General features: G+C 44.7%; 94 protein-coding genes, 3 pseudogenes and 1 riboswitch (1 of these 98 running past the window's edge). Of the genes and pseudogenes, 23 read left to right on the top strand and 74 right to left on the bottom strand.

All coding sequences use genetic code 11. The annotated features are described in order from the left end of the window. From AC3WTF_RS12575 to AC3WTF_RS12550, 6 genes are all read right to left on the bottom strand, one after another. Window positions 1–166, bottom strand: partial view of an SDR family NAD(P)-dependent oxidoreductase gene (locus tag AC3WTF_RS12575; RefSeq protein ID WP_047935678.1) — the 5' portion only. The gene continues 6839 nt to the left of window position 1, outside the view; 166 of the gene's 7005 nt are visible here — the first part of the coding sequence; it begins with the start codon at window positions 164–166; its stop codon lies beyond the left edge, outside the window. Beyond that, window positions 159–8867, bottom strand: coding sequence for a type I polyketide synthase (locus tag AC3WTF_RS12570; protein WP_492314267.1), 8709 nt, complete (start codon window positions 8865–8867; stop codon window positions 159–161). The genes AC3WTF_RS12575 and AC3WTF_RS12570 overlap by 8 nt, the downstream gene beginning before the upstream one ends. Window positions 8868–8914: 47 nt before the next feature. Then, window positions 8915–13687: a type I polyketide synthase gene (locus AC3WTF_RS12565; protein ID WP_047935675.1), complete on the bottom strand. Its 4773-nt coding sequence runs from the start codon at window positions 13685–13687 to the stop codon at window positions 8915–8917. Beyond that, window positions 13687–25944, bottom strand: a complete 12258-nt coding sequence (locus tag AC3WTF_RS12560; protein WP_492314266.1) for an SDR family NAD(P)-dependent oxidoreductase — start codon at window positions 25942–25944, stop codon at window positions 13687–13689. Before AC3WTF_RS12560 ends, AC3WTF_RS12565 begins: the two co-directional genes overlap by 1 nt. 21 nt (window positions 25945–25965) lie before the next feature. Next, window positions 25966–28272, bottom strand: a complete 2307-nt coding sequence (gene fabD, locus AC3WTF_RS12555) for an ACP S-malonyltransferase (RefSeq protein WP_020955761.1) — start codon at window positions 28270–28272, stop codon at window positions 25966–25968. Between the two features lie 456 nt (window positions 28273–28728). Next, complete coding sequence (locus AC3WTF_RS12550) at window positions 28729–29367, bottom strand: YkyA family protein (RefSeq protein WP_032865273.1); 639 nt, start codon at window positions 29365–29367, stop codon at window positions 28729–28731. 244 nt (window positions 29368–29611) lie between these two features. Here AC3WTF_RS12550 and AC3WTF_RS12545 point away from each other — a divergent pair, with 244 nt between their 5' ends. Beyond that, on the top strand, window positions 29612–29791 hold the full coding sequence (locus AC3WTF_RS12545) for a YjcZ family sporulation protein (RefSeq protein ID WP_007409651.1): 180 nt from the start codon (window positions 29612–29614) through the stop codon (window positions 29789–29791). 112 nt (window positions 29792–29903) lie between these two features. Then, entirely contained in the window at window positions 29904–30458 is a 555-nt protein-coding gene (gene def, locus AC3WTF_RS12540) for a peptide deformylase (protein ID WP_020955759.1), read from the top strand. Window positions 30459–30492: 34 nt separating this feature from the next. Here the strand turns inward: def and AC3WTF_RS12535 are convergent, their stop codons facing one another. After that, window positions 30493–31266 (bottom strand): Cof-type HAD-IIB family hydrolase, encoded by a 774-nt coding sequence (locus AC3WTF_RS12535; RefSeq protein ID WP_020955758.1) that lies wholly within the window; start codon window positions 31264–31266, stop codon window positions 30493–30495. Window positions 31267–31620: 354 nt separating this feature from the next. On the opposite strand from AC3WTF_RS12535, the gene AC3WTF_RS12530 reads away from it, so the two are divergent. Together AC3WTF_RS12530 and rnjA are read left to right on the top strand one after the other, a co-directional pair. Continuing rightward, a complete protein-coding gene (locus AC3WTF_RS12530; RefSeq protein ID WP_003154548.1) occupies window positions 31621–31830 on the top strand; it encodes a DNA-dependent RNA polymerase subunit epsilon in 210 nt (69 codons plus the stop codon). 5 nt (window positions 31831–31835) lie between these two features. Beyond that, window positions 31836–33503 carry a ribonuclease J1 gene (rnjA, locus tag AC3WTF_RS12525; RefSeq protein ID WP_003154550.1) on the top strand — a complete coding sequence of 556 codons (1668 nt, stop codon included), beginning with the start codon at window positions 31836–31838 and terminating at the stop codon, window positions 33501–33503. A 32-nt stretch (window positions 33504–33535) separates the two neighbouring features. On the opposite strand, the gene ade is transcribed toward rnjA, so the two are convergent. From ade to abhA, 5 genes are all read right to left on the bottom strand, one after another. Beyond that, window positions 33536–35269: an adenine deaminase gene (gene ade, locus AC3WTF_RS12520; RefSeq protein WP_007409648.1), complete on the bottom strand. Its 1734-nt coding sequence runs from the start codon at window positions 35267–35269 to the stop codon at window positions 33536–33538. Between the two features lie 148 nt (window positions 35270–35417). After that, the gene (gene ktrC, locus AC3WTF_RS12515) at window positions 35418–36083 is read right to left on the bottom strand and encodes a Ktr system potassium transporter KtrC (RefSeq protein WP_003154554.1); all 666 of its coding nucleotides are present in this window, start codon (window positions 36081–36083) and stop codon (window positions 35418–35420) included. 40 nt (window positions 36084–36123) lie between these two features. After that, window positions 36124–36951: a gamma-glutamylcyclotransferase family protein gene (locus AC3WTF_RS12510; RefSeq protein ID WP_015239773.1), complete on the bottom strand. Its 828-nt coding sequence runs from the start codon at window positions 36949–36951 to the stop codon at window positions 36124–36126. Between the two features lies 1 nt (window position 36952). Next, entirely contained in the window at window positions 36953–38257 is a 1305-nt protein-coding gene (locus tag AC3WTF_RS12505; RefSeq protein WP_007409646.1) for an ATP-binding protein, read from the bottom strand. A 172-nt stretch (window positions 38258–38429) separates the two neighbouring features. Continuing rightward, the gene (gene abhA / locus AC3WTF_RS12500; RefSeq protein WP_003154557.1) at window positions 38430–38714 is read right to left on the bottom strand and encodes a transcriptional regulator AbhA; all 285 of its coding nucleotides are present in this window, start codon (window positions 38712–38714) and stop codon (window positions 38430–38432) included. Between the two features lie 270 nt (window positions 38715–38984). Between abhA and mreBH the strand changes: the two genes are divergently transcribed. The 3 genes from mreBH (at window position 38985) to AC3WTF_RS12485 (ending at window position 41531) form a co-directional block, all read left to right on the top strand. Then, window positions 38985–39992 carry a cell shape-determining protein MreBH gene (gene mreBH / locus AC3WTF_RS12495; protein WP_003154558.1) on the top strand — a complete coding sequence of 336 codons (1008 nt, stop codon included), beginning with the start codon at window positions 38985–38987 and terminating at the stop codon, window positions 39990–39992. A 71-nt stretch (window positions 39993–40063) separates the two neighbouring features. Continuing rightward, window positions 40064–40198, top strand: coding sequence for a protein YkpC (locus AC3WTF_RS12490; protein ID WP_003154559.1), 135 nt, complete (start codon window positions 40064–40066; stop codon window positions 40196–40198). A 100-nt stretch (window positions 40199–40298) separates the two neighbouring features. Next, window positions 40299–41531, top strand: coding sequence for an aminopeptidase (locus AC3WTF_RS12485; protein ID WP_007409644.1), 1233 nt, complete (start codon window positions 40299–40301; stop codon window positions 41529–41531). Between the two features lie 31 nt (window positions 41532–41562). Here the strand turns inward: AC3WTF_RS12485 and AC3WTF_RS12480 are convergent, their stop codons facing one another. After that, window positions 41563–42471, bottom strand: a complete 909-nt coding sequence (locus AC3WTF_RS12480; RefSeq protein WP_032868158.1) for a ketopantoate reductase family protein — start codon at window positions 42469–42471, stop codon at window positions 41563–41565. Window positions 42472–42583: 112 nt separating this feature from the next. Beyond that, the gene (locus AC3WTF_RS12475) at window positions 42584–44203 is read right to left on the bottom strand and encodes an ABC-F family ATP-binding cassette domain-containing protein (protein WP_007409642.1); all 1620 of its coding nucleotides are present in this window, start codon (window positions 44201–44203) and stop codon (window positions 42584–42586) included. Window positions 44204–44362: 159 nt separating this feature from the next. Here AC3WTF_RS12475 and AC3WTF_RS12470 point away from each other — a divergent pair, with 159 nt between their 5' ends. After that, window positions 44363–44632 carry a hypothetical protein gene (locus AC3WTF_RS12470; protein WP_015239771.1) on the top strand — a complete coding sequence of 90 codons (270 nt, stop codon included), beginning with the start codon at window positions 44363–44365 and terminating at the stop codon, window positions 44630–44632. A 37-nt stretch (window positions 44633–44669) separates the two neighbouring features. Here the strand turns inward: AC3WTF_RS12470 and sipT are convergent, their stop codons facing one another. From sipT to AC3WTF_RS12400, 14 genes are all read right to left on the bottom strand, one after another. After that, entirely contained in the window at window positions 44670–45251 is a 582-nt protein-coding gene (gene sipT / locus AC3WTF_RS12465) for a signal peptidase I sipT (RefSeq protein WP_003154568.1), read from the bottom strand. Between the two features lie 130 nt (window positions 45252–45381). Further along, entirely contained in the window at window positions 45382–47286 is a 1905-nt protein-coding gene (locus tag AC3WTF_RS12460) for a PTS fructose transporter subunit IIABC (protein WP_007409640.1), read from the bottom strand. 14 nt (window positions 47287–47300) lie between these two features. Continuing rightward, window positions 47301–48212 carry a 1-phosphofructokinase gene (pfkB, locus tag AC3WTF_RS12455; protein WP_003154572.1) on the bottom strand — a complete coding sequence of 304 codons (912 nt, stop codon included), beginning with the start codon at window positions 48210–48212 and terminating at the stop codon, window positions 47301–47303. Then, window positions 48209–48964, bottom strand: a complete 756-nt coding sequence (locus AC3WTF_RS12450; RefSeq protein ID WP_007409639.1) for a DeoR/GlpR family DNA-binding transcription regulator — start codon at window positions 48962–48964, stop codon at window positions 48209–48211. The genes pfkB and AC3WTF_RS12450 overlap by 4 nt, the downstream gene beginning before the upstream one ends. A gap of 282 nt (window positions 48965–49246) precedes the next feature. Continuing rightward, a complete protein-coding gene (locus tag AC3WTF_RS12445) occupies window positions 49247–50440 on the bottom strand; it encodes an ABC transporter permease (RefSeq protein WP_007409638.1) in 1194 nt (397 codons plus the stop codon). Further along, window positions 50437–51129 carry an ABC transporter ATP-binding protein gene (locus AC3WTF_RS12440; RefSeq protein ID WP_007409637.1) on the bottom strand — a complete coding sequence of 231 codons (693 nt, stop codon included), beginning with the start codon at window positions 51127–51129 and terminating at the stop codon, window positions 50437–50439. Before AC3WTF_RS12440 ends, AC3WTF_RS12445 begins: the two co-directional genes overlap by 4 nt. Then, window positions 51130–52266, bottom strand: a complete 1137-nt coding sequence (locus AC3WTF_RS12435) for an efflux RND transporter periplasmic adaptor subunit (RefSeq protein ID WP_007409636.1) — start codon at window positions 52264–52266, stop codon at window positions 51130–51132. Window position 52267: 1 nt separating this feature from the next. Further along, the gene (gene yknW / locus AC3WTF_RS12430) at window positions 52268–52966 is read right to left on the bottom strand and encodes a YknW family membrane protein (RefSeq protein WP_047935670.1); all 699 of its coding nucleotides are present in this window, start codon (window positions 52964–52966) and stop codon (window positions 52268–52270) included. A gap of 323 nt (window positions 52967–53289) precedes the next feature. Beyond that, complete coding sequence (moaD, locus tag AC3WTF_RS12425; RefSeq protein WP_007409633.1) at window positions 53290–53523, bottom strand: molybdopterin converting factor subunit 1; 234 nt, start codon at window positions 53521–53523, stop codon at window positions 53290–53292. Beyond that, a complete protein-coding gene (locus AC3WTF_RS12420; protein WP_007409632.1) occupies window positions 53520–53990 on the bottom strand; it encodes a molybdenum cofactor biosynthesis protein MoaE in 471 nt (156 codons plus the stop codon). The genes moaD and AC3WTF_RS12420 overlap by 4 nt, the downstream gene beginning before the upstream one ends. After that, window positions 53991–54512 (bottom strand): molybdopterin-guanine dinucleotide biosynthesis protein B, encoded by a 522-nt coding sequence (mobB, locus tag AC3WTF_RS12415; protein ID WP_007409631.1) that lies wholly within the window; start codon window positions 54510–54512, stop codon window positions 53991–53993. Continuing rightward, window positions 54473–55765, bottom strand: coding sequence for a molybdopterin molybdotransferase MoeA (locus AC3WTF_RS12410; RefSeq protein ID WP_007409630.1), 1293 nt, complete (start codon window positions 55763–55765; stop codon window positions 54473–54475). Before AC3WTF_RS12410 ends, mobB begins: the two co-directional genes overlap by 40 nt. Window positions 55766–55782: 17 nt before the next feature. Beyond that, window positions 55783–56802 (bottom strand): molybdopterin-synthase adenylyltransferase MoeB, encoded by a 1020-nt coding sequence (locus AC3WTF_RS12405; protein WP_007409629.1) that lies wholly within the window; start codon window positions 56800–56802, stop codon window positions 55783–55785. 51 nt (window positions 56803–56853) lie between these two features. Then, window positions 56854–57456, bottom strand: a complete 603-nt coding sequence (locus AC3WTF_RS12400) for a molybdenum cofactor guanylyltransferase (RefSeq protein ID WP_042635153.1) — start codon at window positions 57454–57456, stop codon at window positions 56854–56856. 145 nt (window positions 57457–57601) lie between these two features. On the opposite strand from AC3WTF_RS12400, the gene AC3WTF_RS12395 reads away from it, so the two are divergent. Continuing rightward, window positions 57602–58594: a sporulation protein gene (locus AC3WTF_RS12395; RefSeq protein ID WP_492314265.1), complete on the top strand. Its 993-nt coding sequence runs from the start codon at window positions 57602–57604 to the stop codon at window positions 58592–58594. Window positions 58595–58614: 20 nt separating this feature from the next. Here AC3WTF_RS12395 and rok read toward each other — a convergent pair whose 3' ends face one another. Beyond that, on the bottom strand, window positions 58615–59211 hold the full coding sequence (gene rok / locus AC3WTF_RS12390; RefSeq protein WP_003154591.1) for a transcriptional regulator Rok: 597 nt from the start codon (window positions 59209–59211) through the stop codon (window positions 58615–58617). 452 nt (window positions 59212–59663) lie between these two features. Further along, window positions 59664–60122, bottom strand: coding sequence for a TlpA disulfide reductase family protein (locus AC3WTF_RS12385; protein WP_007409626.1), 459 nt, complete (start codon window positions 60120–60122; stop codon window positions 59664–59666). 287 nt (window positions 60123–60409) lie between these two features. Between AC3WTF_RS12385 and AC3WTF_RS12380 the strand changes: the two genes are divergently transcribed. Continuing rightward, entirely contained in the window at window positions 60410–61216 is an 807-nt protein-coding gene (locus AC3WTF_RS12380; protein ID WP_326245498.1) for a mechanosensitive ion channel family protein, read from the top strand. Window positions 61217–61249: 33 nt separating this feature from the next. Here the strand turns inward: AC3WTF_RS12380 and AC3WTF_RS12375 are convergent, their stop codons facing one another. From AC3WTF_RS12375 to fadH, 14 genes are all read right to left on the bottom strand, one after another. Continuing rightward, window positions 61250–61495, bottom strand: a complete 246-nt coding sequence (locus AC3WTF_RS12375) for a YkuS family protein (RefSeq protein WP_003154596.1) — start codon at window positions 61493–61495, stop codon at window positions 61250–61252. Between the two features lie 60 nt (window positions 61496–61555). Next, entirely contained in the window at window positions 61556–62680 is a 1125-nt protein-coding gene (locus tag AC3WTF_RS12370) for an N-acetyldiaminopimelate deacetylase (RefSeq protein WP_007409624.1), read from the bottom strand. A gap of 70 nt (window positions 62681–62750) precedes the next feature. Continuing rightward, the gene (dapD, locus tag AC3WTF_RS12365; protein ID WP_007409623.1) at window positions 62751–63461 is read right to left on the bottom strand and encodes a 2,3,4,5-tetrahydropyridine-2,6-dicarboxylate N-acetyltransferase; all 711 of its coding nucleotides are present in this window, start codon (window positions 63459–63461) and stop codon (window positions 62751–62753) included. An 81-nt stretch (window positions 63462–63542) separates the two neighbouring features. Beyond that, window positions 63543–63998: a flavodoxin gene (locus AC3WTF_RS12360; protein WP_007409622.1), complete on the bottom strand. Its 456-nt coding sequence runs from the start codon at window positions 63996–63998 to the stop codon at window positions 63543–63545. Between the two features lie 26 nt (window positions 63999–64024). Further along, the gene (locus AC3WTF_RS12355) at window positions 64025–64918 is read right to left on the bottom strand and encodes a WD40/YVTN/BNR-like repeat-containing protein (protein WP_020955746.1); all 894 of its coding nucleotides are present in this window, start codon (window positions 64916–64918) and stop codon (window positions 64025–64027) included. Further along, window positions 64908–65381, bottom strand: coding sequence for a flavodoxin (locus AC3WTF_RS12350; RefSeq protein WP_020955745.1), 474 nt, complete (start codon window positions 65379–65381; stop codon window positions 64908–64910). Before AC3WTF_RS12350 ends, AC3WTF_RS12355 begins: the two co-directional genes overlap by 11 nt. A gap of 112 nt (window positions 65382–65493) precedes the next feature. Then, window positions 65494–66375 (bottom strand): transcriptional regulator CcpC, encoded by an 882-nt coding sequence (gene ccpC / locus AC3WTF_RS12345; protein WP_007409619.1) that lies wholly within the window; start codon window positions 66373–66375, stop codon window positions 65494–65496. A gap of 139 nt (window positions 66376–66514) precedes the next feature. Then, window positions 66515–66958: a cyclic-di-AMP-binding protein CbpB gene (gene cbpB / locus AC3WTF_RS12340; RefSeq protein WP_003154608.1), complete on the bottom strand. Its 444-nt coding sequence runs from the start codon at window positions 66956–66958 to the stop codon at window positions 66515–66517. A 143-nt stretch (window positions 66959–67101) separates the two neighbouring features. After that, window positions 67102–67293 (bottom strand): antirepressor AbbA, encoded by a 192-nt coding sequence (gene abbA / locus AC3WTF_RS12335; protein ID WP_007409618.1) that lies wholly within the window; start codon window positions 67291–67293, stop codon window positions 67102–67104. 140 nt (window positions 67294–67433) lie between these two features. After that, window positions 67434–67952: a ribonuclease H-like YkuK family protein gene (locus AC3WTF_RS12330; RefSeq protein ID WP_032868140.1), complete on the bottom strand. Its 519-nt coding sequence runs from the start codon at window positions 67950–67952 to the stop codon at window positions 67434–67436. A 127-nt stretch (window positions 67953–68079) separates the two neighbouring features. Continuing rightward, complete coding sequence (locus AC3WTF_RS12325) at window positions 68080–68319, bottom strand: YkuJ family protein (RefSeq protein ID WP_003154613.1); 240 nt, start codon at window positions 68317–68319, stop codon at window positions 68080–68082. Window positions 68320–68762: 443 nt separating this feature from the next. After that, window positions 68763–69983, bottom strand: a complete 1221-nt coding sequence (locus AC3WTF_RS12320; protein WP_007409615.1) for an EAL domain-containing protein — start codon at window positions 69981–69983, stop codon at window positions 68763–68765. A 141-nt stretch (window positions 69984–70124) separates the two neighbouring features. Beyond that, complete coding sequence (locus AC3WTF_RS12315) at window positions 70125–70673, bottom strand: hypothetical protein (protein ID WP_007409614.1); 549 nt, start codon at window positions 70671–70673, stop codon at window positions 70125–70127. 113 nt (window positions 70674–70786) lie between these two features. Continuing rightward, window positions 70787–71551, bottom strand: a complete 765-nt coding sequence (gene fadH / locus AC3WTF_RS12310; protein WP_003154618.1) for a 2,4-dienoyl-CoA reductase — start codon at window positions 71549–71551, stop codon at window positions 70787–70789. Window positions 71552–71695: 144 nt separating this feature from the next. Between fadH and AC3WTF_RS12305 the strand changes: the two genes are divergently transcribed. The 4 genes from AC3WTF_RS12305 to AC3WTF_RS12290 all read left to right on the top strand — a co-directional run bounded on the left by AC3WTF_RS12305 (window position 71696) and on the right by AC3WTF_RS12290 (window position 75083). Then, window positions 71696–72559 carry a metallophosphoesterase gene (locus AC3WTF_RS12305; protein ID WP_047935668.1) on the top strand — a complete coding sequence of 288 codons (864 nt, stop codon included), beginning with the start codon at window positions 71696–71698 and terminating at the stop codon, window positions 72557–72559. 74 nt (window positions 72560–72633) lie between these two features. Then, on the top strand, window positions 72634–73128 hold the full coding sequence (locus AC3WTF_RS12300) for a L,D-transpeptidase family protein (protein ID WP_088462390.1): 495 nt from the start codon (window positions 72634–72636) through the stop codon (window positions 73126–73128). Window positions 73129–73203: 75 nt separating this feature from the next. Continuing rightward, window positions 73204–74496 carry an MFS transporter gene (locus AC3WTF_RS12295; RefSeq protein WP_047935667.1) on the top strand — a complete coding sequence of 431 codons (1293 nt, stop codon included), beginning with the start codon at window positions 73204–73206 and terminating at the stop codon, window positions 74494–74496. 122 nt (window positions 74497–74618) lie between these two features. Continuing rightward, window positions 74619–75083, top strand: a complete 465-nt coding sequence (locus AC3WTF_RS12290) for a YkyB family protein (RefSeq protein ID WP_003154622.1) — start codon at window positions 74619–74621, stop codon at window positions 75081–75083. A gap of 42 nt (window positions 75084–75125) precedes the next feature. On the opposite strand, the gene cheV is transcribed toward AC3WTF_RS12290, so the two are convergent. Continuing rightward, entirely contained in the window at window positions 75126–76037 is a 912-nt protein-coding gene (cheV, locus tag AC3WTF_RS12285; protein ID WP_007409609.1) for a chemotaxis protein CheV, read from the bottom strand. Between the two features lie 188 nt (window positions 76038–76225). Between cheV and AC3WTF_RS12280 the strand changes: the two genes are divergently transcribed. Beyond that, on the top strand, window positions 76226–76387 hold the full coding sequence (locus tag AC3WTF_RS12280; RefSeq protein WP_007409608.1) for a hypothetical protein: 162 nt from the start codon (window positions 76226–76228) through the stop codon (window positions 76385–76387). Window positions 76388–76587: 200 nt separating this feature from the next. After that, window positions 76588–77801: pseudogene (locus AC3WTF_RS12275) on the top strand (aminotransferase A). On the opposite strand, the gene AC3WTF_RS12270 reads toward AC3WTF_RS12275, so the two are convergent. Both AC3WTF_RS12270 and AC3WTF_RS12265 read right to left on the bottom strand, forming a co-directional pair. Continuing rightward, on the bottom strand, window positions 77782–79602 hold the full coding sequence (locus AC3WTF_RS12270) for a PAS domain-containing protein (protein ID WP_003154628.1): 1821 nt from the start codon (window positions 79600–79602) through the stop codon (window positions 77782–77784). The pseudogene AC3WTF_RS12275 and the gene AC3WTF_RS12270 sit on opposite strands and share 20 nt — an antisense overlap. Before the next feature lie 177 nt (window positions 79603–79779). Next, window positions 79780–81912: a peptidoglycan D,D-transpeptidase FtsI family protein gene (locus AC3WTF_RS12265; protein ID WP_047935665.1), complete on the bottom strand. Its 2133-nt coding sequence runs from the start codon at window positions 81910–81912 to the stop codon at window positions 79780–79782. Window positions 81913–82252: 340 nt separating this feature from the next. On the opposite strand from AC3WTF_RS12265, the gene AC3WTF_RS12260 reads away from it, so the two are divergent. From AC3WTF_RS12260 to AC3WTF_RS12250, 3 genes and pseudogenes are all read left to right on the top strand, one after another. Beyond that, the gene (locus AC3WTF_RS12260; RefSeq protein ID WP_047935664.1) at window positions 82253–83038 is read left to right on the top strand and encodes a CAP domain-containing protein; all 786 of its coding nucleotides are present in this window, start codon (window positions 82253–82255) and stop codon (window positions 83036–83038) included. 39 nt (window positions 83039–83077) lie between these two features. Next, window positions 83078–83209, top strand: a pseudogene (locus AC3WTF_RS12255) (P-II family nitrogen regulator); the annotation flags it as partial. Between the two features lie 216 nt (window positions 83210–83425). Beyond that, the gene (locus AC3WTF_RS12250; protein ID WP_079978555.1) at window positions 83426–83815 is read left to right on the top strand and encodes an ACT domain-containing protein; all 390 of its coding nucleotides are present in this window, start codon (window positions 83426–83428) and stop codon (window positions 83813–83815) included. 553 nt (window positions 83816–84368) lie between these two features. Here the strand turns inward: AC3WTF_RS12250 and AC3WTF_RS12245 are convergent. The 9 genes from AC3WTF_RS12245 to AC3WTF_RS12205 all read right to left on the bottom strand — a co-directional run bounded on the left by AC3WTF_RS12245 (window position 84369) and on the right by AC3WTF_RS12205 (window position 95138). Beyond that, window positions 84369–85235 (bottom strand): NAD(P)-dependent oxidoreductase, encoded by an 867-nt coding sequence (locus AC3WTF_RS12245; RefSeq protein WP_003154640.1) that lies wholly within the window; start codon window positions 85233–85235, stop codon window positions 84369–84371. Window positions 85236–85316: 81 nt separating this feature from the next. Then, window positions 85317–87284 carry a methyl-accepting chemotaxis protein gene (locus tag AC3WTF_RS12240; protein ID WP_039062992.1) on the bottom strand — a complete coding sequence of 656 codons (1968 nt, stop codon included), beginning with the start codon at window positions 87282–87284 and terminating at the stop codon, window positions 85317–85319. A gap of 126 nt (window positions 87285–87410) precedes the next feature. Further along, the gene (gene splB, locus AC3WTF_RS12235; protein WP_020955737.1) at window positions 87411–88439 is read right to left on the bottom strand and encodes a spore photoproduct lyase; all 1029 of its coding nucleotides are present in this window, start codon (window positions 88437–88439) and stop codon (window positions 87411–87413) included. An 84-nt stretch (window positions 88440–88523) separates the two neighbouring features. Then, window positions 88524–88763, bottom strand: a complete 240-nt coding sequence (gene splA, locus AC3WTF_RS12230) for a splAB operon transcriptional regulator SplA (RefSeq protein ID WP_003154646.1) — start codon at window positions 88761–88763, stop codon at window positions 88524–88526. 87 nt (window positions 88764–88850) lie between these two features. Then, window positions 88851–90566, bottom strand: a complete 1716-nt coding sequence (ptsP, locus tag AC3WTF_RS12225; protein WP_015417356.1) for a phosphoenolpyruvate--protein phosphotransferase — start codon at window positions 90564–90566, stop codon at window positions 88851–88853. Then, window positions 90566–90832 carry a phosphocarrier protein HPr gene (locus AC3WTF_RS12220; protein ID WP_003154654.1) on the bottom strand — a complete coding sequence of 89 codons (267 nt, stop codon included), beginning with the start codon at window positions 90830–90832 and terminating at the stop codon, window positions 90566–90568. The genes ptsP and AC3WTF_RS12220 overlap by 1 nt, the downstream gene beginning before the upstream one ends. A gap of 96 nt (window positions 90833–90928) precedes the next feature. Next, complete coding sequence (gene ptsG, locus AC3WTF_RS12215) at window positions 90929–93025, bottom strand: glucose-specific PTS transporter subunit IIBC (RefSeq protein WP_007409599.1); 2097 nt, start codon at window positions 93023–93025, stop codon at window positions 90929–90931. A gap of 230 nt (window positions 93026–93255) precedes the next feature. Beyond that, window positions 93256–94101 carry a glucose PTS transporter transcription antiterminator GlcT gene (glcT, locus tag AC3WTF_RS12210; RefSeq protein WP_007409598.1) on the bottom strand — a complete coding sequence of 282 codons (846 nt, stop codon included), beginning with the start codon at window positions 94099–94101 and terminating at the stop codon, window positions 93256–93258. Between the two features lie 71 nt (window positions 94102–94172). Further along, window positions 94173–95138, bottom strand: a complete 966-nt coding sequence (locus tag AC3WTF_RS12205) for a LacI family DNA-binding transcriptional regulator (RefSeq protein ID WP_007409597.1) — start codon at window positions 95136–95138, stop codon at window positions 94173–94175. A gap of 97 nt (window positions 95139–95235) precedes the next feature. On the opposite strand from AC3WTF_RS12205, the gene AC3WTF_RS12200 reads away from it, so the two are divergent. Then, window positions 95236–95361, top strand: coding sequence for a hypothetical protein (locus AC3WTF_RS12200; RefSeq protein WP_014721086.1), 126 nt, complete (start codon window positions 95236–95238; stop codon window positions 95359–95361). A gap of 57 nt (window positions 95362–95418) precedes the next feature. Here the strand turns inward: AC3WTF_RS12200 and AC3WTF_RS12195 are convergent, their stop codons facing one another. The 6 genes from AC3WTF_RS12195 to ykzS form a co-directional block, all read right to left on the bottom strand. Beyond that, window positions 95419–96513: a M24 family metallopeptidase gene (locus AC3WTF_RS12195; RefSeq protein ID WP_032871336.1), complete on the bottom strand. Its 1095-nt coding sequence runs from the start codon at window positions 96511–96513 to the stop codon at window positions 95419–95421. 112 nt (window positions 96514–96625) lie between these two features. Next, entirely contained in the window at window positions 96626–98539 is a 1914-nt protein-coding gene (locus AC3WTF_RS12190) for a heavy metal translocating P-type ATPase (protein ID WP_032871334.1), read from the bottom strand. Window positions 98540–98781: 242 nt separating this feature from the next. Beyond that, on the bottom strand, window positions 98782–99276 hold the full coding sequence (gene stoA / locus AC3WTF_RS12185; RefSeq protein ID WP_007409594.1) for an endospore biogenesis thiol-disulfide oxidoreductase StoA: 495 nt from the start codon (window positions 99274–99276) through the stop codon (window positions 98782–98784). A 62-nt stretch (window positions 99277–99338) separates the two neighbouring features. Beyond that, window positions 99339–100679 carry a polysaccharide biosynthesis protein gene (locus AC3WTF_RS12180; protein WP_007409593.1) on the bottom strand — a complete coding sequence of 447 codons (1341 nt, stop codon included), beginning with the start codon at window positions 100677–100679 and terminating at the stop codon, window positions 99339–99341. Between the two features lie 115 nt (window positions 100680–100794). Next, window positions 100795–101418, bottom strand: a complete 624-nt coding sequence (locus AC3WTF_RS12175) for a cell wall hydrolase (RefSeq protein ID WP_007409592.1) — start codon at window positions 101416–101418, stop codon at window positions 100795–100797. Between the two features lie 275 nt (window positions 101419–101693). Continuing rightward, a complete protein-coding gene (ykzS, locus tag AC3WTF_RS12170; RefSeq protein WP_007409591.1) occupies window positions 101694–101888 on the bottom strand; it encodes a protein YkzS in 195 nt (64 codons plus the stop codon). A 163-nt stretch (window positions 101889–102051) separates the two neighbouring features. Here ykzS and AC3WTF_RS12165 point away from each other — a divergent pair, with 163 nt between their 5' ends. Beyond that, on the top strand, window positions 102052–102237 hold the full coding sequence (locus AC3WTF_RS12165) for a YkvS family protein (protein ID WP_003154669.1): 186 nt from the start codon (window positions 102052–102054) through the stop codon (window positions 102235–102237). 72 nt (window positions 102238–102309) lie between these two features. Here the strand turns inward: AC3WTF_RS12165 and AC3WTF_RS12160 are convergent, their stop codons facing one another. The 6 genes and pseudogenes from AC3WTF_RS12160 to AC3WTF_RS12135 form a co-directional block, all read right to left on the bottom strand. After that, a complete protein-coding gene (locus AC3WTF_RS12160) occupies window positions 102310–102585 on the bottom strand; it encodes a DUF3219 family protein (RefSeq protein ID WP_007409590.1) in 276 nt (91 codons plus the stop codon). A 414-nt stretch (window positions 102586–102999) separates the two neighbouring features. Beyond that, the gene (locus AC3WTF_RS12155; RefSeq protein WP_032871331.1) at window positions 103000–103935 is read right to left on the bottom strand and encodes a glycosyl hydrolase family 18 protein; all 936 of its coding nucleotides are present in this window, start codon (window positions 103933–103935) and stop codon (window positions 103000–103002) included. A 96-nt stretch (window positions 103936–104031) separates the two neighbouring features. Then, entirely contained in the window at window positions 104032–104259 is a 228-nt protein-coding gene (locus AC3WTF_RS12150; RefSeq protein WP_007409588.1) for a LysM peptidoglycan-binding domain-containing protein, read from the bottom strand. A gap of 15 nt (window positions 104260–104274) precedes the next feature. Then, window positions 104275–105474 carry a spore protein YkvP gene (ykvP, locus tag AC3WTF_RS12145; RefSeq protein WP_007409587.1) on the bottom strand — a complete coding sequence of 400 codons (1200 nt, stop codon included), beginning with the start codon at window positions 105472–105474 and terminating at the stop codon, window positions 104275–104277. A 315-nt stretch (window positions 105475–105789) separates the two neighbouring features. Beyond that, a pseudogene (locus AC3WTF_RS12140) lies at window positions 105790–106002 on the bottom strand (7-cyano-7-deazaguanine reductase); the annotation flags it as partial. A 114-nt stretch (window positions 106003–106116) separates the two neighbouring features. Then, entirely contained in the window at window positions 106117–106863 is a 747-nt protein-coding gene (locus tag AC3WTF_RS12135) for an SDR family NAD(P)-dependent oxidoreductase (protein ID WP_020955730.1), read from the bottom strand. Window positions 106864–107031: 168 nt separating this feature from the next. On the opposite strand from AC3WTF_RS12135, the gene AC3WTF_RS12130 reads away from it, so the two are divergent. Then, on the top strand, window positions 107032–107400 hold the full coding sequence (locus tag AC3WTF_RS12130; RefSeq protein WP_032871326.1) for a winged helix-turn-helix transcriptional regulator: 369 nt from the start codon (window positions 107032–107034) through the stop codon (window positions 107398–107400). A 496-nt stretch (window positions 107401–107896) separates the two neighbouring features. Here AC3WTF_RS12130 and queF read toward each other — a convergent pair whose 3' ends face one another. From queF to AC3WTF_RS12100, 6 genes are all read right to left on the bottom strand, one after another. Further along, window positions 107897–108391, bottom strand: a complete 495-nt coding sequence (gene queF, locus AC3WTF_RS12125; RefSeq protein ID WP_003154673.1) for a preQ(1) synthase — start codon at window positions 108389–108391, stop codon at window positions 107897–107899. Between the two features lie 17 nt (window positions 108392–108408). Beyond that, window positions 108409–109140 carry a 7-carboxy-7-deazaguanine synthase QueE gene (gene queE / locus AC3WTF_RS12120; RefSeq protein ID WP_003154676.1) on the bottom strand — a complete coding sequence of 244 codons (732 nt, stop codon included), beginning with the start codon at window positions 109138–109140 and terminating at the stop codon, window positions 108409–108411. Then, window positions 109133–109576 carry a 6-carboxytetrahydropterin synthase QueD gene (gene queD, locus AC3WTF_RS12115; RefSeq protein WP_047935660.1) on the bottom strand — a complete coding sequence of 148 codons (444 nt, stop codon included), beginning with the start codon at window positions 109574–109576 and terminating at the stop codon, window positions 109133–109135. The genes queE and queD overlap by 8 nt, the downstream gene beginning before the upstream one ends. Further along, on the bottom strand, window positions 109577–110236 hold the full coding sequence (gene queC, locus AC3WTF_RS12110) for a 7-cyano-7-deazaguanine synthase QueC (protein ID WP_047935659.1): 660 nt from the start codon (window positions 110234–110236) through the stop codon (window positions 109577–109579). 97 nt (window positions 110237–110333) lie between these two features. Further along, window positions 110334–110378: riboswitch (PreQ1 riboswitch) on the bottom strand. A gap of 108 nt (window positions 110379–110486) precedes the next feature. Further along, on the bottom strand, window positions 110487–111608 hold the full coding sequence (locus AC3WTF_RS12105; RefSeq protein WP_047935657.1) for a hypothetical protein: 1122 nt from the start codon (window positions 111606–111608) through the stop codon (window positions 110487–110489). A 97-nt stretch (window positions 111609–111705) separates the two neighbouring features. Beyond that, complete coding sequence (locus AC3WTF_RS12100) at window positions 111706–112743, bottom strand: YkvI family membrane protein (protein ID WP_047935656.1); 1038 nt, start codon at window positions 112741–112743, stop codon at window positions 111706–111708. 401 nt (window positions 112744–113144) lie between these two features. Between AC3WTF_RS12100 and clpE the strand changes: the two genes are divergently transcribed. Then, the gene (gene clpE, locus AC3WTF_RS12095) at window positions 113145–115241 is read left to right on the top strand and encodes an ATP-dependent protease ATP-binding subunit ClpE (RefSeq protein ID WP_015417343.1); all 2097 of its coding nucleotides are present in this window, start codon (window positions 113145–113147) and stop codon (window positions 115239–115241) included. Window positions 115242–115343: the final 102 nt, after the last annotated feature.

Raw genomic sequence — 115343 nt, 5'->3', positions numbered from 1 at the left:
TATGCGGGAATTTTTTACTGCCTTTAAATTCATATCTATCCCATACCATTTCATATAGATGGGTTTTCCCCAAGCTCTTAATTAATTCCAGCCCTTCTTCAGGCGTCAGGTTGCATTCTTTCACCTTTTTCACGATTTGCTCAATTTGCATCGTTTTTTCATTCATGGAAAAGCAACTCCTCTATCAGCTCTGACGTCTCTTTCGTATTCATCTCACCTGTTTGTGCTTTTTCAAGAAGCGACATGATTTCTCCATCTGCTGTATCTTTATTTGAGTTGTGAAGCTCAGTGTTCGATAAAGCCTCAGCCTTCTGCGCTTCATCTTTATTTAAATGAATCCAATGTCTGTTCTTGCTGAAAGGATAAAGAGGAAGAGACAGTTTAACCGGTTTGAGTACCTCCTCATACAAGTCTTCCCAGCTGATTTCACAACCGATCGTCCACAACTGAGCCAGTTTGGCCGGCTTGTTTTGCTGAATCAGTGATTGAACATATGCATGACCTTCGGGGCCGCCGAATAAAGGAGCGTACAGACTATCAAAATCCGTTACATTTCCTTCATAAACACCTTGCAGCCTGCTCCCCTGGATGTAACCGTTTAATTTTTCAAGAAGATCTCCGATATTCGAGCAAGTGATCGCAAGGCGGCATTCAAATGGTTCCCTTCCGGTTTGCAGCGTATATGCTATTTCTTCAAGACCGATTCCGGACTTTTCTCTAAAATTGCCGTTATGCGGTTTATCAGCTGATCGATTCCGGATGCTGCTGATATAGCGGCACAGCTCGCTCAGTGTCTTTAATTCCTGAAATATGTCAAGTGATATTTCTGTGCCGTACATTTGGTTTATAAAAGAGATTAATTCGGAATAAGCCAACGGATCAAATCCGAATTCCGAAAGAGGTGTCTTTGCATCTATATCTGCGGTATCTAAACGCAGGATACCCGCTGCCGCTTCCCGAACCGCCTCTTGCAAATCACGTTCCTGCACCTCTTGCTGACTGAATTGAACTGATAGTTCTTCATGTAAAAACGTTGTTAACTCTTTGGCTTTAACCATCAGTCTTTCCTTTGTTTTGGCCGATAGAACAATGATTTGTTCCCGCTCGCCAGTTACTGCTTTATCTTGTCCGTATTCGAATTCTTCCACGATGACATGAGCATTTGCCCCGCCGAATCCAAAGGAACTGACTCCGGCGCGGCGCGGAATTTCATTTCCTTTTCGATCTTTTAATCTGGCCCACTTCATAGTTTTATTGACAATATGAAACGGTGTTCCGCTTAATTGAATGTAAGGGTTCAGTTCATTGACATGTAGTGTGGCAGGCAATGTTTTATACTTCATGGATAGTAATACTTTAATCAGCCCCGGCATTCCAGAGGCGGGCTCTAAATGACCGATATTCGTTTTTACTGAACCGATGCCGCAATATTGATCATGATTCTTTCCTGGATGCGGCTCAAAAGATCCAAACGCTTTTTTCAAGCCTTCAATCTCAATCGGATCTCCCAGTTCTGTCCCGGTTCCGTGTGCTTCAATGTAAGATATCGTATCAACAGGAATATCGGCATTTTTGTAAACAGACGTTAACAGTTCTGCCTGAGCTTCCGGGTTCGGAGCGGTCAATGAAGCAGATCTTCCTCCGTGATTTGCTCCGGTTCCTCTCAGAACTCCGTAAATATTGTCTCTGTCATTCATTGCCGCTTGCAATGGTTTCAATAACAGAACAGCTGCACCTTCACCGCGGACATAACCGTCGGCAAGTTTATCAAATGTCTTACACCGGCCGTCCCTAGACAAAATACCGAGTTTATCAGTATACATATGCGTGACTGGATCTAAGAGCAGCGAAACCCCGCCTGCTACCGCCAGCTCACTTTCACCATTTTGAATCGAGCGCACAGCTCTGTGGATTGCTACAAGACTGCTTGAGCAGGCTGTATCAATGGACTCACTCGGACCTCTGAAATTAAAATAATGGGATACACGATTGCTGATGAGCGCCTGGCTGTTTCCGGTTCCCGCAAACGCATGCGCCCCGTCCGAATGCCTCATCAGCAGCTGGCGGTAATCATTAAATTGAATGCCCGTAAACACCCCGATATTTTTGCCAGACAGCTTTGAAGCTTTGTAACCCGCATCTTCTATCGCTTTCCAGGTCTCCTGCAAATAAATTCTGTGCTGAGGATCCATGAGTTCTGCTTCCCGCGGATTAATATTGAAAAACGCCTCATCGAATTTATCGGCATCTGTGATAAAGCCGCCCCATTTCGAATGTACTTCGCTGCTTCCTTTGCCTTCGGCGTATTTTTTCCAATCCCAGCGATCCGGGGGAATTTCCTGAATCAAATCTTTTTCATTGATTAAATTGATCCAAAACTCATCTGCATTTTTTGCTCCCGGAAAAACACAACTCATCCCGATAATGGCAACTGGCTGCTTCTCTGGATGATGGTCAGCCTGTCTTGTTGTCTTTTTTTCAAACGGAAAACTTCGCGGCGGCTTCACGGTTTTCCCGGTGGTTTTCCCAGCGTGCACTACTTTCCTTTTTTCAGAAATGTTTTTTTCTGCATCTGTATTCCCTTTTGCAACAGTACGCAGTTCACTGTTTAGAAATTCTGAAAGAGACTTAATATGGCTGTAAGTAAAGAAAACGGCAGGTGTCAGCTTAAGTTTGTATTTTTTATTCAGTCGGACAGCTAATGTTTTCAAACTGATAGAATCAAAGCCGAGATTGCCGAAATTCTCTGCCGTATCCAGCTGTTCAATGTTAATTTTCAATAATTCCGACACCATTTGCTTCAGTTCTTCCAGGACATTGTCTGTATAAGCCGGTGCTGTATAAGAAATTTCCTCTTGACGAACCGGAAGCGTATTTACTTTTTGATGCGGCAGATCTTTTCTTCCTGGTGTCGTTTCGGCATCCCCGGTAACAACCGAAATTTGCGGACAGTCACTTGCCAAAATCGTCTCAAAAGCCGCTATCCCTTCTTCCGTTTCCAAATAATCAAACCCGGATGCGGAAAGATATGCTTCTTCAGCTTCTTTGTTTAAATGCATTCCGCCTTTACGCCACAACGGCCAGTTAATCGAAATGCTCTTGCCTTGTCTCTCTTGCCGGCGGCTCTGTTCGGATCTCCAATTTATATATTGATCTTGAAAATAATTGCCCAACGCATAGTTAACCTGTCCAAAATCTCCGAAGACCGAAGAAATAGAAGAAAATACGATAAAGAAATCAAGCGGCTCATCTTTCGTTAATTCATCTAAATATACCGTGCCTTCAATTTTAGCAGTCATGCCATCTGAAAAATCAGCCAGATTCATCTCTGTAAATAACCGATCATCGGCATGACCAGCTGAATGGATAACGCCTTGAATAGAGCCCCAAGTCCGTTTCGTTTCTTCTATGACCCGTCCCATCGTCTTTTGATCTGCGGCATCAGCTTGATAATATACCGCATCTCCTCCAAGCGCCTGCAGCCGGTCAATGTTATGGCGTTTATCAGCTGTTAACGGTGACCTTCCCGTCAATACTAATTTTGCTTGATATTGAGAGGCTAAATATTTTGCGAAAATCAGGCCCAGACCGCCCAAACCGCCCGTTATGAGGTAAATCCCTTCCTGTTTCAGCTGATGAGAGTGCTCTGTATGATTGAATACATAGTCCTTTAATGTCTTAACATACCTCTTGTCATTAATATATTTAACTTCTTCAGCCTGCCGTTCCACGCCTGAAACCATTTCGTTAAGACAAAATTCAGCCATTTTTTCAATTGATATACGTTCTGAAAAACCGATTGACTTCACATTCTCTGCGGATGGCACCAACATATTTGCCGTTTTTAAACAGCCTGCAAGAGCGCCCGTATACGGATCATTCACGCCTTCTTTAAAAGAGTGAACAAGAAGCAGAGAATGAAGATAAAGAGAGGCGTCACTGCGGGCGCTCAGGGCTTTTAATAAATAAAAAATTGATTCCAGGCCGCTGAGAAGGTGGTCACCCGCGTAAAATGTTTCTCCCGTGTGCAAGATGACATCAGGAGAAAACCCCTTTTTCTCTAATTCTTCGAATAAACGAATGTAATCTGACGTCACTTCCGGGTTTACATAGAATGTCAGCAGATTTTGATCGGTCTGCCGCTGATCCGGCGTGACGAGAATGACACGGCTGTCTGATTGATTTTTCAGAGCTCCAGCCAGTGCTTCATCTTTTGCAAAGACCAGAATTGTTTTTGGCTCCCTATCTTTGATCTCAATCAGAGGGTTTTTTTGATCCCACTTATGCTCATAAAAACGTACATTCTGATAAGGCTTTTCGCCAAAAACCAGCCCGCTCAATTCCATCAAAATCCCGCCGGCATTGTCTAATACATACACATCATAAGCCGAATCGCTTTCTCCAGTTTGTTCTGCATATACATAAACGGGTTCAGTCTCATGATCAAAAATCGTACATTCTTTAATGTTTTCCGGGAGCTCTCCGGCATTTTCCCCCGTAAGGTATATGACGGCTTGATATACGCTCTCAATAACTTCCGGTTTGATTATGCACCCTTTCGGCCCGGCCTTTGCTTTTATCTTTAAAAGCACCTGTCCGTTCCTGCTGACGCAGTACTCTGCCGCTTTCAGACTGTCACTGCAGCTGTATCCGAATTCGGCAAGCCGCTGATAAAACGCTTCGTACGGTATGCGGTCTGCGCGCTGAGACAGAAACGGCTCAAGATGAATATTTCCGTTCTCGTACGCCCCGCCTTCTAATTCGAGCCGCCCTGAGGAATAAATGGATGAGTCGCTCTGTTTTTCTATAGAATACGATGCACCCTGATTATCCGGGGTTAATACAATCCGGATCTGCTCATTGCTTCCGCTTTGTAACATCGGTTCTCTAAAGGAGAGCTCTGTTAATTTAATAATCGGATTCCCTGAAGCCATCGCTCCGGCAGCTCTCGCCATTTCAATCTGGCTGAGAAACGGAAACATTTCCTTGTCTTGATACTTTGTTTTTATATACAAACCGGTATCGCTTACATTGATAAGAAACTTCTGTGCTTTAAAATCAGATATATTGCATGAAATGTAAGGATGCAGATCGTTATTAACGTTCATCCGGCGGCTTCCCATATTTTGCGCATCTATTCTGCATAGCTCTTTGGCAAATGGATATCCGGGTGCTGATACCCGTCTCAGAGTGGCATCTTTATAAAGTGACGGCCAATCTACCCCGTTACCGCCAACCCAGTATTCAGCAATCTTCAAAAGATCTCTGTTTGCGGCTGCTTCTTCAATTTCAGCTTTATTCATCCTTTGAGCTTCTGTTGTGTCTTTGCCGCTTGTAAAAATATGATCCGTCGCGTTTCCGAGAATATAGTCTGTCAGTCTTTTAAGCAATTCATCTCTTGTGGAGGCGATAACAGCCAATCTGTGCGGCATTTCTTCTCTGCCGGTTTGTAAAGTAAATGCTGTATTTCTAAGTGTTTCTAATGGATAATCTCTGGCTGCTATATGTTCTTTTGCGCGTTTTGCATATTCTGCCAGCCTGTCGGCATTTTTTGCAGAAAAAACAAATAAAAGCTGTTCAGGTTCTTCAGCCGCGAGAGGAGAGATAGCTTCATCCGCAAATTCTTCTAAAATAACATGGGCATTAGCTCCTCCTGCCCCGAAAGAACTGATTCCGGCACGCCTGGGAACGGATGACTCCCATTTTTCGGCACTGTCCGGTACATAAAAAGGTGTTTTTTGAAACGGTATATTTTCATTCAATTCAGCAGAATGAGTCAGTGACGGAACAATCGTTTTATGTTTCATTTGAAGAATAACTTTCGTAATGCCCGCTATGCCTGCAGCAGCCTCAAGATGTCCGATATTTGATTTAATCGACCCGATCGCGCATGTTTTCTTATCGCGTTCGGCACCTGAAAATGCTCTGGTCAGACCGGTGATTTCAATCGGATCTCCTAAGGCGGTGCCTGTTCCGTGAGCTTCTATATAGCTGATGCTTTTTGGATCAATAAATCCTTTTTTTAAGGCTCTCGTAATGACCTCACTTTGAGCTTTGGGATTCGGCACGGTATATCCATTCGTCTTAGCACCGTGGTTGATGGCTGTTGCCTTAATAACTGAATAAATCTGATCACCGTCCGCAATAGCCTTTTTTACAGGTTTCAGCAGCACGGCACCTGTCCCTTCTCCCGGCACATAGCCGTCTCCTCCTGAACCGAAGCTTCTGCACCGGCCATCACTGGATAAAAATCCGCCTTGAGTCAGGAGTTCATATTTATGAGGATGAATGGATAAATTGACGCCTCCTGCAATTGCAATTTCACATTCATTCCTGATTAAACTTTCACAGGCAAAATGAACAGCCGTTAATGATGAGGAACACATCGTGTCCAAAGCAATACTTGGCCCGCTGAAATTAAAGAAGTAGGATACCCGGTTGGCGATTGATGCATATGAGGAGGAAACGGCCGCTTCGTGACCAACGCTGTACAGCTGATATTGGCCGTACATAACCCCTGCAAAAACACCGACGTTTTTTCGTTCAAGCGTTTTCTTTGCGTACCCGGCATCTTCTATGGTGTGCCAAACCGTCTCTAAAAACAGTCTCTCCTGCGGATCAATTAATTCAGCTTCGGCAGGAGAAATATTAAAGAACAACGGATCAAAATGATACACATCGTCAATAAATCCCCCCCATTTGCTTTGGTTTTTTACTTCGTCGCCCGCCGCAGGCTGATAGTGCAGCCCCGAATCCCACCGATCCTCAGGTATCTCAGTTATACAGTCTTTACCGTTCAATAAGTTTTCCCACAGAGTATCAAGATCATTTGCCATCGGGTAACGTCCGCTGATACCGATAATCGCGATATCATTGTCATGATACTTCTCCTGCTGCACCTGATTTTTCATCTGGATTTTCTGTTTCCCGTTAACTTCGGCTGTCTGTTCATGATCTTTTTTCTTCTGTGATGGGGTGCTGCTCCTGTTTTCTCCTAACCGGAGTTTATGAAGAAGAGTATCCCTGTGCTCCTCAACGAAATACTGTGACAATTCTGCCGCAGTCTGATATTCGAATAACAGCGTTTTTGAGAGCGCGCCGAAATGTTTTTCAAGCTCATTCGTCATATTGATAATCATAACGGAATCAAGTCCGTATTTTTCCAATGCCTCTTCTGCATCTATTTTGTCCGCAGGCATCCTGAATTCTGCAGCAATCACTTTTATGATGAAATCAGATGTTTCAGCTTTCAGTTTCTCTGAATCAAATGATTCGATATTTCTCCCTGTTCCTTCATCTGCCTGAATATTGTCTTTTCGTTCATATAATTGCTGAACATGATTGTCAATTTGCTCATCTCCGTAAAATACAGTAAATTGCGAAAAACCGGAGGACAATGCGACTGCAAACGCTTCTTTACCTTCCTCTTTTTCTAAAGGATAAAAACCCGCCTTTTTCATTGTCTCTACCGTGCGCTCATCCACTTGCATGCCGACTTCTTTCCACAGCGGCCAGTTCAGAGAGAGAGAAATCGTATCAGAATCCTGGGCAGAACGCTTATTCATGAAATGATCCATATAACTGTTTCCGAACGCGTAATCAGATTGCCCGACATTTCCCAACACTGCGGAAGTAGAGGAGAAGCAAATGAAAAAGTCAGGATTTTCTTTCTCAACAGCATCATTCAGCCACATCGTACCCAATACTTTCGGTCTGATTACCTGATCGAATTCCTCTCGTGACTTGTTAAGAAGGAAAGAGTCACGAATGATTCCCGCGCCCTGAATGATCCCGTTTACTTTTCCATAAGAAGTTTTGGCTTTTTTGACTACATATTCGGCTTCTTCCTTATTGGTAATATCAGCCTGAACATAAACAGCTGAAGAACCGGCATCCTCCAATCGCCTCAGCTGTTTTCTTATATGATCTGAAAGCGGAGATCTACCTGTTAAAACAAGGCAGCATTTTGTTTGAAAAGCCAAATATTCTGCAAAGGTAAATCCTAATCCGCCCGCGCCTCCCGCGATAATATATACTCCATTTTCTCTCAGCGGCACAGCTCCGCTTCCGGAATTTTTTTCGGGTTCATACATTTTGAGCTGTTTGACATAACGCTGCATGTCTTTATAACGGACCTCTACATCTGAAGGCTGGAAATCACTCAGCTCATTGCGTATGATATCAGCTGCGTGAACGGCTGCGATTGACTGCTCCATTTCAATGCTTTTTGCTGAGATTAACGGATTTTCCAGCTGCAATGTTCGCAAAAATCCGCTTGCCGCCGCGTAAAGAGGCTGTTCTCCAGAAAGATGCGAAAAATATCCATATAACAGCTTGATCGGTTTGCGGCAGTTATTTTTGAAGAGCGCCTGTTGTAATAAAAACAAAGAATAGACTCCGCTGTCGCATTGTTCACGAATCGCTCTCTCTGTTTTTTCAAACGGCATGTCTGACCATAAATGCACCGCTTCCCGTATATCTGACTTCTCTTCTTCTATAAGCCATCCTAACAGGTTTATGTAATCTCTTTCAGAGCGGGGGTCGATTTCAAATACACCGTCCCCGGTTTTTCGAAACTCTTTCCCCGGCTTAACCAAGATAACCCTTGTATCATGCAATGCAGCAAGTTCTTTACTCACATCTTCATTTTTATCAAATAATAAAAGGCTGCCCTCACGTCGGCCGCCTTTTACATGAATGCTGAGATCTGTCCGCTGCCAGACCGTCTGATAATATATCGCCTGTCCGTTACCCCCTGCGGAATGAGAACCAAGCTGCTGTATCCGCTTTACTCCTTCTTCCAAAGAAATGATGCCGCTTTCTATGTCAGAAAGTACTTTTTTTCTAATATGACGGGCTTCTTTCATAAAAATCTTCATCCCCTTTACAAATGGCACTGCCGCAAAATGATAAACTAATCCTGCATACGCTCCAGCGCATAATCTGCTTCCTCCGCAGTCAGTTCGCCCGCTTTTAATTGTCTGAGGAGCTCTTTTACTCTCTCGTTCTTTCCATTGGAATCCGCTGTTGCACGAGTCTGTGCCTCCGCGGAAAACGTTTCTTTTTTACGAATGGTTACATCCTTCAAACCTGCAAGTCTTTCTCCTTGTTCATTAAGCAGCTGAATATCGTAAATAAGCTCGTATTGACCTTTTTGGCCTGTTTTACGCGCATAAGCCCAGCATTCTGCTGAAACCTTTTTCCGAACCGTAATCTCTCCTATTGAAAAAGGAACATAAACAGATGCCTCTTCTCTTCCGTCCGTAATTCCGAACAAAGATTGCAGAGCCCCATCAATTAAAGACGGATGCAATGTATAATTTTCAAGAGCATATGCGGCTTCTTTTGGCAGCAATAACTGTGCAACCGCTTCCGTTTTTCCGCCCCATAAACGTTGAATCGGCTGAAAAGCGCGCCCATACAGGAACCCGTTTTCCCGAAAATACTCGTAACATTCATCTTGTTCACGGACAAAAGCACTTCTGTTTATCATCTCTTGTCTGTCGATGTTCTCTATATCATCATCACTGTAATGATGATCATAATCTAATTCCCCCGTCACAAATCCAGTCCTTACAGCAGCATCCTCGTCAGGTGACATGTTAAATAATATGCTGCCGTCTTTTACGGAAATGTGAGTGTAAATGGTCAGGCTCTCTTTCAAAAGCATGGCCGGTCTGGCAAATATCACGTTTTTTAAACGAGTGACCTTTTTCTTTCGATATGACCGCGTTCCCGCTGCGCATGCCATTTCAAGAAAAGCAGCTGCCGGGAGAATGCTCTTGTTTTTTACGATGTGGTCTTTTAACCAAATCTCTTTTTCTCTTAATGTCGTTTTAAAAAACTGCTGTTCCAGAGTAGATTCATTCGAATCCAGAAGCGGGTGCAGTGAAGACTGCCGCGGCAATATTTCCGGAAATACTGCACTTTGGTTTCGAGGCACCCAGTAAGACTCCTCAGCAAATGGATATAAAGGAAGCTTGACCTTTTGCGGGGTATATTCTTCATATAACTCTCTCCATTGAATATCAGCCCCGAAAGACCATAATTTTGCAAGAAGATTCAAGTCCTTTGTCTCCATCATCACCTCGAGGAATTTATCTTTCCTCTTTTGATCATGAAAGATAAAGACTTTATCAAAATCTTTCGTAACATTCCCTTTGTATACGCCCTCCCCAATTGTTCCTTCAGTACAGAAAGTTCTCAGTTTCTCCTTTAGTTCCGGCAAATCGGAAGCTACAACAGCAAGTCTGTCTTCCATCGGTTCCCTGCATGTCTGCAATGTAAAAGCGATATCAGCTGCCGAGACCTTTGTCTCCCGCTCTGTGAATTGCAGAAGGCGCCGGGCGTATTCTTTCAGCCTGTCTTCATTTTTGGCAGAGAGAACTGCGGCAAACGGACCGCTTATTGTTTGTGTGTCCGCATGGTTTTGATATTCTTCCACAATGACATGGGCATTTGCTCCGCCCGCTCCGAACGAACTGATTGCTGCTCTCCTGTTGGAGGCGCCTGATTCTTTCCGCCACTCTTCTTCTTTCTGCTGAACGTAAAAAGGCGTCTTTTCAAATCGGATATTTTGGTTCAGCTGTTCCGAGTGAATGGATGGCGCCAATTTCTGATGCTTAAATTGTAAAAGAACTTTTGTAAGGGCTGCTATACCTGCGGCAGACTCCAGATGTCCGATATTAGACTTCACTGAACCTATGGCACAAAATTGTTTATCGTCCGTAAATTTCTCAAACGCTTTTGTCAATCCTGCGATCTCAATCGGATCTCCGAGCGAGGTACCCGTTCCGTGTGCTTCCAAGTAGCTGACGGAACGCGGACTGATGCCCGATTTCTTGAAATTTTCAGCAATCAGCTCAGCTTGTGCATTCGGATTCGGAACCGTAAATCCATTGGTTTTTCCGCCATGATTTACAGATGTTCCTTTAATTACTCCGTATATATGATCCTGATCAGCAATTGCTTTTTCCAAAGGTTTCAAAAGGACGGCGCCCGAACCTTCTCCCGGGACATAGCCGTCTCCGCCCTCTCCGAAACTTCTGCACAATCCTTCGGTGGAAACAAAATTACCTTGACTCAGCCAAAGGTATTTGCTGGGGTGTATGGACACATTAACGCCGCCCGCAAGCGCAATTTCACTTTCCCCTCTTTTAATGCTCTCACATGCCAAGTGAATGGCCGTCAGCGATGATGAACACATCGTATCCAGTGCAATGCTCGGGCCGGAGAGATTAAAAAAGTATGAAATCCTGTTCGCAATAGATGAAAAGAAGGAACTGAGCGCAATCGGATTGCCCCGCGCAGTTTCTTCTGCGCCGAATAATTGATATTGTCCGTACATGGCTCCGACAAACACACCGGCTTTCATACCGTCAAGCTTCTCTTTTGTATATCCTGAATCTTCAAACGTATGCCAGGAGGTTTCGAGAAAAATTCGCTCCTGAGGGTCCATCAGCTCAGCTTCTTTATGAGAAATGTGGAAAAACAGCGGATCGAATTGATCAACACCGCTGATAAAACCTCCCCACTTACTGTTGATTTTTCCCTTCTCCATTCTGTCAGGACTGTAATTCGATCTGAAATCCCAACGTTCCTCGGGGATTTCAATAATACAGTTTTTCCCTCCGGCAATGTTTTCCCAGAACTCCTCAAGAGTATCGGAATTCGGATATCTTCCGCTCACACCGATAATGGCAATATCCTCACCCGGCGGAACCATGCTCGGTGCAGATGCAACCCTCTGCTGCCGGTGCTGTTTTTTACTCAGATTTTCTCTTTTCTTCGGCACTCTTGTTACCGGAGCTGCCCCTGCGGCCTTAAGCACTTTTTCTTTAAAAGATGTTAGGAAGAAGTTTGAAAGCTCTTCAATGTTCTGATATTCAAAAAAGATTGTTTTTGGAAGATCCCCGAAAGCATCTTCAAGCTTTGAAATAAGTGACATGATCATAAGTGAATTGATTCCGAATTTCTCAAAAGAGTCCTTCGCATTTATTTTATGAGCTTGGATTTTCAAGACACCGCTGATGATCTTGATTAAATAGTCATTGACTTTTTCTTTCGCAGCATATTCCTCTTCTTCATCGTGTTCCGCCGTGAGTGTATCTTGATCTGCTGCAGCTGTATTTCTTTGAATCGAAAGCGCTTTTATCATTTTATCCCGCTTTCCTTCTGCAGGCATTAAGCTGGTAAATGAAGACCGCAGCATTTTCAGAAACGCTTCCAAAACAGAGGAAGTTCGCATCGGAGTCATTCCGTATTTTTCTTTTATTTGGTTGATTCCACTGCTGTCGAGACTCATCCCGCCATCTTTCAATAACGGCCAATTGATTGAAAGGGTTTTTCCGTTTCGGGAGAGCTGAGATCGAAGCACTGCAAAACTGTCCATAAAATGATTTGCGTACGCATAGTCACTTTGGCCGGCATTTCCGTAAGCGGAAAAAGAAGAAAAGAGAACAAAAAAATCAAGATCTTCGTCTTTTGTCAGCTCATCCAGCCAGATTGTCCCGTAAACTTTCGGTTTCAGTACGTCCGTAAAATCACTGAGACTTTTGTTTACAAGAAATGAGTCACGAAGGATGCCGGCAGCATGAATGATCCCGTTTATGCTGCCGTACCGCTGTTTAACGCCGAAAATGAATCGCTCTGCCTCTGTTCGATCTGTTATGTCCGTCCGCTGATATTCAACAATAGAGCCGCTCTCATTAAGCTTACTGATCCGTTCTTTTTGATCAGCGGTTAAAAAAGAACGGCCTGTAAGTATAATCACGGCTTGGTTTTCTTTAGCGATGTGTTCCGCAAACAGCAGCCCGAGTTTTCCCGCTCCTCCGGTAATGATATATATGCCGCCTTTTTGATACGTTACAGATCCGTTGGCGTGTTCCGGAATATCAATATGCTGCAGCCCTTTCACATAACGGGTATATGAGTCTATTAAAATCTCACATTCATCCGTTTGAAAGCGCTGTATTTCACTGATTGCAGCATCCCACATCTCGGAAACCGGAGGATTTTTGTCAGAATCCTCATGGCGTATCTGTATGCTTTTCGCTTTAAGCTTAGAGCTTTCCATGTTTACCGTTTTCATGAACCCTCCGACAGCTTCATGAAACGGCTGATTCAGACCGCTTGTCCAATAAATATGCAATAACGTAACAGGTTCGTTTCTCCGCATTAAAGCTTTTGATAATAAAAAGAGCGAGTTGATCCCTCTGCGAAGAGTTTCATTAACGGATTTTTCAGTGAATTCTCTGATTTCTCCGTTCCATAAATAAAGCACGACATCAGGTGTAAATCCGTTTTCAGCCAAATCAGACAGCAGCATTTCGACATGATTTTCATCAGAAGGATTGATTGTGCATCTATTCCGTTCAATTCTATAATCAGAATCGGGCGTTACGAGAATGACACGGTTATGATCTCCATTCATCATCTCGGCATGCTGAAAAAGACGGTTATCCTGATCAAAAATCAGCATATTCCCCGGTGCCTGCTGATTCGGCATATCAATGTGATTTGTTCTTACCCAATCGTTCTTAAAAAAAATGGTTGGGGACGGAGCTTGTGATTCCGGCTCCGCCTTTTTTTCCATTTGTTCTTTTCTGTAAGTGCGAATTAGCTCCAGTCCTGCATCAGGAGACATTTGCTGTTCTTCAATTAAGGAAAGTATTTGTTTGATCTGCACTATTTTCCCTCCAGCAGCTGATAAACTTGGTCAGCAGAAAGTTCACCGTTTTTCAATTGTTCCAATAAGAAGAGAATTTCCTGATCTTCATTTTTATGACCTGCGGTTAATTCTCCCCCGGTCACTTTTCTGACAGTAAAGTCTTTCATGCTCACGGCTATTTCGCCGCTCTCGTTAATAAAATCAATGTTATACGTATAAAAACCGGTTTCTTTCACCGAAACATGGCATCGGGCAGTAAGCGCCCTCTTAATGTGAAGCTCTCTAAGTGAATAAGGAACAAATAAGCCGTCTTTCTCATTATCTCTTAACAAAAATGCCGCCGCTTGAAAACCGCCGTCAATTAATGAAGGATGAAGTGTAAAATGTGAAAACCCGTTCGCTAAATGATCCGGAAGCTCCAATTCTGCCATTAACTCCATATCACCGCGATATACGGCTTTCAACGTTTGAAAACCGCTATGATATGTCAGGCCCATACGACTGAAGCGGTGATAACACTCTTCCCGGTTTATGACCGCCTTACTGCTGCGTTTGAACTTATCAATATCGACATACTCAGCATTGCTGTTTATGTCTCCGAATACTGTTTCACTTTGTGTGCAGATTTGCTGCACGCCATCCGGCCCCTCTTTACATATCGTTACGTTCAACTTATCTTGTTTCATTTCCAAGTCGGTATAAATGTGCAGCGTTTTTCCTTTATATAATATAGGTCTGTTCCACATCACGTCTTTTATTTTAGATACTTTACTTTCTCCGCTTATTTCCGCACAAACAAGAGCCATTTCAAGCGAAGCGGCTCCTGGCAGCACATAGTCTCCTGAAACAAGATGATCAGTGACGAAAAATTCAGTTCCGGAAATAACAGTTTTAAATGCTTGTTTCTTTAATGTTGAGACATTCTCGCTGATTAATGGGTGAAGACTTTTGCTATTAACCTCGCTTTTGTTCTTTTTCGGGGTGAACCAATAACTCTCTTTTGCAAACGGATAAGTTGGCAGCGGCACTCTATTCAATTTCTTATTGCCGATTGTCTTCCATTCAAACTCGGCTCCATTGGCCCACCATTGTGCGAGCAGCTCCTCTTTTCCGCTTTGAAGAGCCTCCTCAATCATATATTCAGAAACAGCTGTGGGCTCTTCAGTGTTTTCGCTTATAAATACGCCTTTTTGCACCTTGCTGTCATCAAGAAAGCTGACGTATTTATCTCTCAGCTCAGTCAGACTCGCTGCACATACGGCAATTCTTTCGTTCATTGCTTCCCGGCCGTTTTGCAATGTAAATTCCATGTCACTGGCATTAACGGTCATGTCACCGGCAATCACGCGATCCAAGTACTGAAGCATAAGCCGGATATACTCAAGTAATTGATCTTTGGTTTTCGCAGATAAAACAAAAATATGTGTGTTACCGTTGTTTTCCGGCACTTCTTTTTGAGGTTCCCTATATTCCTCTAAAACAATATGCGCGTTCACACCGCCGAATCCGAATGAGCTGACACCCGCTCTCCTCGGCAGATCGTTGTTCTCTTTATCTTTTATCGGATTCCACTTTTGAGCGGTTTCTGTGATATAAAATGGCGTATTTTCCAGTTTGATGTATGGATTGAGTTCTGAAAAATGGGCGAGTCCCGGAAGTTTGCGATATTTAAAAGCCAGTAACACTTTCAGCACTCCGGCTATTCCGGCAGCGGTTTCGAGATGGCCGATGTTTGTTTTCACAGACCCGATTCCGCAGCATTTCTGTTTCGCAAAAGGAATGTCCCATTCTTGATATAACGTTTTAAATGCCTTTATGATGCTGTTCACTTCAATCGGATCGCCAAGACTTGTCCCTGTGCCATGCGCTTCTATATATCCCGCAGTGGCAGGGCTGACCCCCGCCTTCCGCCAAGCTTCGGTTAATAAGTCCGCCTGAGCGTTCGGATTCGGAGCTGTCAAAGAATTGGCGCGGCCGCCGTGATTTACAGCTGACCCTTTAATCAAACCATATATATGATCACCGTCTGCCTGTGCTTTGCTGAGCGGCTTAAGCAATACTGCAGCCGCCCCTTCACTCCTTACATAGCCGTCAGCGCTTTTATCGAACGTTTTGCACTTTCCGTCTTTGGAAAGCATACCTGCTTTATCAAAAGCTATAAACAGAGTAGGGCTTGTCATAATATGCACTCCGCCTGCAATCGCCATTTCAAAATCGCCTCTTTGAATCCCCTCAGCCGCACGATGGAGTGCAACTAACGAACTTGAACAGGCAGTGTCAATCGGTTCGCTCGGACCCGTCAGGTTCAGCTGGTAAGAAATACGATTTGCCAATATACAATGATTTAAACCGGTTGCGGTCTGCGCCTGAACAGAGACACCATTTTCATTCAGACGTTCAGCATAATCCGTTGTGGCGACCCCTGCAAACACCGCGGTTTTCGTCCCTGCCAAATCAGACGGCTTATATCCCGCATCTTCTATTGTTTTCCATACAGTCTCCATAAAAATTCTTTGCTGGGGATCCATTAATTCTGCTTCGGCGGGAGAAATCCCGAAAAACAACGGATCAAAACTGTCCGCGCCTTTGATAAATCCGCCTTTTTTTATTTTTGTTCTATTGACGTCCCTGATCGGATCGCCGTCAAACTCTTTCCAGTTCCAACGGTCTTCAGGAATGTCTGTAATCATATCCCGCCCTTTTTCAATTCCTTCCCAAAAGTCTTCCAGCGTATCTGTTTGGGGGAAACGGCCGCTTATTCCCACTATTGCAACCGGCTCATTCATATGTCTTTCCTCTTGCCTGGTTTTGTTTTCAGGCTCAGGGGAATGTTCATAAGATTCCGGCGGAGGCGTGCTGTACAATGTTTTTTCGTCAGCTGCAGAAAAAGATTCTGTCTCAGCAAAAAGGATTTCTCCGTATTGCTCGATTACATAATCAGTCAATTCATCCAGTGAATTGCATTCAAAGAAAATGGACGGCAATAATTCCGTACCATATTGTTGATTGATTTCATTTCCGAGTCTGGTAAACGTAATAGAATCAAATCCGTACTCGCCGAATGAAGTCTCTTCTTCTATTTCCTTTCTGTCAATCTTCAAAATACTTGACATCATCTTTGCGATGCCCTCAATCAGATTTTCTCTCCGGTCTTTCGCCGCAGATTCATCTGAAGAAAAAGAACCGCAGAGATGAAGCTCCTCGGAATACTCACTCTTTAAAAACTCAAGAAGTTCATTAAAATCAGTAAGACCGAAAAAATCTGACGGCATCATTGATATTCCTAATGTTTCGTTTAATTCGTTGCCCAGCATTGTAAACATAATTGAATCAAATCCGTATTCACTTATCGGCAGTTCAAAATCAAATTCCCGTTCTTCAATTTTTAATACGCCGGTGATGATGCGCGTCAAAGTGCTTTTTAAAGATTCAGTTATTGACAGCTCTTTCGGTTCGTAATTTTCGTCGGCGATTGCCGGGTCACTTTTGCCGCTGTCAATCGTTATCATTCGTTCCAGCTTTAATTCATTACCGCTAAATACCATTATTTGATGTTCACACCCTGTCATTGCTTGATCAAATGCTGCAAGGCCTTCCCGTTTTCCCAGAGGCAGCATTCCGAAACGGTCATAAAGGAACTTCTCTGAATGAATATCAATTTGCATACCGCCTTCTTTCCATAAAGGCCAATTAATCGAGACTGTTTTTCCAGGTTTATTTTCCGCCGCTCTCATTTCCGCAAAATAATCCATAAACCGGTTTGCATAAGCATAATCAGTTTGTCCGGCATTCCCGATTATTGCGCTGATAGATGAAAACATAACAAAAAAGTCCAGAGGTTCTCTGTCTGTATACCGGTCAAGCCATATCGTTCCGTAAACCTTGCTGGCCAAGACTGAATCGAGATCCTCTTCACGCTTATTGATGAGTAATGAATCTTTTATCACACCGGCGCTGTGAATAATTCCTTTAACAGGACCTAATTTGTTTTTGACGAGTTTTATCAGGTTATTGACATTTTCCTTATCAGAAATATCGGTTCTTACATAAAAAACCTCTGATCCGTTTTTTTCGAGCTCTTTTACATTGCTTACGGCTTCCTCAGAAAGCTCTGACCTGCCGATAAGGACAAGTTTTATTCTCCCTTTTCGCACAAGATGTCTGGCGAAAATCAGTCCCAGACCGCCTGTTCCTCCTGTAATGAGGTAAACTCCCCCTTCTTTTACTTCCATCTTTTCGGGGGGCTCGGCACTTTCAATTTCTGCAGAGTGTTTCACCTGCCTGATTCCATCTCTGTATCTGATTTCTGAAGTATCATCGCTGATGATTGTTTCTTTCACAAGGTTTTTTAATTCAGGCAGACCGGTGTTCAGCTGTAACTGAATTTCGTCGCTGTGTATTTCAATATTTTTACCGGACAACATAGGATGTTCTAAATGAAGCGACCTAAAAAAGCCGCTGATTGCCATTTGATAAGGTAAGATTTGATTTTCCCTTGTGAAAAATACATGTGATATCAGGATTTTATGTCTTGGGATTGTTGCTAACAGAGCTTTCGTTACATTGAAAACCGGCAAAACAGCCTCTTCCAGCTTTTCACGAATGTTCTGCTCAATTCCCGTTTCAGGGCTCATCCCGATTAAAATGACGCGGTCAATTGTCACTTGTCTTTCTTTAAGAATCGCCAGCAATTTCTTATAGCCGTCAAGTTTGACGCTGTTCAATTCAAAGGAATCAGCTTCTTTTTCTTGAAAACTGCCGCCATGGCGGACAAAGATCATGTTCAGGCCGATATCTTTATATGCCTGGCGGATCAGCGGTTCTGATATATCCCGACGGAGTGAAATCACAAGGCAGCTGTTTAAACCGCTGGCTTCAGGCTGATGAAGCAGAGGGGCCCGCTTCCACATATCAGTGTAATACTTAACTGAATGCCGCTCATCCTGAGTCTGCGGTGCAGCCCTTAATGCCTTCAACGCTAAGTTTTTTATTTTAAGACTTACAGATCCGTTTTCATCCATAAATAGTATATGAAACCTTTTGACATCATCATGTTGTCTTTCATCGGCAGCTGTAATGTAAGCATAGCCGTTTGCCGAAGGTGCGTGAAGAATCTCCAGCTCACCTAATTCAAAAGGCAAATATGCGGTGTGATCGTCTTCCTGACCGGACGTAAACCCTGTTGTGGATTGAAAAATGCCATCCAATAAACACGGTTCCAGCAGCGTGCCGGATTTTTTATGAATGCTCTCAGGAAGTGATATTCGTGCAAGAACAGCATTTTCATGGATAAACAGCTGTTTTATTACCTGAAAACTGGTTCCATAGTCCAAACCGCTCTGCCGGAAATCCCTGTAACACTCAGCGCCGCTGATTAATCTTTTCTGTCCGGTTAACCAGCTGTCCAATTGAAAATGCTCTGTATGAGAGGCATCTTGATCTCCGCATGTGATAATGTTTCCTTGGCAGTGAACTGCCGCTTCAGGTTGCATATCGGTTTTCACCACAAATCTGCCGTCTTTTTGATTCGGCAGCAGATCTATCATTATCGTCTTTTCTTTTTCAACGGTTATCGGAACCGCCCATACAACCTGACTCAGTTTTATGACTGATTTTCCGTACAGCCTCTCTCCCGCTTCTCTGGCCGCTTCGATGATTGCCGCTCCGGGCAGAACCGTTTTCCCATGCACAACATGGTCTTTTACATAATATTCAGAATCAGAAAGCGTTTTATAAAATCGGCACTCACCTGCTGAAAAATCAAATAAAGGAGCTGTACCGGCTGCTGATGTTGTTTGCGCCTTATTTGACACCCACAGTCTGTTTTTTAAGAAAGGGTAAGTCGGCAGGGCAATTTTTCTCGGTTTTCTGCCGGTGCGGAAATCTTCCCAGCTTAAATTGCCTCCTGATACCCAAAATTCAGCCATTTCGGTTAATGTGGTGCCGCCGGATTTGAGCGGAAGATCCGATTGCTGCTGTCTGCGTTTATGATTCGGTTTTTTCCCTCTAAATATTTCGTGATCGTCAATTCCATTATAAAAGTGATTTAATTTCAACATCAGATCATCGATATTATTTGAAATGACAGCAAGCCTTTCCGGCATGGCTTCACGCCCTTCAAGAAGGGTATACGCAATATCAGAAAGGTGAACCGGCTTGTTTGTTCCCGCTTGCTGTAAAAACTCGCCCTGCTTATGACGGGCCTTTTGAAGATATTCCTCCAGCTGTTTTGCTGATTCCCGTAAACTCAGTGAATGCTTGGCTGAGAGTACGATAAGTTCCTCACTTTCCTCACGCCTCGTATGACAGTCAGCAGCAGACTCATACTCTTCCACAAGGATATGAGCATTTGCCCCGCCCGCTCCGAAAGAACTTAATCCCGCACGCCGCGGATATTTGCTGTCAGAATGTTTTTCATTCGCGGGTTTTATCCAGTCGGCGGTTTCCTGCTGGAGGCAAAAAGGTGTCTCTTCCAGATAAAGATCCGGATGCACCCGTTCAGCATGCAGTGTTGCGGCTATTTTTTTATACTTCATTTGTAAGATAATCTTTGTCAGGCCGGCAATACCCGCGGCCGCTTCCAGGTGGCCGATGTTAGATTTAATCGATCCGAGAGAGCAATATGAAACATCTTCGGTATAAGCTCTAAACGCCTTGGTCAGGCCTCGGACTTCAATCGGGTCACCCAGCGGCGTTCCCGTGCCGTGGGCTTCAATAAAGCTGACACTTCTGGCGCTCCAACCGGCCGCTTTAAGAGCTCCTTGAATTAAATCCGCCTGTGCGGCAGGATTAGGCACCGTATAGCCATTTGTCTTTCCGCCATGATTAATTGCCGTTCCTTTAATGACGGCGTACACAGTATCATTATCACGTATGGCATCTTTAAGCGGTTTAAGAATAACGGCCCCTACACCTTCCCCGGGCACGAAACCGTCGCCGCCTTCTCCAAAACTTCTGCATTTTCCCGATTTTGAAAGCATCCCCATCTGACACCTGTATAAATAGTCAGAAGGATGAAGATACAAATTTACTCCTCCCGCAACCGCAACCGAGCACTCACCCTTTGTTAAACTTTGGCAAGCCATGTGAATTGCCGTTAAGGATGAAGAACAAGCCGTATCTACAGGGACACTGGGACCTGTAAAGTCAAATGTGTAAGACACTCTGTTCGCGAGAGACCATGGGAACGAATTTGGAAGTACATCGTTTTTGTCCGTCGGTATTCTTTCGCCGAGCAGCTTGTAAGAATTGGTCGTCACTCCCGCAAATACACCGACATGTTTTTCGGTCTGCTTTCTCAACCCTTCAATGGTATATCCCGAATCTTCAAATGCTTTCCACACGGTTTCGAGAAATATTCGTTCCTGAGGATCCATCGCTTCTGCTTCTCTCGGCGATATTTGGAAAAACAAAGAATCAAATGATTCAGCATTCTTTAAAAATCCGCCCCATTTGCAATAAATTTTCCCCTCATGCGCTTTAGCGGGGTCTGGATCATAGTAGGTCTCATAATTCCATCGTTCTTTCGGAATTTCTGTGATTGCGGTTCTCTCTTTTGATAGAAGCTCCCACAATTCTTCGATATTTTCAGCCCCGGGATAACGGCCGCTGATACCGATTACCGCTATCCCGTCAAGATGTTCTTTTTCCTCCGCCGCAGGTGCAGTGATGTTTTGTTCCGGCCTGGCGGGGGTAATGCTCTGAATCTGTTTTCCTTTTTCCTCCCGTGAAAATAAACGCCCCAGCCGATCCGGATATTCCTTTACAAGATGATCTGCTAAATCTCTGATTGTATGAAATTCAAATAAAAGCGTTTTCGAAATTGCTCCCAGTGACTGCTCCAGCTTTGTGTTGCATTGATGAATCATAACCGAATCCATTCCATATTCAGCCAGATGCACATCTTGATCGATCTCTTCCCGTTCTGCACCGATCTCAGAGGAGATGATATTGGTTAAAAACAAAACTGTCTGATCCAAAATATCGCCTTGAGCCAAAGGAATGGCACTGACTGTCTCTGTTTCGTCCGTCAAAAATCTCTGCCGCATAAATTGTTCAAAGCGCTCATGATCACCGCAGACTGCAATATTATGCAGCTGACACGAAGTTACAATCCGCGAAAACCATTGCGTTCCGTCTTCAGCAGGAAGTTCTTCGAGCCCGGAACCATGAAAAAGAGACGTCCGCCCTTGACCTGACAGGTTCGCCCCCATTCCGATGTCTTGCCATAAAGGCCAATTGATTGTCAGCGTGCGGCCGCTGCGCAGAGAATTTTGCCGTTTCTGTTCCCGATATTCGGCAAAATGATCTAAAAAGCCGTTTGCATATGCATAATCACATTGGCCTTCGTTCCCTGCAATAGAGACGACTGAAGAAAAAACGGCGAAAAAATCCAATTCGAGCGACTTCGTTGCATGATCAAGATTCAATGCACCATGAACTTTCGGAGCAATCACCTCTGAAAGTTCCTGCTTTGTTTTTCGAAAAAGCAGCGAGTCTCTGATAACTCCTGCACAATGAATGACGCCATGAAGACCTGCATGCTGATCGGTAATACCGTCAATCATTTTTTTTACCGCTTCTTTATCGGATATATTCGCCTGTATATAATAAACCTTGGCTTTAAAGCTGTTCAGGTATTCTAAATGTTTCTGCTTATCTCCGTTTAAAACAGATCGCCCCGATAGGATAATGGTGGATCTTTCAGTTTTCGCGCAATATTCAGCGACTTTACTGCCAATCCCCCCAAATCCCCCTGTAATTAAATACACTTTATCTTTTTCAGGGTATTGAACGGTCTTTCTGTTTGTTTCTCTCTGCTTCTCTAACATCCGTGCATATCTTACGCAGCCTCTGTAAGTGATATGAATATGCCGATCAGGCGCTGTGTTTATTTCTTTATAAAGAATGTCAGCCCTTTCTGAAAATGAAACGGATGCAGAATCATGTTCAAAGCAAACCGTCTTACAATGAAGCTGCGGGTATTCTTGTTTTACCGATTTTAAAAAACCGTTCACACCTTCAAAATACGGCAATTTTTCTTTTTGATTCGCGCTGAATGTATAAATGAACGTTACTTTATTTATAAGGTTCTCGCTGATTAAAGCCTTAGTCAGATAAAACACGGAATAAATTCCTGATTCGAGTGTTTCTTCCAGTTCAGGCTGTTTTTCAGACCACGTATGCAAAATTGCATCGGGCGCTGCGCCTTTTTCCTTTAACAGACGAATGACACCTTGATAATCTTCGGGACGCTGCCTGTTGATCGTGAAAACACTGTCGCTTATCTGCTCTAAACGCTCACCGGGCATAATAAGATATGCGGACGTATTCTCTCTTTTTTTCAGCTCTTCAAAATAGTCTTTATTCCCGGAGAACAACAAAATAGTACAGACTTGTCGGCTGCCCGCTTCATTCTCAAGTGCGGTTTCTTTCCATACCGGCGTATAAAGTGCCTGATTCTTCTTTTCTGAAAAAGCCGCGTCTGATTTTACCGGCTGAGGGTTTAAAGAAAATTGAGAGCGCTCAAACGGATAAGGCGGAAGCGGGGCTTTTCTTTTATGATAATCACCTAGTTTCGCCCATTCAATCTCTTCTCCTGAAAGCCACATTTGCATAAATGAATGATATAGAGCCTCATCGGCTGGTTTGTCCGCTTCAAAAGCAGCCGCTTTGTTTAGTTTTGCTGATGGAGGGAGCGATCCGAATTGAAAAACTGAAAAATCAGAAATATTCACATCCGGCTCCGTTCCCTTTTCTTCCGTGTGAAGCGGCATATGGTCAGCTATCTCCTGAGACACGGCATCCATTTGATTGTATTCTGTCATCAACGGAAAACGAGTTTTATCATAAAAACCTGCCGGCTGCTCATTAATACAAGCAACAGCCTGTTTAATTCCGTCTTGCTTTTTCAATAACATGCTCAGAAAAAGTTCTTTAGACAAGATTCCTTCATCCAGTAAATTTAATATTTCCAGAACATAATCATTATTAAAGAATCCATCATAATCTGTTAAATCCCATCTCTTATACAGTCTTCTCATAGAGGCAAGGATAGCCATGATCGCCGCTTCCTCATCAGCCGGCAATGCGTTTCTTTTATCCGCCGTGCGATTCACAATATAAGATAAAATCTCGATTTCCTGAGTCTTTCCCGCTTTATCCCACTCTTCTAAAAACCCTTTAAACGTATATTGGTGCTCAAGAAGCAGCCGTGTTTTCCCGTACAGGCGGTCTGCAAAATCAGCCTGGAAGCTCAGACCGTTCAGCAGCATCCTTACATATTCTTCATTTAATCGAACCGGCGGGTACGTTTTTGAAGTGTACGGATTGACAAATGGAATGGACGGCGGCTCACAGGATATGTGCGAAGGTTTTTCAGCGCCTGTGATGACAGAAATGGCCTTTTCAATTTTGATGATATCCGCTGCTGCAAGAGCGACGTAATATCCGTCTCCGGCGCCTGTAATGAGGCTTGGCTTAAAACCGGATGCCAGGATACTTTTTATGATTTCCGTATTGATAACTAAAGAATACAAGCGGATTTTCTCAGGTGTCCATTTTCTTTTAAATGAACTGTGCAATGTTGGTATACCCTTCAGCACCGGCCTTACGTTCTTTTCTAAATCAGGGAACACCCGTTTCAAAACGGCAAATTGTTTATAACTTTCCCATTTGAAGTCACCGATGGCAAGCGCCCATTCAGAATCTTGTTTCCTCCGAAAACTCAATCCCTCTTTAAGCTGATTTTTAAATTCCTCCTTGCTGCCTGCCAATAAACCAGCCCTGTAATCAAACGATGTCCTCCCCGTTAAAAGGGTGCTGCTGATCACTTCATTTGATATTTTGCAAAATTCCTCTGAATCGTCAGCAAAGGTTCTCCAATGATGTATCATTTGTTTCATGCTTTCTTCACTTTTAGCGGAAAAAAGGAAGGGTACCCTTCCTTTTCTATCAGATTCGTCTTTTGTATGTATAAATTCTTCGATGATGACGTGAGAGTTAACACCCCCAAAACCGAAGGAGCTGATTCCCGCCCTGAGCGGAGCCCCGTCTGCCGCCTTCCAATCACTTGAATCAAGCGCCGGCCTAAACGGTGTTTTTTCAAACTGTATAATTGGATTTACCGTATGTACATTCAGGCTTTTCGGCACCCTCCGGTGTTTCATCATCATTAGAACTTTTATCAATCCGGCCATTCCCGCTGCTGCTTCTGTATGACCGATATTTGTTTTCACACTTCCGATCCTGCAATATTGAGTATCCTCAGTATATTGCCGATACGCTTTTGTCAATGCTTCTATTTCTATCGGATCGCCCAGAGATGTACCTGTGCCATGTGCTTCTACATAAGAAACCGTCGCAGCATCGACAGCAGCGTTGTGTAAAGCTTCTGAGATGACCCGGCACTGCGCTTCTGCTCTGGGAGCGGTTATGGAACGGGTTTTACCGCCATGATTAACAGCTGTCCCTTTTATGATCCCGTATATATGGTGACCGGCTTTTACTGCATCACCAAGGCGCTGCAGCAATACAACGCCTGCCCCTTCTCCGGGAACGTACCCGTTCGCTGCTGCGTCAAAGGTTTTACATTTGCCGTCAGGACTCAGCATTCTGGCTTTAGAAAAAGAAATATATTTTCCGGGTTGGAAATTCAAGTTTACTCCCGATGCGATTGCATAATCGCTTTCTTTTGTCCGCAATGACTTAACCGCTTCATGTAAAGCAACAAGCGACGATGCACAAGCGGCATTTACAGACATGCTTTTTCCGGTCAAACCGAATGTGTATGAAAGCCGGTTGGAAAGCATAGCTTCGAAACTTCCTAAACAGGCATAACTGTCGATTTCCGATTCAGCATGACCTGTCTGCCGGTAGTCAGAATTCATAATACCCGCAAAAACAGAAGTGGTTTTACGCTGGAGATCCTGCAAAGAAACCCCGGAATCTTCGATGCACCGCCAAGTTTCTTCTAAAAGGATTCTTTGCTCAGGATCCATGTTTTTCGCTTCCCGGGGTGAGATATTAAAAAACTTATGGTCGAAATGGTCAGCTTTATGAATAAAACCTCCCCACTTGCTGATTGTTTTGTTCGGTATACTGATATCAGCTGAATAATAAAGATCGGGATCCCACCGTTCAATCGGCACTTCCCGGATGGAATCTTTGCCGCTATTTATGTTTTCCCAGAATTCATGATAATGATCTGCATCGGGGAATCTGCAAGCAACCCCGATTATCGCGATATCCGCATTCTGTTTATTCAAATGAACCATTGGCCTCCACCCGCTCCTTCTTTAGTGTAGAAATAACGTATCCAATCTGCGCCTTAGCAGACTTTCGGTCTCATTCATCAATTTTTCACCAATGTCATCGACATGTCTGTTTCTCCATGATTCCAAATCCGTGCCCTTTACCCAATGATTAAAAGCGCCTAAAGACGGGCCGCAATGAACTTGGAAATTCACCTTTTGTTCTTCCTGCCCTTCCAAAGCAAGCAGACATCCTCTCTGCAAATACCACTTAAATAGTAACAGCATCTTATATTTTTGATTGCGCTCAGCTTTTTGGGCCAGGTTCGGCTGTTTTTCTATTAAGCTTTCGTAGATTTCATCAACAGTCTTGTTAAAATAATCATTTTCGAGCTGAATTTTTGTCTTTTCATCTATCTCACTCAAAGACTCATATTGTTGGTAGATTTGAAATAATTTATTTGCCCTGACCGGAAACAGCGTGCCCTTTTTCAGCACCTGCACCTTTGTTCCGAACTCAAACAGAGTCTCCGAAGGCGCATAAGCAGTATCGCATATTCCTGTCTCACTCAGCATTTCTTTAACAAAACCGCTTGTTTCGGCTTCAACTGTACATTGATTAATGGATCCCGTCATAATAAAATCAGCGCCCATTAAAAAAGCAGACGCGGCAGACTCGGGAGTCCCGATTCCTCCCGCAGCCCCGATTCTTATCTTCCTTGCGTATTTGTGTGTTTCCATCATTTCATCCCGCAGCTTAACAAAAAACGGCAGCATCGCTGTCAATGAGCCCTGTTCGGTATTACTTCCGCAATCTGCTTCAATAATGATATCGTCTGCTGCCGGAATACGGCTGAGCCATTCCGCCTGCTCTTCCGTCAGCATACCATGCTGACACATCCTCTTTACGATACTTTGAGGAGGCGGACTCAGAAATGCGGCCGCAACTTCCGGCCGTGAAACTTTGGCAATGATCCGATTATGAGGTATGACCCTGCCGCTTTTGTCTATCTTCAACTGATGCGCTTTGTAATAAATTAATGGTGCGCTGACGGAAAAATACGAAGACGCTTCTATTACTCGTACGTCATGCTTGATATATAAATCTATCAATCCCTTTTCTCTATCTTGATGATCCGGCTCAAATCGCAGATTCATTCCGTAGGGCTGGCCATTTTTGAGTGTCTTCTTAATAGAAATAAGGGCCTGTTCAATTTCCCTTATAGGTAAACCCGCTGTGCCAAAGAACCCCAGCATTCCTTTCTTCCCGAGGCGGATCAGCATTTCAGCGGAAGAGATCCCTCTATGCATCGCACCTGCCAAATACGCGTATGTCAAACCGTAATCTTCTTTGAAAGATTGATCACCCAATCGGGACACCGGTGAAACTGCACCGCTCTCTATATTTTCAGCCAAGAGGCTATGCTCTTTCCCGCTTTCCGAATTGTCCTTGTTCCCTTCAGAAAAAAAGAGACTGTCTTCCGGCGCGCTGATAGTAAGCGGTTCCTCATCTCTTTGTATGGTTTGAATTAATTTAGTCAGAATGTTTCCAGGACCGATCTCTTCAAACAGAGTGACGCCTTGTCCCATTAGATACCTGATGCTTTCAGTCCATTTTACCGAGTTTGTTATTTGTTCAATTAAATTCCGTTTGATATCTTCTTGTTTATAAGGTCTTGCCGTATAGTTGGAAATGACCGGGAAATTCAATTCAGAAAAATGAAACTCCTCGATAAATTCCGCAAATTCACGCTGTGCACTTTCCATGAAACGAGAATGAAAAGCTCCGCCGACTTGCAATACGATATAAGCTTTCGCCCCTTCTTTTTCAAAAAAAGAGGCTGCCCGCTTTATCTCTTCTGCAGCCCCTGCTATCACAATTTGTGAAGATGTATTGTAATTGGCGATATCTATTTGGCCGAGTTCATACTTTTGAAGTATTTTTTTTATGTGATGCTCATCCAGTCCGATCACGGCAGCCATTCCGCCCTCGGAAGCCTCACTCATTAACTCGCCTCTTTTAGCAACCAGCCGGAGACCTGTTTCAAAATTAAAAACGCCGGCCGCAAAAAGCGCAGTATATTCACCCAGACTATGTCCTGCAACAGCATCAGGGCGTGTATGACCTTCTTTTAAACCCTTTAAATATTGCAGTGCGCTCACTGTATAAATTGCAGGTTGTGTATACTTCGTATCAGTCAGCCTCTCTTTTTCATCTGAAAGGCATAAATCCTTTATGGAGTATCCTAAAATATGATCTGCCTTTTTAATGAGCTCACTGAATTCATCGAATAAGTCTCTGCCCATTCCTTTAAACTGCGCTCCCTGTCCGGGAAAGACGTAAGCAAGCATTTGTTTTCCTCCTGTTCCGTATTTCTGCCGTTTCTTTTCGTTCCGATTTTGATTAACGTTTTTCACTTCAATTTTAAAATTGTCGTTTACTCTCAGCACCCTTACTTAATAAGCATTACTAAGCAAAATAAAAAAACCTTTATGCCGGATAAAGGTTTAAAAGCAAAAAGCATGTACAAATATCATATTGCCGCAAATATAAATAGATAGAATTTTCTGATAATTAAAACCACATTTTCATTCTGTTTTCTATATATCAATATAATAAAAACATTCCAACGTGCCGAAACAACGATTGGTTTTATGTGAATATTTCCCTAAATAAATACTATACCATGATTTACTTGTTGTCAATGGGAAACACACGTATATACCAATTCTTCAGCCGCCTTTTTACAGGCGGCTGAACTCGGTTGTTATCAGTTCATCAGCCCATGCCGATATGCCTTCACTATACTATTTGCGGAATAATAGTTCTTTCTCTTTGTTGTAGTCTTTAGTAAATTGATTGAACTCATCTGCTTGTTTATGCACCTTTTCGTAAACTGAGTTTACTTTGCTGATTTGCTCTTCCAGCTGCGCTAATGTGAGCTTTTTATCTTTAATCAGTTTATAAAGGTCCTTATCAAGTGAAATGGCTTTTTCGTACTTTTTGTACAAAAGATCATAAGATGCATACCTTTTCTCCATTAAAGCGACAGCATGCCCGGCTTTTTCTTTTACTTTCTTATCCTTTATTTCTTGAGAAGTTTTTTTTGCGGATTCAAACGCTTTTTTTGAATCATCAATACTGTCTTTTTCTGCTTTCAGATGTTTTTTTCGCTGATTTGCATTGCTCAGAGCCTGATCAGACAGTGTAACAATTTTCTGGTAATCATCCATATTCAGTTTAACCGCGCTGTCGTATAGCTTATGCTCTTTTTTCTCCAATTTTTCTAATGTTTTCTGCTCTTTTTGAAACGGTTTTTCCGCTTGAACGGCTTTTTCCATCGAGTCATGAAGCGATTCAACCGGATCTTTTCCCCCGCAGCCGGCAAGAAGCATACTTGCGGCGCCGAGCGCTCCGATTCCTGCTAATACCTTTTTTTGAATCATATTCACTTAAAATCCCCCAATCTTGACAATTTCCACTATAGAAGCCCGAACGCTTTTTGACAATAGCTGAGCTGTAATTGGCATGACCGTGTAAAGACGCTTACGGTGCTTTCAAAGAATACTTGCGTAAAAAATTGAGAAAACAGGGCGGATGACCATACATCTTTTTGGCTTTTACATAGTTTATAGTAGACGCCGGCCCTGCTGACAGAGGGTCAGCGTAATTAAAAGAGGAGGTTTTTTTATGTACGGATATGGATTTGGCGGCGGATTTGGCGGCGGTTGTTGCGGCGGCGGATATGGTTATGGCGGCGGTTACGGTTACGGCTGCGGCGGCGGATACGGCCGCACATTCGCATTAATCGTCGTATTGTTTATCTTATTAATCATCGTCGGTGCCGCTTATTTAGGCTGCGGCTGCTGACCTTATACACCATGAAAATCGGCCGGCCTGCTATGGCCGGCCAATTGTTTCGTTGCGCCGCGATAAAGAAATTCGCTATAATTTACATATTAAGCTTTAGGAGTGAAGTTTCTTGATTACTATGGAAAATATTGTACGAGACGGACATCCCGCGCTCAGAGAGATCGCTGAAGAGGTTCAGCTTCCCGCTTCTGACGAAGAAAAACAGCATCTTGCTGATATGATTGAGTTTGTGAAAAACAGCCAAGATCCTGAATTAGCCGAGAAATACAAGCTTCGTCCGGGCGTCGGTCTTGCCGCTCCCCAAACAGACGTAAAAAAACGGATGATCGCCGTCCATGCAGAAGATGCGAAAGGCACTTTATACAGCTATGCTCTTTTTAACCCTAAGATCGTCAGCCACTCAGTGGAAAAAAGCTACTTGACGAGCGGAGAAGGCTGCCTGTCGGTAGACGAACCCATTCCCGGCTATGTGCCGCGCTACGCCCGCATCCGCGTAAAGGCGGTGACGCTTGAAGGAGAACAGATTGACATCCGCCTCAAAGGTTTTCCGGCCATCGTGTTTCAGCACGAAATCGATCATCTGAACGGCGTGATGTTTTACGACCATATCGATAAAGAAAATCCGTTCAAAGAACCTGAAAACGCCATTGCCATTGACCGTTAAAAATAACCGACACTTCCCAAAGTGCCGGTTTTCTTTATTTCAAAAGGCCCAGTTCTTTGACGGCCCAGCTGATTCCTTCCTCATCCACCGGCTTTGTGACGAAATCAGCGGCAGCTTTTAATTCCGGAACCGCATTTCCCATCGCCACCCCGGTGCCGACAAAACGGATCATCTCAAGATCATTTAGTCCGTCGCCGAATGCATAAGTGTCACTTACGCCGTACGGAAGCCGCTCAAGCACTCTTTTAATGCCTTCCGCTTTTGAACCGCCTTTCGGAAGCACATCCGTTGACAATTCATGCCAGCGGACGTAATCAAACTCCGGAAAAGCGGCATATGCTTTTTCTTCATGTCCGCGGCAGAATAAAAGCAGCTGATAAATTTCTTTTCCTTTATAAAATGTTTCATCAACTTCGGGATAAGGCGCTTTCAGACTGCCGATTCCTTCCGAGACGTGCGGATGTCCGGGGACGGTCGTTTTCATCGTGTCTTCCGCCATAAATACGACGGGGTGCTCCCCTTCTGCCGCCTGCTTTAATAAACGCGCAACCGCATCTTCAGGAAGCGGATTTTTATAAATGACCTCACCTTCAAATACGACATACTGGCCGTTGTATGAAATAAATGATTCAATCTCAAGCTCTTCCAGAATCGGTTTTACCATAAACGGGGACCTTCCGCTGGCGATAAAAACGTGATGGCCAGCCTCTTTAAGCGCCGTCACGGCGTTTCTTGCGCTATCGGGAATATGTTTATCATGGTCATAGATCGTGCCGTCAATATCAAAAAAGATCAGTTTTGGATTCATGTCAATTTCTCCTTTTTCCCGTTTATCAGTCGTGTCTTTTTCAATATCATCATACAGAAAGTTTTTCTTCCGGAAAACCGCCTTGATGAAATTCCAGTTTTACCCACGAAAACAAATTCATTTTTTCCGCATACTACTGCTATAAAGGGCTTTAAAGGAGGTATACGATGCTGCGCCGATTACGGAAGAAACTCAGAAGACAGTGGGGCGGAATGCTCCGGAAAAAAGTCATCGCGTAGAAGGGATCTTTCGGTTTTTGAAAGTCCCTTTTTTGCTCGAGACTTTCCTTATAATCCGTTTTCGAATATAATAGAATAAGCGAGTCTAACATACGGCATTTAAGGAGAGATTTGGATGATTTATAAGGTATTTTATCAAGAGAAGGCTGACGAAGTACCTGTTCGGGAAAAAACAGATTCACTTTACATTGAGGGCGTTTCAGAACGGGACGTCAGAACGAAACTGAAAGATCAGAAATACAACATTGAATTTGTTCAGCCTGTGGACGGTGCTTTTTTAGAATATGAGAAGCAGAGCGAAAATTTTAAAGTATTGGAGTTATGAGCGGAATGAAATTTGTAAAAAATGACCAGACTGCCGTTTTCGCCCTCGGCGGATTGGGCGAGATCGGGAAAAATACGTACGGGGTGCAGTTTCAGGATGAAATTGTACTGATTGATGCGGGAATCAAGTTCCCGGAAGATGAACTTCTCGGCATCGATTACGTGATCCCCGATTACACGTATTTAGTAAAAAATGAAGATAAAATTAAAGGTCTGTTTATCACCCACGGTCACGAAGACCATATCGGCGGTATTCCGTACCTGCTCAGACAAGTAAATATTCCCGTTTACGGCGGTAAACTCGCGATCGGCTTACTTCGGAATAAACTTGAAGAGCACGGGCTGTTAAGACAGACCAAATTAAACATCATCGGTGAAGACGACATCGTGAAGTTCCGCAAGACGTCTGTATCCTTCTTCAGAACGACACACAGCATTCCGGATTCATACGGAATCGTCGTCAAAACACCGCCGGGCAATATCGTACATACCGGGGACTTTAAGTTCGATTTCACACCGGTAGGCGAACCGGCAAACTTGACAAAGATGGCTGAAATCGGGAAAGAAGGCGTTTTGTGCCTGCTTTCTGACAGTACAAACAGTGAGGTTCCTGATTTCACCATGTCAGAACGCCGCGTAGGCGAAAGCATTCACGATATTTTCCGGAAAGTGGACGGCAGAATTATATTTGCGACATTCGCTTCGAATATACACCGTCTTCAGCAGGTGATTGAAGCAGCCGTTTTAAACGGCAGAAAAGTTGCCGTATTCGGACGCAGTATGGAATCGGCTATTGAAATCGGACAAAATCTCGGTTACATTACCTGTCCTAAAAATACGTTTATTGAGCATAACGAAATCAATCGTATGCCTGCCAATAAGGTAACGATTTTATGTACGGGAAGCCAAGGTGAACCGATGGCGGCGTTATCACGCATCGCTAACGGGACGCACCGGCAGATTTCCATTAATCCCGGAGATACGGTCGTCTTTTCTTCCTCTCCGATTCCCGGAAACACAATCAGCGTAAGCCGCACCATCAACCAGCTGTACCGTGCGGGCGCAGAAGTCATTCACGGTTCATTGAATGACATTCATACATCCGGACACGGCGGACAGGAAGAGCAGAAATTAATGCTCCGCCTGATCAAACCGAAGTTCTTTATGCCGATTCACGGTGAGTACAGAATGCAGAAAATGCACGTCAAACTCGCGACTGATTGCGGCATACCTGAAGAAAACTGCTTTATCATGGATAATGGCGAAGTGCTGGCCCTCAAAGGCGAAGAAGCCGCTGTGGCAGGCAAAATTCCGTCCGGCTCCGTTTACATTGACGGAAGCGGAATCGGTGATATCGGCAATATCGTGCTCCGCGACCGCCGCATTCTTTCAGAAGAAGGCCTTGTTATCGTTGTTGTCAGCATCAATATGGATGACTTTAAGGTTTCGGCGGGGCCTGATTTAATCTCAAGAGGTTTTGTATACATGAGAGAATCCGGTGATTTGATCAATGACGCGCAGCAGCTGATTTCGAACCATTTGGAGAAAGTTATGGATCGGAAAACAACGCAGTGGTCCGAAATTAAAAACGAAATTACCGATACACTTGCTCCGTTCCTATACGAAAAAACAAAACGCCGCCCGATGATCCTTCCGATCATTATGGAGGTCTAAAAAAAACTGCACTCGTAATGAGTGCAGTTTTTTTATTGCAGCGGAATATGCTGAAAGGCTTTGACATCAAACAGACCGGCTGCTGTCATTTTAATATCCGGAATCACCGGAAGCGCTAAAAACGATAATGTGAGAAACGGATTGAAATCACCGGTGAATCCGAGCAGAGGAAGCTTTTCATGAAGCACGCCCAAGCTGTCATTGACCCATTCCGCCGACTTATCAGACAAAAGCCCGGCGATCGGAAGCGGAACGGAGTGAAGCAATTCTCCGTTTTTCACGGCTGTTAATCCTCCTCCGGTGTCACGGAGCCTGTTGATTGCTTTTGCCAAATCGGCATCGTTTGTACCGACGGCGATGATATTATGGGAATCGTGAGAAATGGTTGTGGCGATGGCGCCTTCTTTTAACCCGAACCCTTGTACAATCCCGAGTCCTATCATTTTTTCGCCGCTGTGCCGCTCTGTGACGGCGATTTTTAATAAATCATTTTCTGTATCAGGACAAAACGCGTCAGCAGACGGTGCAGGCACTTCTTTTTTTCTCGTCTCCAAATGATTCGGTATCATTTCGATTACATTCATTTTCTTGCCCTCTTGAATCGGTATATGAAAATCAGATTCAGTCAGCGGCGATCTCAGCCGCACTGTATCCAACAGCGCCTGGTCCGGCGAATAGGAACCGGCAGACTGTTCATAAACCGTTCGTCCGTTCTCGGCAACGGTCCGGCCGGCGACCATGGTCTTCGTGACGGCAGCCTCCCGTACATCTGAAATGAACAGCAGATCTGCGTCAAAACCCGGCGCTACCGCCCCTTTTGTTTCAAGGCCGTAGCACTCAGCCGCATTTAAGCTGGCGAGCTGATACGCAAGGAATGGATCAAGTCCCGCCTTTATCGCCATTTTGACTTGGTGGTTCACACTTCCTTCTGAAAGCAGATCATCTACATGCTTATCATCCGTACAAAAGAAAAAGCGGCGCGCGTTTTTTTCATTCACCGCCGGCAGCACATTGAGCGTATTTTTTGCCACCGATCCTTCGCGCAGCATGACATACATTCCCCGTCTGATTCTGTCCAGCGCTTCTTCTTTTGTCGTCACTTCATGATCATTTGACACCATTGCGGTTCTGTATATATTGATGATATCTGAAGACAGTCCGGCTAAATGCCCGTCGATCCGTTTTCCGTGACGCTTGGCATCAAGCAGTTTCTGAAGCATATCCTCTTCACCTTCCGCAACAGACACATAATCCATTACTTCCGCAAGTCCGAGCACCTCTTTCTCCTGATAAAAAGGCTTTAAATCCTCGGCTTTTAATACGGCTCCTGAGCGTTCAAAGCTAGCGGCGGGAACACAGGAAGGAAGCATGAAACGGATGTTCAGCGGCGCCTTTTTCGCCTGCTCTATCATAAAAGAAATGCCTTTTGCTCCGGAAACGTTCGCAATTTCGTGAGGATCAGTAATGACAGTAGTCACTCCGTGTGGGAGGACGGCTTTAGCAAATTCAATCGGAGTAACCATAGAGGACTCGATATGAACATGTCCGTCAATAAAGCCCGGAACGATCATTTGACCTTCTGCATCAATGACTTCTTCCCCTTCATATTCGCCCAACCCGACGATCACTCCGCCCGTAATGGCGATATCTGCAGAAATCCATTCCTGGTTAAATACATCCATGATTTTTCCGTTTTTAATGACGGTATCGGCTTTTTGTCTGCCGGCTGATGCATTCAGCCGTTCAGCCAGTGTTTCTTTGTTCAAAATGAGGCCTCCTCTTTTTCTGTATATGGTACAATATGCTATCGGATCGCCTGATCATAGTCAATAAAAATTGCAGAATATACCGCTTACATGATAAATGTCTTTCTATTCTGACATAATAAAAGACCGTCCTTTTACGGACGGCTTTTCACTTTGTATGAAGCACTCTTTTTTCAAATCGGGAAATGTCCGTAAGAGAGCCGATAACGATGAGAATATCTTCTTTTTGGATCATTTCAGTCGCCAGCGGAGATACGATCACTTCTTTTTCTCTCTTGATGGCCACGATATTAATGCCGTACTTCGCCCGGATGTCCAGATCAAGCAGTGTGTTGCCCGCAAGCCTGCTGTTGGCCACGATCTCCACAATGCTGTGTTCGTCGGACAGCTCCAAATAATCAAGCACATTATTTGATACGATGTTGTGGGCGATGCGTTTTGCCATGTCACGTTCAGGGTGGACGATGTGATCGGCCCCGATTTTCGCAAGCACTTTCTCATGATAATCGTTCTGCGCTTTAACAGTGATCGTGTTCACGCCGAGTTCCTTTAAGATCAGCGTCGTTAAAATGCTCGCCTGTATATTTTCGCCGATTGCCACAATGACGTGATCAAAGTTGCGCAGCCCTAAGTTTTTCAGCACCGATTCATCGGTTGAATCGCCGATGACCGCGTGTGATGCGATTTTGGCGTATTCATTTACTTTATCTTCATCAATATCCATCGCCATGACCTCAAGGCCTTCTTCACTTAATGCTTTGCAAATACTTCCGCCGAAGCGTCCGAGACCGATAACGGCAAACTCTTTTCTCATAACAGTACTCCTTTAAACAATATCTCTAATAGGAATAGTATCACATTTTCGGCAACGAGTTCATATAGCGTTTAAGCTTTTCTGAAAAGGCGGGTGATAAATACAGGTCCGCTCCGCGTTCGATTTCTTCCTGATAGTGACCCGGAGGCGCAATTTCCTCAGCTTTATCAAGAACGAGAAACGTCAGGACGCCTCTGTATACACGGCCGCCGGCACACACTTCTATGAACGCGGGACGGTATGTGTGGTTATCAACACCTTCTCTTTTGTACAGATAGGTTGCCGCTTCAAACGGGAGCTTGTACAGCACGCCTTCAGTTCGTCCCCCGTCTTCAACAAGATCGGCTCTGGAACCGTCAGGACGCCTTAACGTGAATCTCGTCGAATACCCTTCAACAACCGCCCCTCCGACCGGCTCGGCAAAAAAGTGGTCGACCCCCGCCTGTTTAAACCGGGCATTGTCCATACAGGAGCCGTATGCGAAATAATAAACCGGACTGTCATCCTCCCGTTTCATAAAACGGTATTCTTTCCAGTCTCCGCTTTTGATACGGCTGAATGAGGCACACTGGTCGGGCTTTACGACATATGCGAAGGCGGTTTTATTCCCGGCATCCGTCGTCACGGCAACCTCTTTTCGATCAAAATCAGCATAATACGCATCCAGCTTACGGATCATCTGATGATCTGTTTCATACAATTCCCCGTACACAAAAGCTGTTTCTGCTAAAGACGCCGCAGGCTGACCTTTATCCGTTTCGTACAGCACGCCGTTTATCGCAGCCTGCTCGCACACACACGGAGCGCCTTTCAGCAGTTCATGGTTTTCTTCACGCTTCCGTAACAAACCGTATACAAAAAGAAGCAAGTTATTTTTCCTCCTTTTGGACAGCAGCCGCTTCTAACGGCAGAATCACCTGAAACGTACTGCCTTCTCCATTTTTGCTCTTAATGTTAAGTTTACCATTATGCTCCTTCAGAATTCGTAAACAAATCGGAAGCCCGAGACCCGTTCCCTGATCTTTTGTTGAGAAAAACGGTTTCCCGATGTTTTCAAGCTTTTCTTTCGACATGCCGTTTCCTTCATCCTGTATGCTGATCACCGCGTATTCTTCATCCCGTTTTGTATAAATATGAATATTCCCGCCGTCAGGCATCGCTTCAATCGCATTTTTAATAATATTGATAAATACCTGTTTCAGCTGGTTTTCGTCACCGTTGACCATACAGGACTCAGTCTGCCTGAAATCCTTCTCAATCACAGTGTTCGACAGCACCGCGTTCGTGTCAAGAAGCGTCGCCACCTGCCGTAAAATATGGTTGAGATGATGAGCGGTAAACGTCACGGTCTGCGGCTTGGCGAGCAGAAGCAGCTCCCCCAGCACGAGATCAATCCTTTTAATCTCCGAAAAAATAATATCAAAATAATCCGTTCTTTCCGGATACTGGGCTTTCATCAGCTGGAGAAAGCCGCTGACTGACGTTAAAGGATTCCTTACTTCATGGGCGATTCCTGCCGCAAGCTCCCCGGCAATGGCCAGCTTTTGAGATTGCATGGCGAGGCGTTCGTTCGTTTCCAGAAGCTCATCGACAGCTTTTTTCCGTTCACTGATATCAGACATCGTCCCCAGGCTTCCGACAAATTTCTGTCTGCGGTCATAATACAGCTTATAATGGACTTCTCCCCAAAAGATCGAGCCGTCTCTTTTAATATATTTGGCCGTAAACATTCCTGACGGGGACTGCTGCTTAATTTGGGAGATAATATAATCAATGATATGTTTTTCTTTTATAAAATAATCATTATACATCGTGCCCATACATTCGCTGATGGAGTGGCCCGTAATCGCCGTCCAGGCCTGATTCAAATATGTAATATTCCCTTGAGCATCCGTCTGAAAAACGATTTCCTGCAGATTGTCCATGATCCGGTTTTTCTCATCTGAAAGCGCCTTTGCTTTCTGCTCGCTGTCCTTCAGCTCCGCCAGCAGCTGCTTTTTATTATCCACATAATAAGCCAGCAGCCAGACGCTGATTAATGTGACGGCGGTAAAGGTGATGTCAACGGGCCAGTTAATCGGATTCCGTTCAATCATATAAAATAAATAATCCCAAAACATAATAAAAATCATTGCCAAGATTAAGGAAATGATACGCGCTTGATATTTTCCCATAGTCCCACCTGCCGCTAGCATTTCTACATATATTGTAACATTGTTGACTGCATTATTGACTAAAAAATGATAACTATTCCCAATTAATTGAGCAGGTTCGCTTACTTTTCCCGTGAGTTTTTGCACAAGTTCATAATAAAAGGACGGAATGATGCTCCGCCCTTTTTGCTGATTATGATCTATCTTTTAACGCTTCCTCGATTTCCTCAAGCAGCATTTTCGCTCCTTCAGGACTTAAAATAATTTTGCCGTTGCCGTACTCCTGATTTTCGGGAGTAATTTCCCCCGTCATTAAGCAAATGCCGTGCGGCTTGTATTTTTTCAAGACAATTTTGTCTCCGTCAACGAAAAATTCAATACTATCTTTAATAGCGATATCCAATGCTCTTCTCAATTCAATCGGCATGACAATACGCCCGAGTTCGTCTACTTTTCTTACTACACCAATTGATTTCATAGAAATCCCCTACTTCCTTTAATGTCTCTTCTTTATGTCCAAGGAAAATCCTTCATAAACGTAGACGAAAGGAACGGAGCAAAAGTTTCTCAGCATCCGGAACTGAATGTTTTTTTACAGAAGAAAATCCTTTTGAAATATGGGATACAGACTTTCCCTCCTTTTTTACAAAAACATTTCATTCCCGGCGGAAACCCCCAAAAATCGTGGTTTTTCTCAGAAACTTTAAATGTAGAATCAATTAAATCAGGATAGGGATTGGGTGAAAACATGTTTCAATCAACTGAGATCGGAATCGACTTAGGAACCGCTAATATACTTGTTTACAGTAAAAATAAAGGAATTATTTTAAACGAGCCTTCCGTTGTCGCTGTAGATACAACAACGAAAGCGGTGCTTGCCATCGGAACGGATGCCAAAAGCATGATCGGAAAGACGCCGGGGAAAATCGTCGCCGTTCGGCCGATGAAAGACGGTGTCATTGCTGATTATGATATGACAACTGACTTATTAAAACACATTATGAAAAAAGCCGGAAAAAAAATCGGCATGACTTTCCGCAAACCGAATGTCGTCGTCTGCACGCCTTCAGGCTCAACAGCCGTTGAACGACGCGCCATCAGTGACGCTGTCAAAAACTGCGGAGCGAAAAACGTTCACTTGATTGAAGAACCCGTAGCCGCTGCAATCGGGGCCGACCTCCCTGTTGACGAGCCGGTCGCAAACGTCGTCGTAGATATCGGCGGCGGTACGACTGAAGTCGCCATCATCTCATTCGGGGGCGTCGTATCCTGCCATTCGATCAGAATCGGCGGCGACCAGCTTGATGAAGATATCGCCTCGTTCGTCAGAAAAAAATACAACCTGCTGATCGGGGAACGTACGGCAGAACAAGTGAAAATGGAAATCGGATTTGCATTGATCGAACATGTGCCGGAAACGATGGAAATCCGCGGGCGTGACCTTGTAACCGGTCTGCCGAAGACAATCAGACTGCAATCTAATGAAATTCAGCACGCGATGCGTGAGTCGCTCCTGCATATTCTTGAAGCGATCAGAGCGACACTTGAAGATTGTCCGCCGGAGCTCAGCGGTGATATCGTTGACCGCGGCGTCGTGTTAACCGGCGGAGGCTCCCTTTTAAACGGGATGAAAGAATGGCTGACAGATGAAATCGTCGTTCCCGTTCATTTGGCGGCAAATCCGCTTGAATCAGTGGCTATCGGCACGGGGCGTTCATTAGACGTCATCGACAAACTGCAAAAAGCGATTAAATAATAAGATTGTGCTTCTTTTTTCTCCGGCCGGCTCATATTGTGAGAACTGGAGAAACATTAAGGAGGAAGCATATGCTTAGAGATGTGGGAAGACGCGTAGCAGTAGCCGTCATTTTAAGCGGAATTATTTTGGGGGGTATGAGCATATCACTGGCCAATATGCCCCATTCTCCGGCCGGCGGCGCCGTAAAACTGAATCACCCGTAAAGACGCAGCAAAAGCTGTGTCTTTTTCGTTTGTGCTCCTTTCTTTCCTTTATGAGGCGATATTTGATATGATGAGAAAAACCGATGAGGAGGAATGAATGATGAGTTCGTTTACTGAAAAGTTACATACATATGCTCAGCTGGCGGTAGAAGTCGGCGTCAATGTCCAAAAAGGACAGCATGTCGTAATCAATGCCTCAACTGATGTCCGGGAACTTGTCAGACTGCTTGCCAAACATTCTTATGAAAAAGGCGCTAAAAACGTCACCGTAAATTGGCAGGACGATGAACTGTCCAGATTAAAATACGAGATGGCACCTTTTGAAGCGTTTGAAGAGTATCCTGAATGGGAAGCAAAAGGAAAAGAAGAGCTCGCGAAAAAAGGGGCTGCGTTTATTTCTGTCGTCTCATCCGACCCCGACCTGTTAAAAGGCACTGACGGCAAACGGATTGCAGCGTTCCAAAAAGCCGCCGGAAAAGCATTGCATACATACAGACAATATATTCAATCAGATAAGGTCAGCTGGACGGTGATCGGAGCGGCTTCAACAGGCTGGGCGAAAAAAGTGTTCCCGGATCAGCCGGAAGAAACAGCCGTTCAGCTTTTATGGGAAGAAATTTTCAAAACGACCCGCGTAAATGAAGAAAACCCTGTGGAAGCATGGAAAAAACATGATCAAAACCTTCATGAAAAAGTGGAACACTTAAACAAAAAACATTACAGCGCCCTGCATTATCAGGCTGAAGGAACAGACTTAACCATTGAACTGCCGAAAAAACATGTATGGGCAGGCGCGGGAAGCGTGAATGAAAGCGGGCACGAATTCATGGCCAACATGCCGACAGAAGAGGTTTTTACCCTTCCGCAGCGTGACGGGGTGAACGGCACGGTTTCCAGCACGAAACCGCTGAGCTACGGCGGCAACATTATTGATAACTTCACTCTTACCTTTGAAAACGGCCGCATCGTTGATGTGAAAGCTGAAAAAGGCGAGGAGATTTTAAAAGGCATCGTCGAAACCGATGAAGGCTCACACTATCTCGGAGAAGTGGCCTTAGTGCCGTACGATTCACCGATTTCACAATCAAATATTTTATTTTACAACACACTGTACGATGAAAACGCCTCTAACCACTTGGCGATCGGCAGTGCGTATGCCTTTAATATTGAGGGCGGCAAACAAATGACACGGGAAGAGCTTGTCAAAGAGGGCTTAAATGAAAGCATTACACACGTAGATTTTATGGTCGGTTCCAAAGATATGAATATCGACGGCATTACGGCGGACGGCAAAAGAGAACCGATCTTCAGAAACGGAAACTGGGCATTTTAATAAAAAAAGGAGGCGATCAGGCCTCCTTTTTTTATTTCGCTTCATACATTTGCAAGTTGGCGCAGACGGTTTCCAAAACAGGTGTATCAACTGACAAGCCTTTCGCTTTCTCAAGCAAAAATCCGTGTAAATGATCACCTTCCGTCACCCTGCCCTTTTCCATATCTCTCAGCATCGACGATTTCATATGGTAAGACATGCTTGTCAATGTGCGATAACTCTCCTCTTCCAGACCAGGATCTTTCGGGATGCCGGCAACCTTGAAAATGGCACCGATTTCAGCAAAGAGGCGCTTTGCCGTGTTGCGGCCGCCTTCTGTTTCTAAAATCGGTCCGACCGGCTGTTGAAACAGAGTGGTCACTCCCGCCTGCGCGGCAATAAACATATATTTTTTCCAAATGTCCTTTTCAATATCCCGGCTGATGATGACATCCGCTTTCACATCTGCAAATGCGTTTTCCAGCTCATTCATACGTTCCGTGCGTTCCCCGCTCCATTCACCGAAAACAAAGCGATGGGCAGCGCTCGTATGAAGAATTTCCCCTTTGTCGTTAAGGGCGCTCTCAATAAAGCAGAGGCCGCCCAGCACCTGCCGTTTTGAAAAAGCTTCAAACAGCTGGTGATAGTGCCTGTATCCGTTTAAAAAAGGAATAATGACCGACGAAGGTTTGACAAACGGTTTGACATCCCGAATGACGTCCTGCAAAGAATACGCTTTTGAAGCGATGATAACCGCGTCAAATGCTCCTTCTTCGCCCGCCATGATTAATTTCGGCTTGATTGAAACATCACCTTTTTCACTTTTGACGGTCAATCCCGTCTCTTGTAATTGTTCCGCCCGTTTCTTGCGGACGAGAAACGTCACGTCATTTCCCTTTTCTGCAAGACGCGCGCCGATATATCCGCCCACTCCCCCAGCTCCGACAACTAAAAACTTCATGATGCATTCCTCCGTCTCTTTTCAAGTTATGTATTCATTTATTGTAACGGGAAGTCAGAAGATTGAAAACTTTTTTCATAAATAAAAAAGCAGAGTCTCCCCTGCTTCTTTATTACGCGTATAGCTCTTCAAGCTTTTTCTGTACATCCGCGTTTTCAAGAAATTCGTCATAAGACATTTGTTTGTCAACAATGCCTTTAGGCGTTAATTCAATGATGCGGTTGGCAATTGTCTGTACAAACTGATGGTCATGAGATGAAAACAGCATAGCGCCTTTAAAGCTGATTAAGCCGTTGTTAAGCGCCGTAATGGATTCCAAATCTAAGTGGTTTGTCGGTTCATCCAGAATTAAAATGTTCGCGCCGGAAAGCATCGCTTTTGAAAGCATGCAGCGCACTTTTTCTCCTCCGGAAAGGACGTTTGATTTTTTGTTGACTTCTTCTCCTGAGAACAGCATGCGTCCTAAGAAGCCGCGCAGAAAGCTTTCGCTTTGGTCATGCGGCGAGTATTGGCGGAGCCAGTCAACAAGGTTCGCATCGCTGCCGTCAAAATACTCGCTGTTGTCTTTAGGGAAGTACGCCTGAGAAGTGGTCACGCCCCATTTAAATGTGCCGCTGTCAGCTTCCATTTCCCCGGAAATGATTTTAAACAATGTCGTAACGGCAAGTTCGTTGCGTCCCGTAAAAGCGATTTTATCTTCTCTGTTCATAATAAAGCTGACGTTATCAAGCACCTTAACCCCGTCAATCGTTTTTGTTAAGCCTTCAACCCGCAGCACGTCATTTCCGATCTCACGTTCCGGCGTGAAATTGACATAAGGATAACGGCGTGATGACGGTTTGATATCATCAAGCGTGATTTTATCAAGGAGTTTCTTTCTTGATGTCGCCTGCTTTGATTTAGAGGCGTTGGCGCTGAATCTGGCCACGAACTCCTGAAGCTGTTTAATCTGCTCTTCTTTTTTCTTGTTGGCTTCCTGAGAAAGCTTTAAAGCAAGCTGGCTGGATTCATACCAGAAATCATAGTTGCCGACGTACACTTGAATTTTATTAAAATCAAGATCGGCGATGTGCGTGCACACTTTATTTAAAAAGTGACGGTCATGGGATACGACGATGACTGTGTTCTCAAAGTTGATTAAAAACTCTTCCAGCCACTGAATCGCTTTCAGATCCAAGTGGTTGGTCGGTTCATCAAGCAGCAGAACGTCCGGCTTGCCGAACAGCGCCTGTGCCAAAAGCACTTTCACCTTTTCTGAACCGCCTAAGTCAGCCATTTTCTTCGTATGCAGGTCTTCAGAGATGCCCAGGCCCTTTAACAAAATAGCGGCTTCACTTTCAGCTTCCCATCCGTTTAATTCCGCAAACTCTCCTTCAAGCTCAGCGGCGCGGATGCCGTCTTCATCTGAAAAATCAGGCTTCATATAAATCGCGTCTTTTTCCTGCATGACTTCGTATAAACGTTTATGTCCCATAATGACGACTTTCAGCACTTCGAAGTCTTCATATTCAAAGTGGTTCTGCTTCAGAATGGCAAGACGTTCGCCCGGGCTCATATGGACATCGCCGGTCTGCGGCTCCAGCTCACCGGATAAAATTTTCAAAAATGTTGATTTTCCGGCACCGTTTGCGCCTATTAATCCGTAGCAGTTGCCCGGCGTAAATTTAATATTGACATCTTCAAATAACTTGCGATCCGCAAAACGCAAGCTCACATTATTTACAGCAATCATTTAGAATCCTCCATCGTGTCTATCATCATTAAAAGTATACCATGAATAAAGGGGAAGAGAAATGTTTCCCTGCGAATATACGGGTTTGAAAAGATGCAGGCAAACCCGGAGCCCTGTGATACAATAGATATATATACATATTCATCACGGAGGAACAAGTTGAAGCTTTTAACACTCACAGAATATTGTCTTATGATTTTCTTTACCGGGGTTTTTCTGGCCGTCACAGGCTTTACCGCACGTGACATCGGCTTGTACGTCGGAATCGCCCTCATTTATACGTTTTCGCATCTCTTTTCAAAACGGATGCTTGAAAAACGCGGCAAAGAGAAGCAGCAGGTGAATCTTTTTTTCAGCGTTCTGGCCATTGTCGGATCAGTGCTGGCCACGGTAATGTTCATCGCCATCGCCGCCTCGTTTGCCAAATAAAAAACGCCTGCTGTCCAAATCGGGCAGCGCGGCGTTTTTATTTTGTCTGACGCATATCATGAAACGGGAAGAACACAAACTTCGAGGTGCCGACGATCCGGTTTTCGGCAATTAAACCGAGTCCGTTCCGGCTGTCCATTGAGTTCAGCCGATTGTCGCCCATGACGAAGTATTTGCCTTTCGGAACCTTTACGGGGCCGAAATCTCCCGTCAGGTTGACTCCCAGTTTTTTCGCTTCTTTTTTATTGCTCGCGAGGTACGGTTCTGCAATTTTTTTGCCGTTTATATAAAGCGTGTCATTTTTCATTTCCACCGTTTCTCCAGGTTTTCCGATGAGCCGCTTTACATAATGGACTTTCGATGTATCGCCGTTAATAATGACGATGTCCCCCCGCTCGATTTCTCCGATATAATTGACGCTTTTGTTGACAAACAGCCTTTCACCGTCATGTAATGTCGGGTACATTGATGATCCTTCCACTAAGTACGGTTCAAACAGGAAATGGCGGATTAACAGCGCAAGTGCAACCGCTATAATGATGGCCTTTCCCCATTCCCAATATGTGTTGGATTTTCTTTTTACCGATTTTTCAGAAGTAGGTTTTTGTTCTTCAGTCAACGTGGTTCCTCCTAGACGATCACTGTTTCAGTTCATGTACCATCTTTACTTTATCATAACTCATCACAAAATACATAACGCTTCTATGCGTACATGATTGAAAAAAGCGCCCGTAAAGGACGCTTTTTGCTTATTTCTCTGCAACCGGTTTTTTGACGATTCCCAAGATAACCGCCGTTACAATCGCTCCGATCACGATGCTCATTAAGTACAGCAGCGGATGGTTCGTAATGAATGCAACGAATATTCCTCCGTGCGGTGCAGGAAGCGTTACCCGGAAAAACTCTGTCAACCCGCCAGCTACCGCAGAACCGACAACGGCTGCAGGGATGACGCGAAGCGGATCAGCCGCTGCAAACGGGATGGCGCCTTCTGTAACGAAAGCTGCTCCCATGAAGTAGCACGTAATACCGGCTTCACGGTCACGTTTAGAGAATTTGTGTTTAAAGAATGTTGTCGCCAGCGCGATTCCAAGCGGCGGAGCCATTCCGCCCGCCATGATGGCCGCATGCGGCGCATAGTTTCCGGCCCCGATCATCGCGATACCGAAAGTGAACGCCGCTTTATTGAGCGGGCCGCCCATGTCGATAGCCATCATACCGCCTAAAATAATACCCATTAAGACAAGGTTTCCAGTTCCAAGGCTTTCAAGCCAATTTGTTAAGAAATTCATAAACGCTGCGACAGGTGTGTTTATGACAAACTGCATCAGGACACCGGTGATAAAAATACCGAGCAGCGGATAAATCAATACAGGTTTTAATCCGTCAAGAGTCTGAGGAATAAAGACAAACAGCTTTTTCAAAAGGACTACGACATAACCTGCTAAGAATCCGGCAATCAGTCCGCCCAAGAATCCGGCATTCGCCTGCGTAGCCATAAATCCGCCGACCATACCCGGCGCAAATCCCGGACGGTCCGCAATACTCATTGCGATGAATCCGGCAAGAACTGCAACAATCAGCTTTAACGCATTATCGCCGCCGATAAAGTTCAGCGCTGCGGCAAACGTGTTGTATGTCGGGTCTTTCGGATCAGCTGAATGAATTCCCCAGAAGAATGAAATCGCAACGAGAATTCCGCCGCCGACGACAAATGGCAGCATGTTGCTGACACCGCTCATTAAGTGTTTATAGAAAGTACTTCCGATACTTGTGCCTGATTTCTGTTTCGGACCGTCTTCATCTGAAGCGGAAGATCCTCCGCCGCTGCCCTCGTAAATCGGCGCATCTTGGTTAACGGCTTTTTCAATCAGTTCCTGAGGACGTCTGATACCGGCCGTCACAGGCACTTGAAGAACATGTTTGCCTTTAAAGCGTTCCATTTCAACCTGTTTATCAGCCGCCACGATGATCGCAGGCGCGTCTTCAATTTCTTGAGCCGTCAGCTTATGTTTGATACCGCTTGAGCCGTTTGTCTCGACTTTAATGTCAACGCCGAGCTCTTTCGCTTTTTCCTTCAGTGCGTCAGCTGCCATAAACGTATGGGCGATACCTGTCGGACATGCCGTAACGGCAAGGATTTTGCCTTTTCCTGACGGCGCTGCCTGTTCTTCCTGCTCTTCTTCTTCCTCATCGTCATCTTTGTCATGCTGATTGATGATGTCAATGATCGCATCTTCTGATTCAGCTTCAAGAAGCTGTTTGCGGATTTCCTCACGCATGAGAAGCGTTGAAAGTCTTGATAATGCCTCAAGGTGCGTATTATTCGCTCCTTCGGTTGCCGCAATCATAAAGACCAGGTGTGCCGGCTGACCGTCTAATGATTCATAATCCACACCATCTTTTGAACGGCCGAATGCGATGGCCGGGTTAATGACGCTCGCCGTCTTCGCATGAGGAATGGCAATGCCTTCGCCGATTCCCGTCGAGCTTTGGCTTTCACGATTTAAAATGGCTGCTTTGTAAGCCTCTCTGTCATTTAATCTGCCGGCTTTGTCAAGCACTGTCACCATTTCATCGATAACGTTTTCTTTCTCTTTGCTTTCTATATTGAGATGAATTGTATCTCTTGTTAACAGCTCAGTTATCTTCACTTTTCTTTCCTCCTCTATAGACGTGTGACTTTAACTTCAGGAAGAAGCTGCTGTACAAACTCTTCAGTTCCGAGTTCTTCAGAAAATGCCGTCGCGCTTCCGGAAGCAACTCCTAAACGGAACGCATCTTCCAAAGGCAGCTGTTTTGAAATTCCCGCAAGGAATCCCGCGACGACGGAATCACCCGCGCCTACCGAATTGACAAGCTTTCCTTTAGGAACATTGGCGAGGAAAACCGCCTCTTTCGTAAATAAAAGCGCACCGTCGCCAGCCATCGAAACAATCGCATGTTCAGCGCCTTGTTCAATCAATTTTTTACCGTAAGGAACGGCAGCTTCGGCTGAATCAATGACCGTATTGAACATTTCCCCAAGCTCATGATGATTCGGTTTCATCAAAAACGGTTTCATTTCTGTCGCTTTCATCAGCGCTTCACCGGAGATGTCCACCACTACCCGGGCATTCTGCTTTCTGCATGCCTCAGCAATTTTTTCATACGTGTTATGCGGCAGGGAAGAAGGAATGCTTCCCGCTAAAACGACGATGTCTCCTTCTTCCAGAGCGGAGAACTGTTCTAAAAAGGCATTGAACACTTCGTCTGAAATCGTCGGGCCCTGTCCGTTAATTTCCGTTTCATCGCCCGTTTTCAGTTTTACATTTATACGCGTGTCTTCATCCACCTCAGAAAAAGCCGTTTCCAGACCTTCCTGCTGCAAAAATGACGTGATATAGTTTCCGGTAAATCCGCCGACAAATCCCAATGCTTTTGACGGCACATGGTGTCTTTTCAGTAATCTCGAAACGTTGATGCCTTTTCCGCCGGGATACTTCGTGTCATAGCTGGAACGGTTTAAACCGCCTACGGCAAAATCTTCAACGTGAACGATATAGTCAACAGACGGATTGAGGGTTACAGTGTAAATCATGGTTTCACTACCTTTACGACAGTTTTTTCTTGGTAATTATCGAATGCAAGTTCTTCAGCTTCAGTGGTAATGATAGCGGCATCGCCCAAGGCAGCGAACGCTGCGAAAGAAATCTCGCCGAATTTAGAAGGATCGGCTAAAACATACGCATTTTTCGCCTGTCTCACAGCCTTTGTCTTCAGAAGAGCCTCATCCGGATCGGGTGTTGTAAAGCCTGCTTCAATGTGCACGCCGTTCACCCCGAGGAAGCTTTTGTCAAAACGGTACTGGCTGACCGCCGTTAATGAGGCGCCGCCGATCATCGCACCTGTTCTATGCTTCACATATCCTCCGAGAAGATAAAAGGGGATCCCTTTCCTTATTAAAGCGTCGATATGCATAACTCCGTTTGTGACAACCACAATGTCCTTAGATGGATCTATAAAATCAATCATGTGCAATGTAGTTGTTCCCGCATCAAGATAAATACAGTCACCTTCTTCTAATAAAGATGCCGCTTCTTCTGCGATCTTCAGTTTATCCTGAAGGTTTTTGGAGGATTTTTCAAGCATATCGGGTTCTTGCCTGCTGTTGGAAAGTTTAGACGCCCCGCCGTGAACGCGCTTTAAAAATCCGCGCTCTTCAAGTGTTGATAAATCTCTTCTGATCGTTGATTCAGAAGCATTTGTCATACTTATCAGCTCTTGAATCTTCACCACATCACGCTTTTCAATCTGATCCATAATCAGCTGATATCTTTCAGGAGTGAGCATATTCCGCCTCCTTTGGAAACGTATTCATTTCGGCTGCAAGATAATTGTAAACGCTTTTTTTACTTCTAGCAACTAAAATCACTCAAATTCATTCAATAACTATCAAAATCTTTCACATTTGTTCATATTAACGTATGTACATAGGGTTTGTAAACTGTAAATTCGACAAAAAGAGGGACAATTGTATGACATTTTCTTTTTATCATAAATGAAAAAAGTCTATTATATTCATTCAATCATTAAAACACAAAAAAACCCCATGCAGACTGCATGGGGCGCCGATTATTCATACCGTAACGCTTCAATCGGATCTAAGCGAGATGCTTTGTTGGCGGGCAGCATGCCGAAAATGACACCGATCAGCATACTGAACAGCACACCGATACAAACCACCTGCCAGGAAACGAGCGACGGCCAGCCTGCGATAAGGGAAACGAGTGATGCTCCCCCGTAGCCGAGACAGATTCCGATTAAGCCGCCGATTAATGTAAGCACAACAGATTCAATTAAGAATTGTGTCAGAATCTGTCCTCTCGTGGCACCGAGCGATTTGCGGATGCCGATTTCTCTTGTCCGTTCCGTCACTGATACGAGCATAATATTCATGACCCCGATCCCGCCGACAACGAGAGAAATACCGGCGATCGAACCGATGATCGTCGTCATGACGGTCGTGACCTGACCGATGCCCGCCGCGATTTCTTCCATATTCATGACTTGATAGGCCTCTTTTGTACCGTGATTGTCATTTAAGAGACGGGCCGCTTCTTTTCCTGTTGATTTGATTTGATCAGCTGACTCCGTCTGAACGGAAACGTTGCTGTAGTCGTTAGTACCGAAAGACGTTTTCAGCATGTTGAACGGCACATACATTTCACTGAGCCCTAACGATAAAAAGCCGCTCTCTTCTTTCAGTACGCCGATTACTTCAACGGGCTGTCCGCCGGCCCAGACGATTTTTCCGAGCGGAGACGTTTTCCCGAACAGCTTTTCAGCCATTTTTTTCGAGATGATTCCCGCTCTTTTCCCGGAAAGAAAATCATTATCCGTAAATGTCCGTCCATCTTGAACGTCCAGCTTTTTTACGTCCATGTAGCCGCTGTTAATGCCGTTCAGCGTAATATCCGTGTCTTCTTCATGGTAACGTGCCGTCATGGATTTTACCGCGGAAGCAACAACCTGCTTTACGCCGTCCACACCTTTTAATCCATTAATATCTTCTTCTGTAAAACTCGCTTCCTGTAAGGCGTTCGGATTGGCTGTTAATTCTTCATCACTGGGCATGTAAAACAATTCAATCGTATTGCCCGGCCCGCTGATGGATTGCTTCAGCATTTGCTCTCCGCCCTGGCCGACAGCCACAACAACGATTACTGAACCGACGCCGATAATGATTCCGAGCATTGTCAGAATCGATCTCAGCTTGTGAGCTCTTACGGAACTGAGGGCCATCCGGAGATTTTCTGACAGGCTCATTCCCCCACTCTCCTCTGCTCAGCATCGCGGGAAACGATCATGCCGTCACGGACGAAAATCACTCTGTTTGTACAGTCCGCCACTTCAGGCTCATGAGTGACAAGCACCACGGTCACGCCCTCTGCATTAAGCTCTGTGAACTGCTCCATAATGGAAATGCTTGTTTTCGTATCCAGCGCGCCGGTCGGTTCATCAGCTAGTATGAGCTTCGGTTCGTTCACAATGGCTCTTGCAATCGCGACACGCTGCTTCTGGCCGCCGGACAGCTCATTCGGCATGTGACGCATCCGATCCGCCAAACCGACTTTTTCCAGCGCATGCTCAGCCCGTTCCTCACGCTCTTTTTTGCCGATACCGGCGTAGATCATGGGGAGTTCGACATTTTTTCTTGCATTCAATCGCGGCAGCAGCTGAAATTGCTGAAAGACAAATCCGATTGATTTGTTCCGGACCGCCGCAAGCTCTTTTTCGGTGCATGAAGAAACATCTTCGCCCGCAAGCCTGTAACTGCCGGACGTCGGTCTGTCCAGACAGCCGATGATATTCATGATCGTAGATTTTCCCGATCCCGACGGTCCCATAATTGACACATATTCTCCTTCTTCAATCGTCAGGTCGATTGAACGGAGAACATCAAACGTCTCCTTGCCGATCTGATAGCTTTTTTTCACCTTTGAAAGCTGAATCATCTATGCTTTCACATCCGTTCCGTCAGTCAAACCGTCAGCCGGATTCAGAATGACTTTATCATCCTTTGAAAGCCCCTCTTTTATCTCCGTAAGCTGATTTGCGGTATCGCCGACTTTAACTTTCACGCGTTTGGCCTTCCCGTCTTTTACCGTAAAGACCCAGTGCTCATCTCCGTCTTTTTTGACCGCGGAGGACGGCAGCGTATCGGCTTTCCGTTTGTCTGTTTCAATGTTCATAATTAATTTAAACCCCGGCTTGCCCTCCGGAAGGTTTCCGATCAGCTTAACCTGGAACGGATACTGCACGGCCTGTTCCGTACTTTCCCCCGAAGCAGCGCTTGACTTTTGATCAGGAACGAGGCCGACAGCCGCCACTCTCCCTTTCCACGTTTTACCTGGAATGGCGTCTGAGGTAATTGTAACGCTTTGTCCCTTTTTCACTTTCAGCGTGTCGTATTCGGACAAATTGCCGGCAACGATCAGGTGTTCCGGGTCTCCTATATGTATAACCGGTTCTTGAATATCCGATTTTTTAGAAGCCGCTTCTTGATTTACCGAGATTACCGTCCCGTCCATCTCACTCTTAACATTGAGATTCGCCACCTGATTTTCAAGAGACTGCTTTTGCAAATCAGATTGCTTTAATTCGATTTCCGCCGTTTTTTGCTGAAGCTGCAGATCAGTCCGTTCGGATTCAATTTGTTTTTTGGCTTCCGCTTCTCCCACTTGTTTTGCCAGATCTTGTTCCTTGCTGTTTAATGCTCTGAGTTTTTCTTCAACTTGTTCGATTTGCATCCGTTTTGATTGTTCTGTCAACTCATTTTGTTCTTTATCAAGATTGAGCTGCTCATTTGTATACGTGACTAACGACGACCCTTTTTTTACTTTGTCGCCTTCTTTTACTTTCACTTTATCAAGAGTTCCTTTATCCGCTTCATAAAAAACATACTGTTCTTTAGAGAATTTAAGTGTTCCCGGAACCATAACCGTAGAGGAGATTTCTCTGTTTTCCATGGTTCCGGTTTCGATTTTTTTCCCGGCGCTGCCGCCCGCGGGAGCGGCAGACTTATAAATATTGATACCGATGAATACTGCAACAATTACGGCGATGCTGATTCCGATCCAAATTTTTTTCATGTTATACACCTGCTGTCACTGAACTTAACAGTCCTCCGACTGCCGAAACTAAAAGCATAATAACAAACAGGACAATCGCGGAAGTCCAGGCCGCTTTTTTCGAAATGCCGCCTGTATAGCGAAGTCCCAAAGCGAGCAGAATATAGCTCCAGATGCTGAAAATGTCGAACGCGCTTAAAAAGACCGCGACGCCGCCTCCGGCCGGTATGACACTCGCCAAAGATGTAACGGCATACAATGAGCCCGCACCGGTAAAATAAGTGACAAGACCGTTAATAACTAAGCCGATATTGGTAATAAATACCGTAAACAGGCTGAGTGAGAGCATTTTTTTGTAAGTTGTTACGCCGCCTGAAATTTTAACGCACAGCCAGTAAATGAGCGGAACGATAAACAGAGCGATAATGCCCCCGAAGATTCCTCCGAACATCGAGCCGAATTTAGCAATGGTTTTGGTCATTTCAATCTGATCATCCGACAATCCGTCAAGAGATGAGCTGTTCAGCACTTCTTCATAATTCATCCCCAATCCGCGCAAAATACTGCCGGCCGCGATGAGAATGATGACAATCAGGAGAGGAATGCCGATGACCGGCTTCTCTTTTAATCTTTTAAACTGCACAACAGGACTTGTAATGACGCCGAAAATTGACGGCTTTTCCGTTACTGCCGTATTGCTTTTTTCCAGGTTTGGTTCCATATTGCTGATGCCTCCTATGTATTATTCTGTTTATACGTACGCTTTAGGCTGAGAGAAGTTTCAATTTTTTTGCCGTTTGCGTATTTATGCTAAATTGTAACACAAATTCTCAGCTTTACGTTCCATAATTATGTAAAAAAAAGCATTGTCAGACCGGTATGACGGGAGGTTCAAAGCCTTGTGAAGGCACTGTCTTCAGCCTATTCATGCAGTCAAAACCAGCTCAATCGCAAATCCCTTTAAATCCCATTTAGATATTCTCTGGAATTCAGCGCCTATATACAAAAAAGCCGGATGGCAATCATGCACATCCGGCTCTTTTTTCACCCTCCGCTTACAGGAGGGATAAAGGCAATGGTATCACCTTCTGTTACGATGCTGTTGTCTTTTACATATGTTTCATTGATTGCGATCATGGCATTGTCAATCGTCTGAAGGCCGTACCGTTCCTTTAGCAGCGTTTTTACAGCAGACGCCGCCGTCTCTTTTTCGTCAAGTTCAATGACCGGTGTTCCCGCCTGCTCCGCAAGCCCGGCAAACAATAATACTTTAATCATCGCGATTCCCCTTTATGCAAATCCGGTTTTCCGTTCGGATAGGGCGTTGTTTCCAGCTGATCGCCTATCCATTCTTCTCCGTCTTCCCAGATTTCTTTTTTCCATATCGGCACAATCTGTTTTATCCGTTCAATTGCATATTCATTCGCCTCATATGCCGCCTTTCTGTGCGGAGAAGACACGGCGATTACGACCGCTGCTTCTCCGATATCAAGGACGCCGACACGGTGAGTGATTGCAGCTTCGGCTCCTTCCCATTTCGCACTGATTTCATCGCCGATTTGAGAAAGCATTTGAACAGCCATCGGTTCATACGCTTCATATTCGAGACGCACCGTCCGCCGTCCGGCAGTCCACTCTCTGACCGTGCCGATAAACGTTGTGATGGCGCCGGCTTCACGCTTTTCAACTTTTTTTACGATATTTTCCGCAATGATAGGTTCCCTTGTAATTTGAAAACGTTCCATTTATGCAGATTCCCCTTTCAGCTGCGAAAGCACAAACATCATGGCAGCCGGATCGTCCGCATGGAAAACGGGCATGCCTGCATCTGCCGGCATATGCTCCGTATTTCTGCTGACAACCGCGATCACGCGCTCCAAATGCTTCAGCTTTTGCCAATCTTCGCTGTCTTTGATCATAATGATTTTCGGATGCGGCGCATGTTTAAATCCCTCTATGAGAAGACCGTCAATTCCCAGACATTCATACAGACTGATCAAACCCGCCAGATCCCATTTTTTTCGCGCCGTAAGCTGCAGGACGCCGTCCCCTTCTACTGCCGTAACCGCGGCCCCGGCTTTTGAAAAACGCTCCGAGTCTTTTCCGTCAGAAAAAGGTTCCGGTTCTCCGCCGTGTCCGTGATGTTTTAAACATCCAATATCGCACTCTTTCGGCGCCGCTTTCAGCACACGTTCAATAAACGTTGTTTTACCGCTGTTTTGAAAACCTACGATCTGGACGATCGGGAAAGAATTGACCACGGCCATTCACTTCCATTCTCATCACGGATGAGGAGCGCGTGAACCGTCCGGCCCGCTTCATACCCCCTCGTTCCTCCCGGCAGAAGGATAAACGCGTTTGCTTCGGCCAGAGATGTGACTGAGCTTGATTTGTCGAGACCGACCGGTGACGCCATCATCTTTCCGTCCTTATGATAAACAAATGCCCTCACAAATCTCGTAAACGGATTCGGTTTCGGAAAGTCGCTTGTTAACACGGCTTCCGCCCATCCGGAATGAGGTTTTTCATTCAGAAGCCATGTCCGAATCATCGGTTTGACAAACAGGGTGAATCCGACATAACATGCGGACGGATTGCCTGAAAGGCCGAACAGCAGCATGTCATCGGCCCGGGCGACAGTTGTCACGCTCCCCGGGCGCATTGCCACTTTGTTAAAAAGAACTTCCGCTCCGAGCTTATTATAAATGTCTGGGAGAAAATCAAAATCGCCGACTGACACGCCGCCGGTCGTGATCAGGAAATCAACTTTTTTCATAGCTTCCTTCACCGCATCATAGCTGTCATCAAAATCATCGGAAATTTTCCCTAAGTTCAGCGGTACCGCGCCCGCTTCAATGACCTGGGCATACACCATGGCAGCGTTGCTGTTGCGGATTTTCCCCGGCTCAAGCGGATCGCTGACATGAAGAAGCTCGGTTCCCGTTGCGATAATGCCGACAACCGGCTTTCTGACCACGGGAACGGAAGCATAGCCGAAGGTTGCTAAAAGAGCGGTTACGCCCGGCGTGATTTTCGTCCCTTTTTTTAATAGCGGGCTGCCCTTTTTCGCATCTTCTCCTTGATATGAAATATTATCGCCCGCATGAAAAGGGCGTTTCGCTGACATGTAATTCGTCCCGTTTTCAGAAAACGTTTTTGTCAGCTCAAGCATCACTACGGCATCCGCGCCTTTTGGAATCTGCGCCCCCGTCATAATGCGGACCGCTTCATAAGGGCCGAGTTCTTTTTCCGATACGGCGCCGGCTCCGATATGGTCAATGACTTCAAAGGTGACGGCATTGTCACGGGAAGCCGTTTTTGAATCGCTCGCCCTGATGGCAAACCCGTCATACGGGGAACGGTTAAAGGCCGGCACATCATGATCCGCCTTAACATCCTCCGCCAAATAGCGGTGGAGACTGTCCTCAAGCGCCACCCATTCGGTATCCCCCTGTTTTTTATACCGGCTCACCCGGCGGACTGCTTCGTCCACCTGAATCGGCGTTCTTTTTTCAAGCATAGCAATATCTCCCCTTCCTACAGTCCGATCACCCTGGCCAGAACTGAATTTGCTTCTTTTATATCGTTTGTACCGTGAATCAAAGCCCGTCCGTCCTGAAAAATAACGATTCTGAAGCGCTCATACGCCATGTGCAGCAGAAATTCATTTGCTTCCACTTTACCGATCTGCTTCAGACGTTTGACAAGCTCTTCTTTATCCAGCCTCTTTAAGGCTTCCGATCTGATTTGAACGGTGTCTCTTCCGCACAGCACGCTTGCTTTCGGCCTGTTTTCAGGCTGCAGATACGGATATACGGGCTCCGCGCCGCAGGAAGGGCAATGATCCCGTTTGATCTGATCCACATTTATGCTCATATTGGTGTTATTCCACACGTCAAACGTGAAAAAGAGCCGATTTACCGCCGCATGATTTCCTGTCAGCAATTTCAGCGCCTCAGCCTGCTGATAAGCGGAGACGATATGAACCGCCGGAGGTATGATGCCTGCTGTATCACATGTCGCTCCGCCCACGGGCATTTGCTCAAACAGGCAGGATAAACACGGCGTAACCCCCGGAATAATCGTCATGCACATTCCCTGACTGCTGACACAGGCACCGTAAATCCAAGGTGTTTTCGTTTTCAGCGCCAGATCATTGATGACCATTCTCGTTTCAAAATTATCTGTCGCATCCACGATGCAATCCGCTTGTTCGATCAGCGGTTCGAGCGTTTCCGCCGTACCTTCCGCCGCGTAAGCATCGATATGTATATCACTGTTTACCGCCAAAAGACGCGCCTTGGCCGCCATTGCTTTCGGCAGGCGCTGTCTCGCGTCTTCTTCTGTATACAGCTGCTGTCTTTGTAAATTGCTCCATTCCACATAATCCCGGTCAATAATCGCCATACGGCCCGCTCCGGCTCTTGCCAGGCCCTCTGCCGCGGCTGTTCCGAGGGCTCCGGCTCCGACAATCAGGACACTGCTGTCAGCCAGCGCCTGCTGCCCTTTTTCCCCTATCGGCTTAAATCTTGTCTGCCGCGAATAGCGCTCTTCCATCTGTGTTGTCCCCTTGCATTTTTATTTCCATCATACCATGTTTCTTCCCGATCAGTCCTGATTTGAAGACTCGACATGCGCCAAAAGTCTGGTGTAATCGTCCCGTGTGTTGATATTAGCGAACTCCTCCGGCCCGGCGCCGATGTCTTCAGCCTGCACATAACAGACAGACAGCCGTTTCAGCGTGTCTGTCATTTTCAGTTTGTTTTGTGTCAGCTGATCAAAAAGCACATCCTGCACCCGTTTATGGTAAACCGCCAAGAGGGGCTGCTCTCTGTTTTCACAAACCGGTATGACAGCATCCAGGTTTCCGGTCAGCTTCTTTTCAAGCGCAGCCATCGTCTTTCTTGTCACGAGCGGCGTGTCACAGGATATGACCGTATATGTTTCGCCTTCCGTTTGTTCCATTGCCGTATATATGCCGGCAAGCGGGCCCATTCCCCGAAACCGCGGCTCATCGGCAAAAACATGCCGCTCCCTGTTTGATAAGAACTTTTTTATATGCTCAGGGCGGCTGATAATCACCGTTTCTCCGCCGCCGAAGGCTTTTTTCGCCTGTTCATAAAACATGCCGCCCTTCCACTTTGCAAAAGCTTTCGGTTCTCCGAATCTTCGGGAAGCTCCCCCCGCTAATATTACATTCACCCGTTTCATGTCATCTCTCTCCCATTCTATATAAAAGCATAGCAAACGCCTCAGCCGAAATACAATATTACGGTGCTTGTCTGTTTAATTAAGAGGAATAGCCGTTGTTCCTTTCCCATATTGTAGTGTTAACATCATGAGGGAGATGGTTCTTATGAAAATATCAGGTCCGTTTTTCCACGACACTTCTCAAGAGAACCTTTACTTGAAATCTGAACTTTCCAGATGCAGAAAATTAATTTCAGAATTTGAAGCAAGCTACTTCCATCAGAAAAATAATAAGCTTCAGGAGGAAAACGCCAATATTAAAGAGCGGCTTCACAAGCTTTCTGACGAATTGGAAGCCATGGCTCAAAAACACAAACAGACAAGTGACACGGAACGTTCTTTGCATGAAATCAGAGCCGGGCTGCTCGATAAAATCGTCATTCTGCAAGAACTGCTTCAGCAGGAAACGTTTCGGCGGAAAAATGAGATGGAAGAAAAGCACCGTCTGCATCTTACAAATGTAAAATTTGAAGAAGAAAATAAAAACTTACATACCCGCATCCGCTCACTTGAGATCGCCATTCAAACTGAACGGACTTCTCACGAAGATATGAAACAGCGTTATCATGCCGCTGCAGACGAAAATACCCGGCTTCAAACACAAATGATAGAAAAAGAATACCAGCTCAAACATATTAAAATAGAAATTAATCATATGAGAGATCGAATACTAGAAACAAAAGAACGGCTTGTAGAAATAGAAAAAACGAAAGAAAAGTTATTTCAAGAAACCATTCTTTCATATAAACGGCAGCTGGACGAAAGTGATGCTTGGATTGCCGGCCATTTTGCTGATATTGACAGCCGCACGGCGGAACCGGCGGAACAAGCTCTGGAAATCCCTTCTGTTTCCAAAGAGACTGTTCAGGCAGAAGACTTGCTTAAAGCCGTTACCGAACAAGTCATCTCCCTGCAAAAACAATTTGTACAATCAGAGTCCCGCGATCAGTCGTTTGATGAAAAACTGGATGCGTTGAAAGAACGTGCTGACGGCGAAAAGCCTTTCCAAAAATATGTCGTCAAGCTTGAAAAAAAACCTGGAAAAGATGCGTCACTTCCGCAGAATAAGCGGGAAAGCGCAAAAAAACTGCTTGAGTAACGCAAGCAGTTTTTACTGTTTTATTCAGCAGCCGTATCATTTGCCGTTTCTGCTGTTTCCTGAGAAATTTCTCCCTCAAGAATATATTGGCCGCGGTATGGTTTTTTCACTTCCGGATACATTTTAATTAAGCTTTGCATAAATGTTGTCATATTAGGAATTTCAAGGCCGCTTTCCTTTTCAATTTCCTTTTGCAGTTCGGAACTTTTAATCGCTGCATTGTGGCGTTTCAATGTTTTAATCGCTGCTTCGCGCAGTTTTGCCGCTTTTGATCCCGGTCTCGCCGTCCCTCTTCTTCTTCTTGTAGAACCGTCTGGAATGCCGGCGGGAAGAGACGTAATAGACTGCATCTGCGGCTGGGAGGATTGAGGCTGTGTCTGCGGCTTTTGATAGCTTCTCATTTCCTGTGCTGCAAGCTCTGCAAGCACCGGGAGAGAGTCACTTTTTTTCTCCGGACGAAACTCTTTTTTTGTATCGGACAGGCTGCCTGTATTGTCTAATTCTCTCAGTTTTGCATATATTTTATCACGTTCTATTTGATATTCACGAATGACTTTTACCTCTGCTTCGTTCAATTGTTCTAAACGTAAGCGCAGCGCTTCTCTTTCATTAAACATGTGTAAAACCCCCTGTCAAAAATTTAAACGCTTTTATTAAGATATTAGATTACAAAAGTAATTTTATCAACTATTATTTTATCATTTTACTATTTTATTTACTCTATGAAAAATTGCTTATTTTCTGAAAATGGTACTTTATATACAAAAATCCCTTATCATATAGGGGATTCTGGACAAAGTTCCAATTTATTCAACCATTTCAAAATATAACTTGAAATTACTTGTTTAATGAAAATTAGCGTGATATCTACAATTTTCGACTATAATATGTAAAAGATAATGATATCGATAAAACAAGCGGTACAGCGTGTTTACGGCTGTTTCTCTTATTTTTTAAGCCACACACGCCATATTGGAATTTTTTATCCAATAGGCACAAAAAAACCCTGTTACCTAAACGGCAAAGGGTTTGCAGAACCGAGACAATAGTCCGACGGAGATTGTCCCGATTACTCAGAAGCCTGCTCCGTTTCTGAAAGTACTCGGCTGACACGTTTTTCAAGCATTTTCATCCCGCTTCCTCCCGCTTGAAAATGGCGGAGCTGTCCGGTTTTATCGAAAAGGTAATAAGCCGGCACATATTCATTTTCAAATGCTTCAGTCAGCGTATGATCGCTGTCGACGTAAATCGGCTGAGAGATATCGTGTTCAGCCGCTGTTTTCTTGATTTTCTCAAGATCAAGATCGTCTTCGGAACGGGGCATGTGAACGGCCACCACATTCAGCTGATCTTTATATTTATCACGAAATTCGTTCATCTCAGGCATCGCTTCTTTACACATGCGGCAGCTGGCGGACCAGAAGTGAATCAGTGCCGGCTTTCCGCCGACCAGCTGTTCCTTCGTGACTTCTCTGTTAATCCATGCTTTAGCGCCTGTCAATTCAGGCATTTGCTGACGTAATTTCATCTTATTTCCCTCCTTATGAAAAAGGTTTTTTGCCGGGGCTTTCAGTTCCGCTGGGCAACGTTCTCCTGTTTTCCCTCCAAAGGATATGATTTGGCTGAATCACCATGTTAAAATGAGTGTGGCGATTCCTTAGTTCATATCTTCACAAAAATGATGATATTGAAACCGGGCAATATGAACAAATCATAAATGAAATAACTGGTTTCTATTAAAAGGTTTATTTTTTTAAAAAACGGGTATATCACTTTTAGCTTTTTCTGCAATAGACTTGAAAGGAAGACATCACTATGATTGATTTAAAACACTTTGACTGGGCCGGGCTTCTCACATCTGCCGGGATTTTCATCATAAAGCTGGCTCTCATTATTTTAGCGTACTTTATTTTCCGGGCGGCAGGAAAAAAGCTGATCAAGCATCTGTTTCAGAAATTCGAGCAACAAAACAACCTCTCCACAGGCCGCGCTTATACTTTGCGAAGCCTCGCGCTTAATGTATATGGATACATCTTGATTTTCGTTTTTATCGTGATGATTTTGGATTTATTTCACTACAATCCGAGCGCTCTCATTGCCGGCGCCGGCGTGGTCGGTCTCGCAGTCGGCTTCGGGGCTCAGGGGCTTGTCAGTGACATCGTCACCGGATTTTTTATCCTTTTGGAAAAACAGATCGACGTCGGCGATTATATTACGGTTGCCGGCTACAGCGGCATTGTCGAGCAGGTCGGTCTCCGTACGACGCAAATCCGGAGCTTTGACGGCACGCTTCACTATCTTCCCAACCGGGGCATTACGAATGTGAGCAACCATTCCCGCGGAACGATGCAGGCGCTTGTCGATATTAAAGTGCCGCTTGAAAAAAATCTTGATGAAACCATTCAAATCCTGCAAACCGCGTGTGACAAAGCAGCCGCTGAGCTCCCGCAGATTAAGGAAGGGCCGGACGTCATCGGGGTTCAGGATTTAAGCACGTCAGAAATGGTGATCAGAATCATTGCCAAAACAGAAAATATGGAGCAATGGCGGATTGAACGCGTACTGCGGAGAGAAATAAAAATCGCGCTCGACCGTTTTAAAAACGCCGCTTCCGCCGAATAGAAAAACCGAAGCGTAAGCTTCGGTTTTTTCTTTTTAATGAAATTTTTTTTCCACTTCGCTGCAGATTTCGTCGGCGGTCATTCCGGAAGCCGTAATGACGGGAGCCTGAGTTGACGTATCGGCAATTCCTTGGACATTGCTGTCAAGTCCGGTTACGACACAGCAGTCACAATTCTTCGCATCCTCAGGAGTCTTCATCATCACTACGTCATATCCTTTTTGTTTTAACGCCTGTTCTACATCCGATAAAGATTGTTCAATTCCAATTTTTTTCGTCATATTGAACACCTCCGTTATGTAGAATGCTCAATTATTGTTAGATTATTCTTCTTTTCGGATTTAATTGGCATACTTCGAAAAATATCCGACCATGACATTTACCGCGGTTTCCATCGCATCTTCATCCGGGTTCAGCTTGGCGTGATGAAGCCCGTGGGATGAATCGGCCCCCAGCCAGAACATAAAGCCGGGATATTTTTTCAGCATATAGCCGAAATCTTCTCCGGTCATCGCTTCTTTCGCCGTTCTCACGTCAGCAAGCTGATGATCGCTGACAAATTGCATAAATTCTTCGGTCAGGCCGCTTGTATTATAAACTTGATGATAAACGGACGGATACGTGACTTTTCCTTTGCATCGGAAGCCGATTTCAATTCCTTTGACAAGCTCTTCAATTCGCTTTTTCACCATACGCATTGATTCCTCGGAAAGCGTCCGGATGGTTCCCTCCAGATGAGCATGCTCTGCGATGATATTTTGCGCCGTGCCCCCGGTAATCGTTCCGACAGTTATCACAGCGCTGTCAAGCGGATCCGTATTTCTGGATATGACCGTTTGCAGCTGCGTGACAAGCGTGCTCGCGGCAACGACCATGTCGTCTGCTGTATGCGGATATGCCGCATGCCCGCCTTTCCCCTCAAGATCGATGACAAGCTCGCTCGTATTGGCAAACAGCAATCCGCTTTTGGTGGAAATTGTACCTACAGGAAGCTCAGGTGCTATATGGAGAGCGGTAATCAAATCCGGCGTCCATTTTTTCAGCACATCGCTTTCAAGCATCGGTTCCGCTCCGCCCGGTCCTTCTTCAGCCGGTTGGAATAAAAAGAGCAGATCATGTTTGACGGGATGATGGACAAAATGATCAATAATGCCGAGCGCAATGGTCATGTGCATATCGTGGCCGCATGCGTGCATAAAACCGGGGTGTTCAGATACAAACGGAAGCCCCGTCTGCTCTTCAATCGACAGAGCGTCTATATCCGCTCTGTAGGCGAGCATTTTTTCCGGAGCCGTGCCGTTGACTTTGACAAAGATGCCGGTTCTCCAAGTTTCGATTTCAATTCTTTCCTCCGGATATTGGTTCAATAGATTCAGCAGGTACTGTTGGGTTTTATATTCCTGAAAGCCGATCTCCGGAATGCGGTGCAGATCTCTTCGGATGGCAATGAGCCGCTCTTTTTCCATATGTATTCCTCCTTGAGATAAGAATAAGGCGTGGATTTTATCATCCACGCCCATTCTATCAAACCATTCCTTACAGCTGGCGTAATTCCTGTTTGATTTCTGTTTTGCCTTTTGTTTTTTCATCGATATCTTTGATTTTTTTCGCAGGTGTTCCCGCTACAACGGTATATGGCTCGACGTCATTTACAACGATGGCTCCGGCAGCGACAACCGCGCCTTTACCGATTGTTACGCCTTCAAGCACAACCGCATTTGCGCCGATCACAACGTCGTCTTCCACGACAACAGGCTTAGCGCTAGGCGGCTCAATAACGCCCGCTAATACAGAACCCGCTCCGATGTGGCAGTTTTTGCCGACAGTCGCGCGTCCACCGAGAACAACGTTCATATCAATCATCGTACCTTCGCCGATGACTGAACCGATATTAATAGATGCACCCATCATGATAACGGCATTGTCGCCGATTTCGACTTGGTCGCGGATAATAGCGCCGGGCTCGATTCTCGCTTTAACATCTTTTAAATCAAGCATCGGGATCGCAGAGTTGCGGCGGTCATTTTCAATGACGTAATCCTCAATTTTGTCTTTGTTTTCTTCGATTGCGCTTTTAATTTCAGCCCACTCGCCAAAAACGACGCCGGATTGGCCGTTCAGGAATGTTTTAGCGGAATCGCCAAAGCTGATTCCTTCAAGATCGCCTTTTACATACACTTTTACAGGCGTTGATTTTGTACTATTTTGAATAAATGAAATAATTTCATTTGCATCCATCATTTTCATATGTATTGTCCTCCTCTGATTTTCTACCTCATTACTGTAACAAAGGAAGGATACAAAGACAAGAAAAAAAGGAACAAGCCTTTATTCTGCCGGCTGGCTGCACAGCGCGGCAAACTGTCTTCCGAATTCCCGGAGCTCTTCTTCCTCACTGCCCTCAGGGTTGTTTTCAATTTTGACCGACGGCAGCACCACCCGCCCGCCGCGGGCTGTGATTACTTTTTCCAATTCGTCAACCGCCCCGCAAAAAAACTCATAGGACGTATCTCCGGAACCGAACAAAGCAAATGTTTTTCCCGTAAACTCCAGGTTTTCCATATCTTCAGCAATATCGAGCATTTCATCAGGAAGATCCCCGTCTCCCCACGTATATGTGCCTAATAAAATATACTCGTAATCATTAAAAAGTTCGGCATGAATATCCATAGCTTCATATCTGTCTACGGATGCTTGTGCTTCGATCAGCCCTTTTTCAATTAAATCCGCCATCGCCTCGGTGTTTCCTGACATTGTGGCGTAAACAAGCAATACATTCCCCATCTTCGTCTCTCCTTTATGCATAAAAACTAATGTGCGAGCCGAACCGCCTCATACGGTCTGACAAACTTACTTTCGTAAAGGCCCGCGCAAAAAAAGTTTTCTTCCCGGTTGGCCACCCGCCATCCGTGACCGCGGATCGTATCAAACCACTTTAATTCACCGGCGGCGAGATCAGCTTGATAAATACGCGAAAATCCGTTTTCGTCCTGTGACGATGTGACATAAATAATCCCGTTATCCTCAGAAACGTCGAGAAATGATTTTTCCCGTACGGCGGGTCCGGCTGTAATGGCAAACTCCTCTTGCGTCCGCACGTTTCGGACGGCAACCTCCCCCCGTTCTCCCTTTGCCGCGCCCTTTGCTGCAATGAGCCAGTCATTCTGATACATCATCATTGAAGCCGTCATGCGCTGCCTTTCGCGGCTTATACGCCGGATGCGTTCTTCCGTCAGATCATACGCCCAAATGCCGCCATGATTCATATGAATCCGGGTGCCGATATAAATCGTCTGACCGTGTAAACAAAGCGAACGGATGACAGGCGGCTCCTTTAATTGTGAAAAGGGCTTAGCCACATGCCAAGTGACGCCGAAATCATCAGATAAGTAGAGGCAGTATGTGCCGTGCGCACAGACAAACCCGTCATTCCGCCCGGCAACGGCCCATACGGAGGCGCTGGTCGGAAAACGGGAGGCCGTCCAAGTCTTTCCCTGATCGGCTGATCTGAGGACGGCGCCTTTTTCTCCAGCCGCGAATATGTAGGGCCCTATGTAAGTCAGCACATGAATTCTGCTTTTCACTCGGAACAATCTTTTCCAGCCTTCTTCCGCGGAAAAATGAAAAATACCTTCGCCTTTCACAGCCACAAAAAATCCCGAAGATACTGATGCCATGACAGCCGTCGCGCCTTTATGAAACATAGCACCGGTCTCCGTGGTGTGCGGCCCATGCAAGAAAACCGCGGACAAATTCTTTGCAGCATTCCTGATCCTCAGCCGTCTCGGGCGCCAGCTCGATTTTCAGCGTTTCCGGATATAAATTGGCTCCGGCCTGTTCAAACGCATCGCAAAACAGCGTGACCGCTTCGCAAAACTTCGGGTAGGCGTGATCGCCTGAACCGAAACAGGCCGTTTTCAGTCCGTTGAGCTGGCTGTGCAGAATATCTTCGTAAAAATCTTCCGCTTCGTAAGGAAGATCACCGTCCCCCCATGTATACGTGCCGACAAAAACATAATCATATGCTTCGAGAGAATCCGCATCTGCTTCGTCCATGTCAAGACAGTCAACTGCTATCTGATGCCCGCTCAGTGTTTCTTTTATAATGCCGGCAATATCCTCTGTATTCCCCGACATGCTTGCGTATATCATTAATGCTTTTTGCATATGATCACCTCGTAATTGATAATGATTTTCATTAACATATATAACACTTTAAATGATAATGATTTTCATTGTCAATAAAAAATAAAAAAAAGACAGCATGATTGCTGTCTTTCTAAAATGGGCGTTCCTGCTTCAGCATATCTTTAATGACAGAAACAAAAGCCTGCACCTGTTTTAATTCAAATGCCGGCTCATAACCGAGCAGCCATGTGTCACGGCCGATCGGATGATCTTTTGTATCAAGCAGGGGCATTTTATTTACTTTGTCTTCCTCTTCTAAGGTGACTGACGGCAGAATGGCATATCCGATCCCGTGCAGCGCCATCTGCTTGCACGTTTCAATCTGATCGACAAGGATGGTCTGTTTCGGCGAGGTTTTGAATTTTTGATGCCACCAATGCTGAATTTCCTGAAAATATGTACTGTCACTTTTGAATTGGATGAACGGCCGGTCGGTATGGGCAATATCATCAATACAGGAAATTTCCGTATCGACCAAATATAAATGATCGGTCATTAAATAATCTTTCCGGCCTTTCCATTCCGGATTTCCCCGGATAATGCCGATATGTACCTGATCTTCATACAGACTTTTCAGCATTTCGCTGCTCCACCCTGTAATGAGAGAGACCTTTGCATTCGGATATCGTTCCACATATGTTTTTAACACTTTCGGAAGCCAGTGCTGCCCGATAATCGAGGCGACGGCAAGCTTTAATGTGCCGTGAATCTCACCCTCAAGTTCATCAATGTTTTCTCTGATTCTTTCTTGCCGATCCGTGACGTCATTTGCAAATTGTATGATTTTTTCTCCTGCCGGCGTTACCGTAAGTCCTTTTTGAGATCTTAGAAAGATCTTTGTTCCCCAGGCTTTTTCAATGGTCTGCAATCGCTGGGACAGAGCCGGCTGTGACACAAATAACCGTTCGGCAGCCTTCCTCATGTTTAATTCCTCAGCTAAAATTACGAGCATATGAAGCTCTTGAAGCTGCATGTCGTCCTCCTTTTCAATGCCTTTTGTATTTCTTATCTACCATTCTAATAAAATAAAGGCTGCCGAGGCAAGCGCCACTCATATGTATGCGTTTTCTTTTTCTGGCATGCAAAAGAACAAATAGGCTGATCGTGCGAGCCTACTTATTCAATGATCTGATATGACTGCTCAACTGCTTTAATACGACTCTTCTCGTGAAAATGCCTTCAAAGACGCCTTCATCATTTTCAACGCAGACAAAGCCGTTGTTAATGACCATGCTGAACCCTTTGATAATCGGATCATTGATGTGGAGACGGGGAATGTCTTTCAGCATGACTTCCTCAACCGTAATTTGATCCAGCTTCTCAAACTCGATCCGTTCAAGTCCGAAAATGCTGTTCATAATCATATTTGTCCCGATCAAACCGTGCAGACGGTACGAAGCGTCAAGGACGGGAATGGCGGTATAGCCGGTTTTCGTCAGCACTAATAGAGCATGCTCAAGGTTATTTCCGACTTGAACGTGCGCCACTTTATCCGCCTCGATCATAAATTGTCCGACTGTTGCATCAAGAAGCTGATCTGATTGTAAGCTAATCATGTCACTTCGACCCCTTTACATTTTTCATCAAAGCATGTATTCCCTATATTGCAATAATATAAACATTATCATTTTTTGTCGAAAAGTTTCCGTCAATAAAAAAGATACTCTTTGCAATCGAGTATCAATTTATAGGCCGCTGATTAATTTTCATTCCGAAAACGGTCATAGAGCGTTACGAGTTTTTTATAAGTGGTTCCATCAACGCTTTTTGACCCTGCTTCTATATCGTTGATTTCGCTGGTCAAAAGCTCAATGGCATATTCTTGATTGATCAGGATATTCAGCAGAAGTTTCTGTTCTTCTTCCGTAAATCGTTCACCGATAAGACTCATACGTAATCAGGCCCCCTATTTTTAACTGAATACCTCCGAAAGCAAGGTGAAATTTGCTTTCAGCTCTACCGCTAGAATAAGTAAACAGAAAAAAATCGTCAACCGCATAATTCGACATTTTGCGGATTCTGTATGAAATATTATTTTGTGTAACGATTGGCATAACTGAATGCTGTGCAGGAATCGGGCTTGATTTTCGCTTCAATGCCCATCGAGGTAATGCGGCCGGTCATTTCTTGTATCAATTCTTTTGTCAGTCCTTTTTGACCGATATCCAGATGCACTTCAAATGAAAGATCCGCCCCTTCATCCGCAAAAGGCAAGAGTAAATCTGTCAGTTCCATAAGACGGCCGTCGAGGATATGCGCAGCCATCTCCTGGCTGAACGCGGTTTCCAGCGAAATTTTTTCGCGAAGGCTATGTATCGGTCTTGCAAGATCGTAATTTTTCAAACAGCCCCAAGCTCCCTTGCCTGTACGGTGCAAGTGTATAGCCGTAATAAACTTTGTGAAGTCGCGGTAAACTTGTGAATCAGTCCCTACAGACAGCACGTATGCTGAACGGGGGTCTTTATTGACAAAGCGTTTCAGCCGCTCCGTCACGTCTTGAAAGGTCATCTGTGCCTCAGAAAGATTATAAAACAGAAAAGAATCAGCCATGTACGGACACTCCTCTTTCCAGAGTCTACAACCAAACGAACAAGCACGTTCCTTTGCATAATTTAATAAAGCTCCGCTTGCGGAAGACCGGAAGCTTGGTCAGCCTGAAAAATCAAATCAAATCAAATTACTGAAGGAGCTCAAAAATTTCAATAGAAATCATGTCAATGTTATCAAACGGATATGTGTTAGGTTTTTCACCTTTTTGGAAAACCGTCAGTTCAAACGTTTGATTTTTTTCGAAATATTTAACACTGCAAATTTTTTCGCCGTTAACTTCAAAATAACGCTGCATCGGCTCGTTAGCCGCTTCCGCTGTTTCTTGCAGACTTTGCAGCCGCGTGATGATACCCATTAATTGTGACATTCTAAAAAAAGACTCCTTTCAAAAAACAACTTCAAATCAACAAGTATTTATTATAATACAAGTTCTACAGAGCATCATACCATAAAGTAGACCGGGATGGCATTTTCCCGCTGGATTTTCAAAAAGAAATAAACGGGAAAACCGTGTTTTCGAATAGTTTGAAGCTTTTTTCGGAATGTCATACACCTTTCAAAAATAATTTTTCGCTTTTTGAGCCGCCATTATCAGATGTATGTAAGGAGAAGCCCTTTTATGAGGAGACAGCATAAAAAAACTTGGCGGGGGTAGCGCCAAGTTTTTTCGGATCTTGATCTGATAGAGGGGTTGGGGAACAGAGAGTAACTTCTCTCTATAACTAAATGATAATGATTATCAGTATCATTGTCAATCGTTTTTTAAAACTTTTTTCAAATGAACAAAAAAAGCGGCATACAGCAGCCGCTTTAAAGTAACCCGTCCTGTTCATATAAATAAGAGTAAGGCAGATCGATAAATAAATACATATTGTCATCCATCGGGTATGAAAAGGTTCTGATCATCTCACCTGTCTCAATATCACTGTACAGGTCACTGAAAAAGCCTTTTCTTGAATTCCGCATCTTCATGATATTTTCTAAAAAGTACGGACGCCAGCTCCAGTTTTTCTCCATGTATTCAGGCTGATAAAGCCATTCGCCGGACTGCTTGAACACATTTCCCGTCAGCTGATAGCCTTCTTCATCACACATATAAATTCTGAAACAGCAGTCCGTCAGGTTTTCCGCCAGTTTTTTAATAAACTCATCGTCCGCCTGATGGGTTTTCTTCAGCTCGGAAACTGCCTGATTGACCCGCTTATAAAAATTCTCAGAGTGTTCATATACCGTTTCCAGCTTCTTTTTTTCTCTCGTAATAAATTGCTGAAACTCCGTTTTCAAGCGTGCTTTTAACAGGCTCCGGTCTATAAAATCCCCGCTCGGCGCCTGCAGATAATAGCCTTGAAAAAATCGGCCTCCGTTTCTCCATGCGTACTGGAGCTGGAAATCAGCTTCTATATCTTCATACAGCAGCGCGGCGCCGATTTTTCTCGCCAGCAATGAAATGCTGTACAGCACATGCTCATATGATGGTGACGGCTGAGATACCTTCAGCGCCTGCAAATCTATTTTCAGAAGGTCCGGTGAAAGGAGCGCGATTCTGTCCAGGTTGCTGCTCTCCTTACCTATATTGTCCACCGCTATTTTAATGCCGTATGTACGATAGTAGGCAAGCATATGGTACAGCTGTTCAATGTCGCCTTCGAAATTGTGCTCGGTGATCTCAAGCACAATACGGTTCAATTCAATGCCCTGCTCTTCGTATTCTTTCAAAAGCTCAAGAAAGCTTTCGCCGTGGTCAAGCATCAATACATTCGCATCCTGATTGATAAAAATCAACAGATCACGGTCAGCTTCTTTAAACCGCTCCAGCGCCTGCCTGATGACTCTGTCATCGACCTCAAGCTTATATTCTTCCGGAATGCCGGAATCTAAGAAAAACGGCCCGAGGCTCTCAATCTCCGCATCTGCCAAAATCCGCCCAAGCACTTCGTAGCCTACGACTCTTTGTTCCTCAGCGTTAAAAATCGCTTGGTAATACGGAATGACATCATCAATATTCGTCAGTATATCAAGTGGGTCCAACATGTTATCACCTGCTTCTCTATCTTTGTCTGATTATACACAATTATATCAGCACCACAAATGTTTAGATTAGGGGAAAAGGAGGCAGTATGGCCGCAGCTTAAAATAAAAGGGGGACATTTTTAAGATCACTCTTCAGACCGGTTAATTAAGGACGTTATTCATTTGTTTCACAATCACAAATAAAAGGATAAATATAAGAGCATTATAACCGGCAGCTGTCCAAAAATAATGGCTCCAATCAGTGCTGTTAAATATCCAATCATCATCATGTTTCAACTGAAAGAAAGTTCCTTTTTTATCTAAAGTGCCAAATGTAAGAGTTGTTAACCCGCCAACACTCTCGGAAACGTCAACTCCATACATTGAACCGGCAGTATCAGTATGATTTATTGGCATATACGTGTAATCAGATAAAATTGTTTCCGCCAGCTTGGCTGGCAGAGACACATATAATACAGCCGATGTATCGCCTCCGAGCCCACTCAAATACTCCCTGGCTTTAATAAATTTCGTTTCATCAGGAAAATCGATGTGATATAGCTTTTCAAATCTGATTATTTCATCAGATGTAAGATTGGTATTTTGATAATACTCCGGAGTAAAAGCACAAATAATAAAGTACCAAATATTAAAGATGATAACGAAACTGCTTACAAATAGTACAACGAACCATTTTAATAATTTCTTCAATTAATCGCCCCTTAATCTTTCAAAATTATATCATAATTTTGAATAGAAAATAAAACAAGCGAACGGCGGCTTTAACGTTCGCTTGTTTTGCAAAATAATCAATATATGAAAAATTAAAACGGATAAGGATTCAGCCATTGCCCCCCGTCCATTGTGATACAATCCCCGTTTATATAGGACGCTTCATCAGATAGCAAAAACGCTGCCAACGCGGCGATTTCTTCCGGTGTGCCCAGCCGGCCGAGCGGCACACTGTTCATAGTGCGGGACACCGCTTTTTCCGATTCAAACAGCTTCTCCGCACCGCCTGTCCGTTCAATCGGGCCGGGGGCTATCGCGTTTGTGCGGATGCCGTATTTGCTCCCCCATTCAACTGCCAGCGTTCTTGTCAGTGACAATACCCCCGCTTTGGCTGCAGCGGAATGAACGACACCCGCTCCCGCTCCCCATGCGTATGTAGCGGCCATATTTAAGATGACGCCCTTCTGCTCCTGCTCGATCCAATGCCTTGCCGCTGCTTGGCTGCAGAAAAATGTGCCGTTTAAAACAATCTCAATAACAGCTTTCCATCCATTGGGCGTCAGCTTCTCTGCCGGGCAAATAAAGTTGCCGGCCGCATTGTTAATCAGCGCATCGAGCCGGCCAAAGACTTTTTTCGCTTCTGTAATCATGTCTGAAGCGGCGGAATCAGAACGGACATCCATTTGAAAACAGGCGACCTGCCCCTCAAAGGTCTCAATTTCTTTTTTTGTTTCCTCAAGTGCTTCATGGTTCCTCCCTGTCACCATGACATGCCATCCTAATTCAGCCTGTTTTTTCGCCATTGCTTTTCCCATGCCGCTTGAACCGCCTGTAATGATTACCGCTTTCTTATCCATAACAAACCCACCCCTTTTTATTGAATGAATAATCATTCATAATTTTATCATAGATGTCTTTCCGCGTCATTACATGCTGAGAAGGGATTTTTCAGCCAAGCTGATGATATAATAGAACAACTCTGACAAAGGTTGGTTTTACATATGGAGAAAATGACCAGAAGAACATTTTTAAAAAGAGGATTCGGCATTTTGGGTGCAGCTCTCGCAATGGCTTGCGGAGGTTACGGCTATGCCCGGTATATTGAACCGCGCATGATTGAGATCACCCGGCATACAATCACCAGCCGCCTGATCCCCCGCGGCTTTGACAATTTTAAAATCGTTCAATTCAGCGATACGCATCTCAGTGATGTGTTTACATCCGGTGACTTGAATAAAGCAGCGGAAAAGATCAATCAGCTGAAACCCGATCTGCTCATCTTTACGGGAGATTTAATTGATAAGCCGAATTTATTTAATGATCACCAGCATGCACTCGCCGTGCTGCAAAATCTTGAAGCTCCCTTCGGCAAACTTTGTGTTTACGGAAACCATGACCACGGAGGCTACGGTACGAACACGTACAAGGCTCTGATGGAAGCGGCTGATTTTCAAGTGCTTCGAAACGGCTACCGTCAGGTGCAGCTGACAGATGGAAGCCGGATTGAATTCGCGTTTTTGGATGATGTAATGCTCGGAAAACCCGATTATGAAGGCACCCTGTCACGCCTTTCCGAAGATGCGTTTTCCATTTTAATCGTCCACGAGCCTGATGCCGCTCTCAAGATAGGCGGATATCCCGTAAACCTCCAGCTGTCGGGACACACTCACGGCGGCCAGGTCCAGCTCCCGTTTTTCGGCCCTCTCATTACGCCTCCTTACGGAAAAACGTATACCGACGGCATGTATACACTGCATGACACAGCCGTTTACGTCAATCGCGGGCTCGGTACGACAAGACTGCCGTATCGATTTTTAGCCAGACCGGAAATCACGCTGTTCACATTGAAAACCGAGCAAAAATAAGACTTTTATCCTGATGCACAGACACCCCCTCCGTAATATGTATATGGAAAAGAGCAAAAAGGAGGGTGATGAAACTGCTGACATATCAAGTGAAACAAGGAGAAACCATCTCAAGCATTGCGCAAGACTTCAGAATAAGCACTGCTGCTCTCCTTCAGGCAAATCCCTCAATCCAATCGGTCATATACGCGGGACAGCATATTATCATACCGAATCTTCCCGACCCATCCACCATTCCCTACTCCATCATCGTGTATATCGGAGCGAAGAAACTGGAGTTATACCGCCTTGGCAGGCTCATCCGTACGTATCCCATCGCAGTCGGAAAAATATTGACGACCACGCCGACCGGAGAATTTTACATCGTGAACCGCCAGCCTAAGCCCGGCGGCCCGTTCGGCGCTTATTGGCTCAGCCTCTCTAAAATTCATTACGGCATTCACGGAACAAATAATCCTTCCTCCATCGGCAAAGCGGTATCAAAAGGATGCATCCGGATGTATAATCAGGACGTCACTGAACTTGCCGCTACCGTTCCTAATGGAACAAGGGTGACTATTATAAGATAGAAAGATCTTATTTGTTAATGGAACGAGCTGATGATAATATATTACAGTGGGACCTCTAGGGTAAGGAGCGTGTTTATGGATATATTTAAAAATCGCAATTTTGTCCGTCTCTTTTTCGCAGCACTCGCTTCTCAAATGGGAACGACTGTAGGTAATATGGCTTTCGCTTTTTACTTGCTGGACCATTTTTCAAACCAGCCGGCATACACGACTTTGGCTGAGCTGATGTATTCACTGCCGACAGTTTTCGTATTTCTGATTGTCGGTGTCGCAGCTGACCGGCTTGACAGGAAAAAGGTCGCAGAGAATTGTGACTGGATCAGAGCCGGACTGACGATCGTATTGTTTGCCGCATTATACACCGGGAGCATCCCTCTCGTATTCTGTATTTTGTTCATCAGAAGCGCCGTGACCAAGTTCTTTTTCCCGGCGGAAGCCAGCCTTGTACAAGCTATTCTGCCTAAGGAGCATTACGCGAAAGCGGCGGGACTTAACCAGATCCTGTTCAGCATCTTCATGGTATTCGGCGTCGGTATAGGGGCGTTTATGTATAAAACGATCGGTATTCACGGAGCCATTATCCTTGATTTTGTCAGCTTTATTGTATCAGGCTTTCTGATCCGCGCGTGCCGCATTCCGAAAGAAGCCCGTCAGCCGAACGGCCCTTTTAAATGGGGAGATTCGTTTCTGAAAGACTCGGTCGCTGATTTTAAGGAAGGGATCGTATATATTGTTAAAAACAAATTGCTTGCTTCCCTTATTTTCGGCTTTTTTATCTTTGGTTTTGTCAACGGCGGCTTTGCCGTACTGCCGATGTTTACGATGAAATATGGACTTGCGCCTGATCATTACGAATCACATACTTCCATCTTCACCGTCGCACTCGGCTTCGGCCTGCTTGCAGGAAGTGTGATCGGAACGATGATCGCAAAAAAAGTCAAACCGCATCATTTGATGTCGATTCCTATTTTGGCAGCCGGACTGCTCATTTTTGTCCTCGGCTATACGGATAAGCTGTGGATTTATTATACGGCGGCTTTCGTCCTCGGCATGTGCATCGGCCCTGTCAATATCGCCATCGGCGGCTGGATGCCGAAAATCGTTCATCCGAAAATAATGGGCCGGGTCAGCGGCTGGCAGGATCCTTTTATGATGTTTGCCCAATCGATTACACTCGGACTGGTCGCCCTGTTATTTCCGAAATTCGTTACCAATATTGATTACCTTTATTACGGCATGGGAATCGTGATTTTAGCGGTATTTGTGTTCTATTTTATCGCTCTTCCGAAATACAGCGCCGAGGCAGCAGAGATCGATGTGCAGCAATCATTAAAGGCTGATTCTGAAAAACATGCGAAACCTGTCTAATAAAGGAAAAAGATGCGCCCTTTTCATCAGAAAAAGGCGTATTTTTATAATCAATATTTGCATTTCAACGCTAAAAAAGTATAATCTATATATGAACTTGATCAATGCAAAGGAGAGAAATAATGGACGACCACGCTTATTCGAAAGAGCTGCAGCCAACCATCGAGAATCTTTCAAAAGCTGTTTATACTGTGAACCGCCATGCAAAAACCGCCCCCAACCCTAAATACCTTTATCTGCTGAAAAAACGGGCATTACAAAAGCTTGTGAAAGAAGGCAAAGGGAAAAAAATAGGGCTTCACTTTTCAAATAATCCCAGGTTTAGCCAACAGCAGTCAGACGTACTTATCTCTATCGGAGACTACTATTTTCACATGCCTCCAACAAAAGAAGACTTCCAGCATCTTCCGCATTTAGGTACGTTAAATCAGTCGTACCGCAATCCTAAAGCACAAATGTCTTTGACAAAAGCGAAAAACGTATTGCAAAAATATGTGGGCTTAAAGGAAAAACCGCTTGCCGCCAACAGGCAGCAGCCCGCTTATCATAAACCCGTATTTAAAAAACTTGGTGAGAGTTATTTTTAATTCCGCCGCAAAAAAGCCGATGCGTCATGCATCGGCTTTTTTCTATTCAATCACGTACGTATCCACTTTTTTAATGAGCTCGCTGATTTCAGGCTTGCTGATCTGTTCATCCGCTCCGACGACTTCGCCCCGGTGGCGCAGGTCGTCCGTAATCAGGGACGAGAAAATCATAATCGGCACATCAGAGCTTTGCGGGTTATCCTTAAGGAGCTTCGTCAAACGATGCCCGTCCATTTTCGGCATCTCAATGTCACTGATAATCATGTCAATATGGTCTGACAGGTTTGCTCCGTTATCCGTCAGTTCCACGACGTAATCATACGCTTCTTTTCCGTTTTCAAACGTAACGATTTCACTGTACCCCGCCTCAGTCAGCTCATCCGTCAAAAGACGCATCAGAAGCGGAGAATCTTCAACGATGATCAGTTTTTTACCCGCCCGTCTTTCATCAAATCCTTCCTGATGGACATGATAAGTCTCAACTCCGGATGCCGATTCAATATCATAAATGATCTTTTCATAATCAGGCAGAAAGATCATCGTGTCTTCCAGTTTGATGATTCCCGTTAAATGCCGCTCCATGCCCTGGTTCAAGGAAGTCGGCTTTTCAATCGCCTCCCAGGACACCCTGTGGATTTGTGAAACGGAACCGACGTGAAAGACGATTTTCCGCTTGTTGAATTCCGTTACGATATATTTATCGTCTTTTGCTCCTTCGGCATCAACGCCGAAAAAGGTATACAGACTGATGACGGGAAGAATTTCGCCTCTCAGCTTAATCATCCCTTCTACGTCTTTATGAGACTGAGGCACAGATGTGACATCTACCGGCTGAATGATTTCCCGGACTTTCATCACATTTATGCCAAATGTATTGACACCTACTTCAAATTTGACGATTTCTAATTCGTTTGTGCCTGAATCCAATAAAATATCGTATTGTTGTAAAGACAATTCAATCCCTCGCTATCCGCATTCAGTATTGTACTGTATATATCGGCTGGAAACGGAAAAAGTGAATGTATTCGGGCCAACTGGCCATGAACTCTTTATAAAAAGATGCTTTTTTCTGATATCCCATTGACTTTTTGACATCGAGTGGTAAAATAGTCAAGGATTTTTCAGGAAGAAGGGTGTAATAAATGGGTACAGTAGTCATATTCGACCAAGATCAAATGACGGTGTTAGAAGATATCAGCAAAACGGCTTACCTGCAAATGAAAAAAGAGGCGAAAGAGCGTCCCGACAAGCCCGCTCCATACATCTTATGGCGGGAAGACGTCAGCTTTGAATACGGGTATTAATGACATTCGCCACATATCACAATAGATAGATCATGATACAATGAAGACAATCATTTCAGCTGGTTGTCTTATTTTTTTCTGAAAGAAGGTATGTTTTCACATATCGGACATATACTCGGGATAGTTCAATAAAAAGATGACAAATGCTCAGCTAGTGGTAAAATAGGAGAAACTCAATATATAGTATAAGGTGATGAATTATGGAACATTTGCTTAATCCGAATGTAAAAGAAATTGAAATTTCAGGAATTCGCAAATTCTCAAATCTTGTAGCTCAGCACGACAATGTCATTTCGCTTACGATCGGTCAGCCGGATTTCTTCACGCCGCACCATGTCAAAGCGGCTGCCAAAAAGGCAATCGACGAGAACGCAACGGCATATACTCCGAATGCGGGCGGCCTTGAGCTGAGACAGGCCGTACAGCTTTATATGAAGAAAAAAGCTGATTTGAATTATGAAGCTGAAACTGAAATCATCGTCACAACCGGGGCAAGCCAAGCGATTGACGCGTCTTTGCGGACGATTTTATCTCCGGGCGATGAAGTTATTCTCCCCGGACCGATATATCCGGGCTACGAACCGATCATCCGCATGTCGGGCGCCGTTCCGGTCCATGTGGATACGACGACACACGGATTTAAGCTAACGGCGCGGCTCATTGAAGAATCGCTGACACCAAAAACAAAATGCGTCATTCTTCCTTATCCGTCAAACCCGACCGGAGTGACATTGTCTGAGGAAGAGCTGCAAAACATCGCAGCCGTCCTGAAGGGCAGAAATGTTTTTGTCCTGTCTGATGAGATTTACAGCGAATTAACCTATGACAGACCGCATTATTCGATCGCGTCTTATTTGAGAGACCAGACGATCGTCATCAACGGCCTGTCAAAATCACACAGCATGACGGGCTGGAGAATCGGTTTCATTTTCGCACCGAAAGAAATTGCCAAGCACATCTTAAAAGTTCACCAATACAGTGTGACATGCGCGTCTTCAATCTCTCAGAAAGCGGCTCTTGAAGCGGTGACAAACGGTGTTGATGATGCGCTTATTATGAGAGAACAGTATAAAAAGCGGCTTGACTATGTATATGACCGTCTTGTTTCAATGGGGCTTGACGTCGTAAAGCCGTCAGGCGCATTTTATATCTTCCCTTCCATTAAGTCATTCGGAATGTCATCGTTTGATTTTAGTATGGCTCTTTTAGAGGATGCAGGTGTGGCTCTTGTGCCTGGCAGCTCGTTTTCAAAGTTGGGTGAAGGGTATGTGAGGCTGTCATTCGCATATTCACTGGATACATTGAGAGAAGGCTTGGACCGGCTGGAAGCATTTATTTTAAAAACGAGAGAATCCATGCAGACTATTTAAACAACGGCATAACGCCGTTGTTTTTTATTGTTTCGGGAATGTAATATGAAAGGCCGTGCCTCTATCCGGTTTGCTGTCTACTTGGATAGCTCCCTGATGGTTTTTAATAAGGTTGAATGTGACCATCAGCCCCAGGCCGGTTCCTTTTTCTTTCGTTGTCAAAAACGGTTCGCCTATTCGTTTCAGCACGTTTTCCGGTATCCCGTCACCCTCGTCTTTCACCGTCACATTAACGGAATACTCATCTTCTGTCATGATGATGTGAACCGTTCCCCCATCCGGCATCGACTCAACGGCATTTTTAATCAGATTGATAAACACCTGTTTCAGCTGATTTTGATCACCGTTAATATACATGCTGTCATGTTCGTAATCCGTTTTGATAAAAATCCCTTTAAGATTTGCCTGCGTCTCTAAAAGAGCGGTCACTTCACTTATAATTTTCTTTAAGTTTACACGCTCTTTCACGGCGTTTTGCTGAGGTTTGGCAAGCATTAAAAGCTCACTTAAAATTAATTCGATTCTGCTCAGTTCAGAAAACACAATTTCAAAGTAATGTTCGTTTTCCTCCATCGTCGGCTTCATGAGCTGTAAAAATCCTTTGATCGCCGTCAGCGGATTGCGGATTTCGTGAGCGATTCCCGCCGCCAGCTGCCCTGCGATAGACAGCTTCTCCGACTTCAGCATTAATTCCTCCGTCTGCTTCCGCTCAGAAATGTCACGCAGAATGACCTGCACGGCCGTTTCTCCGAAAAACGTCGTCGGAATGCAGACCATTTCCGTGTAGATCAGCCGGTTTTTAAAGGTAAACCACGATTGCTTAATAATTTCTGACTCGGTCTTTCGGTTGATAATATTTTGGATCCGCTGTTTCACGCCGTCATGATCACAGGGATGAAGCTGATCATAGACGTTTTTCCCGATTAAATCTTCATATGTTTCAGCCTCAAACAGCGAAATGCCCGACTCATTCATGAATACCCATTTATCATTGTGAATCACGGCGATCGTATCAATTGAATTCTGAATGAGGAGCTGATAACGCTCTCTGCTTTTTTGCAGAATCGTTTGGAATTTTTTCCGTGAAGAAATATCAATCAGAAGCAGCAATTCCGCCCGCTGATTTTTATATGTCGTCGGTGCCGCCTTTACTTCTAAATGAACGGGCGTGCCGTCGAGCCTTCTCCACGTCTGTTCGATCATTCCGACTTCCATTCCTTTTTGCATCCGCACAATTCGGTTTTTCACAATGTCGTGATACTCTTCTTCAATAAACTCATAAGAGCGCCTGCCGATTACCTCGTCTTTGCTTTCGGCTCCCAGCATGGCAAGCATCGCGTTGTTGGCGTAGGCGATTGTGCCGTTGATGCTGACATATAAAGGATTCGGCAGCATTTCGACAAGACGCTCGAATTCGCCGTTTCCAGCCGCATCTTCCGACTGTTGTTCTGCCTTTTGCTTCTTTTGTTCATACATATAAGGCCGGCGGGGCGTCTTCTCCTCAAGCACCTTGATTTTGAGGATGATTTCCCGATCCGTCCCCTCCATTTGCGGTGTGACAATTTCCACACCCGCTTCAAGCCATACGATGGTATGATCTTTTTTAATAAGACGAAAGGTGCAAGGCATCAAATGATGCTCATTATAGAAGTAACTTTCAACCAAAAATTGATCTTCTTCATGCAGGAACGTTTTGAGAAATGACCCGATCATCTCTTCCTGAGAATAACTGAAGTACGATTTGCAGTTTGCAGAAATATACATAATACGCCCGTTAGACGTCAAAACGGCATGAAGATCGGTTTTCGATTGAAACTGTTTGACATGCTGAGTATCCTGTTCCACAGAATCCCTCCTTTGCATTATACTCGCACTGCAGGCTGGACACGGACTGATATAAAAAGAAATTCCACTAGATTGATTCGCTAAAAAATGAGCATTCTCCTTCTATTCTTATTGTGAACGTCAATTTTCCTGAATGAAAGAAAGGGCGCACGAAATGTTCGGCCGCCCTTTCATTTGTTATTTTTTATTGTATTTCTTTTCAAGCTCTTTGTAAGCGTCTACTGCTCCCTTGGCAATGTTTTTACTGATATGATCTTTATCATCTCGAACAGACGGAACGACGACGCTGAATGCCACTCGTGGATGTTCTGACGGATAATAGCCGACAAAGGTCAGGTTATACGTCTCTTGCCCCCACCAGTTTTTGTTCGTGCCGTAATAGTGCGTCTGCGCGGTTCCCGTTTTTCCGGAAACATCAGCGCCGGAACCTTGGAATGTTGAATAAGCCGTTCCTTGAGGTGAGCTTGTGACCAACTTCATTCCTTTATGAACTTGGTCAAAATCGCTCGGGCTGTTATTTACTTTGTTCAAAATTTTAATATCTCGCTGTTCAATCGCTTTTCCAATCTTGTTTTTGCTGTCTGGTTCATGAATGCTTGTGACGATCCGCGGCTGGACGCGATACCCGCCGTTTGCGATGGCTGAAATATATTGAGCCATTTGAAGCGGCGTATACGTATCAAACTGTCCGATCGCAAAGTCAAGCAGCAATCCCCCGACCATTTGCGGATTTGACTGCATGCCCGCTGATTCCTGCGGAAGATCAATCCCGGTCTTCACACCCAAGCCAAATTGGGCGTAATAGTTGCGCATTTTTTTAATATCGTCTAATCCGGCCGGCAGCGTGCCGTGCGGAACGTAGGTGATGCCCGCTATATGCATGGCCACATGAAACATATATATGTTTGAACTTCTTTGCAGCGCGGTCAGCTCAGTAATGGTCCCCATTTGTGTCCACGAGTGCTTTTCCGTGCCGTCTTTAAACTTAAGCGGTGCATCGACAAACGTTTTATAATGCGGGAGGCCGCTTTGGTAACCCGCGAGAACAGTCGCTCCTTTAACAGAAGAGCCCATCTCATATTGGGTCGTAAATGCTCCGATCGCAAAATCCTGTGTTTTATTTGTTTCGAGATCGATGCGTTTCCCCGCCATTGAGAGAATATCCCCGTTGTTCGGGTCCATCATGACGGCAAATCCTCTGTCAACCATAAAGTTGCCCGCGGCGCGGCTTCTTCTCAGCTCTTTTTCAATGACTTTTTCGACTTTCGACTGTAATTCCATATCGAGCGAGAGCTGAAGATCGTAGCCTCTGCTGCCTTCATCGACGGGCTTTTGGCTGACGACCTCACCTTTGCTGTTTTCCACATACTCTACTTTTTCTTTATGTGCGTTTAAATAGTCTTCATACTGATATTCAATGTAGCTTTTACCCACCCGGTCATTCAGTGAGTAGCCTCTTGTGACATAATAATCTTTCCGTTCGCCCAACAATCCCTGTTCCGGGGTCGTCACACCGCCGAACAGAGAGTACAGCGTTTTATCGTACGGATATTTCCGCGTCCAGTCATTGATTACGTCAATGCCGGGGAGCTCTTTCAGGTGCTCGGATACGACGGAAACTTCTTCATATGTCAGGTCGCTTTTTGGTTTTTGCTTGTTGTTTTCATGCTCGTCAAGCAGTGAACCGCTGTTTCCGTTTCCGTTCAGCTTATTCGGGTCCATTGATTTGACGACTTGCGGCTGATAGGCGTTGCCGCTTGAAAAACGCGTATAAATCGCCGCGATTTCCAGCTCTTTTTTATTTTGTTTGATCGCATCAATCTCCTGCTTCGGGACGCGTTCAATCTGGCGTTTGTATACTTCTTGGGATTTCAGGCTGTTTTCTGAATCCTTCATAAGCTTTTCCGCCTTCTTCGGATGTGCGGCAAGCCAGTAATCAATGATATTTCGATCCTTCATAAATTCAGTATCAATATGAATCAGTGCGGCGAGATTTTTTGCCGTTTTCAATTTGTCCTTTGCCGAGGTTTTTGAGGTAGAAACGTATACAATTTCAGGCACAGCCTGGTTATCAACCGCCACTCTGTTCCGCTTGTCATACATCTTTCCCCGCGGTGTCGGATAATAGGCGGTTTTTGCATTTGCCTTCTCCGCATCCTGGCGGTGTTTATCCCCTTCGACAATCTGGACGATGCCGAGTTTAAAAATCAGTGCCGTAAAGAGAAGAAAAACAATCAAAAAATAGAGATTCATTCTCAGCGCTCTGTAACGTTTCGTTTTTTTCTTTGGTTCACGCGCGACTTCAGCCACTTTCTGTTACACCTCTCAAATCATTGAATATATTTACATAAACAGATTTTAATTGTAACATTTTTGTAAAAGTTGTTACAGCGAAAACGGGTAAAAAAAACTGTCAAGATCAAATTATCTTAAAATATATCTAACACTTCAAATAATTTGAAGAGATGTAACGGATTTTAAAAAATAAATACAGATCGTTTTTCCCGGTATAGAGCCATTTTTCTGCGCTCAATTACAATTATGACAAACGTTTGTTGTCAAAGGAAATGGCTGCCTGCATTATGACAAAAAAGCTGTGATAAGATTTTTCATGTAGAAAAAAACAACTTCTCTGGGAGGCTATAAACTTATGAAAAAAGCATTTCTCTTATCTGCCGCCGCGGCAGTCAGTTTGATTACATTCGGAGGCATTCAGCAGGCATCTGCCAAAGAGCTGTCATGCCAGCACGTCGTTACCGTGAAAAAAGGAAACACCGTACAGCATCTGACTCTTCAAGAGGCTATTGAAAAACTACATATGAAAACGAGCGTGAAAAAGCTGAACGTTAAAAATGAGAAAGAACTGAAACAGCAGCTGCAAAAACACGCAAAGAATTCTGATATGACAGTTAAAGACGTTCAAAAAGAAACACCGGCAAAAACGGCACCGGCAGCTGCCGAAAAACCGAAAGCCGATCAAAACCAGCAAAACCAGGCTGCTGACAATGCAAAGCAGACAGATAACACAAACAACAGCAGCGAGAAAACTCCTTCTTCTGTCAGTGCGTACGAAAAGAAAGTCGTTGAATTGACAAATGCAGAGAGACAAAAGCAAGGCTTAAAACCTCTACAGATTGATGATAAACTAAGCAAATCAGCTCACGCAAAATCACAAGATATGAAAGACAAAAACTATTTCGATCACCAAAGCCCTACTTACGGCTCACCTTTCGATATGATGAAATCTTTCGGAATCACTTATAAAACCGCCGGTGAAAATATCGCCAAAGGCCAGCCGACTCCTGAAGCCGTTGTCAAAGCTTGGATGAACAGTGAAGGCCACAGAAAGAACATCATGAATCCTGAGTTCACTCAAATCGGTGTCGGTTACGTAGAATCAGGAAACATCTGGACACAGCAATTTATCGGAAAATAAATAATAAAAAAGATTGCCCCTGCGGGCAATCTTTTGCTTGTCGAAAAAGTGACTGAGACGATGCAAAAAGTGCTCAAAACCCGTAATCCCGAAGACGGGAAAATCTTTATTTTTGAAATTCACAACACAATCAACATCCGTACGGGCGAAGAAGGGCCTGACACTTTATAAATTTATAAACTTTTGAAGCTCCCGGCACATAAGTGCTGGGAGCTTTTTTGTAAAATCTTAAACGTGATGATTAAATTGGTTTTGTTAGCCATTGCTTCTTTAGTAATACTTTATTTAATAAAAAGTAGAATTTACCTATTTTTCTGTTGAATAATTTTTCAAAATTTAGTAATATATTGAATGGGTTTCTAAATAAATGGAGAAAGGAAGTTTCAATTGAAAAAAATTGTAATGACACTATTCACAGTTGCTCTTTTGACATTCGGGGTTTTCTCAAACAGTTCAGAAGCGTTAGCCATGACTTCAAAAGGAGCAATTAAATTCCAAACAGATGCTAATACTTACTCAAAACACGCTACTTCTATTGTCGTAACAGGTACTATGTCTAATCATGAGCTAAACTGGGGTGTTACAGTTTTTCTTGAAAATAAAAAAGGAAAATTAGTCAAAGTTATAGATGTTAATGGCCATAATATTCGCAGTTTTAAAGTAAGCTTTTTGACGAAAAATATTCCAGCAGGCAAGTATGATGTGCAAGTAGCATCGACTTGGGGAACTCGAACCTACATAGGGGAACTGAAACACTATATTACTGTACAACATTAAAATTCATATTATTAACAAATGGGTTTAACGTTGATTTCATCTGGAATTCTCAAAAAACAACATGTAATGATGAAATCTCTGAATCGAGGATGTTTTCGTAAATCTCTTGGATTTTTTACGATACATCCTCTTTTATTTTTCAGTTTTGCTAGAAGGCTAATCTATAGAATTTCAATTTCGGATGCCCAATTATTAGGTTTTAATTGCGGGAATCAACTCGATTTATTGCTATGTACATTTGGGTTACTCGAATTCATAGTTGAATCAAACATGATACATCCTACTGTTGGAAAGTTGTATTAATCCTTATAACTATTCGGAAATCCCCCTTTTGATTTATAATAGACAGCCTGCATCAAACAAACGAGGGGGATTCCAAACAGTAGAATACTATAAACGGATACATGTTAATACATTACCCTGCCAAGTTCCTGTCTTCATTAAAGGCTCTAAGAATCAAGGTTTGCAGATCATTGTTTACAAAACACCATCAACAATACCGTAAGCCTTCGCTTCCTCGTATCCATAAAATATCGCGTTCGGGCAATCTTTTTTATTTCACCCAAAGCTTATAAATGCTTTGAGTTCCGCTGTTTTCTTCACCTTGCGCGGAAAGCTTGTCGTATAATGATTTGGCAAGTGCCAATCCGGGCATTTCTTCTCCCATCAGCTCCGCTTCTTCAAGGGCGATTCCCATGTCTTTAATAAAGTGTTTCACGTAGAATCCTGGTGCAAAATCGCCTTTCAGCATACGGGGAGCGAGGTTGGACAATGACCAGCTTCCGGCAGCTCCGGTTGTAATGCTTTTCAGCACTTGTTCCGGGTTCAGACCGGATTTTTCAGCGTAAGCCATCGCTTCAGCCACTCCGACCATTCCCGCTGCAATCGCGATCTGATTGCACATTTTCGTATGCTGGCCGCTGCCGGCCGGCCCTTGATACTGAATGTTTTCCCCCATAACGGAGAAAAGCGGCAGGCATGCTTCAAACGCTTCTTTTTCTCCTCCGGCCATAATGGCAAGCGTTCCGTTCCTCGCGCCGATGTCTCCGCCGGAAACGGGTGCATCCAAGGCGTGAATGGACTTTTCTTTGGCTTTCTCCGCAATCTTTTTCGCCAGAGACGGTTTTGATGTCGTCATGTCAATGACAAATGCCCCTTCTTTTGCGTGCCGGAGAATGCCGTTTTCGCCGAGATAGATTTCCTCGACATCACTCGGATAGCCGACCATGGTAATAATAATGTCAGCTTTCTCTGAAAGGTCTTTGACCGTCTCCTGCCAGACCGCTCCCTTATTCAGAATCTCTTCCGCTTTTTGTTTCGTACGCGTGTAGACTAAAACAGGATAGCCCGCTTCTAAAATGTGCGATGCCATACTGTTTCCCATGACGCCCAAACCGATAAATCCGACCGTTTTGTTCACTGCGCTTTCCTCCCCTGATGCGATTCATAATATTATTCTTTCATGTCTATATTACCATATTATAGGCTGATAGAGACCGCATTACAAGGTGAATTTAGAAATGGCGCTGATCAGATCTTCGCTTGCGCTCTTTAACATATCAGTCGATTGCTTCACTTTTTCAAGCGTAACGAGCTGTTCATCAGTAGAAGCGTTCACTTCTTCCGCCGCTGCCGCAGATTCTTGAGAAATGGCGGAGATGCTTTGAATCGCTTCTTGAATCGCGGCTTGTTCTTCACTCATTTTTTGAATGTCATTGTAAATATGATCTATACCTTGAACGAGAGACTGCATTTCCGTCGTAATCAGATTGAGGACCTCACCCGTTTCATGAATGGCGCTGTTTTGTTCATCATTCATTCTGCTTGCCTCAATCATCGCGTGTGACGCTTCTTTTGTCTCTGATTGAATCAGACGGACCGTCTCACTGATATGGCCGGAAGAAAGAGCTGATTGTTCAGCAAGCTTGCGGACTTCTTCCGCGACGACGGCAAAGCCCCGGCCGCTTTCTCCCGCTCTCGCGGCTTCAATGCTCGCATTCAGCGCCAAGAGGTTCGTCTGGTCCGAAATGGCGGATATTGCCGTCACGACTTCTTCTATGTTTTTCGTTTGTTCTTCCAGGTCATTCAGCATTGCCTCTACTTTTTTCGTTTCTGAATTGGCTTCGTTTGACTTCATCAGAAGCTGCCCGAGCGCGTCCAGTCCTTTGTAGCTGGCATCCTCTGAAGATTTTGAGAGTTGTTTTATGCTGCCTGCGCGATCTGCGATTCCTTTTATTTTGACCGAGAGATTTTCTGATTTTTCATTGATCGTCTCAACCTCTGATGCTTGCTCTGTCGCTCCGGCGGCGACTTCCTCTATCGCTTTTGCGATTTGTCCGCTCGTTTCATTTGTTTCTTGTGAAATGACGGTTAGCTGGTCAGATGTATCAGACACATTTTCTGAGGAGGCCTTAACCTGTTCGACCATCTCTTTCATATTTTCAACCATTTGGTTAAAGTCTTTTGTTAACTCGCCTACTTCATCTTTTGATTTCGTCCGGGCGCGGACGGTTAAATCTCCCGCTGAGACCGAATTTGTTTTCGCGATCAGCTGCTGAATCGGCCCGGTTATCGTTTTTGCAAGGAAATAGCTGAGTCCGATCGTAATCACAAGGGCGATCAGTGACATAAAAATGCTCACCGTGTTCATTTTGTCGGCTACTCCCATCAGCTGATCTTTTTCAAACTGCGTTCCGACTTTCCACCCTGTTTCTTTTACCGTTTGGTAGACGACCATGTTCCCCTGCAGCTCTTTGATGCCTTCTTTATCCGCAGTGATGTCTTTTAACGTCTGATCTTCCGAAATATTTTTTCCCTGTTTTTCCGGATGCGCCAGAAGAGAGCCGTTTTCATCCGCCAAAAACGCAAATCCTTTATACGGTACCTTTTGCTCGTTGACCATGCTCTGAATGGAGGACAGTTTCAGATCTAAGCTCGCCACTCCGACGACGGTTCCGCTGTTTTGAATGGCTTTTGACGCCGTCACGATCATGTCTCCCGTCACTGCATCTTTATAAGGGTCAGTCCAGACAACCTTATCGGGTTTTTCGGCCGCCATCTTATACCACGTTCTATTTGTCGGATCATAGTCTTTGGCAAAGTCGGCCTTTGGATATGTAAACATTTGTTTGTTTGCGGTTCCGACGTACGCAAGCGCGACATATTTGTCATTCTGTCCGATCTGTTTTAACTCATCGTTAAAAAGCCGCGCGGTTTCTTTCTTCCCATCTGATAGAAAAGACCGGGACAATTCACCGCCTGCTAATCTCATTAATACGGTCTCATCATTTTTCAGCTGAAGCTCAATGTTCTGACCGAGTGAATTGGTGACATTCTCTGTCGTACGTTTTGCTTCCTCCGTCATCATCGGCTTTAATGTCAAATATGAAGAAACCGTTAAAAAAACAACCGTTACGATAAGCATTGCCGATACAAACACAGCAATTTTGATGTGCATTTTTTTAAACATAACCATCCCCTCCTGAGAGTTATATCGGTCTTTCGGCCAAGAAAATGAATAAACCTTGAAATAAATATCAAAAATTTCCGCCATTTGGCGCAGCAAAAAAAGAGCCGTCGTACCGACAGCTCCGCCTTACGTAAAATATTCGATTTTCGCTTTCGGGAAATAGGTTTCGATATAAGATTCCAGTGTTTCCCTTAAAGCATACTCTTCGTCTTTTTGGTATATATACTTGCCGATTCCGTAGCGTCCCCATTTGTATCTGCGCTTTTCTTCATCAAGCTCAAGCTTTGTTTTCGGATAGTTCTTCTCAATCACCCGCTTGGCCGGTTTTGTAAAACGGTGCTGGATCAGTTCAAATGTGATGTCATGCCGAACGTCTTCATCAAGCGCCGCATCCAGTTTCTCAAACAGTTCCTTATAGCCTTCCTCCCAGCCATCGTGAATATAAATCGGCGCCACGATGAAACCGAGCGGATAGCCCGCTTTAGCGACTTTGACGGCGGCTTCTATCCGTTTGTCGAGCGGAGAAGTTCCCGGTTCAAAGTTTTTAATGACATAATCCGCATTGATGCTGAATCTGAACCTAGTCTTTCCGTTATGTTTTGCATCAAGCAAATGATCGACGTGGTGAAATTTAGTCACGAATCTGAGCTGTCCCAATTCGCTTTGTCCGAAATGTTCAATGGCTCTTTTTAATGTATGTGTCAGATGATCGATTCCTACGATATCAGACGTACAAGAGGCTTCAAATCTTGTAAATTCCGGCGCCCGTTCTTTCATATACTCATCAGCCTGATCCAGAATCTCTTCCACATTGACATATGTCCGGATGTAAGGCTTTGACCCCATCGTCGTCTGCAGGTAGCAATAGTGGCAATGCCCCATACAGCCCGTCGCAAACGGAATGGCATATTCGGCGGACGGCTTTGAAGAATCGAATTTCAGTGTTTTCCGGACGCCGATTACCAATGTTGATTTCGCGTTCCGGTATTGCTGCAAGTGATTTTTTCCCGGAATATTCCGGACTTGATTATGCGATGTCGTTTCTCTGATCTCAAGCCCCATGTTTTCAAACTTATTCTTCAGCTCTTTTCCTAACGGGTATTCGAGCGCTCTCGGTTCAATATAAACAAGCTGGGGCACAAACGGCTTCAGCATAGACAGACACTCCCTTTACATATTCTCATGTTGTTACTTTCCGTTTAAAAGAGAGTGAATATGCGTTGTAAACATTTCCTTTGATCAATGATACCGGTCTTCTTCAAAAAGCTCGCTGTAAAGCGCTTCCGCTTCCTCATATGTCGAAAAGACCGCGTCATCTTCGGCCAGCGGATGATAGGTTTCGTATAAAAACAGAGACAGTTCTCCCTCATGATACGGGTGATGGACGATCTCCGCCTCTTTAATATGGGCAACATTGGCGGCATGCGGATTGCGGTAAATCACATAGACCGTATCCCCCGCTGCAAATGATTTTGTCATGATAATCCCTCCTGTTGAAAGTTATTGTTCCCCCCTTTTTTCCGAATATGAAAAAAACCAGACGGCTTACACCGTCTGGCTTTTGTATTACTTATTGAATGTTTCTTTAACGAATGCGACAACCTCTTCTGTCGTGCTCATAGACAAGATTGTTTCTTTGAATGATTCAGCTTCTTTTTTAGAAAGCTTGCTGATCTGCGTTCTTGCCGGAAGGATGGATGTAGCGCTCATCGAGAACTCATCTAAGCCTAAGCCGAGAAGAATCGGAATCGCAATTTCGTCTCCCGCCATTTCTCCGCACATGCCGACCCATTTGCCCTCTTTGTGAGCGGCTTCAATAACAAGGGTGATCAGACGGAGAATCGCCGGATTGTATGGCTGATACAGATAAGCTACGCGCTCGTTCATGCGGTCAGCAGCCATCGTGTATTGGATCAAGTCATTTGTTCCGATACTGAAGAAGTCAACTTCTGCGGCAAACTGATCTGCGATAACGGCTGTAGACGGAATCTCTACCATCATACCGACTTCAATATCGTCAGAAACCGCTACGCCGGCTTCGACGAGTTTTTCTTTTTCTTCGAGAAGAATCGCTTTCGCCTGTTTAAACTCGTTTACTGTCGCAATCATCGGGAACATGATTTTTAAGTTTCCGTATGTACTTGCACGAAGCAGCGCACGAAGCTGAGTTCTGAAGATTTCTTGCTCTTCAAGGCAAAGGCGGATGGCTCTGTAGCCTAAGAACGGGTTCATTTCTTTAGGGAGCTGCAGGTAAGGAAGCTCTTTGTCGCCGCCGATATCCAATGTCCGCACGACAACTGATTTTCCTTCCATACGCTCAAGAACCGTTTTATAAGCGTCAAACTGCTCGTCTTCCGTCGGAAGCTGGTCGCGTCCCATGTAAAGGAATTCCGTACGGTAAAGCCCTACAGCTTCTCCTCCGTTTTCAAGAACGCCTTTTACATCGTCAGGTGTGCCGATATTTGCGGCAAGCTCTACATGATGGCCGTCTTTAGAAACAGTCGGTTCATTGACGAGCTTCGCCCACTCAGCTTTTTGCGCCAGGTAAGCACTGTGCTTTTCTTCATATTTCTTTAACGTTTCACTGGAAGGATCGATGATCACATCACCATCGATGCCGTCTACGATTACCGTAACACCGTTTTCAATTGTCCCTGTAGCCGCTTTTGTGCCGACGACAGCCGGAATTTCAAGCGAACGGGCCATGATCGCGGAGTGTGAAGTGCGTCCGCCGATATCAGTTGTAAAACCTTTTACAAACTGACGGTTTAATTGCGCCGTATCAGACGGTGTCAAATCTTCAGCCACGATAACAACCTCTTCTGAGATCATGCTCGGGTTCGGAATTTCCACGCCCAGCAGGTGCCCCGTCACACGTTTTGTTACGTCACGGATATCCGCCGCACGCTCTTTCATGTATTCGTTATCCATTGATTCAAACATAGTAACGAACATGGAAGCTGTTTCTTTCAAAGCGAATTCAGCATTGACTGAATCTGTGCTGATTTTCTCCTTTACCGGGTTCAACAGCTCAGGATCACTCAGAACTAAAAGGTGCGCGGAGAAAATGTCAGCTTTGTCTTGTCCCAGTTCTTTTAAAGCATGCTCTTTAATTTTTTCAAGCTCTTCTTTAGAACGTACAATCGCTTCATCAAAACGGCTTACTTCAGCCGCAGCATCAGCAATGTTTTTCTTTTCAACCGTTAAGTCCGGCTCTTCAAGCCGGTATGCTTTCGCAATCGCAATTCCGGCTGAAGCGCCTATTCCTTTTAATTCTTGCATTACTCGCCGAGTCCTTCGCTTTTCATTGTTTCTTCTAAAGCGTTAAGAGCATCGTTTTCGTCAGCGCCTGAAGCGGAAATTGTGATTTCAGCGCCTTTAGCGATACCTAGAGACATAACGCCCATGATTGACTTAAGGTTTACTGTTTTGCCGTTATATTCTAAGTTTACGTCAGCATCGTATTTGCTTGCAGTCTGTACAAGAACTGTCGCAGGACGAGCGTGGATTCCGGAATCTGCTGTTACTTTAAATGTTTTTTGTGCCATGATTATCATTCTCCTTTAAATTAAAGCTATTTTACTACACAATATTATATCATACAGCCGTACTTGTCATCTGACAAGCACGGCGTATTTATATGCTTATTTTCCGATTTTCACAATATCTTTTTGTTCCCGTTTTACGGTACCTTCGGCCGAAAGGGAAATCGCTTCACCCTCGGCAAGATTTGTAAAGACAATCGGTGTCATTAATGAAGGAACATGAGGTTTAACCGCTTCAAGATCAACTTCAAGCAGCTTTTGCCCCGGTTCAACCCGGTCACCCTCAGAAACAAAAGAAGTGAATCCTTCGCCTTTCAGACTGACTGTGTCGATTCCGAAATGAATCAGGATCTCTCTTCCGCCGTCAGACTGAAGGCCGATCGCATGTTTTGTCGGGAAAACATTCAGCACTTTTCCGCGGACAGGCGATACGACGATTCCTTCTTCAGGAAGAATCGCAAAACCGTCACCCATCATTTTTCCTGAGAACACCTGGTCAGGCACATCGGTAATCGGATGGATTTCGCCGGTGATCGGAGAAGCGAACACTTCTTCACCCTGCTCGTTTCGGAGCGGATCTGCGATAACCTCTTCAACCTGCTGGCTGACTTCTTCTTGCGCGGATACTTTCGGTTCAGGGCGCGGCGTGCGTCCGGCGATAATATCCTGCATCTGTGTTTTTAAACCGTCAGAACGCGGGCCGAAAATGGCCTGAATGTTGTTTCCGACTTCAAGAACGCCTGAGGCGCCAAGCTGTTTCAGACGGGCCTTATCCACTTTCTTCTGGTCGTTGACCGTAACGCGAAGTCTCGTGATACAAGCGTCAAGGTGCTTAATGTTTTCCTGATCACCCATTGCCTGCAGGATTTCATAAGGAAGGTCGCCGGCTTCGCCTGAGGCGCCCGCACCTTCATCCGCAGCCTCTTCTTCACGGCCCGGCGTTTTCAGATTGAACTTTCTGATCGCAAACCGGAAACCGAAGTAGTAAATGACGGCTAATCCTAAGCCGACCGGAATGACAAGCCACCAAGCCGTCCGGTTAGGCAGAATTCCGAACAGGAAGTAGTCAATCAGACCGCCTGAGAAGGTCATACCGATTTTTACATGCAGCAGCTGCATAACCATAAAGGAAAGTCCCGCGAATACGCAGTGAATCGCAAACAGGATAGGAGCCACAAACAAGAATGAGAATTCAAGCGGCTCGGTAATTCCCGTTAAGAAACTTGTCAGAGCGGCAGAACCCATGATTCCGGCTACAAGTTTTTTCTTTTCAGGCTTCGCTTCATGATAGATTGCAAGCGCTGCCGCCGGAAGACCGAACATCATAAACGGATATTTCCCCGTCATAAATGTTCCCGCCGTCAGCTGTACGCCGTCTTTGATCTGAGCCATGAAAATCCGCTGATCTCCGCGGATGATGTCTCCGGCCGCATCTTTATAGCTGAAAAATTCATACCAGAACGGCGAGTAGAAAATGTGATGAAGACCGAACGGAATCAATGACCGCTCAATCATCCCGAAAATAAAGGCCGCCAAGGTTGGATTCGCTTCCACAAGACCCGTGGAGAAGGAATTCAGACCGTGCTGGATCGGAGGCCAGATCACTAACATAATAAGACCGAGAATTAATGCGGAAATTGATGTGATAATCGGGACGAACCGCTTACCCGCAAAGAATCCGAGGTACTGCGGAAGTTCAATTTTATAAAACTTGTTAAACAATAACGCGGCCAGAACCCCGACGATAATACCGCCGAACACGCCCGTCGCCAAAGTGGGTATCCCCAGCATGTTAATATAGGCCGGATGGTTTTCCGCAAAAAACTTTGCCCGTTCAATTTTGTCAGACGGAATACTGCCGTTTGCCATAAGCACGGCGCTCATGGATACGTTCATGACCAAGTATCCGATAATAGCCGCGATTCCGGCAACACCGTCTCCGTTGGCAAGACCGATCGCAACCCCTACTGCAAAAAGAAGCGGCAGGTTGTCAAATACGATTTGGCCGGCGCTTTCCATGACATTCGCCACAAGCTGAACGTTATCATTGCTTAAGAAGTGCATGACTTGAATCATATCTTTGTTCTGCATGGCATTCCCTAACGCAAGCAAGATCCCCGCAGCCGGTAAAATCGCAACCGGAAGCATAAGAGCACGGCCGATTTTCTGGAGAACGCCGAATAATGCTTTAAACATAAAAGATGTACCTCCTCTGTTAGCTAGTGTGACCTTACAGCGAAAATTCATGACAACGAATTCACTGGCGCAAGTCTTCAGTTTAACCGTTTACATTTGCCCTTTTACACAACAAAAAAGGCATGAGTAAAAAGGGTGTGCAAAATAACGGGACCGTTCTTCCCGTTTTTTACCCTCAATCACTCATGCCTGATCGAATCAGTGACACGTTTTTAAGGTTTCAACTGAAATTATGAAATTTTATTGGTTAATCGGTACAAATGAAGCGTGAGATAAACCGCTTCCGCCTCATGAACTGGTTTTTTCAGTATTTGCTGCAAGATTTTTATCAGTTTCCAAGCAGTATTGTAGCATAGCGGGTATTCATTTTTCAATAATAACATTAACTTTTCTGGTTCTTTTGTCTGCTCTTCCCGATTAATCCTGTCTATGGTAAATCTGATATGCCGGATCAGCCGCAAATAGTGGACGCTTTCTTTATTCACTTTCATCTGGAAAGATTCCTCAATCACCTGAACGAGCCGGGACATCAGCTGTGAATGCTGATTGACCTCTGAAAGGGGCCGATTCGTCAGGGCGGAGTGGATATGCAGAGCGATAAAGCCGATCTCTCCTTCCGGAAGACAGATTCCCGTCTTTTCATTAATCATGCCGACGACTTCACGGGCAATTTGGAATTCTTCCGGATAAAGCGTTTCGGTTTCCATGAGAAACGGGTTTTTAATGTCAAAACCCTGCTGCAGCCGCTTTACCGCAAAGGCAATATGGTCAGTCAGCGCAATATGGATATGCTCATTTAACGCTTGGCTTGTCCGCTTCTTGATATGATAAATGACGTCATTGGAGATGTCGACAAGTGTCTCGTCCACATAACCGAGGAGCTTTTTAAATTGTTTTTGTTCTTTTTCATCCTTTAAGATGAACATCTTGTCATACCCTTTATCTTCAATGACATCCGCTTGTTTTTTTCCAAAGCCGATCCCTTTTCCGATTAAGACGACCTCACTGTATCTATCATGTGTTGCGATGAGCACATTGTTATTTAATACCTTTTCAACTGTAAAGGACCCCTTCATGATCCTCAGCTCCTTTGTCATTCAATACCTCATATCGTACAAAACGAACGGAAAGCGCGTCAATTCTTTTTTTAGACGGTTGATCGTTCAATAAGGCGGTAATCAAGAACTTTCCTTGCCGGAGGCCCGCCGCTGATCCGGTTCTCAAGCATGTGAAAAGCCTGCTTTCCCATTTCTTTTGTTTGTATATCTATTGTGGAAATACCTAACATCTTGCTGATATCATGATTGTCGATGCTCAAAATCGCAAGCTCTTCCGGGATGCGCGTCCCGTTTGCCTTGGCTTCAAGGTAAAGACCTGCGGATACTTGATCATTCGCCGCAAACAGCGCAGTCGGTTTGTCATCCCAGCTCTTCCATCTATGAAAAAGGGCTTTCCCGTCAAGCAGCGTCAGCGCCTTTTCCACAACCAGCTCTTCCCTGTAAGGCTCCCCGATCTTCTTGAGCGCCTCTTTGTATGCGGCAATGCGTACTTGACTGTTTTTTCCCTTTTTTCTGGCCAGACTGATCGCTATTTTCCGGTGTCCCTTTTCTATCAGATAATCCAGACCGTGCCGAAATGCTTCCCGATGCGGATTACTGATGGAGGAAAGCCCCGCCGCATCAGTGTACTGGCAGAGGATGAGCGGTTCTTTCACGGTAAGCAGATGTTCATCAGGAATTGCTTTGGAGCAGATAATCAGGCCGTCCACTTGGCGCTCCTGTAACTGTGATAAGGCAAAACGTTCTTTTTGCTGCTGATAATCTGTCTGGTATAAAGAAAGATGCACGCCTGACGCTTCGGCAGCCTCGGCAATACCTGCAACAAGGTCTGCAAAATACGGAAGATTCACCGACGGAAGCACAACGCCGATCATATCGGAAAAACCTTTTGATAAATGCACAGCATGAATGTTGCGCGTATATCCGAGCGATTGCATCGCTTTTTTCACTCTTTCTCTTTTGTCCTTACTTACATAAGGATGATCGTTTAAAACTCTTGATACCGTTGTAACGGAAACCCCGGCAGCGCCGGCAATGTCTCTGATCGTAGCCATGGCGTCCCCCTTTCTTTTTTCCCTTGATCTGGAATGCGTTTCATACAGTAAGCTAGAAACAGAAACAGCCTATTCGTTTGAAAGGAGAAGAACAGCGATGGGGATTCTTTGCTTAATCGGTTTGTGTCTGGCCATAGTCGGCGGCAGTTACCTTGCCATGCGGCCCCTGAATGAAAAGCATGACATCAAACCATTTCAGCATTTTGATGATTTTTTCATTTAAATGGTGATAAAAAAGGACGCTGCGTTCCAGAACCGTCCTTTTTTATCACAAAGCTTTCTATTTCAGAATCGTTAATTCTTTCGGATACTGCGTTAATGCTTCGGCGCCGTCTTTTGTGACGAACACATCGTCTTCAATGCGCACGCCGCCGACATCCGGCACGTAAATCCCCGGTTCTATCGTGTACACCATGCCTTCTTTGAGGAGTGTGTCGTTCGCGCTGCTCATTGATGGATATTCGTGAACCGAAATCCCGAGTCCGTGGCCGAGGCGGTGCGGGAAATAGTCTCCGTATCCGGCTTTTTCAATAATGCCGCGGGCTTTTAAATCGAGATCGCCAATTCTGACACCTGGTTTGCTTAATTGAAGCGCCGCCTGTTCAGCTTTAAGCACCGTTTCGTAAATCTCTTCCTGTTTCGGGCTGATTGATTGGTATGCGAATGTTCTCGTAATGTCTGAACAGTAGCCGTCAAGAATAACGCCCAGATCAAACAGAACGAAATCGCCTTTTTTCAACCGGTCTGCACCCGGATTTCCATGGGGCTGGCCTGATTTTTCCCCGAACAGCACCATCGTTGAAAATGACATGCCCTGCACGCCTTTTTTCTTCAGCTCAAACTCAATCTGCGCGAGTACTTCGGTTTCACTCACACCCTCTTTGAGCGCCGCGACACCGACTTCAACTCCGTAATCCGCAAGTTTTGCCGCTTCCCTGAGAATGCTGATTTCCTTCTCATCTTTCACGAGACGGAATTGGTTGAGCGTTTCTTCTGCCGAAACAAATGCCGCGCCCCCTGAAGCTTGTTTGAGCTGTTCTGAGCGGGAAAGAGAGATCGAATCCTTTTCAACCGCGATGGAATCAAGCGGCACATTTCGTTTTGTGAGCTCGGCTTTGATCAGCTCCCACGGGTCTTCGTGATCGCCGTAGCCGATAATATCATGCTCCCACCCGGCGCTGCGGGCTTGTCCGGCTTCCATTCCCGGACAAACGAAAAACGGCTCCTGTTCCTGAAACAGGAACAATCCCATTAACCGCTCATGCGGATCCGTGTAAAAATCAGTTAAATAAAATACGTTTTCCTTTGTATGTATAAACGCCGCATCATGTCCTTCTTTTTTCAGCCAAGATGAAACACGTTCTAATCTGTTCATTTTTTGCTTTTCCTCCTTACCAAAGTGACTCTTTATTCATTCTATCAGTTTTCCGGCGTTTATGCTGTGAACGAACATTAAAAAAACAGCCGCCCGTGTGCGGCTGTCATGTTTATTTTAATAATCTCAGTCCGTTCAGAATGACCAGAATCGTGCTCCCCTCATGCCCGATCACGCCAAACGGCAGTTCCATCACCTGAAGAAAGTTGGCGCAGATCAAAAGGCAGATGACCGAGAGCGAGAAAACAATATTCTGCTTAATAATCCGGTTCATTTTCCTTGAGAGTCTGCACATTTTCACAAGCTTGTGAAGATCATTTTTCATAAGGACTAAGTCAGCCGTTTCAAGGGCCACGTCCGTCCCCCCGCCCATCGCAATACCGACGTCAGCGGTTTTCAGAGCGGGCGCGTCATTAATGCCGTCCCCCACCATGGCGATTGTGCCGTACGTTTCTTTCAGCTTCTTCACTTCTTTTGCCTTTTGGTCCGGCAGACAATCGGCAACAACCGTCGTCATGCCCGCCTCTTTTGCAATGGCAGCCGCAGTTTCAGACTGATCGCCGGTGAGCATGGCTGTTTTAATGCCCAGTGATTCAAGCTCAGCCATCACGGCTTTGGCTTCAGGGCGGATTTGATCCTTTAAGGCAAAGCAGCCCGCAACCCGGTCATCTTTTTTAACAAAGACCAGTGTAAAACCTTTATCCTTTAATTCTTTTCCCGATGTTTGCAAAAAAGCATCTGCCGCATCTGCACCTGCAAACCCCGCTTTTCCGACCATCCATTTGACGCCTTCTATTTCAGCCTGAACACCGAACCCGGACGTCTCGTCAATCGATAGATGTCCTGCGGGCGCGGCGCCCCGGCTTTCGGCAAATTCAGCTATCGCTTTTGCAAGCGGGTGGCTTGATTGCTTTTCCATGGCATACACCGCCTGCATGATCTCATCTTCACTCACATGTTCCGCAGCTTGAAATGCCGCGACTGCCGGCTGTCCCTTAGTGACCGTGCCGGTTTTGTCAAATGCGATCATCCGTACGCTTCCCAGCTGCTCTAAAAACACACTTCCTTTAACCAATAATCCGTTGCGGGCCCCATTTGAGATAAGGGAAAGCGCAGCGGGCATAATAGAAGCGACAAGTGCGCACGGGGAGGCGACCACCATAAACACCATCGCCCTGTAAAAGGTTTCACTCCAGCTCCAGCCTAAAGCGAAATGAGGAATGAATAAAAGCAAAGCCACGGCTAACAGCACGCCTTTGACATAGACACTTTCGAACCGCTCAATAAATGCCTGAGCCGGTGACACGCTGTTTTGGGCTGATTCCACCAGCCGGATGATTTTTCTGAATAAAGACTGTTCATTTGTTTTCGTCACACGGACCGTTAAGGAGCCGTTTCCGTTTACCGTTCCTGTAAACACAGAATCTCCGGCTGTTTTTTCCGCCGGCATCGCTTCACCCGTAAGCGCCGATTCATCGAGGCTCGTCACGCCAGACTCAATGATCCCGTCTGCTGCTACGCGTTCGCCCGGCTTAATGACGATCATGTCACCGATCTTAAGTTCAGCAGCCGGCACCCGCTTTTCCCGTCCGTCCGCAAGCAGTGTCGCTTCCTCCGGTTCCAGTTTCATTAAAGATGTTAAATCACGGCTGCTTTTATTCATCGTATATGTTTCGAGCGCGCCGCTTAACGAAAAAATAAAGATAAGAACAGCGCCTTCAGCCCAATAACCGATCAGGGCGGAGCCGACAGCCGCAAAAATCATCAGCAGTTCCACATTTAACGCCTTCGTCTCAATGGTATCCTCAATTCCCTCTTTCGCTTTTGCAAATCCCCCGATCAGGAAGGCAAGGATATACAAAGTGACGGACAGGCCTTTTGTTTCGGTAAAAAACCAGGCCGCAAGAATAAGGACGCCGGATACGAGCGCCGCAATGAGTTCTGCATGCTGGAGCCACTTTTTTCCGGCCCGCTCTTCTTGTATGTGCTGTTGTGAATGGGTTTGTGTCATCACTTGTTCATTCATTATGAATTCTCCTCTCTAATTGAGAACGCAAATCATCTTCAATTCCCCGATAAAAGCAAAACAGCCGCCTGACAGGCAGCATTTTCACAGAGTTATCGCAGTGTTTCCTTTATTATAGCATGCCGGCGGAAGATTTCAATTATAATTGTTTTAATTTCTTTTTGATAATAATTATCATTAGTGTTTCTTCAGCTGTTCATTATATGCAAAAAAGGTGCGGGAGGAATTCCTCCCGCACCTTTTTATTTCTCTGACCATTCTTTTAATTGTGAGGCGGTCATCGGACCGACGATCTTTTTTTCGATTTCTCCTTTTTCATTCAGCAGAAATGACGTGGGAATCGTCATGACATCGTATTCCTTCATAAGCTCGCCTTTCGTGTCAAGAACAATCGGGAAAGTGAGATGGTGCTGACTGACAAAGTTTTGAACGGTATTTTTGTTTCGCTCGGCATTCATCAAATTTACCGTTACAAGGCTTACATCATCGGACTGATGCTGTTCATAATACGTTTGGAACTGAGGCAGTTCTTTTTTGCACGGCGGACACCACGATGTCCAAAAATGCAAAATCGTTTTCTGCCCTTTATTCGGAATCGATATCTCGTCTCCTTCAATCGTCTTCATCAGAAACACGGCGGGAACTGCCTGTTTTTCTGATGAGGCTTTTGCTTCAGGCATCCAGACGGCGGCAGCTATCAAAAGGACTGCACATACAATTAGGCGGTTTTTATGCATATGATCTTCCTTTCACGCGTTTCGGATAGCTTGCCCTTCCTTATTGAAATGTATCAGCCTTTTCAGCTTTCGATCCGGGGCGCTGTTCTTCCGCCGCCCGTCAAAAACACGGAGACACCGAGGTCTTTGCAGATCGTCGCGTAATGTAAACTTGTCAGAAGAATCATGCCGGTATTCATGCCGAGTATAATGCCGAGCATTTGCAATTCCGGCATAGAACCGAGCACATACATCATCGAAAGCCCTACAATGCTGCTCCATACGTTATGATAAAACGCCGTTTTCACGTGGCCGATACCGATCAGACAGGCCTGAAGCGGCATCACAAACAGATGAAAAAGAAAAAACGGCCACAAAAGCTGCAAATAATACTGCGCTTCCGGAGACTGAAAAAACAAATGGGTCAGCGGGCCCGCGAACTGAAACATGACCCAGACTGCCGGAATGCCGTAGCCGAATGTAATAAAAATCGCTTGTCTCAGCCGTTTCAGCACAATATCATATTGGGACAGCGCATACGCTTCTGAAATGCTGGGAATCATGACGACCATCAGCGAATGGGCGATAAATGCGGGAAACGAACCGATTGTCATCGCAACACCGGCAAGCATGCCGTATTGATCAATCGCGGCTGTCCCGGCTGCCCCGGACGCCAGCAGCGCTCCTTTCACTAAAAAGGGTTCAATGGCGTTCGTCACCGCATGAAATATACGAAGTCCCGTTGTCGGGATGGATACGGCCAGGAGGCGTTTCCGCACGTCCTTGCCGCGCAGATGAATGTGCTGATGGCCGGAAAGCGCCCTCCGCGCCAAAATAAACTGCGTATACAAGTAAACGAACACCACGACATCGCTTGCGACCAGCACAAATAATGAAATGAGCACGGCCATATCAATTTCAAAAGAGTACCATTGAAAAAAGATAAACAGACAAAGCACTTGAATGATTTTTTTCATGACATTCGCAACCGCGATTTTTCCCATTTGCTGCACACCCATAAAATAACCTCTGGCGATGGATGTAAAAGCGACGACTGGAATCAGCCCGATGACAATCCCTTTAATAAACGGGTGATACGTATCGAATACAGGAATGAACGGCAGCGCGATGCTTGCGGCCGCGGTTGAAAACGCGGTAAAAACGGCGGTCATTCTGAAGGCATGCCGGAGCATGCTTTCATGCAGCTTCTGATTGGATTCCGCGATGAATTTTGAAATGGAGATCGGAAGCTCCAGACTGGCGATGACGATAATTAAAAAAATGGTGGGCAGAATGCTCATGTAAAGTCCCATCCCATGCTCGCCAAGCTCCCGCGCCAGTATCATATTCACGACAAATTCCAGACATTCCGCGAAAAAGGCGGCGATGGATAAAAGAATGATCCCTTTCACAAATCGATTCATGGTGTCTCTCCTTGTCTCTCGTTCTTCCATCATCATATGAGACAAGTTCTGAAAATATTTTCGATTTCTCAAAATTGAAAAAAGCATAGCCGGGATATTTTTGATCCCGCTATGCTTACATCGCAAATACGTGTCTGCCGATCCGTTCGATAATTTTTCGGGAACGGATCCAGTGGTCAGATGCCGTTTTCGGATTGTAGAAAAACAACGCGTTCGTTTCTCTGCCCGGATGGTCAAGCGCCTCATTTGCGGCGGCGATGGAATCCTTATCCGGCTTTTGATTAATGCTTCCGTTTGCTACCGGTTCAAATGCATTCCTTTGATAGATCACACCCCGAATGGTATCCGGGAAGCCGTTTTTTTCAGTGCGGTTCAGCACTACGCTGGCTACGGCAACCTTCCCTTTATAAGATTCACCTTTCGCTTCTGCGTGAACGAGACGTGACAGAAGTTGTCTGTCAGCGCGGGAATACGTTTTTTTCGGCGGCTGATAAGCCGTCTCTTCCGGTTTTGCCTTCTTCTCTTGGTGAGATGACAGCTTTATCGGTTGGATAGAATGCTTATGATCCGTTTTTGAAAGCTTCGGAACCGAGCTTTTTTTATTTAAATCAGCAACCAGTGTGCTGGGTTCTTGCTTTGGCTTCTTCGCAAAAGTAAACAGAGCTTCTGTATGTTCAATTTTTGATGCAGGCATAAAACATAGAAAAAAGACAGCCAAGGCAGCAAATTTTGTCGTCATACGATTTCCTCCTTAAATACTTCACTACCTTAACAAGAGCTGTGCGCAAATTCACGGTTAAAGATTTTCCAGTGCTCCCAATCAGCTTTTATGATGGAAGAAGTTCGTTAACAGCCTTGTTATTGGCAGGAAAACAGCCGTCATTTTCACAACATTAACCAAATAGCAGTAAAAGTATCCATCGGAGGGATTTTACATTTTGTTTACATCTGTTACAGCAAGATGAAATGAGAAACCAAAAAACAAAAAAAAGACTCCTCAAGTGCGAGGAGCCGTCAGCTTCTTGGCTGTTCTAAATACTGAAATACAACATCTCCGCCCTGCTGTGCAATACCGCGGAAATGCTTAAAATCTTCCTGCTTCGATAAAACTGCTCGAAATGCAAGAAAATGTTCTTTCTGCACCCTGAATTCTTTGATTTCCCCGGTGCGCATTTGGTTGATACATTCTGAAATTTCCTCAGGCAGCAACGAACACAGCCTCCTTTTCTCGGCTTTTTCCCGAAAATCAATATATCATCTTTCCCCCGCCGGGACAATGATTGAGCGGGCTGATACCCATATCGCTTTACTTCTTAAAGAAAATACTGCAAAATATTTTCAAACAGGATTTATGATAAAGGAGAGGAAGCTCGTGAAAATTGCTAAGGTTGGAAACGTCATTGAATTTAAAAACGGATTAACCGGTATTGTTGAAAAAGTAAATGAAAACTCCGTCATCGTTGATGTAACCATCATGGATAATTATCGTGACCTTGAATTAGATTCCCTCACTGTCGTCAATCATAAGAATTATAAAATCATCAGAGACTCCTATTAAACCCCCCGAACAATCCGAACCATTTACATATCCCGCACAAAAGCTGCCGCCCGGCAGCTTTTTCAAATGAATTCAGATCTCGGTCATTTCTACAAAAAAATCACCTGTCTCATCTTTATTGTAAAGATTAGTGACGGATGTATAGTAGTTGGTTATTTTACCGCGGAATTCAAGCCCACGCTCGGGCGCCTTGATATCAAATGTTTTTTCATACAAAAGGACGGCAATATCATGATACGTTTCAGAGGTCACCTTCAATATAAATGAAATCATGCGGCCGTTTTCACCCGCACTTTCTTTACAATCATACATTTTCAGTCTTACACCGTTTAACTCTAACGGCTCCATAACGAACACTCCTTCTTTTTACAGGACATGCTATCATGCTGACCATTCCTTTACAATTGATCCGCTCCGAATGAGAAAAAACAGCGCAGGCCTTTACAAACATACGTTCCCTATTTTATAATGAAACAGACGAGCTGCCATCCAGCACCCGTCTTTTCATTAGAAAGCGGCGAGTGGAATTCCCCCCGGATTCGCTCGTCTTTTTTATGTAAAACCCCCTCATTTCTGAGGAGAAACTATATGGTCGATTATCAACAAGTCATGGTTCTCCACGTACCTTGGCGCCTTGAATTTCCCCATCCTTTAATGAGAGTGGTCAATCAATTCTCATCATGTTTTTTAGATAAACCAGCATCCATTCAGGATAGAGATTCATTGCAATTATCTTCGAATTTTGCTTTGAACTATAAATCATTATATATTTTTAAACACTGTATTCCAGACTGACGCATCCTCTTGTCCAAGACTCCAGCTGCCAAGACCTTTCAGATTATATTTTTGAGCGAGTTTTATTTTTGCTCTGAGTGACTGTTCATTTTCAAACCATAATGTATATGTTCCCGAAGGCAACAGCCCCTTGTTATCGTGATTGACAGTAAAAATAGCTTTTGGAGATTGACTCTTTGTGTCAAAAATAATTGTCCCGTTATGCCTTTTTACTAATGAGTCAACAAGGTAAAGGGGAATGGCTTGAGAGGCAGATTGGCCTTTCATCCAACAGCGGCCATAGAATGGCAATCCTAAAACTAGTTTTTTAGGAGAGATTTTTTGGGTCAGAGCATATTGAATGGACTTTTCCACCCATCCTACACTTGCAGTAGGTCCAGCAAGGTGGCTTTCATCGTAGGCCATAATCATAAGGTAATCTGCATATTTAGCTAAATACTCGTAATCATATGATCCGTGCCAGCCCTTCGTCCAGCCAAAAGGATTTGCCGCCACTGCAACTGATACTTCTTTATGTCTAGGAATACTTTTCCTTACCAATCTAACAAAATCTGTAAATAAATTCCGATCTTTTTCTGTAAGGTTTTCTATATCGATATTAACTCCGTCCAAATCCAGTTCTTCTATTGCATGAGAAATTTGTTTAGCTAAAAGAACTCGGTTCATTAATGAAAATCGCCCCAAATCCTGATCCCAATGATTGCTTAGAAAAGGAACTACTTTTAATTTTCTTCTATGAAGAGCTTTAATCACATCGGGATTAGCTGAACGGAGAAGTAATGATCCATCTTTTCTGATATAGAAAAAATCAGGAGACACAACATTTAATACTCCGTTCGTTTGATCAACGTGTTGAATAAAATCCCATCCTAATCCAGAATAGAAATAGCTCATTTGAAACATCTCATAACCCCTTCATCCCCAAAAATATCAAGTTCCCCACAAATAAAAAAATGAGGATTGTCATTTCAATTTGATTCGTTTCCGAAACCTCAAAGATTATCTTTCTCTTATCTTTATAATTTGTCCAGGATAAATTCTATCTGAAGAAAGCTTATTAAGATTTATAAGTTGTTGTACCGGGATATTGAAGGATTTAGAAATCGTCCATAATGTATCGCCGGATTCCACATGATATACTTCGTATGTCACGGGAAATTCCATATAACGAGGCGTTCTTTTTACTTTATTCGCTTGATTTCTTATTTTAGGTATTTTCCCCTTCATTCATATTACTCTCCTTTAGAAAAATTTGTTATCAATATTTCTAAACAGTTTCTCTCTAATCTTAATGATTTGTCCAGCATATATTTGATCTGATTTGAAATGATTAAGCTCCATGAGTTGCTGCAGGGAAACATTATACTTCCTGGCAATTATTGATAATGTTTCACCGGGAGTAACATGATGGATCACGTATTTTTCTTTGAGAACATCTACATAATGAATGGTTTTCCCTAAGTTTCTTATAATTCCTCTGCTTTTTAGCACCTCAAGCATTCTCTCGGCTCTATGCAGATAGGAATCATTCTTTACAGCCTTTTTACCGTTTATCTGAATCTTTTTTCTCTCGCTATCATGATTCAAATAGTATTTAACCTTTTCCAATGTTTCTTTTGGGGAGGAAGAAACGATGAGATCGCGGCCAGGTTTGAATTTACCTCGAACTGCTGGTGTATCCGATGTCAATAAAACCCCCCCGGAACCAAGAATCTCATAGGTGCGTTGCGTAAGTTGGCTTTCACAGTTTTGCAAACCGATAACGACTTTTGCTGAACTGTAGACTTTATATGCTTCAGTATAATCAAGGTATCCATGGATCCAATTGCGGGGAATTTCTCTTCCTATATATTTACTCATTTTTTCCCAGTTTCTCCCCCAAAAATCAATGCGAATACCCTTCCGTATAAGAGGACGAATAAGCGTTTTTAAAGAGGACGAACGGAACACTTCCGGATGTTCTTCAAGAAAATTAGGGTAAGCATTAGCCACCACTGCTATATCACAACTGTATTTTGCTAATGGTTTAATCTGGTGATGTATACTTTCGTGAAATGCAAAGTCTAAGTGAGCTGCTTTAATCCCCATGCTTTCATAAGTTTTACACAGAGAAGGCGTAACCGTGAAAACAAAATCTGGTTTCACCTTTTTAATTAACGGGATAGTAAAGTTTTGAGTGTGCAGCGGGTCTTCAGTTGCCCAATAAACGAGAGGGATATTCACCTTTTTAGTAGCGTTGCGAATCCAGGCCTGCTTTTCCCTTGAATGCTCTGGTGTCCATCCCATAGATACTATTAGATCTGGTTTAAATTCGTCTATCATTTCAGTGATATTTTCCCGACTTACAGGACCGGAAATCATTACGGTATGTCCTGCTTCCCTAAACCCATTTGGTAAACCATAGAGCCACATGGGATGACTCTCGAGGAAAAGAATTTTCACACATTTTCGCCCTCTCTTTCACTTTTTAATGTCTACTTTATTGGTATGTAGAAGAGAAATAATTTGTCGCGGTACCAGTCTATAAAAAATGTTCAAGTGCAAGATAACGTGATTGGATATGGTGCCCCACAAAAAAAGAAAGCAATCTACAACATATTTTCCTTTGATTTTGTTAGCCTTTCTGCCAAAATACTTTCGTTAATAAATTGTTTTTGTGCTTAAAAGAAAAAGACGTACACATTTGTACGTCTTACATTACCTCTGCAATAGCAATTTATTTGCATAAAAGTCATAATAGGCACGCTTTTATAGTGATTAACGATTATCAATCGTCTCCGGATACATATCATGATTCATCATCCGATGTTCGGCCATTTTTTCATATTTTGTTCCCGGTCTGCCGTAGTTTGTATACGGGTCAATGGAGATTCCGCCTCTAGGCGTGAATTTGCCCCATACTTCAATGTAGCGGGGGTCCATTAATTCGATCAAGTCATTCATGATGATGTTCATGCAGTCCTCGTGGAAGAAAAGGCAGGTCAAAGTCTTGTCCCATAAGTACTTGCTCTAGACATTAATCATGAAGTCACACCAATTTCACACCTTACCAAGGGGACTATTTGTAATCTCTGCGCAGTGAAATTATACCTGTGCTAGCCCGCCATCTACGAACAATTCAACACCCGTCAAGTAACTGCTTTCGTCTGAAGCAAGGAAAGATACAGCGTTTGCTACTTCTTCAGGTGTCCCAACTTTTCCAGCTGGAACAGTATTTCTGGTATTTTCCATTGCTCCTTCAAGTGCATCACCAAAAAGCTCATCGTATGCAGGTGTAAGAATAGCTCCTGGACTCACCACATTTACACGGATTTCAGTACCTTTTAGGTCAAGAATCCAGTTGCGAACCAGTGCTCTTAATGCTGCTTTAGATGCTCCATATACACTAAACGCTGGGTTGCCAATTGATCCAGCAGTAGAGCCCGTTACAATAATAGAACCTACTTTGTCCGGGAATAGTGATAACGCTTTTTGAACAGTAAAGATGGTTCCTTTAACGTTAATGTCGAACGTTCTATCAACCTGCTCTTCAGTAATTTCACCTAATGGAAGGAAGTTGCCGGTGCCTGCATTAGCAAAAAGAATGTCCAACTTACCTTTTTCCTGCTTTATCATGTCATATAGTTTGTCTAAGTCTTCTAGCTTAGAAATATCACCTTGAACACCGGTTACGTTCTTGCCAATTTGGTTAACAGCTTTATCAAGTTCGTTTTGTCTACGTCCCGTGATATAAACATATGCACCTTCGTTTACAAATTTTTGTGCTGTAGCAAGACCAATCCCACTTGTTCCACCCGTTACAAGCGCTATTTTACCTTCAAATTTACCCATACTTAACACTCCTTTAGAATTGATTTTATTTTATGTCTAGTACCTTTAAGTACTTGAAGAACAACTTACAAGATATAGTATCCTTCAGTAAGCACATTATCGGAAGTACCCACTTTTTTGTGATATAGTAACTAAAAAGTAATAAATGTGGAATGGAGAGCTTTAGACATGAAAAAATTTAGCTGTGGGTTTGAAGTGACAAAGGAAGTTATTGGCGGAAAATGGAAAGGCCTTGTATTATACTTTTTAATGAATGGACCAAAGAGAACGAGTGAATTAAAGCGCATGATCCCAAATATAACTCAGAAAATGCTGATTCAAACACTTAGAGAGCTTGAAGCCAGTGGACTTGTGAGCAGAAAGATGTATAATCAAGTACCGCCGAAGGTTGAATATTCATCCACTGAACTTGGAGAATCTCTTAAACCTATCTTGCAGGAGCTCTGTCAATGGGGAGGCCATTATGCGGAGCAAAAGTATGCAGAAGGTGAATATGAAATTGTACAACCAGAACAACTAAAGTTAGGATTGATGTAGCTGCTGAAGTAAATGCTAAACAACTTCAATACCATCACCTAACAGATGAAGAACAGTCAGAAATAAATGAGATATTCAATTTTGAAAGTGAAGTTCTAATAAGAAGTGTCATGGACTATATTCAGGAAAACTTTGATGAAATTCAAAAAAGAGCTGTTTCAAATGTTAAAGAGAAGGTTCAGAAACTTAGCCAAAAAATAAATGAAGATATTGATAATAATATTTAATGCCTATGATCTCTAGATAGGCATTTTTTCTTTCGGATAAAAAAGAAAAGACGTACAAATTGTACGCCTTAATCTGCTTCTGTACTATCAATTTTTCACTGCATAAAAGTCACAGTTCAGGTTGCACCTCAGGTCACACTTTTATTGAGCTTAGTGCTGGTCACACTTCGCTGTGACTCGGTCACAATTCCGCTGAAAATCAGCACTGAATGTTCGGATTTTACTGTGACTCCACTTCGTTTCACACTCCGTATCACACAACGGAATAATTACCGATTATCAATCGTCTCCGGGTACATATCATGATTCATCATCCGATGTTCGGCCATTTTTTCATATTTTGTTCCCGGTCTGCCGTAGTTTGTATACGGGTCAATCGAGATTCCGCCTCTAGGCGTGAATTTGCCCCATACTTCAATGTAGCGGGGGTCCATTAATTCGATCAAATCATTCATGATGATGTTCATGCAGTCCTCGTGGAAATCTCCGTGGTTGCGGAAGCTGAAAAGATACAGCTTCAGCGATTTGCTTTCCACCATTTTTTCGTCCGGAATATAGCTGATGTAGATGGTTGCAAAATCCGGCTGTCCCGTTTTGGGGCAAAGCGACGTAAATTCCGGGCAGTTGAATTTAACGAAATAATCACGGTTCACGTGTTTATTCGGAAATGATTCCAAAACCTCCGGCGCATATTCAAATAAATAGTTTGTCCCTTGATTCCCCAGGAGCGTAACTCCTTCTAATTCTGATTCTTTTCTTGTCATATAAATCTCCCTTTCTATTAAACTCCCCGTTTATTGCCCCAAAGCAATGTATGCAGCTGAGGCAGGACTCTGACGAGATTCAGATCCGAATCGGCTGAAACCTTATCAACGAGTGTTTCGTATTTTCCGAGCAGATGTGCGATCAATGCCCGGTCGTCCGTCGTATGGACGTTATCGTTTCCGACCTGAAGATAAAACGGGATATTCGGATACCGCTTGTGCACGGTTTTCGCGAATTGCAGATCTTCATCATTAAAAATGACGACCTTTAAGCTGACCGCGTTAAGCCTTTCTGCCGCATCAAGCGAAGACACAATGTGATCGAGCTTTGCAAAATCGGTTGTCATCCCCGAACTTGGCGGCTTCGGTGAAATCGTCAGGTCGTTAATCATTGTGAACCAATCCTGATAGACCGTTCCCTGCGTTTCTAAAGCGGCGCGCACCCCGTGCTCTTTCAGCAGCAGAATCAGCGCGTCAAGCTGCTTTAACAGCGCCGGGTTTCCTCCTGAGATGGTGACATGGGAAAAGGCGTCTCCGCCGATTTCTCTCAGCTCGCGGTAAATGTCTTCCGCCGTCATCCAGCGGATATCTTTTTTGGCTGAGCCGTCCCATGTAAAAGCGGAGTCGCACCAGCTGCAAGAGTAGTCGCAGCCCGCCGTGCGGACGAACATGGTTTTCTGGCCGATAACCATGCCCTCCCCTTGTATCGTCGGTCCGAAAATTTCTAATACCGGAATTCCTTTAGCCATTCCTATCACCTTTTTTCGGGCGGTATACGCAATAGCTTGTCGGGGTTTCCCTGACAAAAATCTGCACGCAGACCGGCTGATTCTCCAGTGTTTCGAGGTAGGACTGCACCTTATCGTAAATCGTTTTGGCCACGACCTCGGTCGTCGGCAGTGAATATTTGTCATCATCAGCAGAAAACTCGTCATGGTCATTCAGCAATGTATGGTCATAAGCGCCGTGCACCAATTTCTTCAGCACGCTGAAATTCACGAGAAAGCCTGAATCGTCCAGTTCATCCCCCGCAACTGTAATATTTACTGTATACGTGTGCCCGTGGACTCTGCTGCACGCTCCGGCGCTTTCGCGGGGAATAAAGTGCGCGGCTGAGATGTGCATGTCCTTATTCAACTCAAACGAATAAGGATGCTGAACCTGCGGGTAAATTTGAGAAAGCAATTAGTTTCGCTCTCCTTTCATTTTCATATATTCATCATATCCTTTATTGCGGAGCAGGCATGCCGGGCATTCGCCGCATCCGTCCGCAATGATGCCGTTATAGCAAGTCAGTGTGTTATTCTTTACAAAATCAAGCGCGCCGAGCTCATCCGCAAGTTTCCACGTTTCCGCTTTGTTCAGCCACATAAGCGGCGTATGAATGACGAACGGCTTTTCCATCGCCAGGTTGACGGTGACATTGCAGGATTTGACGAACTCGTCACGGCAGTCCGGGTAGCCGCTGAAATCAGTCTCGCAAACACCGGTGATAATGTGGCGCGCGCCGATTTGATATGCAAGAATCGATGCAAAGGATAAAAATACAAGGTTGCGTCCCGGCACAAAGGTTGTCGGCAGTTCCCCGTCCTTCGCTTCAATTTCGATATCATCTCTTGTCAGCGCATTCGGCGCGAGCTGATTTAAAAGAGACATATCAAGCAAGTGATTTTTGACACCGAGCTTTTCGGCAATCGATTTTGCCACATCGATTTCTTCTTGGTGACGCTGATTATAATGGAATGTAACGGTTTCCACTTCTTCAAAGTTTTGCATAGCCCATAATAAACAAGTCGTGCTGTCTTGGCCTCCGCTGAACACCACAACTGCTTTTTCTTTTTTCATGTCTTTCTCTCCCTTATCTATCATTCCATAAAAAAAGCGCCTTTTTCGGAGAAGGCGCCCTAAAAAACATAAAAAAAACCGTATCCAAGGATACAGCTCGTCCTTAGTTTTTTATAGAGGGTGTAGCTAGAACCTCTCCCGCATCAATACGGATTTTCTTCTTTTTTCACTTTTGCTATCATACCATAATGTTGTTTCCCGTGACAATAAAAAAACAGCCTGAACCCTGTATCAGGCTGCAAAAGCGGGTTTAAGCCCCGCGTTTTTTCCCCGGAAATACCATCAGCGCAATCCCGATCAGAACAAATAAAGCAGGCCAGAAAACAGAAACCTGAATGATCGGCTGATTCGTCATCATAAAGCAAAGTGCTGTCAAGGTCAGCACCGCAACCGGGATGAGCAGCGCCTTCTGTTTCCCGCCGAACAGCCATAGCTCAAATAAACCGAATGCCGTTGCAAGCAGGTAAACAGGCCATGTCACACCGGAGTAGGACCAATTGGTTGCCGTTTCAAAGACAAACAAGATCCCCGTAATCAATAAGATGCCGCCCGGTACAAGAAGTCCTGCGTTTTTGACAGGTTTCGGGCCGAAAATCGGAATGTGAAAAGCGGCGCCCAGCAAAAGAATGAGAGCGGGCCAGCCGCGTTCGCTGATGGCTTCATTTGCATTGGTGAATATGCCGAAAATGCCCGCGGCGCACAGAACCGCCGCAGCAGTCAAAAGCCCTCTTTGCCTTCTGCCGAACAGCCAGGCTTCAAACAGGCCGAACGCAACGGCAAAGAGGTAGACAGGCGATGTCACATTTGCGTATGTCCAATCCGTCAGCGTTTCAAACCATAACAACCCGCCCGTCACAAGCAAAATGCCGCCCGGAATAAGAAGGCCCGATCTTTTTTTCGGCTGCATAAAGGCAGCGGCGTGAAACAAAAGCGCGGCTGCGATGATCAAAAGCGGCCACAGCCCCGTCATCAGCATACCGGCAAAGCATAGTGCTCCCACGGCTGTCAGGATGAAAGCAGGAATCAATACACCTAACTTCCTCCCGCCGAAATACCACAGCTCAAACAGACCGAGAGCAGGCGCCCATATATAAACAGGCCACGTCACGCCTGAATACGTCCATCCCGTTGCCGTTTCAAAACAAAACAGGCAGCCCAGCACAAGAAACATACCGCCCGGAACGAGCAATTCCGCCTGTTCAGGCGTTTTTTTCGCAAAAATAAATCCGGCGTGGAACCCTGCGGACATTATAATGAAAAGAAACGGCCACGCCGAACCTGCGGATATATGAATAACTCCCGCCCTCTGTAAAAAAAACGCAATGCCGATACAAATAAAAATAAATCCCAATAATACACGTCGAGCTTTCATCTCTTACTCCTCCCCATCATTTCCCAATTCATTATACAGAAATGTCAGGAAAAAAGAAGGGGAATTCCCAAAAAATACAGACATTTTCCTTATATCCTTATTTTTCTTTCGGGATTTTTTTGCAAATCAATGCGCCGATGAAAGCGAGGCTCACATACCCAAACACCGGATAAACGGTGGAAATCAGCTGTCCGTAGCCGATTTGGCTGATAATGAAAGCAAACGCCAAAATGCCGCCGTAAATATATGTACTTTTTATATGAAGAAAACTGTTTAATTGTTTTTCCAATCCGTATAAATTACCGATGACCGACGTAAACACTTCCCCGAAAATAATAAACAAATAAATGATATGAAGTGAACGCGAATACGAATAGACGACTTGAGCCATCGGAATGTCAAACTCCAGCACATCCGGCAGCACCGATAATGATAAAAAGCTCGCGGCAAGCACCAGTGTCAACAGAACGCCGCCAAAATAAGCCCCCCTTCTGATCACCTTCTCTGAAGACATTTCATTCGCAAGCGGCACAAGCACGGCTTGGGCGAGCGATAAATTTAACGAGCCGTAAGAGACGGCGGACAAAAGCCAATTCCACTTGTCAGGCCATACCCATTCGTCCGCGTTTCTCGTGCTTGTAAATACAAATGAATCTGCTGTCACGATAAAAGAGAAAGAAATTAAAAGCGGCACAACCAATATATTGACGCCGAACACACCTTTAACGCCGCTTGTCATGACGGCAAAGCTCAGTACGATCGTCAGAAGGATCCCCGCTTGTGCGGACCAGCCAAGCTGTTCATGAAACAGCGCTCCCGCTCCGGACAGCATGACAGAGGTCACTCCCAGCAATATAAACATCATAAACATGTTCACGGCGCGGCCGATGGACTGGCCGAATAAATATGTGTTCAATTCCTGATAAGATGCTGCATGAATCCGTTTGGAAATGATCATGATTTTGGCGCCTAAATATGTAAACATCAGACCGCTTACCACGATACCGAACAGACCGATCCAGCCAAACTTCAGAAAAAACTCAACGATTTCCCGTCCCGTGGCAAAACCGGCTCCTACAACCGTGCCTACGTATACAAATGCAAGCTGACTTGCAGAACCTTTTGTTTGTCCCATTTCACCCTCCGGCTAAGCGCAGATTTGTCCAGGCCTTTATATATGCTTATGAGACAAGTCGCCCGAAAAGACGAACAAATCGTCCTTCCCCGGAGAATACAGATTCAGCTCTCTCCTCTAAGCAAAAATATTGAAAGAAAAAAAGGGCCGGCGTATACTCTTCATCAAGAAAGGTCAAAGCATTTCATTTCCTTTCTGACTATATTGGTCAAAAATAATCAAACCTCACAAATATCACTTATCATGCTGTAAACATTTATTTTTCAGGGTTTGAAACAAAACACTTGAAAGTCAAAGAAGGTCAGAGTATACTATTAATCAAAGAAGGTCAAAGTTAAGACCTTATTTTCTAATCCATTTGGTCAAAGATGATCAAACATTTTTCGAGGAGGTTTTGGCAAATGCGTTGTCAACATTGTCAGAAAAACGAGGCGACGATTCGCCTGAACATGCAAGTCAATTCCATTCAAAAACAATTCGTTTTATGTGAAACATGTTATACAGAATTAACCCGAAAACCGTCTATGAGCATGGGGCCGCAATCATTCGGATTCCCGTTTGAGCAAGGTTTCGCTCCCAATCAAAATAAACAGCAGGCCGGCCCTGAAAAAGGCCTGCTCGACGAGCTCGCTCAAAACGTCACTAACGGCGCAAAAGCAGGTCTGATTGACCCTGTGATCGGCCGCGATCATGAAGTGGCGCGCGTAATTGAAATTTTGAACCGCCGGAATAAAAACAATCCGGTGCTGATCGGTGAGCCGGGCGTCGGTAAAACGGCTATTGCAGAAGGCCTCGCGCTTAAAATCGCTGAAGGCGATGTGCCGAACAAATTGAAAAACAAAGAGCTTTACCTGCTTGACGTCGCTTCTCTAGTCGCCAATACAGGGATCAGAGGCCAGTTTGAAGAAAGAATGAAACAATTAATGAACGAATTAAAAGAACGGAAAAACGTCATCTTGTTCATTGACGAGATTCACCTTCTTGTAGGCGCCGGCTCTGCCGAGGGATCAATGGATGCCGGGAACATCCTGAAACCGGCGCTTGCCAGAGGCGAGCTGCAGGTCATCGGGGCGACAACGCTGAAAGAGTACCGCCAGATTGAAAAAGATGCGGCGCTTGAAAGACGCTTCCAGCCTGTCATGGTTCACGAGCCTACAATAGAACAAGCCATCAGCATTCTGGAAGGCATTAAAGATAAATACGAGAAATACCACGGCGTCACATTCAGCAATGAAGCGATAAACGCCTGTGTTACGCTTTCATCCCGTTACATTCAGGACCGCCACCTGCCGGATAAAGCGATCGACTTATTAGATGAAGCCGGCTCTAAGGCGAACCTGGAGCTTGATACCGTAAATGAAGAAGATGCGGCTGAGAGACTCAAAGCAATTGACGCGGAGAAAACAAAAGCGCTTCATGAAGAAAATTATGAGCTTGCCGCGAAACTGCGTGATGAAGAAGCGGCGTTGGAAAAGCAGCTGGCGCATGAAACACCGGCCTCTTCACCTGAAATCGGGGCGGAGCATATTCAAGCCATCATTGAACAGAAAACAGGCATTCCGGTCGGAAAACTCCAGGCTGATGAACAAGTCAAAATGAAGGAACTTGAAGAGCATCTTCATCAGCGCGTCATCGGTCAGGAAAAAGCCGTGAAAAAAGTGGCGAAAGCGGTCAGACGAAGCCGCGCCGGCTTAAAATCCAAAAACAGACCTGTCGGCTCCTTCCTCTTTGTCGGACCGACCGGAGTCGGAAAAACCGAGTTATCAAAGACACTCGCAGATGAACTGTTCGGTACAAAAGATTCCATTATCCGTCTCGATATGAGTGAATACATGGAAAAACACGCCGTATCAAAAATTATCGGTTCACCGCCGGGATATGTCGGACACGATGAAGCCGGTCAATTAACGGAAAAAGTGCGCCGCAATCCGTACAGCATCGTGCTGCTCGATGAGATTGAAAAAGCCCACCCTGATGTCCAGCATATGTTTCTGCAGATTATGGAGGACGGCCGTCTGACAGACAGCCAGGGCAGAACGGTCAGCTTCAAAGATACCGTTTTGATTATGACAAGCAACGCTGGAACCGGCGAAAAACAGGTGAAAGTCGGATTCCAATCTGAAGAGAGCGTCCTGGAAGAACAAACGCTGATTGATTCACTGAGCGCGTTCTTCAAACCGGAGTTTTTAAACCGGTTTGACAGCATCATTGAATTCCAATCCCTGAAAAAAGAACATCTCGTGAAAATCGTCAGCCTGCTTCTCACAGAGCTTGAAGACACATTAAAAGAGCGCGGCATCAGCCTGAGCGTAACGGACGAAGCGAAAGAAAAAATCGCTGAAATCGGCTACCACCCAGCTTTCGGAGCACGCCCGCTCAGAAGAACCATCCAAGAATTGATCGAGGACGAAATGACAGATCTCTTATTGGATAACAACGAAATAAAAGCCTTCCATGTCGTAATGGAAGAGGACGGCATCAAAGTCCGGGCACAATAAGAAAAAAGCGGTTCCCTCCTCGCGGGGGACTGACCCCCGTTTTTGAGACAGGGATCAAAACACCTTTAAGCAGCCAGCTGTCGGTATGTGACCGGCGGCTGG

Source organism: Bacillus sp. EB106-06-01-XG163 (assembly GCF_058791615.1).
The sequence above is the reverse complement of the archived record's forward strand: the minus strand, read 5'-3'. Positions and strand labels throughout refer to the sequence as shown.

Excerpts from the sequence above, each read along its gene's own strand:
- AC3WTF_RS12570 (WP_492314267.1), bottom strand. The coding sequence starts at position 8,867 with ATGAAAGAAGCCCGTCATATTAGAAAAAAAGTACTTTCTGACATAGAA.
- AC3WTF_RS12560 (WP_492314266.1), bottom strand. The coding sequence starts at position 25,944 with ATGGTTCATTTGAATAAACAGAATGCGGATATCGCGATAATCGGGGTT.
- fabD (WP_020955761.1), bottom strand. The coding sequence starts at position 28,272 with ATGCTTGCTTACGTCTTTCCCGGACAGGGAGCGCAGTTTAAAGGAATG.
- AC3WTF_RS12550 (WP_032865273.1), bottom strand. The coding sequence starts at position 29,367 with ATGATTCAAAAAAAGGTATTAGCAGGAATCGGAGCGCTCGGCGCCGCA.
- AC3WTF_RS12545 (WP_007409651.1), top strand. The coding sequence starts at position 29,612 with ATGTACGGATATGGATTTGGCGGCGGATTTGGCGGCGGTTGTTGCGGC.
- AC3WTF_RS12535 (WP_020955758.1), bottom strand. The coding sequence starts at position 31,266 with ATGAATCCAAAACTGATCTTTTTTGATATTGACGGCACGATCTATGAC.
- AC3WTF_RS12530 (WP_003154548.1), top strand. The coding sequence starts at position 31,621 with ATGATTTATAAGGTATTTTATCAAGAGAAGGCTGACGAAGTACCTGTT.
- rnjA (WP_003154550.1), top strand. The coding sequence starts at position 31,836 with ATGAAATTTGTAAAAAATGACCAGACTGCCGTTTTCGCCCTCGGCGGA.
- ktrC (WP_003154554.1), bottom strand. The coding sequence starts at position 36,083 with ATGAGAAAAGAGTTTGCCGTTATCGGTCTCGGACGCTTCGGCGGAAGT.
- AC3WTF_RS12505 (WP_007409646.1), bottom strand. The coding sequence starts at position 38,257 with ATGGGAAAATATCAAGCGCGTATCATTTCCTTAATCTTGGCAATGATT.
- abhA (WP_003154557.1), bottom strand. The coding sequence starts at position 38,714 with ATGAAATCAATTGGTGTAGTAAGAAAAGTAGACGAACTCGGGCGTATT.
- mreBH (WP_003154558.1), top strand. The coding sequence starts at position 38,985 with ATGTTTCAATCAACTGAGATCGGAATCGACTTAGGAACCGCTAATATA.
- AC3WTF_RS12490 (WP_003154559.1), top strand. The coding sequence starts at position 40,064 with ATGCTTAGAGATGTGGGAAGACGCGTAGCAGTAGCCGTCATTTTAAGC.
- AC3WTF_RS12485 (WP_007409644.1), top strand. The coding sequence starts at position 40,299 with ATGAGTTCGTTTACTGAAAAGTTACATACATATGCTCAGCTGGCGGTA.
- AC3WTF_RS12480 (WP_032868158.1), bottom strand. The coding sequence starts at position 42,471 with ATGAAGTTTTTAGTTGTCGGAGCTGGGGGAGTGGGCGGATATATCGGC.
- AC3WTF_RS12475 (WP_007409642.1), bottom strand. The coding sequence starts at position 44,203 with ATGATTGCTGTAAATAATGTGAGCTTGCGTTTTGCGGATCGCAAGTTA.
- pfkB (WP_003154572.1), bottom strand. The coding sequence starts at position 48,212 with ATGATTTACACTGTAACCCTCAATCCGTCTGTTGACTATATCGTTCAC.
- AC3WTF_RS12450 (WP_007409639.1), bottom strand. The coding sequence starts at position 48,964 with ATGCTCACTCCTGAAAGATATCAGCTGATTATGGATCAGATTGAAAAG.
- AC3WTF_RS12445 (WP_007409638.1), bottom strand. The coding sequence starts at position 50,440 with ATGAGCCTGTCAGAAAATCTCCGGATGGCCCTCAGTTCCGTAAGAGCT.
- AC3WTF_RS12440 (WP_007409637.1), bottom strand. The coding sequence starts at position 51,129 with ATGATTCAGCTTTCAAAGGTGAAAAAAAGCTATCAGATCGGCAAGGAG.
- AC3WTF_RS12435 (WP_007409636.1), bottom strand. The coding sequence starts at position 52,266 with ATGAAAAAAATTTGGATCGGAATCAGCATCGCCGTAATTGTTGCAGTA.
- yknW (WP_047935670.1), bottom strand. The coding sequence starts at position 52,966 with ATGGAACCAAACCTGGAAAAAAGCAATACGGCAGTAACGGAAAAGCCG.
- moaD (WP_007409633.1), bottom strand. The coding sequence starts at position 53,523 with ATGATTAAAGTATTATTGTTTGCCGGGCTTGCGGAGCAGGCGGGAACA.
- AC3WTF_RS12420 (WP_007409632.1), bottom strand. The coding sequence starts at position 53,990 with ATGGAACGTTTTCAAATTACAAGGGAACCTATCATTGCGGAAAATATC.
- mobB (WP_007409631.1), bottom strand. The coding sequence starts at position 54,512 with ATGGCCGTGGTCAATTCTTTCCCGATCGTCCAGATCGTAGGTTTTCAA.
- AC3WTF_RS12410 (WP_007409630.1), bottom strand. The coding sequence starts at position 55,765 with ATGCTTGAAAAAAGAACGCCGATTCAGGTGGACGAAGCAGTCCGCCGG.
- AC3WTF_RS12405 (WP_007409629.1), bottom strand. The coding sequence starts at position 56,802 with ATGGAAGAGCGCTATTCGCGGCAGACAAGATTTAAGCCGATAGGGGAA.
- AC3WTF_RS12400 (WP_042635153.1), bottom strand. The coding sequence starts at position 57,456 with ATGAAACGGGTGAATGTAATATTAGCGGGGGGAGCTTCCCGAAGATTC.
- AC3WTF_RS12395 (WP_492314265.1), top strand. The coding sequence starts at position 57,602 with ATGAAAATATCAGGTCCGTTTTTCCACGACACTTCTCAAGAGAACCTT.
- rok (WP_003154591.1), bottom strand. The coding sequence starts at position 59,211 with ATGTTTAATGAAAGAGAAGCGCTGCGCTTACGTTTAGAACAATTGAAC.
- AC3WTF_RS12385 (WP_007409626.1), bottom strand. The coding sequence starts at position 60,122 with ATGAAATTACGTCAGCAAATGCCTGAATTGACAGGCGCTAAAGCATGG.
- AC3WTF_RS12380 (WP_326245498.1), top strand. The coding sequence starts at position 60,410 with ATGATTGATTTAAAACACTTTGACTGGGCCGGGCTTCTCACATCTGCC.
- AC3WTF_RS12375 (WP_003154596.1), bottom strand. The coding sequence starts at position 61,495 with ATGACGAAAAAAATTGGAATTGAACAATCTTTATCGGATGTAGAACAG.
- AC3WTF_RS12370 (WP_007409624.1), bottom strand. The coding sequence starts at position 62,680 with ATGGAAAAAGAGCGGCTCATTGCCATCCGAAGAGATCTGCACCGCATT.
- dapD (WP_007409623.1), bottom strand. The coding sequence starts at position 63,461 with ATGAAAATGATGGATGCAAATGAAATTATTTCATTTATTCAAAATAGT.
- AC3WTF_RS12360 (WP_007409622.1), bottom strand. The coding sequence starts at position 63,998 with ATGGGGAATGTATTGCTTGTTTACGCCACAATGTCAGGAAACACCGAG.
- AC3WTF_RS12355 (WP_020955746.1), bottom strand. The coding sequence starts at position 64,918 with ATGTTTCATAAAGGCGCGACGGCTGTCATGGCATCAGTATCTTCGGGA.
- AC3WTF_RS12350 (WP_020955745.1), bottom strand. The coding sequence starts at position 65,381 with ATGCAAAAAGCATTAATGATATACGCAAGCATGTCGGGGAATACAGAG.
- ccpC (WP_007409619.1), bottom strand. The coding sequence starts at position 66,375 with ATGCAGCTTCAAGAGCTTCATATGCTCGTAATTTTAGCTGAGGAATTA.
- cbpB (WP_003154608.1), bottom strand. The coding sequence starts at position 66,958 with ATGATTAGCTTACAATCAGATCAGCTTCTTGATGCAACAGTCGGACAA.
- abbA (WP_007409618.1), bottom strand. The coding sequence starts at position 67,293 with ATGAGTCTTATCGGTGAACGATTTACGGAAGAAGAACAGAAACTTCTG.
- AC3WTF_RS12330 (WP_032868140.1), bottom strand. The coding sequence starts at position 67,952 with ATGGCTGATTCTTTTCTGTTTTATAATCTTTCTGAGGCACAGATGACC.
- AC3WTF_RS12325 (WP_003154613.1), bottom strand. The coding sequence starts at position 68,319 with ATGTCACAATTAATGGGTATCATCACGCGGCTGCAAAGTCTGCAAGAA.
- AC3WTF_RS12320 (WP_007409615.1), bottom strand. The coding sequence starts at position 69,983 with ATGTTGGACCCACTTGATATACTGACGAATATTGATGATGTCATTCCG.
- fadH (WP_003154618.1), bottom strand. The coding sequence starts at position 71,551 with ATGGATAAGAAAGCGGTAATCATTACAGGCGGTTCAAGCGGCATGGGA.
- AC3WTF_RS12305 (WP_047935668.1), top strand. The coding sequence starts at position 71,696 with ATGGAGAAAATGACCAGAAGAACATTTTTAAAAAGAGGATTCGGCATT.
- AC3WTF_RS12295 (WP_047935667.1), top strand. The coding sequence starts at position 73,204 with ATGGATATATTTAAAAATCGCAATTTTGTCCGTCTCTTTTTCGCAGCA.
- AC3WTF_RS12290 (WP_003154622.1), top strand. The coding sequence starts at position 74,619 with ATGGACGACCACGCTTATTCGAAAGAGCTGCAGCCAACCATCGAGAAT.
- AC3WTF_RS12280 (WP_007409608.1), top strand. The coding sequence starts at position 76,226 with ATGGGTACAGTAGTCATATTCGACCAAGATCAAATGACGGTGTTAGAA.
- AC3WTF_RS12260 (WP_047935664.1), top strand. The coding sequence starts at position 82,253 with ATGAAAAAAGCATTTCTCTTATCTGCCGCCGCGGCAGTCAGTTTGATT.
- AC3WTF_RS12240 (WP_039062992.1), bottom strand. The coding sequence starts at position 87,284 with ATGTTTAAAAAAATGCACATCAAAATTGCTGTGTTTGTATCGGCAATG.
- splB (WP_020955737.1), bottom strand. The coding sequence starts at position 88,439 with ATGCTGAAGCCGTTTGTGCCCCAGCTTGTTTATATTGAACCGAGAGCG.
- splA (WP_003154646.1), bottom strand. The coding sequence starts at position 88,763 with ATGACAAAATCATTTGCAGCGGGGGATACGGTCTATGTGATTTACCGC.
- ptsP (WP_015417356.1), bottom strand. The coding sequence starts at position 90,566 with ATGCAAGAATTAAAAGGAATAGGCGCTTCAGCCGGAATTGCGATTGCG.
- AC3WTF_RS12220 (WP_003154654.1), bottom strand. The coding sequence starts at position 90,832 with ATGGCACAAAAAACATTTAAAGTAACAGCAGATTCCGGAATCCACGCT.
- ptsG (WP_007409599.1), bottom strand. The coding sequence starts at position 93,025 with ATGTTTAAAGCATTATTCGGCGTTCTCCAGAAAATCGGCCGTGCTCTT.
- glcT (WP_007409598.1), bottom strand. The coding sequence starts at position 94,101 with ATGAAGGGGTCCTTTACAGTTGAAAAGGTATTAAATAACAATGTGCTC.
- AC3WTF_RS12205 (WP_007409597.1), bottom strand. The coding sequence starts at position 95,138 with ATGGCTACGATCAGAGACATTGCCGGCGCTGCCGGGGTTTCCGTTACA.
- AC3WTF_RS12200 (WP_014721086.1), top strand. The coding sequence starts at position 95,236 with ATGGGGATTCTTTGCTTAATCGGTTTGTGTCTGGCCATAGTCGGCGGC.
- AC3WTF_RS12195 (WP_032871336.1), bottom strand. The coding sequence starts at position 96,513 with ATGAACAGATTAGAACGTGTTTCATCTTGGCTGAAAAAAGAAGGACAT.
- AC3WTF_RS12190 (WP_032871334.1), bottom strand. The coding sequence starts at position 98,539 with ATGAATGAACAAGTGATGACACAAACCCATTCACAACAGCACATACAA.
- stoA (WP_007409594.1), bottom strand. The coding sequence starts at position 99,276 with ATGCATAAAAACCGCCTAATTGTATGTGCAGTCCTTTTGATAGCTGCC.
- AC3WTF_RS12180 (WP_007409593.1), bottom strand. The coding sequence starts at position 100,679 with ATGAATCGATTTGTGAAAGGGATCATTCTTTTATCCATCGCCGCCTTT.
- AC3WTF_RS12175 (WP_007409592.1), bottom strand. The coding sequence starts at position 101,418 with ATGACGACAAAATTTGCTGCCTTGGCTGTCTTTTTTCTATGTTTTATG.
- AC3WTF_RS12160 (WP_007409590.1), bottom strand. The coding sequence starts at position 102,585 with ATGGAGCCGTTAGAGTTAAACGGTGTAAGACTGAAAATGTATGATTGT.
- AC3WTF_RS12155 (WP_032871331.1), bottom strand. The coding sequence starts at position 103,935 with ATGTTTCAAATGAGCTATTTCTATTCTGGATTAGGATGGGATTTTATT.
- AC3WTF_RS12150 (WP_007409588.1), bottom strand. The coding sequence starts at position 104,259 with ATGAAGGGGAAAATACCTAAAATAAGAAATCAAGCGAATAAAGTAAAA.
- AC3WTF_RS12135 (WP_020955730.1), bottom strand. The coding sequence starts at position 106,863 with ATGGGTAAATTTGAAGGTAAAATAGCGCTTGTAACGGGTGGAACAAGT.
- AC3WTF_RS12130 (WP_032871326.1), top strand. The coding sequence starts at position 107,032 with ATGAAAAAATTTAGCTGTGGGTTTGAAGTGACAAAGGAAGTTATTGGC.
- queF (WP_003154673.1), bottom strand. The coding sequence starts at position 108,391 with ATGACAAGAAAAGAATCAGAATTAGAAGGAGTTACGCTCCTGGGGAAT.
- queE (WP_003154676.1), bottom strand. The coding sequence starts at position 109,140 with ATGGCTAAAGGAATTCCGGTATTAGAAATTTTCGGACCGACGATACAA.
- queC (WP_047935659.1), bottom strand. The coding sequence starts at position 110,236 with ATGAAAAAAGAAAAAGCAGTTGTGGTGTTCAGCGGAGGCCAAGACAGC.
- AC3WTF_RS12105 (WP_047935657.1), bottom strand. The coding sequence starts at position 111,608 with ATGAAAGCTCGACGTGTATTATTGGGATTTATTTTTATTTGTATCGGC.
- AC3WTF_RS12100 (WP_047935656.1), bottom strand. The coding sequence starts at position 112,743 with ATGGGACAAACAAAAGGTTCTGCAAGTCAGCTTGCATTTGTATACGTA.
- clpE (WP_015417343.1), top strand. The coding sequence starts at position 113,145 with ATGCGTTGTCAACATTGTCAGAAAAACGAGGCGACGATTCGCCTGAAC.